Raw genomic sequence first — 81,061 nt, 5'->3', positions numbered from 1 at the left:
GATCACGGCGTTCGAGGGGTGTCCACACCCTCACCGCCGCTTACCCCAGTCGCCGCTTACCCCATAGCATCTGGATTCCCCGCTTTCGCGGGGAATGACGGCTGAGCGTGTGGCGGGCTGCGACGAACACGTCGCCCTTACTTCACCGCCCCGAACCGGCTGTCGAACGAGTTCGACGACATCACCGGGGCAGCGCCTGCGAGCTGCGCGTCTTTGCTGCCGGCATCAGCCGTGCTGCCCGACACCGACGGCTTCAGCGGCGGGCGTGAGGCGGCGACCTTGGTGTCGGCCGGCTTCGGCTCGGCGGGCCTGGCGGCTGCGACCGGCTTGGCTGCTTCCTTGGGCGCGTCCTTCGCGTCCTTGCTCGCGTCCTTGGCCGTGCCATGTCCCGGCACGAACCGGGTCACCGCGGCCTTCAGCCGGGATGCCGCCGAGGGCGGGGTTGCCGAAGTGGTGGCTGGCGGCGGAGATGTGGTCGCGGTGGTGTCGGCGGTGCCCATGCCCATCTTGCGGGCAAGGCCGGAGAAGAAGCCGCCGCCTTGCGAATTCTCTTGGGACTTCTCGGCCGGCGCGGCGGACGCGACGCGGGTGTTGCTGGCCTGCGACGGGACGGCCACGACCGGCTCGCTCTGCTGGCTTGCGCCGACAGCCTCGAGGTTCGGTTTCGGCGGATTGACGCTGCCGGGGATCGTGCCGGGCGCCTTCGACATCGCCAGCATCTGCAGCGTCGAGCCTTCGGCGCCCTCGGACAGGCCGGTCGAGCCTTCCGGAATCTTCGCGGCGAATACCTTGTTCATGCCGCCGTCGATGCCGGTGTTCATCCGCGCCATCGGCGTGCCCTTGGCGACGAGCCTGGCGTATTCCGCCTCGTCCTTCTCCTGCTTCTCGCGCACGGCGTTCGCGATGTCGTCGGGGATCACATAGGCCGGGCACTTTGCGGAGGCGTCGAACACCGGATCGCGCTTGGCGTCCGGCGTCTTGGCGGCGTCGAAGACGTACTTCTTCTCGCAGAAATCGACCCTCGGCTCCTGCCGCGTCACCTCGAAATGATCATTGCCTTCCTTGATCATCTTCCAGAAGGCCATGTTCGGATTGTTGCGGTGCTTGGCCATGTTCACCGGCGTCATTCTGAAAGGATACGCCTGGAACTGGAACGCCTTCTGGCCGCCGAAGAAGGACTCACGGCCGAGCGAATAGATCTCCGCGATCTGCTCGTCCGTCATCGCGTAGCAGCCGCGCGAGGAACAGTCGCCGTGCACCATCAGCTGCGAGCCGGAGCGGCCGAGCGCGCGGTCGAACGCATTCGGATAGCCGGTGTTGAAGGAGAGGTAATAGGCCGACTGCGGATTCATCTGGCTGGGGTTGATCGAATAGAACCCCTCGGGCGCCTGGCGGTCACCTTCGCGGACCTTCGGCCCGAGATCGCCCGACCAGCGGCAGATCGGATAGGTCTTCAGCAGCGCGAACTGGCCGGAGCGGGTCTGCTTCCAGATCTCGAGCTCGGCCTCCTGCTTGAACAGGCGGACCAGGATCGGCGATTGCAGATCCATGTCCTTCTCGGTCATCGCGGCGAGAAGCTTTGGCGAGACAGGCTGGTTGGCCTTGGCGTTGGTCGCGAGCGAAACCTGGTCGGTGTCGCAGCCAGCCAGCAGCACGCTGGTGACAAGCGCAACCGACGTCAAAAGCGCGCGTGCAAGCGAGCTAGAAATCAAGATGGACCCCACACTCACCGGGCAAGTCAGCGAAAACCCCACTTCTGGAGCATTGGCCTGACCGGCGATCCGGACCCGCAGGAAGCGGGCTTTTGCAGACCAAGCCCCAGCGCTTATGCCCTGAAGCCATTGATTAAAATCTTACCCTCTGGGCTAAGCCGTCGCAACCCAAGCGCGGATCACGAGACCGTTGCCTCATAGGGATGGTCAACAAAGACTAAATCAGGGCGTAGCGACCTAATTTAGGCCGGGATCGCAGATTCGGGCGAAAAATGGGTTAATGGCCCCTTACGCCGAGGCGGGATTGTAGGGTGAGTTAGCCGAAGGCGTAACCCACCTCTTTGCTATCCGTGCGTGAGATGAAGTGGTGGGTCACGCTGCGCTAACCCGCCCTACGGCGCCGGAACGCGCCGAGTCACCCCAGCTTACGGCCGATTTCGAGGAATTTCTGCCGCCGCTGCTTGCGGATGGCGTCGGCGTCCAGGTTGCGCAGCTCATTGAAGGCCTGCTCGATGGCCTCGCCGGTGGTGGCGATCATGGCGGCGGGGTCGCGATGCGCGCCGCCGACCGGCTCCTTCAGGATGGTATCGATGACGCCGAAGCGCAGCATGTCCTGGGCCGTGATCTTCATGCTGTTGGCGGCTTCCTGGGCCTTGGTGCCGTCGCGCCAGAGGATCGAGGAGGCGGCCTCCGGCGAGATCACGCTGTAGATCGCGTGCTCCAGCATCAGGACGCGGTTTGCCGTTGTGATGGCGATCGCGCCGCCCGACATGCCCTCGCCGGTAATGATCGCAACGTTCGGCACGCCCAGCGACAGGCAGGCGTCCGTCGAGCGCGCAATGGCTTCGGCCTGTCCGCGCTCTTCCGCACCGATGCCGGGATAGGCGCCGGCAGAATCGACGATCGACAGCACGGGCAGGCCAAACCGCTCGGCCATCTCCATCAGCCGCACCGCCTTGCGATAGCCTTCGGGCCGCGCCATGCCAAAATTGTGCTTGATGCGGCTCTCGGTGGAATCGCCTTTTTCCTGGCCCATCACGCAGATGGCTTCGCCGCGGAAGCGGCCGAAGCCTGCCACCAGCGCCTCGTCCTCGCCGAACTTGCGGTCGCCGGCGAGCGGGGTGAATTCGGTGACCAGGCCCTTGATGAAGTCGGAGAAATGCGGCCGCTGCGGATGACGCGCGACCAGCGTCTTCTGCCACGGCGTCAAATTCGCATAGAGGTCGGCGAGCGCCTGCGCCGCCTTGTCCTCGATCTTGCCGACCTCCTCGGCGATGTCGCCGGAGGCCGAGAGCGCGCGCAATTCGTCGAGCTTGGAATCGAGCTCGGCGACGGGCTTTTCGAAATCGAGATAGCTGCGCATTTGGTCTAGCATCGGTTCAATATAGGGAGGACGGGGCGAGGAGGTGAAACGGATTTGAGGCCGCGGATAGAAGTGTAGCTTCTTCAATGAGTTGGCTTGTGCGCACCGACGCAGCGCGCCAAATCACGGGCAGGAGACGGCTCTTTCTGCGGAGAAACGGCCGAAGTCAAGGCGGATGGTTCATCTCTCCCGCTTGCGGGAGAGGTCGGCGCGCCCCGGGCGATGCGAAGCATCGTCCCGCGCGCCGGGTGAGGGCTCTCTCCTCTTGGGGGCTCTCGTCCGTGGAGATACCCTCTCCCCAGCCCTCTCCCGCAAGCGGGAGAGGGAGCGCATCTTCCGTGAAACCCTACTTCTCCGCCAGCGGGTGTAGGTCGCGCACCAGGCTCTTCAGGCGCTCCTCCACCACATGGGTGTAGATCTGCGTCGTCGAGATATCGGTGTGGCCGAGCAGCGTCTGCACGATGCGCAGGTCGGCGCCGTTGTGCAGAAGGTGGCTGGCAAAGGCGTGGCGCAGCACGTGCGGGGAGACGAGGCGCGCCTGAAGGCCGGATGCGATGGCGAGCTCCTTCAGGTCGCGCGCAAAATGCTGCCGCGTCAGGTGGCCGCTCTCGCCGAAGGACGGAAACAGCCATTTCGATGTGGCGATGCTGCCTTTCTTGTTCGATTTGCCGTCGCCTTTGGCCGCGTCCGTGGCGGCGAGATAATCCGCCATCGCCTGCCGCGCGGCCTCGTTGAGCGGTACCAGGCGCTCCTTGTTGCCCTTGCCGCGCACCACGATCATGCGCGCGTCGCGCTTTGCGGCCGAGCGCGGCAGTGACACCAGCTCGGAGACGCGCAGGCCGGTGGCGTAGAGTACTTCCAGCAGGCAATAGAGCCGCAAGCTGCGCAGCCGCTGCGCTGGCGATGCGTTCGCCGTCTCGCTCAGCTCCTTTGCGCGCCTCAGCATGCGATCGACGTCCGCAATCGACAGCACCTTCGGCAGGCTGCGGCCGCGCTTCGGCCCCGACAGGATCGCGGCGGGGTCGTCGCTGCGGATCCGCTCGTTGAGCAGGAAGCGAAACAGGTGCCGCATCGCCGACAGGCGCCGCGCGACGCTCGAGGACTTGAAGCCGCGCGTATCGAGATCACCGAGATAGTCGCGCAGGACTTGCGTGTCCGCGCCGATGAAATCCTGGCTCTTGTGGCCGAGGAAGTCGGAGAAGTCGGTGAGGTCGCGCCGGTAGGCGTCGAGCGTATTTCGGCCGGCGCCCTGTTCCGCCGCGAGCATGTCGAGGAACAGGCCGGTCAGTTGGATATTTGAGGGCTTGGTGGGCATGCCCTTCAGGCTAGCGGCTATTTCTTGAGAAATTTCTCCGGCGGGATGGTCACCGTCATTTCCCGCGGTTTTGGATTGACGAAATTGGCCAGCGTGAAGACCACGCCATAGACGATGCCGGCGAGGACGGCGACGACCGTCAGGAAGCGGAACAGGCTGGGCATCGGGCGAGGTCTCGGTAGGGGTCCCGTCGGGGCGAATTAACCAATGAAATCATCCAACATGTTCGCCGTTTCGTGGCAAGAGTCTCTGGCGAGGGCCCCTGCGGGGTCGTATAGGTGGCCCGAGATGCCGCCTTTGGCGGCAGATTGAGCGAGATCCATGTCCGACGCCGCCATGCCAGCCCCAAGCTTGCCCGAGCCCGACATTCTGTCGGCGCTTGCGGGCCGGTCGATCGTGCTGATCGGCATGATGGGGGTCGGCAAATCCACCATCGGCCGACGCCTCGCGGCCCGGCTTAAGCTGCCCTTCCTCGATGCCGACGCCGAGATCGAGGCGGCCGCCGGCATGACCATACCTGAAATTTTCGAGCGCCATGGCGAGCCTTATTTTCGCGACGGCGAGACGCGGGTGATCGCGCGCCTTCTGGACAGCGGGCCGTTGGTGCTCGCCACCGGTGGCGGCGCCTTCATGCGCGAGGAGACGCGGGCGCGCATTGCGGCCAAGGCGGTCTCGATCTGGCTCAGGGCCGATCATGACGTCATCATGCGGCGGGTGCGCCGCCGGGCCGATCGCCCGCTGCTGCAAACCGCCGATCCCGAGGGGACGGTGACCCGGCTGCTGAGCGAGAGAGAGCCGGTCTACCAGAATGCCGACCTTACGATCTCCTCGCGCGACGTGCCGCATGACCGGATCGTGGAGGAGTGTCTCGAGACGCTGCGTACCTATCTTTGCGGCGGCCAGCCTTCCGATGTAGCGAGTGCCGCGAGATGACCGCGCCGTTGAAACATTCAGACCCCGTTATCGTCGACGTCGCGCTCGGCGAGCGCACCTACGACATCGTCATCGGCCGCGACGTGCTGGCCTCGCTCGGCGCGCGCATCGCGCACCTGCGCCCTGGCGTGCGCACCGCGATCGTGACGGATCGCACCGTCGCAAGGCATTGGCTGGAGCCGACTGAAGCCTCGCTCGCGGATGCGGGCATCCCGACCTCGCGCATCGTCGTCGAGGAAGGCGAGATTTCCAAAACCTATGCCGGGCTCGAAAAGGTCAGCGAGGCACTGATCGCGGCGAAGATCGAGCGCAACGATCTCGTCATCGCGCTTGGCGGCGGTGTGGTCGGCGATCTCGCCGGCTTTGCAGCGGCGATCCTGCGTCGCGGCGTGGATTTCGTGCAGGTGCCGACCTCCCTGCTGGCGCAGGTCGATTCATCCGTCGGCGGCAAGACCGGCATCAACTCACCGCAGGGCAAGAATTTGCTCGGCGCCTTCCACCAGCCGGTGCTTGTCATTGCCGACACCGCCGTGCTCGACACGCTGTCGCCGCGGCAATTCCGCGCCGGCTATGCCGAGGTCGCCAAATATGGCGTGCTCGGCGACGTGGCTTTCTTCACCTGGCTGGAGAAGAACCACGCCGACATCTTCAGGGGTGGCTCGGCGCGCGAGCACGCGATTGCGACCTCGTGCCGCGCCAAGGCGGGCGTCGTCTCGCGCGACGAGCGCGAGACCGGCGAGCGGGCGCTGCTCAATCTCGGCCACACCTTTGGTCACGCCTTGGAAGCCGCCACCGGCTTCTCCGACCGGCTGTTTCACGGCGAGGGCGTGTCCATCGGCATGGTCCTGGCGGCCGAGTTTTCCGCAAAGCTCGGCATGATCGGTGCGACGGACGCTGCGCGCGTCGAACGCCACCTTGCGGAAGCAGGGCTGCCGACGCGGCTCCAGGACATCGCCGGCTTCGCGCAGGAAGGGCTTGCCGACGCCGACGCGCTGCTGGCGCTGATGGGACAGGACAAGAAGGTCAAGCGCGGCAAGCTCACCTTCATCCTGCTGGAAGCCGTCGGGCGCGCGGTGATCGCAAAGGATGTCGAGCCGTCGCTGGTGCGCGATTTCCTCAACGACAAGCTCGCGCGCAACGCGTGATGAGCGATTGACATCGGCGGTTGGGTCATGGATTGGCTCGGTTTCTCCATCGTCGTCTTCTGCCTCCTGGTCTCGGCGTTTTTCGCCGCCAGCGAGACGGCGCTGACCGGCGCCTCGCGCGCCAGCATGCTGCGGCTTTCGAAGCAGGGTCATCACGAGGCCGATGTCGTCTCCCAGTTGCTCGACATGCGCGAGCGCCTGATCGGCGCGCTGCTGCTCGGCAACAACATCGCCAACATCGGGGCCTCGGCGATCGCAACCGGCATCTTCACCACCTGGTTCGGCGAGGTCGGCGTGCTCTATGCGACCGGCGTGATGACGGCACTGGTCGTGATCTTCGCGGAAGTCTTGCCAAAGACCATCGCCATCAACGCGCCTGATCGCGTCGCGCTTGCCGTGGCGCGTCCGATGCGGCTGACGATGTACGTGCTCGGGCCGTTGCTGACCGTGGTGGAAGTCATCGTGCGCCTCTTGATGCGGCTGTTTGGCCTCGCCGGCGAGCACCAGGCGATCCTGTCGCCGACCGAGCGCCTGCGCGGCGCGGTCGACCTCCTGCACCATGAAGGCAAGGTCGAGAAGCAGGACCGCGACATGCTCGGCGGCCTCCTTGACCTGCGCGAGCTTCAGGTCTCCGACGTCATGATCCATCGCACCGAGATGATGATGATCAACGCCGACCTGCCGTCGGAGGAACTGGTGCGCGAGGTGCTGGCAACCGAATACACCCGCATTCCGCTGTGGCGCGACAAGCCCGAAAACATCATCGGCGTGCTCCACGCCAAGGATCTGTTGCGCGCCATTCGCGCTTCCGAAGGCGACACCTCGCGCATCGACGCCTCGACCATCGCGCTGCCGCCGTGGTTCGTGCCGGAGATGCGCACCGTGTCCGAGCAGCTCAAGGCGTTCCGCCGTCGCAAGACCCATTTCGCGCTCGTGGTCGACGAGTACGGCGAAGTTGAAGGTCTTGTGACGCTGGAAGACATTCTGGAAGAGATCGTCGGCGACATCTCCGACGAGCACGACGTGGTCGTCGCGGGCGTGCGCGCCCAGCCCGACGGCTCGGTCGTGGTCGACGGCTCGGTGCCGATCCGCGATCTCAACCGCGCCATGGACTGGCGCCTGCCCGATGAAGAGGCAACGACGGTCGCCGGCCTCGTCATTCACGAGGCGCGCTCGATCCCCGACCGCGGCCAGAGCTTTACGTTCCACGGCTTCCGCTTCCGCGTGCTGCGCCGCGAGCGCAACCGCATCACCGCACTCCGTATTTCACCGGTGCCGCGCGAGGCGGAGGTGGAGGAAGCCAAGCCGAGGCGGGCAGGGACGTCGTTCTAGCGTTTGCCAATTTGCAGGGACGTCAGAAGCTCAGGCTGGCATAGCCTGACTGGTCCGATAGTCATAGGCGACCGCCGCTTTGAGTGCGCTGATCCTGTGGACCAAAAGTTGCTGATAGTCATTTGCCGACAGGCGACGATCGTCCACGCGGGTCAGACCCCGCGACACCGGGATCAGCAAATCGCCCGGTGTGTTTCCTCGAAGGGAATGAATGGCCGAGGGATCCGCGCCCTGGGCGCCCAGCCCTGGTGCCAGGATGATTGAGCGCGGGAGCAATTGACGCAGGCGCCGACCCTCATGCGGGACCGTAGCACCCACCACCGCGCCCACAGCGTTGAGCCCGGAAGGTCCGCTGCCGGCTCTCATCCCCGCGATGAGATCGGCAAGGCGATCGGAGACGAAGCGATTTCCCGTCATCCTATCTTGCAGCCAGCCTGCGCCGGGATTGGAGGTGCGGCACAGTACGAACAGGCCTTTGCCAAAGCGGTTCGCGCAGTCGACAAAGGGTTCAAGCGTATCGGGCCCCATCAAGGGATTGACGGTGAGGCAATCTGCTTCGAAGTCGCCGCTTCCGCCGGCATGGGCCGGCATCAGATAGGCTCGTGCATAGGCGGCTGCGGTCGCGCCGATATCGCCTCGCTTGGCGTCGAGGATGACGCCAATACCGGCCGCCCGCGCTTGGTTGATTCCGGACGACAGCGCCATCAGCCCGGGCAGGCCGCACGCTTCATAATAGGCTGACTGGAATTTGACGAAGCCGATATGCCCTTCGATGGTCTCGATGACAAAACTCACGAACCGGCCGATCCAGGCGCGATCGTTCCCGTCTCCGAAAAATTCCGGAATGTCTGAGTGGGCGGGATCAATGCCTGCCACAACGTCGCCAAATCTGGCGACATTCCGCTCGACCAACTCAACCCAGGAAGGACCGTCCATGTCATACCTCGCTGAAGCATATCATACCCGGAATCAAACCGGCGGTTGTGCGCTGACAGTCTTATCCCCCGTTGCCTTCCCCCGGCGCCTGCGCGTGGATGGCGAGGGCGTGCACGCCGCCGGAGAGTTCCGCGGCCAGCGTCGAATTAATCATGCGGTGACGCTCGACCCGGCTCTTCCCTTTGAAGGCATCAGACACGATATAAACGCGGAAATGCGTCTCGCCGCCTGCCCGGTGGCCCGCATGGCCTTCATGCAAATGTGATTCATCGACCACTTGCAGGCTGTCCGGCGAGAAAGCTTCGCGCAACTTGTTGCTGATAGTGTCTTGTGTAGCCATGTCGTTGCCAGTCCTGTGAGCCGTTAAGTCGCGCGATCGCGTTCCCTGAATTCCCGTGCTTCTACGCCATTTGCAATGTCAAGACTTGAAGGTTTTTGCATTGCGTAGTCAAAGTCAGTCATGCCGATCGATTCATCAAAATTCTTCGACTCCATCCGCGTCAAGCCGAGAGGTGCGAAGCCGGAAGCGAAGCCGCGCGAGACCGTGGTCGCCTGCGAATGGACCGGTTGCCAGAACAAGGGCAGCCATCGCGCGCCGAAGGGCCGCGAAAATTCGCGCGAGTACTGGCACTTCTGCCTCGATCACGTGCGCGAGTACAACCAGAACTACAATTTCTTTTCCGGCATGAATGCCGACGCCGTCGCGCGCTACCAGAAGGATGCGCTCACCGGCCACCGTCCGACCTGGAAGATGGGCGCCAATGGCGGCGTCAAGAAGGGGGCGGAAGCCGAGATCGATGGCGCCTTCGATCCGTTCAGCATGTTCAGCGAGATCAACGGCCGCGCCAACTGGCGCCGCGGCCCGGAGGCCCAGCCCAAGGCCGAAACACGCAAGGTGATGAACGCCGAGCGCAAGGCGCTTCAGGTGATGGGTCTCGGCCCCGACGCCACGCTCGCCGACGTCAAGACCAAGTACAAGGCGCTGGTGAAGCAGCACCACCCCGACGCCAATGGCGGCGACCGTTCCACCGAAGACCGCCTGATCGAGATCATCAAGGCGTATAATTATCTGAAGACGGTGGTGCGGGAGGCGTAGGGCGGCCTTTCCACCTCGTCGTCCCGGACAAGCGAAGCGCAGATCCGGGACCCGTAGCCACAGGAAGCAGTTTTGCGAAGACCTCTGGTTATCAGCTCGCGCCGCAACCACTCCCTGGGGTAATCGCGACGAGCGCAGGCGCTCGCGCGGAGGTCCCGGCTTTCGCCGGGACGACATTGTGTTGTGCGGTCGCGTTTAGCTCGGCATCGCCCCCACATACGATGAACTCGGCCGGATCAGCCGTCCGGTCCGGCGATGCTCGAGCGCATGCGCGGTCCAGCCCGCGGCGCGCGCCACGGCAAAAATCGGCGTGAAGGCTTGGCGCGGGATGGCGAGGGCATCGAGCAGCATCGCGGTGAAGAACTCGACATTGGTCTCCAGCGGTCGCTCAGGGTTCTTCCTGCGCAGCGCGGCGCGGATATAGGCCTCGACCTCGCCGGCGAACGGCAGGTCGGCGCCGTCGGCGGCAAGCCGCTCGATCGCGGCCTTCAGTACGTCGGCGCGCGGATCGCGCACGCGGTAGACACGATGGCCAAACCCCATCAGCCGTTCCCCGCGCTTAAGCGTGGCATCGACCCACGGCTTGATCCGCTCGCTTGAGCCGATCGCATCCAGCATTTCCAGCACCGGCTCCGGCGCGCCGCCATGCAGGGGTCCCGTCAGCGCGCAATAGCCGGCGGTGACGGCGGCGAACAGATCGGCCTGCGTCGAGGCCACCACGCGCGTGGCGAAGGTCGAGGCGTTCATGCCGTGATCGCAGACCGTGACGAGATAGGCATCCAGCGCCGCGACCTCGCGCGGCTCGGGCGCGGCGCCGCGCAGCATTTTGAGTGTGTCGGCGGCATGGCTCGCATCCGGATTCGGTGCGACCGGATCAAGTCGCTTCGCCTGTCGCACCAGCGCGCCCGCGATCACCGGAAACGCGCCGACGATGGTCGCCTCATGCGCCAGCCCGTTCTCGGCACGCAAGCCCGCGACCGCCGCGCGAAAGCCGTCGATGATGCCCACGCCGCGGGTTGCCGGCAAAAGGTCCGGCAGTCGCGCAAAGGCGCGTTCGCGTGCCAGCCCGAGGCTCGCGCGCACATTGGCTTCGCTGAGCGTGCTCCGGCTCGCGCCGTTCCAGAGCCGCGCGGTGACGCCCTCGAAACTCGACTGGCGGGCGAGGGTACCGACATGCTCGCCGGCGATGATCAGCTCGCCGCGCTCGCCATCGACATGGCTGAGCACGGTCTCGGCGGCGGGAACCCCGTCCAGCCCGATCTGGCTTTTGGTGAGATGGATGTTCATGGCCTGTCTCCTTTCACGATGTAAAGGTCAGGCCTCTCGACAGATTGATCAATCTTGATTACATAAATCAATATGGAAAATTCGGAGGACCTCTACCTCTCGGCCCGCGAGGCCGCCGCCGAGCTCGCGATCTCGCCGGCGACGCTCTACGCCTATGTCAGCCGCGGCCTGATCCGGTCCGAGCCGACGGCGGATTCGCGCAAGAACCGCTACCGCGCCGAGGACGTCCGCAGCCTGAAGGAGCGCCGCGCCCCATCGCCCGAGCCGCGGGGCCTGCGCAGCTTCGATGCCGACCTGCCGGTGATGGACACGGAGATCGCGACCATCACGGAAGAGGGCGCGATCTATCGTGGCGTGAACTGCGTCGATCTCGCCGAGCGGGACACGCTGGAGCATGCCGCGACGCTGCTCTGGGACGTCTCGGGCGTCGATCCCTTTGCATCAGACAATTGCCCCCACGTCTCCGGCGAGATGCGCGCGATCGCCGAGGCCGCGCGCCGCGCCGCGCCGATCGACCGCGCCATCGCGGTGCTGGCGCTTGCCGCGAGCGCCGATCCCCGCGCCTTCACCCGCGCGCCCGATGGCCGCGCGATGGTCGGGGCGCGCATCGTCCGGCTTTTGGTTGCGACCATGCTCAATGCCGAGCCGTCAGCCGCGCCACTGCACCAGCAGATCGCGCTCGCCTGGGCACCCGACAACAAGCATGCAGCCGATCTCATCCGCCGCGCGCTGGTGCTGCTCGCCGAGCACGAGCTGAACGCGTCGACCTTCACCGCGCGCTGCGCCGCCTCGACCGGCCTCAATCTCTACGATGCCGTCATTGCCGGTCTCGCTGCGCTCAAAGGTCCAAAACACGGTGGCGCTGGCGTGTTGGCCTCGCAGCTCGTGAAGACACTGATCGATCGCGACGTCGAGCCGATGGTGCGCGAGCGCGTCGCGCTCGGCGAGCATTTTGCCGGCTTCGGCCACGGCGTCTACAAGCGCGGCGATCCACGCGCACAGTCGCTGCTCAACGCGCTGGCACGCGCCGGGGCGCCGCGAAAATTCACCCGCGAGGTGCCGGAGCGGATTGCGGAGGCGACCGGCGAGCTCGTCAACATCGACTATGCGCTCGCCGTGCTCGTGCACGCCCTGCGCCTGCCAGCCGGCAGCGAGCTCGCACTGTTCGCAATGGCCCGCAGCGTCGGTTGGATCGCGCACGCGAGCGAGCAATTGCAGCACGGAAGGCTGATTAGGCCGCGGGCGCGTTATGTTGGGCCGGCACCGGGACGGCGGACGACGGCGACAGATACCAGAAGCTAGCCTGATCGCATTGCAAGACCCTCATGGTGAGGAGCGCGAACGCGCGTCTCGAACCATGAAGGCCCGGATCTTGCCCGCGGCCATCCTTCGAGACGCCTGCTTCGCAGGCTCCTCAGGATGAGGAAGGAATGCGTCTGAAGCTCTAACCCCCCGGCTTCGCCGCCGCGACCCCGCTGCCGTGCCTCCGGCGGACGAACCAGATCACGAGGCCCACAACGATTGCGACGCCGACGACAGTGAGCATCCAGATGTGCTTGGCGGGATGTCCGTGGTGCGGCAGGCCGGCATAGCTGTGCCACGCCGAAATCGCGAGGTCGCCGGGCAGTACGTGCGCCGGCGCCCAGACCAGGATCGCAGGGATATTGACCGCATAGAAGCGCGCCGGTGCCATGCCGAGCGCGCCGGCGGTGACCGGCACGAAAGCCCGGATCGGGGGGACAAAGCGGGCGAAGAACACCGCCCAAGTGCCGAACCGGCGGAAGAAGCTCTCGCTCTCCTCGATCACGCGGGGATAGTTGGTCAGAGGCCAGCTATTGAGGATCTCGCGCTGCTGCTTGTGCCCGATCCAATAGGCCGAGCCGTCACCCACAACGGCGCCGAGGGCGGCGGCCAGCAGCACCCATTGCAGTTTGAGTTCGCCGCCCGGGATCAGGGCGCTCAGCGCCAGGATGATGGTCGAGCCGGGAACGACCGAACCCACCACCGGAACAGCCTCCAGCAGCGCCGCGAGGAAGAGTGTCAGGTACGCCAGCCCCGCATGGGCCGAGACGAAGTCGATGAAGGGATCGAGGAAGGACGTCACGTCGTCTCTGTGTCGGGCAGGGGCATCGAGGTTCAGACCTTACATAAGTAGGGAGCGGCAACCAAAGTGCCAAAGTTCGCTGCAAGGCGCCTGCCAGGCGCGAAATTCGAGCGTGATTCGCAGGGCAGCCTTCCAAAATTCGCGTTCCTTGCCTATCTAAATGAAAAGACAACGGAACTTTGATTGGGGCGCGGGCTTCTGCCGGCACGTGGTCTCTGATAGGTTCGCAACTGCACCCAGCCGCAGTCAAAGTGCAAATTACTGGTCTCGGGACCGCCCGGGGCCTCGGAGGATGAATGACGACCGCCGCCTTGTCCAAAGTTGAGGAAGTCAACGGTTTGCCCGACATGAAGGTGTCGGTGCGCCAGGTCTTCGGGATCGACAGCGATCTCGAAGTGCCGGCCTATTCCGAAGTCGATCCTCACGTGCCCGAAGTCGATGCCGATTATCGTTTCGACCGCGCCACCACGCTCGCGATCCTCGCAGGTTTCGCCAAGAACCGCCGCGTCATGGTGACGGGCTATCACGGTACCGGCAAATCCACCCATATCGAGCAGGTCGCCGCGCGCCTCAACTGGCCGTGCGTGCGCGTCAATCTCGACAGCCACATCAGCCGTATCGACCTCGTCGGCAAGGATTCGATCGTGGTCAAGGACGGCAAGCAGGTCACCGAATTCCGCGACGGCATTTTGCCCTGGGCCCTCCAGCACAACGTCGCACTGGTGTTCGACGAATACGACGCCGGCCGCCCGGACGTGATGTTCGTGATCCAGCGCGTGCTGGAGGTCTCCGGCCGCCTGACGCTGCTCGACCAGAACAAGGTGATCAAGCCACATCCGGCGTTCCGCCTGTTTTCGACCGCCAACACCGTCGGCCTCGGCGACACCTCGGGCCTCTATCACGGTACCCAGCAGATCAACCAGGGGCAGATGGACCGCTGGTCGATCGTCACCACGCTCAACTATCTCGGCCATGACGAGGAAGTGGAGATCGTGCTGGCGAAGGCCAAGCACTATCGCACCCAGGAAGGCCGCGACATCGTCAACAAGATGGTTCGCCTTGCCGATCTCACCCGCAACGCCTTTGCCAATGGCGATCTGTCGACGGTGATGAGCCCGCGCACGGTGATCACCTGGGCGGAGAATGCCGACATTTTCGGCGATATCGGCTTCGCCTTCCGTGTCACCTTCCTCAACAAGTGCGACGAGCTCGAGCGTCCCCTGGTCGCCGAGTTCTACCAGCGCTGCTTCAATGCGGAGCTGCCGGAATCGGCGGTCAACGTGGCGCTTAGCTGATCCATGCCAACCATTACCGTCGAGCGCACCATTGGGACCACCAAGAAGGCTGTGCTCGCCGGGCTCGCTGGTTACAACCACGAGCACATGGGGACGCAGAGACTGAAGGGCCTTGCGGTTTCGCTAAAGGACCGCGGCAAGATCGTCGGTGGGGTCGTCGGCCAGATCTGGACAACGGTTCTGTTCATTCAGTTCTTCTGGATCGACCAGAAACATCGTGGCCAAGGTCATGGAACGAAGCTGATCGCGGCGATCGAAGACGAAGCAAGGCGGATCGGCGCGGTTCGATCCCATGTGGACACGATGAGTTTTCAGGCGCCGGGCTTTTATCGTTCCTGCGGGTACGAAGAATTCGGCGCCATTGACGGCTATCCCGGCGGCGTGACGCGCCATTCGTTTACGAAGTCGCTATGAGCACATCATCATCCAACTCGAAATTCCGCAACACCAAGGAAGCGCCGACCGAGCCGTTCAAGCGCTCGGTGGCGTCATGCCTGAAGGCGATCGCCAAGACGCCCGAGCTCGACGTCAGCTTTGCTGCCGAGCGCCCTGGCCTTGCGCCCGGCAAGGCGCGGCTGCCCGAGCCGGCGCGGAAAATGACGAAGCGCGATGCTGCGGTCGTGCGCGGCCACGCCGACTCGATCGCGCTGAAGCTCGCCTGTCACGATCCGAAACTGCACCGCAAGCTAATGCCGGGCAACCCGCAGGCGCGTGGCGTGTTCGAGGCGGTGGAGCAGGCTCGGGTCGAGGCGATCGGCGCGCGCCGCATGGCGGGCGTTGCGAAAAACCTCACCGCGATGCTCGATGATCATTTCCATCGCGGCAAGTTCGACGAGATCACCGACCGCGCCGATGCGCCACTGGCGGATGCGCTCGCGATGCTGGTGCGCGAACGCCTGACCGGGATGGCGCCGCCGGCGGCGGCCAAGAAGATGGTCGATCTCTGGCGGCCGACGCTGGAGGACAAGATCGGCAGGCGGCTCGACCGGCTCGATGGCCTGGTCGAGAACCAGACCAAATTCGGCGACGCCGTGCATGACCTGCTTTCCGCGCTCGACCTCGGCGATGAGCGCAACGCCGATTCCGACGAGGACGACAATCAGGACGACAACCGCGACGGCGACAACGACCAGGCCGGCGCGGAAGGCTCGCCCGATTCCGACGCCGCGCAGGAGATGAGCGCCGACCAGGCGCAGGCGACCACGGAGGAGATGAGCGAGAGCGCGATGGAAAGCGCGCAGGCCTCGACATCAGACACCTTCGACGACGGCGAGCTCGGCGACGACGAGACGCCGGGGGAAGCGACGCGGCCGAATTCGCGCGGGGCCAACGAGCCGCGCGGGCCGGAATATCACGCCTTCGCGCCGAAGTTCGACGAGGTGATCGCCGCCGAGGACCTCTGCGACCATGACGAATTGGAGCGGCTGCGCTCTTACCTCGACAAGCAGCTCGCGCATCTGCAAGGCATCGTCGCCCGTCTCGCCAACCGGCTCCAGCGCCGGCTGATGGCGCAGCAGAACCGGGCCTGGGAGTTCGATCTCGAAGAGGGCATTCTCGATCCGGCGCGGCTGTCGCGCGTGGTGACCGATCCCTATCACCCGCTGTCCTTCATGCGCGAGAAGGAGGCGACGTTCCGCGACACCGTGGTGACGCTGCTGCTCGACAATTCCGGCTCGATGCGCGGCCGCCCGATCACGGTGGCGGCGACCTGCGCCGACATTCTGGCGCGCACGCTGGAGCGTTGCGGCGTCAAGGTCGAGATTCTCGGCTTCACCACGCGCGCCTGGAAGGGCGGGCAATCGCGTGAGGCGTGGCTCGCCGCTGGCAAGCCGGCCAATCCCGGCCGCCTCAATGATCTCCGCCACATCATCTACAAGTCGGCGGACGCGCCGTGGCGCCGTGCGCGCAAGAATCTCGGCCTGATGATGCGCGAGGGCCTGCTCAAGGAGAACATCGACGGCGAGGCGCTCGACTGGGCGCACAAGCGCCTGCTCGGGCGCACCGAGCAGCGCAAGATCCTGATGATGATCTCGGACGGCGCGCCGGTCGACGATTCCACGCTGTCGGTCAATGCCGGCAACTATCTCGAGCGGCACCTGCGGCACATCATCGAGGAGATCGAGACGCGCTCGCCGGTGGAGCTGATCGCGATCGGCATCGGCCACGACGTCACGCGCTACTATCGCCGCGCGGTGACGATCGTGGACGCCGAAGAGCTTGGCGGCGCAATTACCGAGAAGCTCGCCGAGCTGTTCAGCGAGACCCACTCAGCGCCTGCGCAACCTGCGAGCCGGCCGCGCCGCAAACTGCATTCGTGACCGCACGCTTCTCCCGCCGCCGATTTCTCGGCCAAGCGGCGGGAGCCGCGATATCAGCGCTTCCCGGAGCTGCGTGCGCCGAACCCGCGACCCAACCGCGGGCAAGATCGGCGGACCAGCCCGAGCACACCGTCACCGAGCCGGTCGCCATCGAGGTCAACGCGCGGCAGATCCCTGTGTTCGAGCCGCGCGATCGCGCGCGAACCCGCTTCGGCGCGCTGGAGTATCGCAGCGGCCTGGTGCTGACCTCGCCCTATCGTGGCTTCGGCGGCCTCTCCGGCATCCGTTTTCTCGACGCAAAAGGCGAGCGCTTCATCGCGATCTCCGATCAGGGCGCGTGGTTCAGCGGGACCATCCGCTACGCGGGGCGCGACATGGTCGGGCTCGATAACGTCGAGGCCGCGCCGATCCTGAACGCCGAGGGGCGGCCGATCACCGAGAAGCGCTACTGGTACGACACCGAATCGATCGCGCTCGACGGCTCCCTCGTCTATGTCGGGCTCGAGCGCGTCAATGCGCTGATGCGCTTCGATTTCTCCAAGGGATTCACCCGTGCCCGCGGCGAGGTCTTGCCGCTGCCGGCGGCGGCGCGGACGCTGCCGCGCAACAAGGGGTTGGAAGCGCTGGTGTTCGTGCCCAAGGACCCGCAAAAGGGCCAGCCGCTGGCCGGCACGCTGATCGCCTTCTCCGAGCGCGGGCTCGACCGCGACGGCAACCTGATCGCGTTTTTGATCGGCGGTCCCTCGCCCGGCCAGTTCAGCGTGCGCCGCACCGAGAATTATGACATCAGCGACGCCGTCCTGCTGCCCTCCGGCGGACTTCTGATCCTGGAGCGAAAATTCTCCTGGTTCACCGGCGTCAACATCCGCATCCGCGCGATCCCCCTGAAGTCGATTGCGCCGGGCGCGCTGGTCGACGGCCCCGAGCTGTTCGCCGCCGATCTCGGCCACGAGATCGACAACATGGAAGGCATCGACGCCCATGTCGGCGCGGACGGCGAGACCGTGCTGACGCTGGTCTCGGACGATAATTTTTCCTTTCTGCAGCGCACGCTGCTGCTGCAGTTCACGCTGGTGGAGTAAAATCCCGGCGTCGCCCTGGCGAAAGCGCAATGCAGCCCGCCGCTAACCGCCATGCCCGCAGCGCGGCTAGCATTCCACCTCGCGCCCACTACACTTCCCTCATCGCCCTCTATCCGCCGGAACCTCCCGCATGAGCGCCCTGTTTTCCCCGATCGAGCTGCGCGGTCTGAAACTGAAGAACCGCGTCATGGTGTCGCCGATGTGCCAGTATTCGGCCGAGGACGGCGTCGCCACCGACTGGCACTTCACCCACGTCAACTCGCTGGCGCTGTCGGGCGCATCCGTGTTCTGCATCGAGGCGACGCATGTCGAGGCGATCGGGCGTATCACGCCGGGGTGCCTCGGGCTCTACAGCGATGCCTGCGAGGCGGCGCTGAAGCAGATCATCGCCTCGGTGCGCAAGCATTCCACCGCGGCGGTCGCGATGCAGCTTGCGCATGCCGGCCGCAAGGGCTCTTCCGCGCGTCCCTGGGACGGCGGGCAGTTGATCGCAGCGGAGCGGGGCGGCTGGCAGACGGTCGCCCCAAGTGCGCTGCCGAACAAGGAGGGCGAGGCCGCCCCAACCGCGCTCGACCGCGCTGGCATGGTCCGCATCCGCGACGCCTTCGTCGACTGCGCGCGCCGCGCGGAGCGCCTCGGCATCGACGCGATCGAGCTGCACGGCGCGCACGGCTATCTCATGCACCAGTTCCTCTCGCCGATCTCCAACCACCGCACCGACGAGTATGGCGGGTCCTTGCAAAACCGCATGCGCTTTCCGCTCGAGGTGTTCGACGCCGTGCGCGCGGTGTTCCCGCATGACAAGCCGATCGGCATGCGCGTGTCCTCGACCGACTGGGTCGAGGGCGGCTGGGATCTGCCGCAGACCATCGAATTCGTGCGCGAGCTGAAAAAGCACGGCATCGACTGGGTCGACGCCTCCTCCGGCGGCGTGTCGCCGCTGCAGAAGATTCCACTCGGCCCCGGCTACCAGGTGCCGTTCGCGGAGGCCATCAAGCGCGAGACCGACGTGACGACGATCGCGGTCGGCCTGATCACCGAAGCTAGGCATGCCGAGGAGATCGTCGCTTCCGGGAAGGCCGACATGGTCGCGCTGGCGCGGGCGATGCTCTACGATCCGCGCTGGGGCTGGCACGCCGCCGCCGAGCTCGGCGGTGTCGTCGACGCCCCGCCGCAATACTGGCGCTCGCAGCCCTCGACACAGAAGGCGCTGTTCGGCAAGACGACGTTCGGGGCGCGGTGAGGCTTACTGGTCGTTGCGCGCGATGTCGCGACCACAATAATGATGTCGTCCCGGCTTGCGCCAGGACGACGAGGGAATCAGCTGCGCTGCCGTCGCATCACCGCCACCCCGCATCACCCCTCCGTGACTCTACCAACCTTCCGCCACTCCCGAAATTAGCCTAACCTCGCGATCACAAAACCCCGCGAGGCCTGCCATGCGCTATGGTGTCCGGAAGTCTGCCCACCTGCTCGAGCGTTGCGGGCTGGCGCTGGCGGGGGCGGCGTGCGGCCTGTTCGTCGGCGCCTATGTCGGGTCGGCGATCCCGATGCTGACCACGCAGGGCTTTCTGGTGCTGATGATGTTGCTGGGTGCCGTCGGCTTCTATCTCGGCATCGACACGCCGCAGCTTCCCTTCGACCAGGCGCATGAGCAAATCGACGCCGCGGAATTCCTGAGCTCGGCCGGCACCCTCTGCGCCAGCGTGACCGCCTTCGCCTCCGTTGCCGTCATCGTGCTGCGCGAGGAGCCGCACATCGCGTGGACGTATCTCGTCTTCATCGGCTGGATCGCCGGCGTCGCCATGCAGATCGTCGCGGGCGCAAAGGCACGGTGGCGGAAGGACAAGTCTTGAGCGGGTACGTTTGTGTGGCTATCGCCGCTCGGTCGTATCGCCCCCTTAAAACACCACGCCAATCTTCGTCCCGCGCTTCCACGCGACGCGGCAGCGCTTCTTCGTGTTGACGTGGAGCAGCTCGAAGCGGTCGGGGACTTTGACCTGGCCGCCGAGATCGACGCAGGCGCCGCCCGGCGAATAGTCGATCAGCGTGCAGTTGATCACCGGCGCCTTCGGGTCCGTGATGATCTTGGCCTGTCGCGACACCAGCCCGCTCGGCTTGACGCGTGTAAATCGTCGCGGATGCTGCATGTCGCTTGTCCTCCTTACGCGAAATGCGTCCTTGCGGGAAGGAATGGCATGGGGTGTCGCACCATCACGCTAACTGTTGAGCAAGCATTTTAGCGATTCTTCGATGCGATTAAGGAAGCAGTAACCATCATTCCCGCCGTCATGCCCCGGCTCGACCGGGGCATCCAGTATGCCGCGGCCTTTCCGTATTCGTTACCGCCTCTGGAATACTGGATCGCCCGATTAAATCGGGCGATGACAGTGGAGTGTGTGGCGCGCTCCCGCCTCACCTCACATCGCCACTCACCCCACCCCTCACGCTGCCTCCACCGTCGTCGGCGCGTGCGGGCCGACCGGCATCGGCACGGTGACAAAATCCTTCGGCAGATTCACCGGCCTGTACTCCGGCACGTCAGCCATCCGCTGCACCACGCTCTCATGCACATGCGCGCCTTCGGGGATCAGGCGCGGCTCGCAGTCGGGGATGTAGAAGCCGAAATGGACCTGGCGCTCCGGCCATTCCTTGTACTTCGCGCTCTTCGGGATGTATTCGAGCACGCGCCAGGCCGCCGTCATCGAATTGTGCATCTCGCCCTTCACATCGGGCGCGACGTAGGTGAACGGGCTGTTCTTGCGCTGAATGCCCCAGGCGAGCTGGTTCACCGTGCGCGGGTTGAAATGCAGCCCCGCCTTGCTCGCCTCGTCGATCATCCACAGCAGCGGATATTTCGACAGCGCGCTGCCGGTTTCGGCATAGCCGCCGCCGACGTCGCAATGCACGCCGGCGAAGTACACCTGCAGAATGTCCTGCGGCTCCTTCTTTTCATCGGGGACGAAGCGGTTGCTCCAGAAGGCTTGCGGCTCCATCCACTGCTTCAGGCGGAACATGCAGCGCCGCTCGTCGATCGCGATCGCCTGGCGAAAGATCTTCACGCTCGGGTTCTGCAGCGTGAACGCCAGCTCCTCCAGGCTCGGCCAGTACAGCCGGTCCGGCCGCGGCACGATCACGCTGGCGACCGTGTCCCACACGCCGATGAAGCGGATCGTCGGCCAGCGCGAGGAGGTGATGCGCGCGAACTGCGCGGCGAGATCGAAGCGATCGGAGGGCAGCGGCCCGTCCTCGTCGGCGCCCGCATCCGTGAGAGCGGAGAGATCGTTGCCGCGCCCGGTGCCGGAATATTGCTTGTAGGCAATCAACCCCGAGCCTGCGAGATTCGCCTGCTCCGGCGAGATCAGCCCCACCTTGTGGATCAGCCCCGCCAGCACCCGCACGGTATAGGCGCCGCGCGAGAAGCCGAACAAATAGATCTGGTCGCCCGGCGCGTAGTGCTCGACCAGGAAGCAATAGGCCGCGAGCACGTTGTCATCGAGCCCATAGCCGGTGGCGAGCCCCAGCACCAGCTTGATGTCGGCCTTCCAGCGGTTCCAGGTCGAAGGCTCCGTGACCGTGCCGACGCCGGGATCATAGAACACCAGCTGCCGCGGCCGCGTTTTGTCGGTCTTGCGCAGGCAGCGATAGAGCTTGAGCACATTGGAGATGTTCTCGCTGATCTCGTTGCCGGTGCCGTCGCAGCAGATGACGATGTTCTTCGGTTCGTTCTTCGGTTCGTTCCTGGGTACGATCGTGTGTTCGTGCTTGGTTTCGTGCTTCGTTTCGGCTTCGTGCTCCATCGAAGCGTCCCCTCCGGTGATGCTACCGGGGCGAGTATAACCGATTGCCGTGTCAGGCTGTTGAAATTAACCGCTTGTTAACCATGCGGTCGCCTAATGTGGACGATTGGGGGATCACGATGTCGGCCCAAACATGTCAGCCCATGTGACGCGACCGAAGTTGATGCCTGTTTCGGCCGATCCGGTCATCCGGTCGGTGGCGAGGCTGGCGGTTCGCGCCAAGGCCGTCTTACAGACCAAAACGGCTGTGCTACGGAGTAACCCAATGTTCGGAAAGGACGACTTAGTGGACAATCTCAGCCGCGATCTCGATCGCGTGCGCGGAAGACGCGATGCGCTTGCATCCGAAGCCGAGACCCTGACGGCTCACATCGCCGAACTCGAAGCCCGCCTTTCGGACGAGAAAAAGAGGCGGGAGCGCGATCGCGTCCTGGCCGAACTCGAATCGATAAAAACGCGAATCAAACACGCTGCCGGCGCGTTTGCGCCTGTCGTCGATAGTCTGTGCAAGGCGATCGAGCCGGCTGCGGCAGTCGTGCCCGAGGCGCGCGAGCTCAACAGTCTCCTATTGTCGGTGGCGACCGAAATCGACAGCGTGCTCGATCCGCTGCTCCGCGGACTGGATCAGCGCGCGGATGCGGTGCGGGCCGGACACGCTGCACTGGACATCCCGAGCTCGGCCATCGAGGCGTCCATCGAGCTCCCAAAGGACAGTAACGATCGCCTGCTTCGTTTTCCGGCCTGGCTGTCTCGCGACAAGGAGCCGGAGAAGAAGGAAACGGCGGAAGACCCGCGCAGCACGGCAGCGTGAAGGATTTGCGCGCCGCGCGCCTCAAGAAGCTCGTCTGCAGATCTGACGGTCGGAGTTCGCCGACTCCATAGGAGCGTTTGCTCCTGCCACAACAAAGCTGTCGTCCTGGCGAAAGCCAGGACCCATAACCCCAGGGAGCGGTTATGGCGCGAAGTTGCCAACCACGAGTCTTCGCCAAACTACTCCCTGTGGGTATGGGTCCCGGCGTTCGCCGGGACGACGGCGGAGGTTGTTGCTGCAGCTAGGCTCTTACGAGCAGCTCGCCATCGCGCTCCGGAGTCGCGTAGCAGCGGCCCATCTCCAGCATTGGAGGCGAGCAACCCCGGCCCTTGCCACCCGCTCAGTTGGCGCTGCGGCGCAGGAAGGCCGGGATATCGAGCACGCCGTCGTCGCTCGCATTGCGCGGCGAAGGGCGGCCGTAGGGATCGACCGGCCGGGGCGCCGCCTGGCGCGCATGGTCCGGATTCGGCCTTGGCGGTTGCCCCAGGGGTGGGCGGGCCGCCGGCTGCAGCGGGGGGCTCTCCGATTGCGGCAGGGTCGCGCTGCGCTCGATGCGATCGGCGATGCGGCGGCTGTCGTTGCGTAAGCGGCCGGCGAGCTGGGTGAGTGAGCTTTCCGCCGGCTGGGACTCCTGCGCCGGGTCGAGATTATCGATCCCGGTCGCCACCACCGAGACGCGGACGATGCCTTCGAGGCTTTCGTCAAAGGACGCGCCGACGATGATGTTGGCGTCCGGATCGGCCTCGTCGCGAATGCGGGTGGCGGCTTCGTCGACCTCGAACAGCATGAGATCCCTGCCGCCGGTGATGGAGATGATGAGGCCGCTGGCGCGCTTGATCGACGGGTTCTCGATCAACGGATTGGAGATTGCGGCCACCGCGGCGGCGAGCACGCGCTTCGGACCGGAAGCCTCGCCCCGTCCCATCATGGCCTTGCCCTTCTCGCGCATGACGGAGAGAACGTCGGCGAAATCGAGATTGATCAGGCCTTCCTTGACGATGAGGTCGCTGATGCAGGCCACGCCCGAATAAAGCACCTGGTCGGCAAGGGCGAAGGCATCGGCGAATGTGGTCTTCTCGCTGGCCACGCGAAACAGGTTCTGGTTCGGGATGATCAAGAGGGTGTCGACGAACTTCAGCAGTTCCTCGATGCCAGCTTCGGCAAAGCGCATGCGGCGCTGGCCCTCGAAGTAGAATGGCTTGGTGACCACGCCGATCGTGAGAATGCCGAGCTCGCGCGCGATCTTGGCGACCACGGGTGCCGCCCCGGTGCCGGTCCCGCCGCCCATGCCGGCCGTGACGAACACCATGTGTGCGCCGGCCAGTTGCTCGCGGATCGCATCGATGGTCTCTTCGGCGGCGGCGCGTCCGAGTTCAGGCTGCGAGCCGGCGCCGAGGCCTTGGGTGACATGGGTGCCGAGCTGGACGAGTCGCTTGGCCTTCGACATGGCAAGCGCCTGCGCGTCGGTGTTGGCGACGACGAACTCGACCCCCTGCAGCCCGGCCGTGATCATGTTGTTGACGGCATTGCCGCCGGCGCCGCCGACCCCAAACACGACAATGCGCGCCCTCATCTCGTGAAGATCGTTGATGCCAGTCATTCTTTCCTCGCGGTTGCTCCGGCAGGCTGGGGATGGAGAGATTTTCGCGTGCTACCTGCAAGCCGCGCGGTCTGATTCCACGATGGAGGCGGCCAGACGACCCAATCGCAGCGCGGCCTGGCCGGCGATTGAGCCGCCGGTTCGGCGGCCGGTCCGCAAAGTCGCCACTTCGTCTTCCAATCGTGCCGCCCACTCGTTGGCTGCGCTCGTCTCCGCCGCCGCCTGCAGCAGCTCGACCGCCAGGCGATCGGCGCGCTCGCGCTCGCGTTCGAAATCCGCCTTGTAGACGGCCGCCTGTGCTTCGAGCCGCGCGATCTCCGCCTTGAATGCCTCGCTCCTGAATGCGTCGATCTTTGCCATGGAGGCGGCGATGGGGTCCGCCTGGCGGCCAATTCGCGGCCGGGGCCTGTAGCGCAGCTCGGAGAAATCGACGCCGACCCGGGTCTTGCCGTCATCCGAACGCGAGCGCGGCAAGGCGCGTCGCCTGGCAAGCGACCGAGCAGCCTCGCGCGAGATTTCGAGGCGGGCACTAAGCTCGGCATACGTCAACAACTCAACGGACATCGGCTCTTCTCCTGGAGCGAACCGGGAAGGCATTTCAGGCTGATGATGGCTGGACGATCACTGCAGGCTAGGCTGCGTTGGTTAATGGACGGTTAACGCGGGGGCGGGCACCGTCACCGGATTGATGTTGGCCTTCCGCCGGTGCCACGTCGTGGGCTCCGTGACGGGCTGACCCCGGCGGCATAGGACACTAGCGGCCGCGTCCTGTCGGTCTTGCGCAGGCAGCGATTGAGCGCCAGCACATTGGAGATATTCTCAGAAGTCTCGTTGCCCGTCCCGTCGCACTAGATGACGATGTTCTTGGATTCGTTCCTGGGCGCGGTCGCGTGCTTGTTCTTGGCTTCGTGCATAGTTTCGTTTTGGCTTCGCTCCATCGAAGCGTCTCCTGCCTGCCTCAGGGTATCCCTTTCAAATCATCGAAGGGCGCCGCATCGAGCTACTTGCGTTTGAGCATCTGCGCAAAATATGGCTTCATATGCAGAGCGACAGCCTCGTAGTCGTTCTTGCTTAGCAGCCGGTATTTGTCCTCTGTTCTTATCGTATGGCCTTGGTATTCTACTCCGTGTAGGCCGACTGTCCCGAGGATAATCTGCGTGCCCCCAGGGGCCTCTTTAAGGCATGCTTCGATCATGCGGGCGGCATTCTCGGGATCTTGATCTTGTTGTACTGGCGTGTCGATCACCAGCGGACATGGTGCCGATTCAGTGGTGGCTCGCATCGTATGAAGGAACGCCAAATAATAGGCGAGCAAAGCCCGGGGCAAATCGCTGCCAGTTTCGCTAATTGAGCAGTCAATTCTCTTGTAGTTCTTCTCAGGCAGGTTGGGCACCTTTAGTCGGGTGACGAAGCCCTTCATGTAAGAAAAATAGCGGTCCTTTATCGGCTGTTGGAATTTCCGACGCTCGTAAGATTTCATGGTTAGTGACGCCTCATCGGACCTCGCATCGAGCTGACCAATCTTAGTGTCTAAATCTCGATGCTCTTCAGCGAGCGCGGCGTCCACCAGACGCTCGCTCTCGTCTGCGATTAAGTCGCGAAGTTTCAGTTCGCCGCGCTGCTCGTCCAGAAGGGAATTTATGCGCTGTATCTCTCAGGCGAATGTTCCGAACTTGCCGCGCTGCACCGCGATTTGCTCGTCGATTGCATTAATTTCGTGCTGAACCTCCATCAAGAGGCTGCGGCACGACTCCGCGTCTGAAACGAGACCAAACTTATTCGAAAAGTCATTCGTATGAATCGTCCCGCAGGTCGGACAAACGATCTCGGGCTCGGATGAATCGCGAAGGAACTCGTAGTCTGCGTCTAACTCAACTAAGGCATTTGCTGCCAACTCTTTCTGCTCTAGGAGCACTACGCGCTTAGAGCTCAAATCGACCAAAATGCGCTGAACGGCATCTTGCTGGCGTTGTAGTTCCTCGCATTCTCGCAGTAGCGCAGTTATTTGTTCGCCAAACGATGCCGGATCAAGGTCAAACCGTACGCTTTTGCGTTCCCGGTTTCTCAATCGTTTCGTCGCACGGTCTAGCGCGCGTTTCTCTACCTTGAATTCGTCCTTTGATCTTTCCGCTTCTAACTTCGATCCTTTAGCAACGTAGTATTCATTCGGCAGTAAGCCTGCGTGGAAATAAGAGACATCATGCTTATAGCCTTCAAACATTTGCAGCCGTGCGAACGAACTCCACGTCTTTAGCCATCCGATGTCTTGATCGATATAAAAGGGAAGAAAGCAATATGCAGGCGGAGGGACTACTTGGTCGCCGTTTCGGTCCTGTAATGTCAACCTAAAATCGAGAAGTTCGGCAAGACGAGGGGCAACTCCGCCCGTAACTCCGGATGCCTCCCAGATCATTTGCCCCTTGCGATCAAAGAGTCCGAAGAAGCTCCCTGTTCTAAGTATGCGATAAGCGTCTTCGTTGACTGTAAAATCTAGCAGCAGGTCGACTTTGAGCGATTGCCAGCTCGGGCTAACTTTATAGGCGTCAGCTCCAAAAGCCGCATAGATCGACTTAATCAGGCATGACTTGCCCGTGTCATTCTCGCCGAGAACTACTGTCGTGTTCGGATCGAACGTCGCGATCCTCGCCGACTTTTCGAGTTCGGAGCACAGATACAGTTTTTGAAACCGCAAGCTTTTCATAGCTACGCGTTCGCAGGCTGCGGATTAGTCGTTTGAAGCGTTCCTGACGGGTCATGTGTGAACACCTCGTACATAATCATCACTTTAAGTCGAGCCGGCTTGAACAGTGCAAGGGTCGTCATCGCGAATGGCTCCACCGAGGGGTAGATAGTGGTCACGAGTTGCTGCAGGGGAAGGCCGAGGGTCGAACATGCATCGATCTCGACCCGGATTTTGTCGCGCAGCATGTTGACCGCGAGGTCACTCGAGTCGAGGACTACCGCTCGGTATCGCTTCCATTCGCGAGCCAGCTCTGCAACAGTCAATACGTCGCCAACATCAAGATGGATTACAATTTCGTTCCAGGAAGGCATGCTGTGCGCAAGTTCAATCGCCTTTAGCCAGCCGTCTACCTGACTCTTTGTAATGGACTTCCGACTAATCAACTCATCAAAGTCACGTATCGATACGGTGTATTTCGAGCGCAGGCGGCATTCCTCGACTATAGTTTTGTAAACACTATCAGGATTGAACTCTACTGGCCCAAGTTGATCGTGAACGAATTCGATAAGTTTGCCCTTGATATGCGCTGAACTGTCCTGAAGACTCAAATCGGCCCTGACGAAACGAAAGAGCTCATCCACGATAGTTGCCGAAGCTGTGGGATACTCTGCTTGCAGTTTCGCAGTTAAGTCGGAGAGCATTTTGGGTTCTGCATCCGACATGCAGCACTCTGTGGCCGCTGCATCAAAGAATTGACAAGGCACGTTGGAGACGAACGCGAGTTTGTTCGTTTCGCTCGGGAAGATGTCGTAGTTGGAATAGAGCTTTCCCGCGTGAGACGGCAACAGGCCGTTGTTTGGATCGTTCTTCCTTTTTTTCCGACTTGTGAGTTCTGTCAGGGTCCAATGGCCCTTTGACTTTGTTTTCACTTGATAGAAGGAGGCTTGTGAGGGGGCCGAAGAACTGTTGAGCAGGACGATGTCGTCGTGAAATTCGAACGAGATCGCGTAATCGGAACTCGTGCCGTGATGGGCGAAAACCAACGTAAGCCCCCACAGAGCCTGATAGTCGTAGCGCTGAGCGCCCGTCTCACCCGACTTTTCCCGTTGCGGCTCCGCAACGAGCCTGTCTGCAAATGACAAAAAAGATCCTCGTACTTAGAAAAGCGATTCAGGACACTCTAATGGGTACACCTCGGATGACAACTACGACGAGCATATCCGGCCTGCCGATCGCATCGTTAAAAAGTTGAAGTGAGCGCGAGGTTTTCGCCGAGGCCACGACGCAACGGAGGCATCTAGTTGCAGCGCAAAAACTGGGGCCGCAAAAACAAAAACGGCCGGATCTTTCGACCCGGCCGTCACTTCAAACTCAACGCTCTTAAAGCTACGCCACGCGACGCTTACGCGTGCCCCCGGCCCAGCTCTTAAGAATTCTTAGCTCGCCTTCTTCTCGGGCGCAGCGCCGCCGACCTTCTTCTGGATCTGGCGCTTCAATTCCAGCGCGCGCGGCGACAGGGCGTCGGCGTTAGCCTTGATGAGGTAGGCATCGAGGCCGCCATTGTGGTCGACGCTCTTGAGCGCATTGGTGGAGACGCGCAGGCGCACGTTGCGCTCGAGGGCTTCGCTGATGAACGTCACGTTGACGAGGTTCGGCAGGAAGCGGCGCTTGGTCTTGATGTTGGAGTGGCTGACCTTGTGGCCGGTGAGGGGGCCCTTGGCCGTCAGTTCGCAGCGGCGAGACATGTCAAAAATCCTTATCCGTTCCCCCAGCGATTTGCGGCGGCCATTCGGGGCGCCACGGGGGTGCAAATTCTCTGTCCTTGCAGGGAGCGGGCGGACGTATAGGGGGGAAGGGGCGGGTAGTCAAGGATTTGGCCGAGATTTCAGCCCAACCACCGCTGTCATCGCCCGGCTTGGCCGGGCGATCCAGTATTCCAGAGGCGGTAGTGATTCAACTGAGGGGCCGCGGCGTACTGGATGCCCCGGTCGAGCCGGGGCATGACAGCGGAGCAAGGGGCAGGGAGCGGCGGAACAAGGGGCGCGTGCGGTGATCGAGTACGCGCGTCCCCACTCACGAAAACGGCAATGATTGAAACGCCTTACCATCACATAAAGGGCGTAATCGGGGCGGAAAGAGAGGCTGGTTCCAAGCGGCCGGGCTCTGATTGCTCGCCCCTGACATTGTTTGCCGCCGGTTTTGGCTTAAGTACAAACACTAGCGGTATCATCGGATTGCAACTGAACGTGATCATGCCTCTGTCTTTCTCGCCCCGGCCGCGTGCCCACGGCTGGCTGGCCCTGATGGCCGTTTGCGGCCTCGGCTGGGATATGGCGCCGGCTTCCGCGCAAGGGCGGCTCGAGGCGCAGTATGAGGCGACGCTCTCGGGCATTCCGGTCGGCCGCGGCGCCTGGACCATCGACATCCAGGAGGACGTGTTCTCGGCCGCCGCGTCCGGCGGCACCGTCGGCATCCTGAAATCCTTCACCGGCGGGTCCGGCACCGGCGCCTCGCAGGGCCGCGTCGTCAACGGCGCGCTGGTTGCGACCGGCTACCAGGCCTCCACCACCACCTCGAAGAAGACCGAGGACATCCACATCGTCCTCGACAAGGGCAATGTGAAGGAGTTCGGCATCGCGCCGGAGCCGCCGGTCGACCCTGACCGCATCGTCGTCACCGAGGCGCATCGCCGCGGCGTCTGGGATCCGATGACGGCTTCGCTCTTGCGCGTGCCCGGCACCGGCGAGCCAGTGTCGCCGGAGGCCTGCCACACCGGCGCCCCCGTGTTCGACGGCCGCATGCGCTACGACCTCAAGCTCGATTTCAAGCGCATGGAGAGCGTGAAGGCGGAGAAGGGCTATCGCGGCCCGGTCGTGGTTTGCGCGCTCTATTTCGTGCCCGTCGCCGGCTACATCCCGGATCGCCCGGTCATCAAATACCTCGCGGCCCAGCGCAACATCGAGATCGCGTTTGCGCCGGTTGCGGGCACCCGCATCCTGGTGCCGTTCTGGGTGAAGATCCCGACCCCGCTCGGACCTGCCATGTTAGAGGCCACCAGCTTCATCACCGTCCCCCAGCCGCCGAAGGTTGCGAAGACGCAGTGAGGCGTCGTTTGGCGATGCCGACCCACTACAGATGGCGGGGAGCGCGGCTCTGCTTGTCTATCCCTACTGTGCATGGGCTTGTTTTCGCGAAAATGGGCGAGGCGCACCCGCGTCGACCCTCACCCTGACAGGATGAGGGTTGGGCAACGGAATCCATTTGACTCTCAGTCGATTCTGATTCGACTCCACCCCGTCCCCAACATTAAGGAACTCGCTCCGAAAACGCCGCTTGTGCCGACGACCAAAACTCCATCTAGTGCGCCGGAAAACGACCTGGCGCGAGATGTTGCGTGAACGAATCCGGAAGCAGAGGGGAGTCAGCGATTCGGCCGCGATTCGTTCCGGAGTCGTTCCGAAGTTTAAATGCAGGCGAGAAAGCGTTGCAAAATGAGACAGTTGCGGGGGAGGCCAGCATTGTCGCCACTCTCTCCGTCGTCATCGCCCGGCTTGACCGGGCGATCCAGTACTCCGAGGCGCCTGTAGTTGAACCGAGGAGCCGCGGCGTACTGGATGCCCCGGTCAAGCCGGGGCATGACAACGGAGAATGCCGCCCCCGTTCGGAGACATAACCGACACATGAAAGCCCAATCCTCCCTGCTTGCTCCCCTCACCCTGAGGAGGCCGCGCGGCGGCCGTCTCGAAGGGCGAGGGGCCCGGCCCGCTCCGCAAGGGTAAGCGCAGCACCGGCCGGGCCTTCATCCTTCGAGACGCGCGTGCCGCGCTCCTCAGGATGAGGATCGACACGAAACGCCACTGACAAACGGCCCAATCACGACTAGCTAATCTCCAGAATGGCCTTTTCTCCCTCCTCCTTCGCTTCCGAGCGCGCGCCTGGCGCGGGCGTCACTGCGGTGCTCGGGCCGACCAATACCGGCAAGACGCATCTCGCCATCGAGCGGATGCTCGCGCATTCCTCCGGCATGATCGGGCTGCCGCTGCGGCTGCTCGCGCGCGAGGTCTATAACAAGATCGCCGATCGCGCCGGCATCGAGAGCGTCGCGCTCGTCACCGGCGAAGAGAAGATCAAGCCAAAAAATCCGCGCTACTGGGTCTCGACCGTCGAGGCCATGCCGCGCGATCTCGATGTGTCGTTCCTTGCGGTGGACGAAGTGCAGATCGCCGCCGATCTCGAACGCGGCCATGTCTTCACCGATCGCATCCTCAATCGTCGCGGCCGCGACGAGACGCTGCTGCTGGGCGCTGCCACCATGCGCCCGATCATCGAGCGTCTCCTGCCGGGCGCCTCCATGATCACGCGTCCCAGGCTTTCCAGCCTTGAATTTGCCGGCGACCGCAAGATCACGCGGCAGCCGCGGCGCACCGCGATCGTCGCGTTCTCCGCCGATGAGGTCTACGCGATTGCGGAGCTGATCCGCCGCCAGCATGGCGGTGCCGCAGTGGTGCTCGGCTCGCTTTCGCCACGCACGCGCAATGCGCAGGTGGCGATGTTCCAGAACGGCGACGTCGATTATCTCGTCGCCACCGATGCGATCGGCATGGGCCTCAATCTCGACGTCGACCACGTCGCCTTTGCCTCCGACCGCAAGTTCGATGGCTATCAGTTCCGCCGCCTGACGCCGGCCGAGTTCGCGCAGATCGCGGGCCGCGCGGGACGAGCCACGCGCAACGGCACGTTCGGAACAACGGGCCGCTGCGCGCCGTTCGAGCCTGAGCTCGTCAACGCGCTCCAGAATCATACCTTCGATGCGGTGAAGGTCTTGCAGTGGCGCAACTCGAAGCTCGATTTCTCCTCGCTCGGCGCGCTGCAGGTCTCGCTGAACTTGGCCCCCGGCCACGAGGCGCTGACGCGCGCGCCGATTGCCGAGGACATGCGCGTGCTCGATCACGCCGCCCGCGACGGCGAGGTCCGCGACAAGGCGCACGGCAAGGCGGCGGTGGAACGGCTGTGGGAGGCCTGCCAGGTCCCCGACTACCGAAAACTGTCGCCGGCGGCCCATGCCGAGCTCGTCACCACGCTCTACGGCTTCCTGATCGACAAGGGCTGCATCCCCGATTCCTGGTTCGCCGCCCAGGTCGACCAGTCCGACCGCATCGACGGCGACATCGACACGCTGTCGGGCCGGATCGCGCAGATCCGCACCTGGACCTTCGTCGCCAACCGCCCGGACTGGCTGAAAGACCCCGAACGCTGGCAAGGGGTCACGCGGGAGGTCGAAAATAAATTGTCAGATGCGCTCCATGAACGGCTTACAGAGCGTTTCGTTGATCGTCGTACCAGTGTATTGATGCGCCGCCTGCGGGAGAACACGAGCTTGAATACTGAAATCGGCAAGACCGGCGAAGTCATCGTCGAAGGCCACGTCATCGGCCGCCTCGATGGGTTCACCTTTGCACCGGATGCTGCGGAAGCAGGATCCGATGCGAAAGCCTTGCAGGCTGCGGCGCAGGCGGTACTCGCCGGCGAGATCAATGCGCGCGCTGAGAAGCTGTCCGCCGCACCCGACGAACAGTTCGTGCTGACCTCCGAAGGCACCATCCGCTGGACCGGCGATGCCGTGGCGCGTCTCGTTGCCGCAGAGGAAGCGCTGCATCCGCGCTTGCGCATCATCTCCGACGAGCGCCTCACCGGGTCGCCGCGTGAAAAGGTGCAGGCGCGGCTCGAGCTCTGGCTCAAGACGCATATCGAAAAGCTGCTCGGGCCGTTGTTCGAGCTGTCGAAGGCCGAGGACGTCACCGGCATCGCCCGCGGCATCGCCTATCAGCTCGTCGAGGCGCTCGGCGTCCTGGAGCGGCCGAAGATCGCCAACGAGCTGAAGGATCTCGACCAGCCCTCGCGCGCGACCTTGCGCAAATACGGCGTGCGGTTCGGCGCCTATCACCTCTATTTCCCGCAGCTTTTGAAGCCCGCCGGGCGCGCGCTGGCCGCGCTGCTCTGGGCGCTCAAGCACGACAATGTCGATCTGTCGGCGCTGTCGGGCGCGCAGCACCTGGCGAGCTCGGGCCGCACCTCGTTCCCAACAGACAAGGCGTTGCCGCGCGATGCCTATCGCGTGCTCGGCTACAAGCAGTGCGGCGAGCGCGCCGTGCGCGTCGACATCCTCGAGCGCCTTGCCGATCTGATCCGCCCGGCGCTCGCCTGGCGCGAGACCTCGCCCGGCGAGAAGCCGGCCGGCGCGTTCGACGGCCGCAGCTTTGTGGTGACGCAGGCGATGACCTCGCTCACCGGCTCGGCCGGCGAAGATTTCGCCTCGGTGCTGCGCGCGCTCGGCTATCGCATGGAGAAGCGCCCGCCGCTGCCACCGAAGCCGGTGGTCGCCGAGACGGTCGCAGCCGAGACGCCGCCCGTTGAAGGTGTGGCGGAGACGTCGAATGAGACGGTGGCGGAAGCCGTTGCCGAACTGCCGGCGGATGACGCGGCGCCTGCCGTCGAGGCGCCTATTGAGGCTTCGGCCGAGCCGGTTACCGTCGAGGACGCCCCGGGCATGGAGCAGCATGAGGAAGAGCCTCATGCCGAGCCCGCGCTCGAGGCGACGCCCGATGCGCCGGTGACGCCCGAGGATGCGCCCGGCATCGCGCCGCCGGCGGATGAAGCTGCAACCATCGAGGCGGCCACCGAGGCCGCGCCGGCTGATGCTGCCGCCGCCGTGGAAGCTGCCGCATCGACCGATGCCGCCGCGCCTGCGGAAGCTGCGGCAGACGCCGCCCCCGCCGAGCCGCAGCTCGTCGAGGTCTGGCGTCCCGGCGGCCGCCACGAGGACCGCAAGCCGCGCCACGAGCGGCACCGCCCCCGCCATCACCACCAGCCGCGCCCGCAGGAAGGCGCGCAGGCCGCGAGTGCTGCGCCCGGCGAGGCTGCCGAAGGCGCAAAGCCCGGTCATCGTCACGGCGGCGGTCGCAAGGACTTCCGCAAGGGCCGCGAAGAGGGCCAGGGTGGCGGACAAGGCGGCGAGCGCCGCGAGCAGCGTGACGACAAGGGTCGCCGCTTCGAGGGCCAGGATCGTAACAAGGACCGCGACAAGGATCGTGATCGCAACAAGGGCAAGTTCGGTGATCGCGAGGGCGGCCGTGGCCGCGACCGCGACAAGGGCCGCGATCGGCGCGACCGCGAATCCGGTCCGTCGCATCGCCCCTATGCTTCGAGCGCTTCCCCGCGCGAACGCGACCGGCCCATCGATCCGAACTCGCCGTTCGCAAAGCTCGCCGCGCTGAAAGAGCAGCTCGCCGGCCGCAAGGAGTAGCGTAGCGTTTTCAAGCGAAGTGCGGAGCGGTTCGCGTGAAGAAAACGCGTCAAAAGGAATAACTCCCACGACCGAGCGCCAGCGTCTCGACAAATGGCTGTGGCACGCTCGCGTGGTGAAGGCGCGCACGTCTGCGGCCGAACTCGTCGAAAGCGGCCATGTCCGCGTCAACGGCGTGCGCGAGACCTCGCCTGGGCATGCGATCAAGATCGGCGACGTCCTGACCATCGCACTCGATCGCACCGTGCGGGTCATGAAGGTGGTCGCCTTCAACGAGCGGCGCGGCGACGCAAACTCGGCGCGCCTGCTGTATGAGGAGTTGAACGAGCGCAAAGCGTAATTAATTGCGCTTGGTGTTCACTTCTTGGCCGAAGACTTGCGAAAACCAGTCACGATCGGCCGTTCCCGACCTTGCGGCGTGGGTATTTACGCGCTACGCAAGCCGCGAATTTGAGAGAGCTTTTCGGAGCGTTGTGGATGACTTACGTCGTCACTGAAAACTGCATCAAGTGCAAGTACACCGACTGCGTCGAGGTCTGCCCGGTAGATTGCTTCTACGAGGGCGAGAACATGCTGGTCATCCACCCCGATGAATGCATCGATTGCGGCGTGTGCGAGCCGGAATGCCCGGCCGACGCCATCAAGCCGGACACGGAACCGGGGCTCGAAAAATGGCTGGAAGTGAACGCCGAATACGCCAAGAGCTGGCCGAACATCACCCAGAAGAAAGATTCGCCGGAAGACGCGAAGGAATTCGACGGCAAAGAAGGCAAGTTTGAGAAATATTTTTCTCAAAACCCCGGTTCTGGAGACTAACTCGGGTCAAACTTAACCCTAATACCTTAGTCAGCGCCGCAAACAGGCCAGAAGACCCCTAAATCATTGATTTTTGCGGGAAATGTGCTATATTGGGCACATTAAGCCGAACCCCGTCAGCCCCGTTGGCCCCTCTGGGTTCCCGTGAAACCTCATGTCGAACAGGGGCGTGGCAGTTTTCCGCGCGCAGGCTGTGTCACATAAAACGCGTAAAAAGAGTACTTCTGCCAAGGCGTCACATAAGGATGCCAAAAAAGTCGCCGCGGCCAGCCGTAGCGCATCCAAGGGTCGTGCCGCGACTAAGCACACGGCTGCAAAGTCCTCGAAGAAAAGAAGCGCAATGCCTAACAAGACTGCCAAACCGGCCGCGAAAGCGACCGCTGCCAAGCCTGCAGCTCCCAAGGCTGCGGTCAAGCTTGCCGTGAAAGCGCATGTTGCCGCCGCGCCGAAAGTCCCCGTCGCTGCCGCCAAGCCCGCCGTGAAGCCGGCCGCCGCCGCGCCGAAGGTCGAGGAAAAGAAGGTCGTGACCCAGCGCCAGGGCTTCAAGGCCAATGAATTCGTCGTTTATCCCGCTCACGGCGTTGGCCAGATCCTGGCCATCGAGGAGCAGGAGATCGCCGGGGCCAAGCTCGAGCTGTTCGTCATCAACTTCATCAAGGACAAGATGACGCTGCGCGTTCCGACCGCCAAGGTCGCCAATGTCGGCATGCGCAAGCTGTCCGAGCCCGCGCTGGTCAAGAAGGCGCTGGAGACCCTCAAGGGCCGCGCCCGCGTCAAGCGCACCATGTGGTCGCGCCGCGCCCAGGAATACGAAGCGAAGATCAATTCGGGCGACATCGTCGCGATCGCGGAAGTCGTGCGCGACCTCTACCGCTCCGAATCGCAGCCCGAGCAGTCCTACTCGGAACGCCAGCTCTATGAAGCAGCGCTCGATCGTCTCTCCCGCGAGATTGCGGTGGTGCAGCACTCGACCGAGACCGAAGCGGTCAAGGAGATCGAGGCGCAGCTCGCCAAGAGCCCGCGCCGCACCAACGCCAAGGCGGAAGCCGCCGAGGGCGAGGCCGATGCGGATACCGAGGGCGATATCGACGATACCGATGGCGACGATACGGCAGTCGCCGACGAGGCCGCGTAGGCAGCAGCTTCGGCTCGCGGCAAGCAGATCCAAAGCCCGGCCGAACGGCCGGGCTTGTTCGTTTTGGTGCAAGGGCAATCGCCCTCGAAGGCCTGAGTGAAGCAAGGGAGCGGGCGGCCCGATCGTCGTGGGTGCGCAACGGACATCTAGCGAACGGGTCCGTCAGCCCTTATGCTATTGAATTCGGTCGTGAACGGCTTCGCGTCATGACCGCACGGTAGGATGGTCCAGGCCCGTCTGATAGGCGGGCCGTTGGCTTTATAGGAGCCTGGTTATGAGCCGCTCGAACCGTACCGAACATATCCGCCTCACCTCCCATCCGGAGCCCGGCGGAAAGGCGGCTTTCCCGATCCAGTGGGGCGCCGCGGACGCGCGCGCGCGGGGGCCGATCATTGGCACGGTGTCGCGAGCCCCGGACCGCAACGTCATCGGCAGCCATGGCGGTTCCTATGCCGTCTATCGTGCGCTCGCGGTCTCCGCCGGCGCGCTCGATCCAATCCGGCGTCCCGATCTCACCAACACGTTTCCGGCCGCGACCATCGGGCCATTCCCGCAATGGAGCGATCCCTCGAAGATCGTCGCGCTCGATCCCTGGGGGCATCTCGTCGCCGAAAATTTCCGCAAGGAAATCGCGGAAGGTGCCGACATCCGGCCGAGCATCGCGGTGACGCGCGCGCGGCTGGATCTGCCCGAAATCCGCGGTGCGCTGGTCGCCAAACGGCTGAAGCCGGACGGCGAGGTCGTGCACGCCAATGGCAGCGTGTCGGTGGTGAAGATCGCGATCGATCCGGTCTGGTATCTGCCGGGCCTTGCGGTGCGTTTCGGCACCACGGAGACCGAGCTGCGGCGTACCCTGTTCGAGCAGACCGCGGGCATGTTCCCTGAGCTCGTGACGCGGCCCGACATGAAGGTGTTCCTGCCGCCGATCGGCGGCACCACGGTCTACCTGTTCGGCGACGTGACGAAACTGCCCGATCATCGCACCAGGATCACCTGCCGCGTGCATGACGAATGCAACGGCTCCGACGTGTTCGGCTCCGACATCTGCACCTGCCGCCCCTACCTCATTCACGGCATCGAGGAATGCGCGCGCGGCGCGCAGGAGGGCGGGCTTGGGCTCGTCGTCTACAACCGCAAGGAAGGGCGCGCGCTCGGCGAGGTCACGAAATTCCTGGTCTACAATGCGCGCAAGCGCCAGGAGGACGGCGACGCAGCCGCCGCCTATTTCGAGCGGACCGAATGCGTGGCCGGCGTGCAGGATGCACGCTTCCAGCAACTGATGCCGGACACGATCCACTGGCTCGGCTTGAAACGCATCGATCGCTTCCTGTCGATGAGCGACATGAAATATGACGCGCTCACGGGCCAGGGCATCGATATCGTCGAGCGCGTGCCGATCCCGCTGGAGCTCATTCCGGCCGACGCGCATGTCGAGATCGCTGCCAAGAAGGCGGCCGGCTACTACGCCGAAGAGATTCCGACGGCGAAGGATCTGACCGACACGGTCGGACGCTCGCTGGAGAAATATTGAGTCACGTGATGGCGGCGGCCACAGAACGAGAGGCCCGATCGCTGCTCTCCGCGGAAGCAGTCCGCGCGCGCGCCGCGCGGATGCTCGACATCGGCCTCGACGACGGACTGACGCATTTCACGGTTCATCTCGATCGCATGGACGCTGTCGTGGATGCCGTGCTCGCGGTCACGCGACGGTCCTATCCTGCGCTGGATATTCCCTTTCACGCGCGGTGGCGGCACTTCGTCCTCGGTGGCGCCGACCGTTGGTCACGCCTCGCGGACAGCTTGTCCTGGCCGGATCGTGCCGCGCGGGCGCGCGCCGAATTCGATCTCGCCATCGTCAGCGTGTTGCTGGATGCTGGCGCCGGAGCTGACTGGTGTTACCGCGATGCCATGACGGGGCAGCACATCGGGCGCTCCGAGGGGCTTGCGCTGGCAAGCCTCGACATGTTCGAAAGGGGCGCGTTTTCCGCTGACCCGCGCTCTCCCTTCCGCGTCGATGCGGATGTGATCGCGCAACTCCCGCTCGCGCGGCTCGAGTCTGGCTTTCAGGTCACGGACAGCAATCCGCTGCTGGGGCTTGAGGGACGCACGGATTTGTTGCGGCGCTTGGGGCGGCTGGTGGCGTCTCGTCCGCAGATATTCGGTATGCATGATCGGCCACGTCCAGGCGGGTTGTTCGATCATCTCGCTGCCAAGGCGATCGACGGTGCGATCCCCGCGGCGCTCATTCTGTCCGAAGTGCTGAGCCAGCTCGGACCGATCTGGCCGTCGCGACTCGAGCTCGCCGGCATTCCGCTCGGCGATTGCTGGCGCCACCCCGCGATCAAGACCGATGACGCGACCACAGGTCTCGTGCCCCTGCACAAGCTGTCGCAATGGCTGAGCTATTCGCTGATCGAGCCCTTGCAGCGCGCCGGCTTTGACGTGACCGATATCGACGGCCTCACCGGGCTCGCCGAATACCGCAACGGCGGCTTGTTCGTGGATCACGAGGTGCTTCGTCTGCGCGACGTCGCTGATGCCGAGCGTGCGCACGCGGTGGATTCGCTGCTCGTCGTGGAGTGGCGCGCGCTGACGGTCGCGCTGCTCGACCGGCTCGCAGGTGACGTCCGCGCAAAACTCGGTCGCACGCCGGCGTCATTGCCTCTCGCCAGCATTCTGGAAGGCGGCACCTGGGCCGCGGGCCGCGCCATTGCCTTCGCGCGTCGTCCCGACGGCGCGCCGCCGCTCAAGGTGATCAGCGACGGTACGGTTTTCTAGCGCATGGTTCGAAGCTGCCGCATTGCACATCGATAATTTCAGGAGCATCGCGTCATGGAAGGCGTCACGATCGTCGATCATCCCCTGGTCCAGCACAAGCTGACGCTGGTGCGGGACAAGTCCATCTCGACGAAATCCTTCCGTGAGCTCGTCAAGGAGATCGGGATGCTGCTGTGCTACGAGGTCACGCGCGATCTTCCGCTTGCCGAGGTCGTCGTCGACACGCCGCTTGCGCGCATGCAGTCGGCCAAGATCGCCGGTAAGAAGTTGGTGTTCGTTCCGGTGCTGCGCGCAGGCACGACGTTCGTCGACGGCATGATGGACCTGGTCCCGACCGCGCGTGTCGCGCATATCGGGCTCTATCGCGAACCGCACAGCTTCGCGGCCGTCGAATATTTCTTCAAGTCGCCCTCCGACCTCGGCGAACGGCTCGCGATTGTGGTGACGCCGGTGGTCGCAACCGCCAACACGGCGGTGGCCGCAGTCGACCGGCTGAAGGAGCGCGGCGCAAAAGATATCCGGCTGGCTTGCCTGATCGCCGCGCCGGAAGGCCTCGAGCGGATTCGCGGCCTGCATCCGGACGTCCCGATCTGGACTGCGGCCATCGATGAAGGGCTCGACGAGCATGGCTACATCCTGCCCGGCCTCGGCGACGCGGGCGACCGCGCGTATGGTACGAGGTAGGGAAACGGCCAAGGCAGACAATTTCATTTGAATTCCGGCTCCGATCCGCCAATTGCAAGATGCTGGTGAGATACGGGACTTCGAAGCCGCCTTGGGTCAGATAATCGCTTCGCCAGCGAGGTGATCAAATGAAGCAGCCGCAGCTCCTGACGCGCCTTGCCTTGCCGAAGTCCGGCCGGTCGCGAGATGCGCGTGTGCAGCACGTCAATTGGATGAGCGCACTCGTGGCCCTCGGCTGGATGGCCTACATGCTGCATTCGCCTTGCCATGGACAGGAGCCGGGGCGACAAAGTGTCGATACCGGCTCAGGACAACGCGCGTTCAACAATGCATGTCGGACCTGCCATACGACCAAGGACGGCGACAATCGCTTGGGCCCGCATCTGTACAGGATCGTCGGGAGGAAGGCCGGCTCGCTGCAGGGTTATAACTACTCTAGCGCGATGAAGGGGGCGGATCTCGTGTGGGACGAAGAAAAGCTCGAGCGCTTCATCGCCAATCCGGATGAGTTGATACCGGGCAACAGCATGAAGCCATTTGGTGGACTTGCATCTGCCGACGACAGGGCAAAAATAGTTTCCTTCCTGCGATCGGACGCGTCGAGCCAATAGCTTCCCGTTTCACTCGCACGTTCGCCTTCTCACCACCGGCTTCGCCTCTCCCATATTTCCTCACCAATACCACAGGATACCCTCGGTTCGCTTTCGGCCACCGAGACGATCCGGGGCGCCGGTGTCAGGCCGGCGACCTCCATTGCCAACTTGGTTCGGATTGCCTCCTTGAACTTCTCTCGCTCTCTGATCACCAGCATGAACGAGCCTGGGCCTCCAATCACGCAATCCTCGTAATATAAATCGAGGTTATCGATATCCATCATCGAAACCGTCGTTCGTTTCATCATGATCGGCAGGCCGTTAATCGTGATGCCCTTCTCGATCGCCGCATTGCGCGCCTTGGTCACCGGGGGGCCCTCGTTGTTCGCGCCATCACCCGAAATATCGATCACGCGTCGCAGCCCGTGGTACCGATTCTGGTCGAACAGCGGTATTGCAAAATGGATCGCGCCGGAAATCGAGGTGCGCGAACCTCGGCGAACCGGCGTTTGCATGATCTCCGCAGCCAGTGCATCTGCGGATTCCGGGCCGTCGACGAGCCTCCAGGGCACGATGATCTTCTGATCATCCGATGCAGACCATTCGAAATAGGTCACCGCCAATCTCTTGCTCGGCCCGACCTTGAGCGCCTGGAGAAATTCCTCGGAGGTGACGGCCTGCGCATAACCTTCGCGCTGGACGACAAGCTCCTCCTCATCCATCGAGTAGGAGACGTCAACGGCAATGACGAGTTCGGCATCGACGGGTGGCAGAGCGTCCCTGTCGACCAATTGATGCCCGAGATTCCCGACGGCCGTGCTGGCGAAGTTGCCTCCAGCGATAACGCCTGCGATCAGCACCCTCAGGAGCCAGACATACGTGCGCATGGCGATCCTCGTTGGGGTTGTACTTGCACGCGCTTCCTGCACCGCGCGCGCGAGTCCAGTTGATTGCGGATACGTGGACAACCAGTCACTGTGTGGCGAAATGGCGCACCGGACTGCGTTGCCGCCGCTTCGGATAAAGAATGTCCGAGGCGGCTCCTGAAATCATGCTTGCGTCAAAATGGCATCGGCAAAGCTGAAAGTGGTAGCGGGATGATGGGGTCTCACAGGCCCCGCCTAGTCCCGCGCAGAGAACCCTATTGTGGTCAGTTTCGGCGCCTTCCGCTGCGCGATCATGCTCCGACGCGGAGTCAGGACGGCGATCTGATGGGGTGAAGCAGGCATACCAGCAGACTCCAGCGTCGGAGCGGGAGACTGCTCCTCAACCCCGGATGCCCCCATCACCGCAACCTGATGCGACGTGATCGGAAAGCCCATGAGTTCAAAGCTTGGAAGTTCTGCTGCCCCCGCTGAGAAGCCGACTACCATCGCCGGCGCAATTGCAACCATCAAGAACAACTTCTTCATGGCAATCTCCTTCCATCGGCTATGCGCGAAGAGTGAACCAGCTCACATCCCGCCACGATAAATTGAAATATGGTATTTTCCTGCACTCCGTAACTTGCCACTCTAGCGAACGAACGGCAGATCTTCTTGGTCAATTGCGAACGGCAGCTCCGAACCTGGGTACGTGAATTGTCAACACGCTCGGATTGTGGTTCGGCTGAATAAGTTGCCGACTGTGTGCTGATCGGAAGGAGTGACCCGCGTGGCTCTGCGAATCGAGTCAATCAGCAGATGCCTCGACGCTCTTCCGGAGAGGAGTACCATCCGGTGCGTGCGACGACAGGGTATTTGCTCAGCATCTCACGCTCCGCTTTTGCTTCGCGAGGTTCTGAGACGCGTCTGAGGTCGAAGCCCATGAGTGAAACAGGAAAGCACCAGACGTCGGAATGCTTGCCTGAACTCGCAACATTTCGACTTTCGACTGACAAGTTTCCCCAGCGAAAGCGCCTCTCCATGTGGCGCGAGGAATTCGGCGACAAGATTCTTCGGGTCGATATCGAGCCGTTGTCGGATATTCCATTCCACGCCCGGTCGACGTTGCGTATCCTGCCGGGGCTGAATGCGTTCTCTTCCACGTCTTCGCCGCTTCGATTTCGTCGCACAAGCGATGCGGCGGACGCCGATGGATCCATCGCCATCATCATAAACATGACGAAGCGCTCTGTCGTAACTCAGCGGGGTCGGGAGGCGACGCTCCGGGCTGGAGATGCCATCGCAGTGCACCACAGAAGCACCGGGAGCGTGAGCTTCGCAGGAGGAAGCTATTTCGCGCTGGTGATCCCGCGTGCCGAGCTTGCATCGCGCCTTAGCCATATCGATGAGCCGACGATGCAGCCCATCCCGCGCGAGCACACCACCCTCAGGCTCATCAGAAGCTATATGCGTCCACTATGGGACGAGCTTCGCCTGGCGACGTCCGATCTACGTTCTCTGGTCGCGACGCATGTTCACGATCTCGCGGCAATGATGCTGAGTCGGGACTGTCTGTCGGGTGAGAGCAACGCCAGCGCAGTGGTGGCGATCCGATTGGCCGCCGCCTTGGATTACATCGCTGCCCATTTTGACGACCCGGAACTCAATCTGGAAGCGGTGGCGCATAGCCAAGGCGTTTCTCCTCGCTATCTGCAGCGGCTGCTCGAAACCGCGGGGTCATCCTTTACCGCCCAGGTGAACGAGTTGCGCCTGCAACGAGCGTTCGCGCTTTTGACGGAGCCGGCCGCGAGCCCAAGACTGATTTCCGACATTGCATTGGAGGTCGGCTTTTCCGATATCTCCTATTTCAATCGATCGTTTCACTCGCGCTTTGGCGAGTCGCCGAGTGGCATACGGGCTCAGTCAAGAAGGTCCGATTGAGGCCGCTGGACCGGAACTCCGTGGCCGGAGTTCGCCGGCCGAATGATAGCGGTGGCGGTGGTCCGCGCGCTGAACCGTATCCGCCAACCCCGTCGCGATCGCTGCGATCTACGGCTCTCCCGCGCGGGCCTGCGTCCAGATCGCGACCGGCTGCTCGAGGCCGCGGACCGTCTGCGGGGCCTGGGCCATCAGCGGACGAAACGCCTCCTCGGCATCGCCGAGCTCGACCCTGGCGCGCCTGACGAGATCGTCGCTGGCCACCAGCGCGCAGCCGAGCGTGCGCGTCAAGGATTCGAGCCGGCTTGCCGCGTTCACGGTCGAGCCGATCACCGCAAATTCGAGACAGGTGACCCCGATGTCGCCGAGCACCACGGGTCCATAATGCAGGCCAAAGCTGACGCGGATCGGAGACTCGCCGGCCGCCTTGCGCTGCCCGTTCCAGCGATCCGCGGCCGCCATCATCGCCTGCGCGCAGCGTAGTGCGTTGCTGGCATCAAGCTTGCCGACGAAGGGTGTGCCGAAGGTCGCCATCAGCCCGTCGCCGAGATATTTGTCCAGCGTGCCGCTGTGGCGGAACACCTCCTGCTCCATCAGCGCGTGGAATTCGCGCAAGGTGCGCACGACGTCCTCCGGCGTGCGCGCGTCGGCAAAGGCCGTGAAGCCGACGATGTCGACGAACAGCACCGCGACGTTTTGGGTGCGCACCTGCTTCAGCGGCTCGTCGTGCCGCGACAGCTCGTCGACCACGTTTGGCGAGAAATAGCGCGCGAGATTGCCGCGTTCGCGCTCCACCGCGGCATGACGGATCAGGAGATCATTGCTGCGACGCACCGCCAGAGCGAGCGTCGCCGCGACGATCATGAACACGACGATCTCCTGGATGCGCGTGCCGAGCGCGATCGAACTTGGCGAGATCAACTGAAACAGCCTGTGATCGCTGCCGATCGCCGCGGCGATGCGGGCGGTTAGTTCAGGGTCGCGATCGGGTTGCGACCACACCCAGGCAACGCCGATGATCCAAAGAGCCGCGGTCCACGTTCCGACGGCTATGACGGTGCGCCAGGAGTAGGCCAGCGTCGCACCCGACAGCAGCACGAAGAAATAGATGAAGTTGCCCAAATGGAATTGCATCGCCACGGGCAAGCGCGCGGATCCGAACGGATTCGGCACGATGAGGATCAAGGTCAGCAGTGCGAGGTCGCAGAACAACAGCGCCAGCTCCGGCCTCGACACGCCAACCCGGCCAACCCTGACCTGGGCCCAGCCAATCAGGGCGAACAGGCCAAGCAGCGCCACATAATAGAGCTGGTCCCAAACCGGATTGATGTAGATGAGCAGGCAAGCGATCACCGCGAGCGCGACATAGCGCGCCCGCACCGCCAGCCGCAGGCCCTCCTGCTTGGCCGCTGCGAGCGCGGCCTGGGCAAACTCGACGGTTTCGGTCTCGCGCCGATCGCGCGCACGCGGCAATACGGCAGACAGGTCAAGGCGCTCGACAAGCGTGGTCACGGGGTGGTCTCCTCGCGTGGCCTCTGCGGCCGTTGGGCAGCCGCGTAGGATGGTTAGCGTAGCGTAACGCACCTCGTCCGCTTCCGCGAAGACAAACGGTGGTGGGTTGCGCGGACCCGTTGGCTAACCGACCCTACAATCACGGCGAGGGATTCCCGCTCACTTCACCGGCCGCTTCTCGAGCTTTCTTGCCAGCGTGCGGCGGTGCATGCCGAGCCGCCGCGCGGCTTCCGAGATGTTGAAATCGGTCTCGATCAGGGTCTGGTGGATGCGCTCCCACTCCAGCGTCTTGATCGAGGTTGGCCGGCTGTCCAGTGCCACCTCGGCATTGCCTTCGGCCTTCTGGAACGCGGCTTCGATGTCGTCGGTGTTGGAGGGCTTTGCGAGATAGTGGCAGGCTCCGAGCTTGATCGCCTCCACTGCGGTGGCGATGCTGGCAAAGCCCGTGAGCACCACGATCAGCGTGTCGGGATCATGGCTGTGCAGCAGCTCGACGCAGGCAAGCCCCGAGGCGCCGCCGAGCTTGAGGTCGACGACGGCGCGGCCGAACGACTTGTCCTCGAGCTCCTTCCGGACCTCTTCGATCGAGGCCGCAATCACCACGGAATAGCCGCGACGCTCGAACGAGCGCTTCAGCGTGCGCGCGAAGCCAGCATCGTCCTCGACAATGATCAGCGACTGCTCAGGCACCAAAACCGTCTCCGATGGCGAGCGTGGAGAGCGGCAGCACGAGTCGCACGGTGGCGCCGCGCTTTCTGTGGTTCTCCGCGGTCACCATGCCCCCAAGCTTGCGCACGACATTGACCACCAGGAACAGGCCGAGCCCGCCGCCGGCGCGGCCCTTGCTCGACTGGTAGGGCTTTCCGAGCTGCGCCAGCATCTCCGGCGCGAAGCCCTGGCCGCGGTCGCTGATCGACAGCACGAGCTTGTCGTCCTCGCGCTCGGCCAAGAGCTCGACCCACTCGCGCGAGACCTCGTAGGCGTTGTCGAGCACGTTGAAGATCACCTGCTTCAGCGCGATGTCGGAGACGATCGCGACGTCGTCGCCAAACGTGTTGGTGAAGTAGAGCGTGCGCGCCGAGCGCGCGTTGCGCCATTCCTCGACCAGCGCCGTCAGGAAGGCTGCCACGGTCGTCGGCGCCGATCCCTCGCCGCGGGCTTCGCCGGCGGAGACCAGGATGCCCGTCACGATCGATTTGCAGCGTTGCAGCGAGGTCTCCATCTCGGCGAGATCCTCGGCGAGCTCGTGGTCGCCCGCCAGATCCGGCATGCGGCGCCAATCGTTGAGGATCACCGAGAGCGAGGCGAGCGGGGTGCCGAGCTCATGCGCGGCGCCCGAGGCGAGCAGGCCCATGCGGACGATGTGGTCCTGCTCGGCGGCATGCTGGCGCAGCGCCGCCAGATGGGCATCGCGATCGCGCAGGTTCCTGTTGATGCGGGTCACGAACACCACCAGCAGCACCGCGTTGAGCACGAATCCAAAGAGCATCCCGACGACTGTCAGGCTGTAGGTGTCGCTGAGGGGGTTGTGCGGCAGGTCCAGCGGCCGGTAGGCGAGCGTCAGCCAGACGAAGGCGGCGCAGGTCAGTGCCACCAGCGACCAGGTCGAGCGCGCATCGAGCAGCACCGCGCCCAGCGTCACCTGCAACAGGAACAGCGAGGTGAAGGGATTGGTGGCGCCGCCGCTGAGGTAAAGCTGCGCCGTCAGCGCGGCGACGTCCAGCATCAGCGCGACCAGCAGCTCGTTGTTGGTGATCGCGGCGCGATGGCGCACCCAGACCAGGCTCGAAATGTTGAGCAGCACCAGCGCCGAGATCACAGCGCCCATCCGCGTGAGCGGCAGCTCGATGCCAAGCCCGAAATGCGCCGTCCCGATCGTGACGATCTGGCCGACGACCGCGGTCCAGCGCAGCTGGATCAGCAGCGCCATGTTCTTGCGGTTGGTCTCGTCGTCGGTCGGCGCGGGCAGCGACGTCGCGGTCAATTCGGTGCGGCCCTCCACCTGTACGGGAAGCGCGGCCGCGTCATATCCGAGAGAGAGCTTTTCCTTCTCAGGTCGGCTCGACGATCGTTCCAGCATCTGATCCCGTCCCGCGGGCGGCGGCCTCGCCGGCCCTTTCGTGGACAAAGCGCCCGCGGCGGAACAGCCCGCCGCCGAATGTGACGAAGAGTTTACCGGCCAGCATAATGGCCAGAGCAAACCATGTCAGCGCGTAAATCAGGTGGTTATTGGGAAAGCGGATCACGGTCAATCCGCCGATCGGAAAGACGCCGGCATTAGGGGCCGCGTCGGCATCGATGAAGAAGGGCGCGACCTCGCCAAGGCCACGCGTGGCGGCGATCGCCGCGACGTCGCGCGAATACCAGCGGTCATGCGCGGGATCGTTGTCGCGCAGGAAGCCGCCCTTCGGCTCGCTCATGCGCAGGAGGCCGGTGAGCTCGATCGTGCCGGATACGTTACCATCCGGCCGCGTCGCAGGATCACGCTTCTCCACCGGCACGAAGCCGCGATTGATCAAGACGAGTGTGCCGTCGTCGCGCTGAAACGGCGTCAGCACCCAGAAGCCGGCGCCTTCCTCCGTCACGGCTTTGACCAGCGTCTCCCGGTCGTTCAGCAGGCGGCCGGTGACGCTGACGTGGCGGTATTCGTCGGTCGCGGCGGTGACCGCGGGCCAGGTCGCAGGCGGCGGCAACATGGTCGGCGCGGCCTGAACGCGCGTCTCTACGCGGTCGATCAGCGCCAGCTTCCAGGCGCGCCGTTCGATCTGCCAGACGCCGAGGCCGATCAGGATGGCGATGGCGAGGAGGGAGAGCGTCGTGAGCCACAAAGGCGGGCGCGCAGCCCTGGTACGACTGCGCGCTTTCCGTCCGTCGTGTCTCATGGCTGCGATCACTTCATCCCGCTCATCTGGTGGATCGGCATCATGTTGCTGTTGAGGTGGTTCATCACCCACAGCGAGCCGGACAGCGCGATCACGACCATGACGATGGTGAAGATCATCGCCATCATGCTCCAGCCGCCCTCGGCCCTGGCGTTCATGTGCAGGAAGTAGATCATGTGCACGACGATCTGCACGATTGCGAACGCCATGATCACGAGCGCGGTGATCTGCTTGCTCGGCAGCGTACCGCTCATCACCAGCCAGAACGGGATCGCGGTCAGCACGACCGAGAGCACGAAGCCGAGCATATAGGTCGAGAATGAGCCATGGGCATGGCTGTCGCCGTGGTGATGGTCGTCCGCATGGGCGGCGTGGGTATCGGTGCTCATCGCAGAACTCCCAGGAGATAGACGAAGGTAAAGACGCCGATCCAGACCACATCGAGGAAGTGCCAGAACATCGACAGGCACATCAGCCGGCGGCGGTTGGCCTCGATCAGGCCGAAGCGCCAGACCTGCACCATCAGCGTTACCAGCCAGATCAGGCCGCAGCTGACGTGCAGGCCGTGGGTGCCGACCAGGGTGAAGAAGGCGGACAGGAAGGCGCTGCGCTGCGGGGTGGCGCCTTCGTGGATCATGTGGGCGAACTCGGTGAGCTCGATGCCGATGAAGGCGAGACCGAACAGGCCGGTAATCGCCAGCCACATCTGCGTCTGAGCGATCTTGTTCTGCTGCATCGTCAGCATCGCAAAACCGTAAGTGATCGACGACAGCAGCAGCATCGATGTGTTCACGGCGACCAGCGATAGGTCGAACAGGTCCTTGGGCGCGGGACCGGCGGCGTAGTTGCCGCCGAGCACGCCGAAGGTGGCGAACAGGATCGCAAAGATGAGGCAGTCGCTCATCAGATAGATCCAGAAGCCGAGCGAGGTGCTGTAGCCTTCCGGATGCGGATGCTCGTCGGCGAGGTAGAAGATCGGCTCGCCGGATTGGGTCGGTTTGATAGCGACAGTCATCTACTTGGCTCCGGCGAGCAGTTTGGTACGCGCATCCTCGCTCCGGACGACGTCGTCGGCCGGAATGTCGAAGTCGCGGTGATAGTTGAAGGTGTGGCCGATGCCGACGGCGAGCATCGCGATGAAGCTCACGGCGGCCAGCCACCAGATGTACCAGATCAGGCCGAATCCCATCGCGGTGGCGAAGCCGGCGAGGATGATGCCGGTGCCGGTGCTGCTGGGCATGTGGATTGGCTTGAACCCGGTGAGCGGACGCTGGTAGCCGCGCTTCTTCATGTCCCACCACGCGTCATTGTCGTGAACGACGGGCGTGAAAGCGAAGTTGTAGTCCGGCGGGGGCGAGGAGGTGGCCCATTCCAGCGTGCGCGCGTCCCAGGGATCGCCGGTGACGTCCTTGAGCTGCTCGCGCTTGAGGAAGCTGACCGCGAACTGCATCAGCATGCTGAGGATGCCGAGGAAGACGAGGACGGCGCCGATCGCAGCAATGACGAACCAGATCTGAAGCGAAGGATCGTCGAACACGCGCAGGCGGCGGGTCACGCCCATCAGGCCGAGGACGTAGAGCGGCATGAAGGCGAGGTAGAAGCCGGTGACCCAGAACCAGAACGACAGCTTGCCCCAGAACGGATCGAGCTTGAAGCCGAACGCCTTCGGGAACCAGTAGTTGATGCCGGCGAACGCGCCGAACACCACGCCACCGATGATCACGTTGTGGAAGTGCGCGATCAGGAACAGGCTGTTGTGCAGGACGAAGTCGGCCGGCGGCACTGCGAGCAGCACGCCGGTCATGCCGCCGAGCACAAAGGTCAGCATGAAGGCGATCGTCCAAAGCATCGGCAGCTCGTAGCGAATTCGGCCGCGATACATCGTGAACAGCCAGTTGAACATCTTCGCGCCCGTCGGGATCGAGATGATCATCGTGGTGATGCCGAAGAAGGAGTTGACGCTGGCGCCCGATCCCATCGTGAAGAAGTGGTGCAGCCAGACCAGGTACGACAGGATGGTGATGACGACTGTGGCGTAGACCATCGAGGTGTAGCCGAACAGCCGCTTGCCGGAGAAGGTCGAGGTCACCTCGGAGAAGATGCCGAACGCTGGCAAAACCAGGATGTAGACCTCGGGATGGCCCCAGATCCAGATCAGGTTCACATACATCATCGGGCTGCCGCCGAAATCGTTCGTGAAGAAGTTGGTGCCGACGTAGCGGTCGAGCGAGAGCAGCGCGAGCACGACGGTCAGGACCGGGAAGGAGGCGACGATCAGGATGTTGGTGCAGAGCGAGGTCCAGGTGAACACCGGCATCTTCATCATGGTCATGCCGGGGCAGCGCAGCTTGACGATGGTGCAGATCAGGTTGATGCCGGATAAGGTCGTTCCGACGCCTGCGACCTGCAGCGCCCAGATGTAATAGTCTACGCCGACGTCGGGACTGTAGCCGATGTTCGACAGCGGCGGATAAGCCAGCCAGCCGGTGCGGGCGAATTCGCCGATGAACAGCGACGCCATCACCAGCACCGCACCGCCGACCGTCATCCAGAAGCTGAAATTGTTCAGGAACGGGAACGACACGTCGCGGGCGCCGATCTGGAGCGGCACGACGTAGTTCATCAGGCCCGTGACCAGCGGCATCGCCACGAAGAAGATCATGATCACGCCGTGGGCGGTGAAGACCTGGTCGTAGTGATGGGCGTTGAGGTAGCCTTCGGAGCCGCCAAACGCGAGCGCCTGCTGCCCACGCATCATGAGGGCGTCGGCGAAACCACGCAACAGCATCACGATGCCGAGGATCATGTACATGATGCCGATGCGCTTGTGGTCCACGGTGGTGAACCATTCGCGCCAGAGGTAGCCCCAGAGACGGAAATAGGTGAGGCCGCCGAGCAGCGTGATGCCGCCGAGCGCGACCACCGCGAAGGTGCCAACGACGATCGGCTCGTGCAGTGGCAGCGACTCGATGCCGAGCCGGCCAAAGATGAGCTTGATGAGATCAGGAGACATGCGTGCTCTCTTTAGGAGTCTGACTTCGGACGTTGTCCGAGGAAGAAGGATGAGGACTTGAGCGGCGTGAAGCTCGGCCGCTTCAAGCCGGCGCCAAGCAGCGGCGTGGCGTCGCGGGGCTCCTTGATCGCCGCGGTCGTCTGGCCCTGCGGAGCGTCAGGCGTGCAGGTGCCGGCAACGAAGGTCGGCTCCGGCCCAAGCGGCGTGCCGCGGCGGGCATACTTGTCGTAGGCGAGCGGCAGGATGTTGTTCAGGCCCTCATGACCGAGGCCGCCCTTGGCGTCGATCGCCATCATCTCGCTCTGGCACATCTTGCCGGTCTCGACGCACATGTTGAGGATCAGGCGGTAGAGATCGGCATCGATGGTGCCGTAGCGCCGCACCGGCTCGTTCTGGCTCGGCTTCTCGAGCTGGAGATATTCGGCGCGGCCGAGCGTGCCGCCGGCGGCTTTCGCGCGTCCGATCCACTCGCCAAAGCCCTTGTCGTCCAGGCCGTGGAAGGCGAAGTGCATGCCGGAGAAGCCGGCGCCGCTGTAGTTCGCCGAAAAGCCCTTGTAAGTGCCGGCGTGGTTCACGACGGCGTGGAGCTTGGTCTCCATGCCCGGCATCGCATAGATCTGGCCGGCGAGCGCGGGGATATAGAACGAGTTCATCACCGTCGAGGCGGTGATGTGGAAGTCGATCGGGCGATCGACGGGAGCAGCCAACTCGTTGACGGTGGCGATGCCGTAGTCGCGATAGATGAAGAGCCATTTCCAGTCGAGCGCGACGACATCGATCTCGAGTGGCACCGTCGCCTCATCGACCCGACGATCGGCGGCGATGCGGTCCAGTGAACGGTAGGGATCGAGCAGATGCGTGCCCATCCAGGTCAGCGCACCCAGGCAAACGATGATCAGCAGCGGCGCCGACCAGATCACCAGCTCGAGCTTGGTCGAATGGTCCCATTCGGGCTCGTAGCGCGCGGCCTTGTTGGACTCGCGATAGCGCCAGGCGAACAGCACCGTCAGCGCCATCACGGGCACGACGATGAGGAGCATCAGGACGGTGGAGATGATGACGAGGTCGCGCTGTTGCGCTGCGATATCACCGGCCGGCGCAAGCACGATGAAGTTGCAGCCACTTAGGACGACTGCCAAAGGTAGTAGCGCCAGGATCCGTAGACGGGACACAGGTAGGCCTTTTGGTTGAAAATTTCGTAGTGCAGCCAAGGCGTAGCTGCGGCGCACCAATTGGGACATTGGACAATTTGTCCAATGTTGCAGTGCGGAATGGTGGGCCAGAGAGGGGGGAGAATGCCCGGCGACCGCCGGGTGGTCGGCTTTGGTTCTCAGGACGTTAAGAGCACACGATGGCGATGGCACAGACCCCCGCAATGGCAGGCGTAAACCCGGGCGAGCATGGTCACGACCAGGCCAATCCCGGCGAGATCGCCATCGGCGTCATCATCGGGCGCACCTCGGAGTTCTTCGACTTCTTCGTCTATGCGATCGCCTCGGTGATCGTGTTTCCGCGCCTGGTCTTTCCGTTCGCCACCGAACTGACCGGCACACTTTATTCATTCGCGATCTTCGCGCTCGCCTTCATGGCGCGGCCGCTCGGCACCGTCATCTTCATGACGGTCGACCGCGAATACGGCAGGACAGCAAAACTGGTCGCCGCGCTGTTCCTCCTGGGCACCGCGACGGTGGCGATCGCGTTCCTGCCCGGCTACAGCGACATCGGCGCGGCCGCGATCTGGCTCCTGGCGCTGGCGCGAGCAGCCCAAGGTCTCGCCTGGGGCGGCGCGTGGGACGGGCTTGCCTCTCTGCTCGCGCTCAACGCGCCGCCGAACAAGCGCGGCTGGTACGCGATGGTGCCGCAGCTCGGCGCGCCGCTCGGGCTGATCGTGGCGAGCGCGCTGTTTGCGTATTTCGCCGGCAATCTCTCGGCCGACGATTTCTTCGACTGGGGCTGGCGCTATCCGTTCTTCGTCGCCTTCGCCATCAACGTCGTGGCGCTGTTTGCGCGCCTGCGCATGGTCGCGACGGAGGAATATGCCTCGCTGTTCGAGACCCGTGACTTGCAGCCCTCGCGCATCTCCGACACCGTCGCGCGCGAAGGCCACAACATCATGCTCGGGGCCTTCGCGCCGCTGGCGAGCTTCGCGCTGTTCCACATGGTCACGGTGTTTCCGCTGTCCTGGGTATTTCTGTTCACCCATGAGAGCCCGGTAAGGTTCCTGATGATCGAGATCGTCGGCGCCGCCTTCGGCGTCGCGGCGATCGTGGCCTCCGGCATTATCGCCGACCGCGTCGGCCGCAAGTCGCTGCTGATGGGCTCGGCGATCGCAATCGCGGTCTATAGCGGCTTTGCCCCGCAGCTGCTCGATGCCGGCGCGTTCGGTGAGACCATCTACATGGTGCTCGGTTTCATTCTGCTCGGTCTGTCCTTCGGCCAGTCTTCCGGTGCGATCGCCTCCAACTTCAAGCAGATGTACCGTTACACGGCCTCGGCGCTCACCTCCGACATGGCCTGGCTGTTCGGCGCCGGCTTTGCCCCGCTCGCCGCGCTCCTGCTTGCCACCAATCTCGGCGTCATTGCCTCGGGTGCCTATCTGCTCTCCGGCGCATTGTGGACGCTGATGGCGCTCTGGCTGAGCGGCCAGCGCGAACGCGGCGATATGGATGCGGGTAGTTAGTTAGGTCCGTCGGCGGCCGCACCAACTCGGGTGCGGTAGGGTGGGCAAAGGCGCTCTTGCGCCGTGCCCACCATCCATCCGCGATTGCACCAGAAGTGGTGGGCACGCTTGCGCTTTGCCCACCCTAGAGACCTTAATCCACCACGATCTTCACGCGGTCGCGCACTTTCACCTGCGCGTGGGCGTCGAGGCCGTTGAGCACGCGGAAGCGCTCGGTCGGATGATCGACGCCGGCCATACGATGGGCGAGCGATTCCACGGTGTCGCCGGGCTGCACGGTGATCACCTTGATGCGCAGGGGACGGGCGGCCTGGATCTCCTCGAGCGTCAGGCGGCGGAATGAGTTCACTGTCTCGCGCGCATTGCGCTCGCTCTCGGTGGTCTTCTGCCGGCTCGCGAAGATGAAGCGGTAGACGTCGCTGCCGAAGCGCAGCGCGTAGACCTTGAATTGCCACTGGTCGCCCTTGGCGGTCACCGCGGCTGCCGGAAAGCCGTTGATGGTGATGTCCTCAGTCGAGGATTTGTCGACGCCTTCCATCCAGCCGGAATTGAGATAGTCGCCGAGCGTCTGCTCGGCCGGCACCCGTACGACGTCGAAGCGCATCGCCTGCGAGCCGCCCTCGCGCACGCCGATCACCGCCTGCGCGGTGTTGTCGAGCGTGAAATTGTCGGGCGCCTGGAAGGTGAAGCCGAGCTTGGGGTGCAGGAAGCGGCGGCCGCGGACAAAGCCTTCGCTCGGGTCCTCGCCATAGACGATGTTGTCGATCGCGCCGAGATAGGTCTCGCGGTCGCGCTCGGCGTCCTCCGGCGCTGCATATTGCCGCGCGATCGTCTGTGCGTTCTGCACGCGCTCGGGGGTAGCCGGATGCGAGGAGGTGAAATCCTGCGCGCGCGGATCGAGCGCGTTCTTGCCAGCCTTCAGCTCGGCATTACGCTCCATCGCCGAAAGGAAGCGCGCCGCGCCATAGGGATCGAAATGCGCCCGCGCGGAGATGCCGACGCCGATGCCGTCGGCCTCGAACTCCTGGTTGCGCGAAAAGCTCGCCATGGTGAGCTTGGTCTTGGCAAGCGCGAGCGCGGTGAGCTCGGGATCGTTGCTCATGTCGGTGACGACGCGGGTGACGATCGCGGCCTGGCGCGCCTGGTCCTCGCGCATCGCGGCGTGCTTGGACAGCACATGCGCCATCTCGTGGCTGAGCACGGACGACAATTCGGAGGTGTCGCTGGCGAGCGCGAGCAGGCCGCGCGTGACATAGAGTTGACCGTTCGGCAGCGCGAAGGCATTCACTGCGCCGGAATTCAGGATCGTGACCTTGTAGCCCTGGTCGGGTCGATCGGAGGCCGCGACCAGCCGCTCGACCGTCTTGGTGACGAGCTGCTCGAGCCGGGGATCGTCATAGGCGCCCCCATAGCTGGCAAGGATGCGCTCGTGCTCCTTCTCCGTGGCCGGCGTCTGCGCGACCGCAGGTTTTGGCTTGGGCACGGTGACGACAGGCGGGGCCGCGGTCTGGAAGCGGCCCATGTCGCCGCACCCCGAGAGCAGCGCACCCAGGCCAACAGATAGGCCAACCCAAAGCCCAGCCGGCGCAACCCGAAGGCGGCGGCTCACCTCTGTTCCGCGTCCCAAAACCCCATCCACGTCGCTTAACCCGTGCCTGGCCTTAAGGCCTTACCCCGGCTAGTTCGTGCCCAATAATTCGATCTGCCCCACCCGGAGCGCGTCAATCCGCGGCCCCACACTCCCCTCGACCCAGCCCCGGACTCGAATCTTCCGATTTTCCAGGGACTTGAGAACGATCCCGGCGTTCTCGAAGGCCGGAACCATGCGCCTTGAAATAGTCACAGCAAAGCCGCGTGTCCAGTTCCGGCCGAAGTTGAGGTAAGTCGTTGCCCCAGCTTGCCGGACGGAGAGCACTTTACCCTCGACCACTACGAAGCGCCCGATCCCGGCCAAAATATCGTCCGGACTTTCCGCGTTTTTTATGGCCGACGGGTCAGCCCAGCTGCCCTTTTTTCCGCGTCGCGCCTCTGCTTCCGCCGCCATCAGGGCGGCCGCGCAATCCTTGTCTGCGATCTCAGCCGAGACCATTGCATCACCTTGGGACAACAATAGGGCCTGCACGGAGGTATCGTTCTCGCCGAGGAAAACCAGCGCAGGCTGGCGGCCGTAGCGGTCCGGCGTGTCATCGGTGCCGCGCAGGCGAACGTCGCGGCCGACGAGCATCGCCGCTAGCGCCTGCTTCGTTGTTGCAGTGGGCTCGATGCCGAGGAGGCGCGCTTCGCGCCCGTCGTCGAGACGCAAGCTACGCGCATCGACGATGTCGGCGACGCGGCCTTCACCCTGGGACTCGAACTGGCAGGCAGCTGCAAAGGCTGTGCCGTGCGACATGATGAGAAGTGATGCGGCAGCAAAAAAGAAGAGGAGTGATTGGTTCACGCGACCCGGCAAGGTTGTTCTGCGCTCCACTCTTAACTCAAACGTGGTTGCCATCGAAGAGGCTTGGGGCCGGATTAGCGACGGGGCTGCCACATCCTCAGTCATTGCGAGCGCAGCGAAGCAATCCAGAGTCTTGCCGCGGCGGGATTCTGGATTGCTTCGCTGCGCTCGCAACGACCATGTGGAGGCATCTGCGGCCCAAGCGCCATTCCGCTTTGCGGAAAACAAACGTTTTTCCTCGCGACGCGGCCGCGCTTGCTGCACCCTTACGCATGCTGCATGATCGCGCGAATACTAACAACCAAGCCACCATCAGAGTACGGCGCGACAAGGGAGGTTTTCGATGAAGAGGACTTTGTCGGGCATTTTTGTCGCGGCGTTGGTCGCCAGCACAGTTCAAGCCCAGGACAAAGCCCAAGACAAGCCGCCTCTCAAGCTCGGCGGCATTCTCGACATGTCGAGCCTCTACGCCGACATCACCGGCTCCGGCAGCGAAATGGCGGCCAGGATGGCGGCGGAGGATTTCGGCGGCGAGGTGTTGGGCCGCAAGATCGAGATCCTCGCGGCCGATCATCTCAACAAGGCGGACCTTGCCGCCAACATCGCCCGCGACATGATCGACAACCAGGGCGTCGAGATGATCTACGACGTCGCGGCCTCAGCCACCGCGCTTGCCGCCGGCGAGATCGCGAAGGCGCGCAACAAGATCGTCATCTTCAACGGGCCCGGCTCGATCCGGCTGACCAACGAGGCCTGCGGTCCCTATACCGTGCATTACGTCTTCGACACCTTTGCGCAGGCCAACACGACCGGCCTTGCGGCCGTGAAGTCCGGTCTCGACACCTGGTTCTTCCTCACCGCCGATTACGCGTTCGGCCAGGACCTGGAGAAGGACACCAGCAATGTCGTGGTGAAGGCCGGCGGCAAGGTGCTGGGCAATGTCCGTCACCCCCTCAACACGTCCGACTTCTCGTCCTTCCTGCTTCAGGCGCAGGCCTCCAAGGCCAAGGTGATCGGACTTGCCAACGCCGGCGGCGATACCGTCAACGCCATCAAGCAGTCGTCGGAGTTCGGCATCATGAAGGGCGGCCAGAAGATCTCACCGCTGCTCGCCTTCGTTACCGACATCGATTCGATCGGGCTGGAAACCGCGCAGGGCCTGCTGCTGGCGGAAGCCTTCTACTGGGACATGAACGACGAGACGCGCGCTTTCTCAAAGCGCTTCATGGAGCGCGTGAAGCGGCCGCCGACCTCGGCGCAAGCCGGCGTGTATTCCTCGGTCACGCATTATCTGAAAGCCGTGAAGGCGGCCGGCACCACCGATGCTGCCGCGGTCATGAAGGTGATGAAGGGGACGCCGATCAACGACTTCTTCGCGCATGATGGCAAGATCCGTGACGACGGCCGCATGGTGCACGACATGTACCTGTTCGAGGTCAAGAAGCCGTCGGAGTCCAAAGGACGCTGGGACGACTACAAGCTGCTCGCCACCGTGCCCGGCAACGAGGCGTTCCAGTCGCTCGAGCAGTCACGCTGTCCGCTGGTGAAGAAATAGCACTCATTGCGAGGAGCGAGTCCAACAACAGATCGTCATCCCGGGCTCGCGCCAAGTGGCGCGCCCCGGAACGACGATGTGAGAGAGTGGTGCCATAGAAGAAAGGCAAACATCCATGAGCAACGACATGGTCCTGCAAAAGCTCGAAGGCGGGCTGCTCACCATCACCATGAACCGTCCCGAGCGCAAGAATGCGCTCAACCCCGACATGGTGAGCGGGCTGGTGGAGGCGGCGCGGCGCGCGGCCGATGATCCGGATGTGCGCGCGGTGCTGTTCAAGGGCGCAGGCGGCAGCTTCTGCGTCGGCGGCGACGTCAAGTCGATGGCCGAGGGGCGCGCGCCGCTGCCTTTCGAGACCAAGCTCGCGAACCTGCGCCGCGGCATGGAGGTCTCGCGCATCCTGCACCAGATGCCCAAGCCCGTGGTGGCGCAGCTCGATGGCGCCGCGGCCGGTGCGGGTCTCTCAATGGCGCTGTCCTGCGATCTGCGCATCGCCAGCGAGTCCTGCAAGATCACCACCGCCTTCGCAAAGGTCGGCTTTTCCGGCGATTATGGCGGCACCTATTTCCTTACCCAACTCATCGGCAGCGCACGGGCGCGCGAGCTCTATCTGATGTCGCCGGTCCTGAGTGCGAAGGAGGCGCAGGCGATCGGGATGGTGACGAAAGTGGTGCCTGACGCCGAGATCGACGCCACCGCGCACGAGCTCGCGCTGTCGCTGGCGCAGGGCCCCTCGATCGCGCTCGGCTATATCAAGCGCAACATCAACAATGCCGAGCACCTGCCGCTCGAGGATTGCTTCGACGGCGAAGCCATTCATCACACCCGCTGTGGCGATACAGAGGACCACAAGGAAGCCGCAAAGGCGTTTGTCGAGAAGCGGAAACCCACCTTCAAGGGCGCCTGACCATGGCGCCCTATATGCGCTTGCGGCAGATCTGCCTGGTCGCGCCGCAGCTCGAGCCCGTGATCTCAGATATCGCGGGCATCATGGGCCTTTCCGTCTGCTATCGCGACGCCAATGTCGCGAAGTATGGCCTGGAGAACGCGCTGCTGCCGGTCGACACGATCCTGCTGGAGGTGGTGGCGCCGTCCAGGGACGGCACCGCAGCCGGTCGCTTCATCGCCAAGACCGGCGGTCGCGGCGGCTATATGGCAATCTTCTGCTGTGACGACCCGGACGCGCGCGGCCGCAACGCGAATGCAATGGGCGTACGCACCGCGAACGTCATCGATCATCCGCCCTATCACGGCGTGCAACTGCATCCCCGCGATTGCCGCGCCGCCTTCATCGAGTTCAACCACACCAAGGGCAGCGATGATGTCTTGGGGCCCTATCCGCCCGCCGGGCCGGACTGGCAAAAGTTCATCCGCAAGGACGTGACGCAGGCGCTATCGGCGGTCGAGATGCAGAGCCCGGATCCGCAAGGCCTGGCCGAGCATTGGGGCAAGCTGATCGGCGTCGCGCCGAGCAAGGCAGAGGGCGGCGAGACCGAGCTGAAGCTGCCTAACGCGAGCTTCCGCTTCGTCAAGGGTGGAGCTGAGATCATGAGCGCGCTGGAGTTCAGGGTGGCCGATGTCGCAAGCGTGCTTCATGCGGCAAGGGCGAAGGGGCTCGCAGTGGCGGGGAATGAGTTTCTGTTGGGTGGGGTGACGTTCCGACTCAGCGCTTGAGCAGTTGGCACATTTGCCCGTTGGGTCGTCATGCCCGGGCTCGTCCCGGGCATCCACGTTCCTGACCCGAGAAGCTGGCGCGTGAGGCGAGGCGTGGATGGCCGGGACAAGCCCGGCCATGACGGGGATAGGTTGAACACGAGCAGAGAGATACATACCCCCATGCCGCATCCGCTCGACAGCTTCTTCGCGCCCGCAAGCATCGCGCTGATCGGCGCCTCCCGCGATCACGACAAGATTCCGGGGCGGCTGCTGTCGATGCTGCGCAAGAACGAGTATCCCGGGCAAATCTATCCGGTGAACCCGAACTACGCAGAGATCGACGGGCTCGCCTGCTACAAGGCGATCGCGGACATCGGCGCGCCGATCGATCTCGCCGTCGTCATCATTCCGGCGCGCGCAGTGCTGACCGCGCTCGAGCAATGCGCTGCCGCCGGCGTGAAGAACGCCGTCATCATCTCCTCCGGTTTTGCGGAGGAGGGCGGCGGCAGCGCCGCGATGCAGGAGGCAATCGCTGATCTGGCAAGGCGCACTGGCATGCGCATCTCCGGCCCGAACGCCGAAGGCTTTTTCAGCCAGGTTCAGCACGTGGCGGCGACGTTCAGTCCGGCCGTCGACGTCAAGCCCGGCATGGCGCCGTTGGTTGCGACCACGCGACGGATCGGCATCGTCGCGCAAAGCGGCGGCATCGGCTTTGCCTATTACAATCGCGCCAAGGCGCTCGGCGTTGCAGTAAGCTACGTCGTCTCTACCGGCAACGAATCCGATCTCGGAGCCGGCGAGTTTCTGGACTACCTGGTGCAGGACGCGTCGACCGACGTGATCCTGCTGTTCATCGAGGGCATCCGCGACGTCGAGAAATTCTTGGCAGCAGCGCGGCGTGCCGCCGAGCTGAAGAAGCCCGTCGTCGTGACCAAGGTCGGCCGCAGCGGTGCGGGCGAGCGTGCGGCGGCGTCGCACACCGCGAGCATGGCCGGCTGGTCCGCGGCCTATGATGCGGTGTTCGCGAAGTACGGCTTCATCGTCTCCGGGGACCTCGACGAGGCGCTCACGATCGCCGCGGTGCTGGCGAGCAATCCGCTGCCCAGGGGCGATCGGGTTGCCGTGGTCACCGTGTCCGGCGGCGCCGGCATCTGGGGCACGGATGCGGTGGCGCTCAAGGGTTTGCAGGTCCCGGAGCTCTCCGAGCCGATCCAGGCGGAGATCAGGACCCTGATGCCGTCATACGGCACGGCGCGCAACCCGATCGATGTCACCGCCCAGGGCGTGACCTCGGGCGGCCTGCAACGAAGCGTCGATCTGCTCAGCGTGTCCGACGAGGTCGACGCGATCCTGGTGATGCTGTCGCTGTCGAGCGAGGTGCGGATGCCTTTCAAGGAGGCGGAGCTGAAGCCGGTGCTGGCGGCGCAGAAAAAACCGGTCGTGTTCTTTTCCTACACGCTGCCGTCGGATTTCGCGCGGCGAGAGCTTGCCAAGTCCGGCGTCGTCGTGCTGTCGGGCCTTACCCATGTCGGCGTCGCGCTGCGGCAGCTCGTGGACTTCGCAGCGTTCGATCTGCCCAGGCCTGCGGAAGAGATGCGGCTTCCGCCACGCGATCTCTCGGCATTCTTGAAATCGCCCGCCCTGTCCGAAGCCGACAGCAAGGCTCTGCTTCGTGCGGCTGGCATCGCGCTGCCAAACGAGGTGCTCGTCGTCGAGAAGAGCGGCCTCGACGAGGCGATCGCGCAGGTCGGCTTTCCGCTGGTGATGAAGATCCAGTCGCCGGACATCCCGCACAAGAGTGAGGTCGGCGGCGTGCGGGTGAACATCACGACCAAGGGCGAGGTGTTTCTGGCGTTCGAGCAGCTCCTGAACAATGCGCGCAAGCATCGGCCGGATGCTGCGGTTCAGGGCGTGCTGCTCGCACCCTTGGCGAAGAAGGGCGTCGAGATCATCGTCGGTACGATGACGGATCAGACTTTCGGTCCGATGGTGATGGTGGGCCTCGGTGGTATCACGACCGAGTTGTTTCGCGACGTGATCTACCGCACGGCGCCGGTGAGCGCGGATGAGGCCGACGCGATGCTGGCCGCGCTCAAGGCGGTGCCGCTGCTGAACGGGTTTCGTGGCGCTGCCAAGGCGGATGTCGCGGGGCTTGCGCAGTTGATAGCCGACATCTCCATCCTCGCCGCGCGGCATATTAGGGAGATTGCGGAGATCGAGCTCAATCCGGTGCTGGTGCATCCGGAAGGGCAAGGCCTGACGATTGTGGATGCACTGGTCGTGGGGCGGAAATAGCTGGCTGCAAACAACGCTGTCGTCCCGGCCTTCGCCGCGATGACAGGAGAAGTTGTGGGGACGCCGTCGATACGACGAAACGTCGCCGCAGTCACCGTCCCCTGAAATTCGCCACGCGCCGTTCTTCGGTCGCCTTCACGCCTTCCTTGAAGTCCTCCGTCGCCCGCAACCTCGTCTGCTCGGCGAGCTCGTGGTTCGTGGCGGCCATGACACGGTCGGCCAGTCCTGCGCGCATCGTGGCGCGCGTGGAGACGAGGCCGAGCGGGGAGCACTCGGCGATCTCGCCGGCGAGTCTCAAAGCGGCTGCCTTCACCTGGTCCTGCGGCACCAGCTCGTTGGCGAGGCCCCATTTATAAGCCTCTTCGCCGGTGACACGGCGGCTGGTGTAGAACATCAGCTCGGCATTGTTCTTGCCGATCAGCTCGGCCAGCGTGACTGTCAGGCCGAAGCCCGGGTGGAAGCCGAGCTTTGTGAAGTTCGCGGAGAAGCGCGCCTCCGGGCAGGTGACGCGAAAATCTGCCGACACTGCGAGCCCGAGCCCGCCACCGATGGCTGCGCCATGCACGGCGGCGACGATCGGCTTCCTGGCGCGGAAGATGCGCACGGCCTGGATGTAGAGATGGTTGATCGGCCCGAGGCTATCGGCCGGATCGCCTTTCGCCGCGCGCGCCTCCTGCTCCTGCCGCGCCGGGTCGTTGAAATTGGCGCCGGCGCAGAATGCCTTGCCCTGCGCCGAGAGCACGGAGGCGCGGATCTCGATGTCAGAATCGAACTCGTCGAGCGCGTCCGCGATCTGGTTGATCAGGGAGATGTCGAAGAAGTTGAGCGGCGGGCGGCGGATCTCGATGGTGCCGACATGCCCGACCTTCTCGACGCCGATATCCTTGTAGCTGCTCATTTTACCTCCAGTATATCAGTAGCGAAGAACCACCTCTCCCATAGGGAGAGGTGACCGGAGCGTGTGGCCGAGGCTTCGAGTTCATCACTGTTAGCGCAGACCAAGTCCACGGGCGATGATGCCTCGGAGCACCTCGGTGGTGCCGCCCTGGATGGTGAGTTTCGGCGCGGTCTTGATGGCGAAATCGAGCTGCCGCTCCAGCGTCTCGCGATTGCTCGCAGTCTCCTCGACGAAGGCGGCGAGATCGCGCACGCGATGCGGCAGCTGCTGCTCCCACACGGTGCCGATGTCCTTGACGATGGAGGCTTCGACCACCGGCTCCTTGCCGGCCTGCAACATGCCGGCAACGGAAACCGACATGCGCCGCATGGTGTGAAGCTGCGCAACGAGGCGGCCGATGCCTTCGGCGCTGCGGTTATCCGGATCGTTGCCGACCGCGCGCACCAGCTCGGTCAGCACGTAATAGGTTTCGAGGAAGCGTTCCGGACCCGAGCGCTCGTAGGCCAGCTCGGATGTCGCCTGCTTCCAGGCGCCGTCGACTTCGCCCAGCACGTGATCATCCGGAATGAAATAGTCGGTGAAGACGACCTCGTTGAACTCGTACTGGCCGGTGATCTGGCCGATCGGGTTCACCTTGATGCCCGGCTGCTTCATCTTGACCAGGAACTGCGTCAGGCCGTGACGGCGGTTTTCCTTGGTCGGCTGCGAGGTGCGGAAGATCGCGATCATGTAGTCCGCGATATGCGCTGACGAAGTCCAGATCTTGGTGCCGTTGATGAGATAGCCGCCGTCCGTCCTGGTCGCCCGCGTCTTTGCTGCGAACAGGTCGGAGCCGGAGTTCGGTTCGCTCATGCCGATGGCGAAGCACAATTCGCCGCGGCAGATGCGCGGCAGGATCTCCATCTTGATGTGCTCTGGCGCGTATTTGAGCAGGATCGGTCCGCTCTGGCGGTCGGCGACGAAGAAGCGACGCGTCGGCGCATTCGCAACGCGCATCTCTTCCGTGACCACGTAACGCTCGAGGAAGGAGCGCTCATGGCCGCCGTATTTCTTCGGCCAGGTGATGCCGATCCAGCCGCGTTCGCCGACGCGGCGGGAAAATTCCGGCACGTCGGTGTCCTCGCGATTCGGCTTGAACGGGTTGAATGTGCCGCGGGCCATTTCTTCGGCAAGGAAAGCGCGCACTTCCTTGCGCAGTTCCTCGCATTTGGGCGGCAGGCGGATCGGATCGAAACGGAGGGCAGCGGTCATATGTCTCGTTCCCTCAACTCAGCGTGACGCCACCAGCGGCCACAATTCATCGGCGCCACGGTTTGCAACGAGCTTGCCGAGCTCGACGGCCCAATAGCTCTCCGAGCCGAAATCGTCGCGCCAGGCCAGCGCCCGCAGCGAGTAGCGATGCAGGATGTGCTCGATGGTGAAGCCGATCGCGCCGTGCACCTGATGCGCGATGGCGCCGCCCTTCTCGGCAGCTTCCGCGCAGCGGATTTTTGCGGAAGCGGCTTCGAGATAGATCTCATCGTTGAAGGCTGTCGCGCTCGCGATGGCATCGGCGGCGGAGGTCGCAGCGGCGAGCGCTGCTGCGGATTCGCCGGCAAGTCTTGCCAGGTTGTGTTGCACCGCCTGGAATTTGGAGATCTTCTTTTCGAAAGCGACGCGCTCATTGGAGTAGCGCACGGAAATGTCGAGCATGGATTCCAGCGCGCCGGCGATCTGGAGGCTGCGCGCCACCCCGCCCATCAGCATCACCGTAGCCTGGTCAAGGTGCTTTGGCGCGAGCTTGACGGTGATCGGCGCCACCTTGTCGAGCGTCACGATATCGCTGTCGTCGTAGCCGACATTGAGCCCGGCTTCGACCTTAGCCTTGCCGGCATCGACCAGCGCGATCGACACGCCGCTTGCGCCGTGTGCCAGCACCGCAAGATGTCTTGCCGTCTTTGCAAACGGCACGCCGCGGACGCGTCCTGAGAGCAAGCCGTCGGGATTGAGGGTGATGCGGTCCTTCGGGCTTGCCGGCAGCACCGTCATCTCGCCCTCGGGGGAAGCGATCTTCGCCTGCGCGAGCAGCCAGCCGGCGAGCATGGTTTCGGCCAGGGGAACCGCGATTGCAAAGCGTCCCGCCGCGTTGAGCAGCGCAAAGCCGTCGGCAAGACTCGCGCCCGAGCCGCCAAGATCCTCCGGCACCCAGGCCAAAGGCAGTCCGGCCTCGCTCAGGGCCTGCCACAGCGGCGCTTTCCACGCGTCCTTCTTGTCGTTGTTGATGGTTTGCGGATCGCCGAGATCGGCGAAGATTTTCTCCGCGGTCTCGACGACGATGTTGTCACTCTCCGCCACAGCGTTCCCCGTGTCTTGCCATTGGCGCGTCCGTCTTTTCGAGCGGTGCGCAGGCCTCTTCTTGCGCCCGATGATCGGAAAAAGCCACGGCCCTGACAAGCGTTGATCGCAGGTCCGCCTGCGGCGCGGGCATGGGCAAAAGGACTAATTCCGCTTTGCGGAGTTTGGTCGATTTGCAGCCATCCGCAAACTCGCTAAACAGGAACGCTGGCATTCAGAACAAGAGAGGATAACCGGATGGCAAAGGACGGCTTGTGCGCAATCGTGACGGGGTCCGCATCCGGTCTTGGAGCTGCAACCGCGGAAATTTTCGCGCGCGGCGGCGCGCGACTCGTCATCAACTATTCGTCGAGTCAGAAGGAAGCCGAGGCGACGGCGGAAGCCTGCCGCAAGGCAGGCGCGGCCGAGGTCGTGATCGCACAGGGGGACGTCTCACGCGACGAGGACTGCCGCGGGATCGTCGCGGCGGCGGAGGCCTGGGGCCGGCTCGATGTGCTCGTCAACAATGCTGGCACGACCAAGCACGTCGCTCATTCCAATCTCGATGGTTTGTCGGCGGAAGATTTTCAACGGCTCTACGGCGTCAATACCATCGGTCCGTTCCAGATGGTGCGCGCGGCGCGTAAGCTGCTCGAGGCTGGCGCGAACGCCTCGGGGCGGGCGTCAACGGTGGTGAACGTCTCCTCGGTTGCCGGCATCAGCGGCGTCGGCTCCTCGATCGCCTATGCCGCGAGCAAGGGCGCGCTCAATACCATCACGCTCTCGCTGGCGCGCGCGCTTGCGCCGCTCATCCGCGTCAACACGGTTTGCCCCGGCTATATCGACACGCCCTGGTTCACCAAGGGCCGTGGCGAGGATGCAGCCAAGCAGGTGCGCGACAACGTGGTCGCGAAGGTCCCGCTCAAGGTCGCCTCAAGCGCGGACGACATCGCGCAGCTCGTCTGCTTCCTCGCGACGCCGGCCTCCAGCAATATGACCGGCGAGATCGTGCGCATGGATGCCGGGGCGCATTTGATTTCGTGAGGGATGTCATTGCGCGTTTATGGCCGGCGCAAATTCCTCGCTGTCATCACCCGCGGGTGATCCAGTGTTCCAGAGACGTCAATCGCATGCGGAGAAGCCGCGCCGTACTCGATGCCCCGGTCAAGCCGGGGCATGACGACCGGAGTAGCGAGGGCCCGTTGTTTCCGCTCGCGACGGCTTACGCCGTTACCCCTTGATCACGCCGCTCGCCACCAGGCGGTGCCAGATGAACAGCACCACCACCGCGCCGATCGTGGCGGTGATGAAGCCGGCACCCTGGTCCAGGCTGTAATGGCCGATGGCCTGGCCGACAAACGTTGCGAGAAACGCGCCGACGATGCCGAGAACGGTGGTGAGGATAAAGCCCTGCGGATTTTTCGGTCCCGGCATCAGCCAGCGCGCGATGAGGCCGGCGATGAAACCGACGATGATGACCCAGATAATCCCGCCCATGTTCGCAACTCCCAGCTTTGATACGACTGAAATCGGAGCTCGATCAGATCCTGTCCGACAGCTCGTTCTCGGTCGGCAGCCGTCCGTCGGGCGTCAGGTGATCGACTACCTTCGGCAGATACTGGCTGAGACCGGACAGGAGCTCGTCGCGCGACAGGCCGCTCTGGGCCGACAGACTCTGGATCTGGTCGGCGCCGAGCGCATTGGCGAGATCGCCCGGTGCGATCGGCTTGTTCTCACCCTTGCCGACCCATGAATTCGCCGTTTCGCCATGGCCGCCTTGCTGGAGCTGGTTGAGGAGGTCGCCGAGCCCGCCGCTGAGCACGCTCCCGGCGGCACCGCCCGCGAGCAGGCCGCCGAGGCCGCCCTTGAGCACATCGCTGAGCCCCCCGCCGCCGGGTGCGCCGCCCGGAAGCGCTCCGCCGCCCGCATTCGCCTGCGTGGGCGGGGGCAACGGTGACGATCGCGGCGCGGCCTCGGGTTGGCCAGCGGTGAAATGCTTGAACGCTTTCCACGCCAACAGACCAAGGATTGCCATGCTCATCGGCGACATGCCGCCGGAGGACGATTCTTGCGAGCTCGGCGTGCTGGGGCCACGCGGGCCGTTCTGCATGCCGTTGAGGACGTCGAGTAGACCCATGGTGCTCTCCCGCTGAACATGCCCCGGGGCGAAAACATATGAGGCTCTCATGACGGTTACAAGGCGGTCGCACCGCAACCGCAGGGGACGATGGGCAAGCGGTGCGGCCTTTGCTATCGAAGGTCCGGTCAAGCGCAAGTACGGTCAACGCCGCTGTCGAAAGCGGCAAGCTGTTTGGGGAGCAGAGAGTAAGTGGTGACGGATCGACCGATCGCCGTTGCAGGCGCGGGGGCCATCGGCTGCTTCGTCGGCGGCATGCTCGCTGCCGCCGGCCGCCGCGTCGCGCTCCTGGTGCGGCCGCGGGTGAAGACCGAAATCGAACGGTTCGGCCTGCGCCTGACCGATTTCGACGGCGCTGAGCGGCGGCTCTCGGCAGGACAGCTCGCGCTGTCGGAAGATGCATCGATTTTTCACAGTGTTGGCGTGGTTCTGGTGACGGTGAAGAGTGCCGACACGGCCGAAGTCGCCGAGCTGATCGCCCGGCACGCATCGGAGGATGCCGTCATCGTTTCCTTGCAGAACGGCGTCGGCAATGTGGGAATCTTGCGCCATAGACTGCCGGGGCGGCGCGTGCTCGCGGGCATGGTGCCGTTCAACGTGATCGCAATGGGCGAGGGACGCTTCCACCGTTCGACCTCTGGCGACATTCATGTCGAGAAGGATGAGGCCGATACGGCTGCGAGGTTGTCGGTGCCGGGCCTTGCGATGCGCGCGAGCCCCGATATCGCCGGCGTGCAGTGGGGCAAGCTGATCATCAATCTGAACAACGCGCTGAGCGCGTTGTCCGACATGCCGCTTGCCGCGCAGCTTGCGAGCCGGGATTGGCGAAGATTGTTTGCGGACCAGATGGCCGAGGGGCTCGCGGCGATGACGGCGGCGGGGATCAACCCGGTGTCGGCGACGCCGATTCCGCCGCGCTGGACGCCGACGCTGCTGCGACTGCCCGACATGATCTTCAACGTGATCCTCGGGCGAACCATGAAGATCGACCCAGAGGCACGCTCCTCGATGTGGCAGGACCTGAAGCAGGGCCGCAAGACCGAGATCGACTATCTGCAAGGGGCGATCATCGCGCTGGCGGACCAGCATCGGGTGGACGTGCCGCTGTGCCGCCGCATTGCTGCGCTGATCAGGGAGGCAGAAAGCGCAGGGCAAGGCCCGCCGCGCCTGACGCCGCAGCAGATCCGGGGCGGTGCGTGAGCATTGGGCCGACCGGAGAGTGCCGATGAAGCCTGTTCCGACGATGGCGATTGCAGCTGCGATGCTCTGCGGTGTATCCACGCTTGCACAAGCCCGTCCACCCACCGTCACACCGTCGCCCGGCTATGACAGGCGGTTGCAGGAAAGCCGGTCGGCGATTGGCGGTACGGCGACGACGGTTGCGCCGGCCGGTCGGCAGACGACCGCGCACAAGCATTCAAGGAAGAAGCATACGAACTGATGGCGTCGTAGGGTGGGCAAAGCAGCCATCCTTGCTCGAAGGGCGAGGATGGAAGCGTGCCCACCGCTTCTGGCGCAATCCTGGAAAGAATGGTGGGCACGGCGCGCGAAGTGCGCGCCTTTCCCCCTACGGCATCGGCGCGGAGACGCGGCAGTCAGCCCTTCTTCGGCTTGCTTGGCGTCGGGCTGAACAGTTTCTTCAGTTCGTTCAAGCTTTCCGACAGCCGCGGCCATTCGCAGGAGAACAAGCCCTTGGTGCATGCTTTCGGCCGCAGCTGCTTCGGCCGCTCGACCGGAACCGGCACGCGCGCGGGTTCGGTGCGCAATGCGACCTGCTGGACTTGCTCCTGCTGTTGCTGTTGCTGCTGCTGTTGCTGTTTGGCGGCGGCTTCGGCAGCCAGATTGGCGCGGCGCTGATTGGCGAGATAGGTGGCGTAGGATTCGTCGATCTTCTTCTGTTCCTCCGGCGTCGGATTGGGACCGGCGATATCAAAGCTGCGATCCTGGAGGAAGTCGTAGTAGGTGTATCCGCCTCCTGCCTTGCGGCGGCCGGCGAATTTGGCGTTGCATTCGGCAAGCGCAGCCGTCTTCTCCTGCTTGGTTGCGTATTTCTCGGCCCGATCGGCGCATTCCTCGAAATCGCCCGGCGCACGCTTCCACCATTGCGCGTGGGCATGCGCGGGCATCAGCAGGGCGAGCCCCGCAATCAAGCCAAGCAACAATCTCGCGCTACGCGAAGCGATCACGAACGACACTCAACGGATGCAATCTTTGTGGAGGTCAATTGAATCAATCGAATTTTCGCCTGTTTCCAGCGACTTGTCACCCGTGGAACCCGACATTTTCATGGCTGCATTGCTGACATTTTTTGCTTGACGTGGCCGGTCGGGCACAGCGGCATGGCACGTGATGCGCTTAGAATTGCAGGAGGCTTCAAGTCAAGCCTTCGCGTGGAGAGGATTTTTGGCGATGGGATGGCGGACATTCATTGCAACCGTCGCGTTGGCGCTGTTGTCGTATCACGCGAATGCCGCCGATGAGGACGCGCCCAACCGCGCGCCGGTGAAGACGGTCGCCGATGCCCGCCTTGCGGTTGGCGATCAGGGCGTCCTGCCACTTTATCTCTCCAGCGATTGGATGCTGCCCCTGCCGTCGATCACCCGCGCCGTCATCGTGCTGCACGGGCGCTTGCGCAATGCCGATGTCTATTACAAGTCGGCGCGGACGGCGCAGGCGGCGGCCGGCGACGAGGGCCGGGCCACCATCATGATCGTTCCACAGTTTCTGGCGCAGATCGATGTCGATGCGTACAAGCTGCCCGACGAGACGCTGCGCTGGTCGCTGGAAGGATGGGAGGGCGGCGAGGCCGCGCTCGCGCCGAACCCGGCCTCCTCGTTCGAGGCGCTCGATGCGATCCTCGCTAGGCTCGGCGATCGGCGCATCTTCCCGAATCTCAGGCAGGTCGTGGTGGCCGGTCATTCCGGCGGCGGCCAGGTCGCGCAGCGTTATGCGATCGCGGGCAGGGCCGAGGCGACGCTGTCGCGCCAGCACATCGAGGTGCGCTACGTCGTCGCCAATCCGTCATCCTATGCATATTTCAGCAGCGAGCGGCCCGATCCGTCGATCGCCGCCTCCTGCGCCGGCTACGACAATTGGAAATACGGCATGGAAGGACGACCGCCTTATCTCGGCGACGCCACGCCCGCCGCGCTCGAGCAGCGCTATGTTGAGCGCGAGGTGATTTATCTGCTCGGCACGCTCGATACCAACCCCGAGCATCCGGCGCTGGACAAGAGCTGCATGGCGCGCGCGCAAGGACCCTATCGCTATGCCCGCGGCCACGCCTATGCGGACGCGATGGCCAGGCGCGACCACGGCACGCCCAATCACAAGCTGTTCGACGTTGCGGGCGTCGGCCATGACGGCGACAAGATGCTGACCTCGAAGTGCGGCCTCGCGGCATTGTTCGATCTGCCGGGCTGCACGGCAGATCGTTGACTGTACGAGGTTCGGGTGTCCGCGCCGGTGATCGCTGCGCCATCGTCATTGGAGGGGACGGCTGAAGTGGTAGCGCTGCGGAGCGTTCCGTAGGAAGCGGTTTTCGTCGAGACCGCCAAGTTCGAATTGTCTGTTCAGCCATTTGTGGAAGGTGAAATCGAACCCATTGCCGTCAAACGCGAATTCGTAGAAGCCTTGCTCCGACGCATATTCGGATGCGCTCGGGCAGCAGAAGAAGATGACCTGATGATTGGCGTCCGGTGCCAACTCGGACGCTCCGAAGTCGTGGGCCCGGAACTCCTTGTGCTCGTGGCCGAACAGCACGATATGGATGCCGGCCTTGATACAGTACTCTTTGAATTCGGCAGCGTTCTCCATCAGCGTGGTACGATGGCGGTCGAAAGGGTGATGATGCAGAAGCGCGACCCTCACGCAATTGGAATAGCGGACGTGCAACTCCTCGCCGCCGAGGCTGCGAACAACGCCGCTGGCCTCGATCGCGCGTGCTTGGTTCATGAACGCATCCAGCGTGCCGTGCTCGACCCGGCCGCGCGCTAGCCGGTTCCACCACCAGAATCGGGCAAAGGCTCCGGGCGTCGAGTCAAAGACGAAGAAAAGAACAGCCGGCTCGTCCGGCTCGTTCGCAGTGCCTGGCCTGCGAAGGCCGACCACATAGGGGTAGTTGGACGGAAGCCCAAAGGCTCTTTCAAAGGCGGCACCCTGTTCTTGAAAACCTGCCCAGCTGCGAGTCCAGCGATCGTGGTTGCCGGGCAGGAGAAGACGCCGCTGCACATCGGCATTCAGTCCGAGCGTGTAGACCTGCCTCGGTGCCCCCGCACCAACCTCGGCGTCCTCGATATAGGACAGGCAAGTGGCAAATGATCCGGCTGATCCGTCGGTCGAGAGGTCTCCGGTGCACAGGAAGATGTCAAGCCGGCCGTCCAGGCGCTGCAGTCGATCCAGCTGCCGCGCCAACGTGACCAGGCGGCTAAAGGAATGGCATTTCGCGCGACCTTTCTCGTAAAATGCTCTTTTTTCCTGCGTCAGACGGCTGACAAAATGGAAATCAGAAAGCTGAACGATTCTGCCGATGGTCATTCCTACGGCCCCAAATCTCTGATCAAATGCTAAGCGGGACGAAGTCTGGCGCTGCTCTCCGGTGGTGGTTCCAACACGACGTCCACTCGAGAAATGACCTTCTTCTTATACGCAAGTCCGTCCGACAGCACGATGCTGTAGGACAACGGAGCACGGAAGCTTGCGACGATCTGCAACGTTTCGAGCTGTCGTTGGGTACGTTCTCGCGCAGCACTCCATCCCGGCAAAGCAAGCCTGAAATGATCGAGCTGCGACGCAGTCACGCTGGACAATTCAGACAGGAGCCGCTGGACAATATCGACCTCTGGAGTCGGAGGCCGCGGTTCAGCGATGTGCACCATACCGATTTCCACGATCGAGTCCCCGTCAGACCCAAGGCGCTTGTCCAGGCTGGTTTCGATCAAGAAAAGAGCGAGTTCGGATAACTCGCGACCGAGCCCACTCGACCTTTCGATCGCTTCAACGATCTCCATTCTCGAGGTCCAATCATCGCTGAAATGGTCTGCCGTGCTTATTTGAGTGATCTCGCCGGAGGCGTTCAGCTCCGATCCAGACCGTACCCGGCGCATGACGGACTCGCCAACGCAATTCACAAGCGCCGTGAGGACGGCGTCGCGCTCGATCGGCAGAAGGGGGCGACGCGTCAGGCGCAGAACGAAGCCGTCAAAGAGCGTCGGAAGCAAGTCGGTCAAGAACATGACAACTCACCATTCGCGCGTTCCGCGTCCTGTATACTCCCGCAGGTTTATTGCGCCAATCATATATTCTGGGGCCGTTGAAAGCTGGTTGGCCTCATCCGTGATATCGGACGATCTCGGCTGGCTACCGGGCGCGGTAGGCTAAAACTCTATCGTCGCTGTGGATTGCAAAAACCGAGCCGGTCGTTATTGGTTTCGAAAGCGATTTCATAATCCCCTGTTTCGGTCAAAGCTTTCTGATGTTCATTCATGCTGAGGTTACTTCAAGTGATTATGAGGAATTGCGCATTCATCCTGCCTGGCGTCTTCCTTCTGCTTGTCTCTGGAAACGACGAGGTTGGGTCGTTGGAGATCCGGCGTCTTGGTCCCGACCGCGCGTCAACTTCCATTTACAATGGCCATGAGGCCATCAACAATCATCTCATGCAGACGCTAGTCACCGTTGCCTCGGCCGATGGAGGCCGGCGAATGACGGAAGAGGCGTACGCAGAAGCCAACGGTTTCTCCTTAGACGAGGTCGGAGACCGTTTTGCGGCAAGTGGAGTCTTACGATGCCCAGGTGGAGCTAGCAGCGCCCAAGTGACCGGAGCGCGCGACGTGATCACGACGGCGGCTCACGCGTTTCGGGACGATTGCAAGCTTCGAACGCCGCCCGACAAGTGTATATTCGAGTACTATTTGGGAGCGGAAAGGCGGACTGTTCCGTTGTCGGAAGCCCTATGGATGGGCACATGCCTCGATAGTGCACCAAGAGCGGTCAGCGGCGATTGGGCGGTCGCAAAACTCGAATTTCCCGCGGAAGTGAGGCCTTACGAAATCTATGAGCAGCCTGAAATTCTCATGGAGCTGGAGCGTGTCCTGGCGGTTGTCGGTTATGACATCGAAGCCACAGGAAAGACGGACAAGTACGGGCCGTTCAACAAGACGATACAGGAGTGCCAAATACGCGACGTAAGGGATTGGTGGACGTTTGAAACGAACTGCGAGTTCACAGTTGGGGCATCAGGCAGCGCCCTGTTTCGTCTGTTGGGTCATCGAATGACCCTGTTTGGCGTCGTTAGCGGAGACTATCGAGATAAGGAATATTGCCCACGAGGCGGCTGCGAGTTCAAGAGTCGAAAATGGTCCAGCGTGCACGTTACCTTGAAGGGTGAGTTCAAAGACCGCCTCTTGGCCGCCGTGCGTCTGTCTGCAGTAAAATAGAACGTTGAACTGCACCGCGGATCGGTAAGCCGCGGGCACATGCCGCCTGCGGACAATGAGGTCGCCTCTCCGGGCTCGTCGTCCCCGGTCAGGTGTCGCCCACGACGGACCTGATGTCAGGCGATCTTGCCGACGATCTTGGTCATTTCCGCGCCCGAAAACGCGCGTAGAGTCTCCGTGCGGACATTGCCGAGTGCGCCAACACTGACGCTGAGCGACATCGCCGCCGCCTCATCTGGAGCCTCGAGAAGGGTCACAAAGTCATATCGCCCTTGCGTCCAGACCAGCTCCTTCACGGTCACGCCGAATGTCTTCGCCATTTCCTTGAATGCGTCGGCCCGCTTCGGCGAATCCTTGACGTTCCGGATTCCCTGATCAGTAAAGTTTCCCAGCACGACATAGGCCACCATGGTCGTCCTCCCTGGTTAGAACCCAATACAAGTCTCGCATGAGGAAACCGCGGCCGAGCTTGCCACAGCGGCTGACATGCCGCCACCTGCCCATTGGGGAACGTCAGCGGGCGTGACTTATCGGGTCAGGACGAGGGCCGCGCAAAGCTGAGTTCGTGGCCATCGGGGTCGGTGAGATGGAAGTAGCGCTCGCCCCATTCGGCGTCTCGTGGCGCGGTTGACGGCTGCCATCCGGCGGCGAGCGCGCGCTGGTGGATGGCATCGACGTCGGCGACGTAGAAGATGACGCGGCCCCACCAGGACCAGCGCTTGTCCTCGGGCTGGGCGATCAGGTTGAGATAGCCGGGGCCGGCGCGGAAGCTCGTGAACGCCTGGGCTTCGCCGCCGTGCAGGACGTCGAAGCCCAACGAACGGTAAAAGCCGACGGCACGTGCCATGTCATGGGTGGCGAGGGTAATGGCACTGATGCTCTCGATCATGGTGGCGCTCCCGATGGACTAAATCTGTTAGAGCGGGGATGAAACGATTGACGATGGTCAATGTTTCGCCTTGCGGGAGAAACGGAACATCCAACAGGCGGGAGGTCTTGATGCGAATGCCTACAATGCCGGATGGCGCGTTACCGAAACCCGGAACGGCCGACGCGATCGCGCTCGGCTGCACCTGCGCCGTGATCGCCCATGACTCCAAGACGGATGAGCTGGAGCCGTCCGGGATGCTGGTCGCCCCTGACGCGAATTGCCCGGTTCACGGGACGGCGGCCCAGCTCGAGGAGCATGATTGAGACCGCCGCCTTGCCGCCCTTTCGGCGCATCGCAACGCTGGCGATTTGCGACCTCGTGTCCGATGAATTGCAAGAATTAAACTGGGCACTGCAACATCAACGGCGCTGACGGAAATTACGAATTGGACGCGCCGAGCAAATCACGAACTATTTGTAATTAAGAACGCAACAATTTAACCAACGAGGTATCGAAATCTGGAAGACGGCCAGACTAACAGGCTTTAAAGTCAGCGACTTCCGGATGCACTCTGGCTTTTCACTGCCGAGAGAAGCAACGCGACTTCGCGGAATGCTCTTTTACGGTCCGCGTACAAAATACATTGGAACGTGGTCAGATGACCCGCCCCAATGATTCTTTCAGGGCTCTCCTGTGTGCTCATCGTTGAAGATGAGTACTTTCTCGGAGATGATCTCACGCCGGCCGTACGGATTCAAGCATTGCGGATTTCGGATGGCACATCATTAGGGCTCACTTCATGGCAATTGCCGTACGTGCAGTCCGATCGAAGGAAGCATTCTAGCCACGACCCATCAGCCTGCTTTAGCCATTTGATCGGCGGTTTATTGCAACCCGCAACTCGGTCAATTACAGCATTCATTCCTGGCCCCGACAGAGAGGTCCTCGCACTTGCCTTTTTTGCCTTCTTTGCACCGCGCTTTTTCACCTTCTTGGCCATCATTGTCCTCCGTTCAAAATTTTCCTTCTGGAAGAGGGGATTGATCCTATTGTCCTAGTGCGCTTTTGAAGCCAGTCGTAATGCCGCTGGTTAGCTGCGAAGCAATATGCGTGCTTTCACCGATCGGGATTAAGAAATTTCCGCTCTGTGTTGTGTCGAGCGGCGCGAAGGTGACGACGAGGTCATGCTTGCGATTCCGCAAAGCCGACAGCAAATTGCCGCTTTGATTGAACGTCGCTCTCACAAGTTTCCATGCGGGAGTAATGCTCCCGCTAGTGTCGATTTCGAAAGTTACTTGATGCGAAAGAACGTTCTGCTTGCCGACGCTTGTGATTTGCCCGGTCGCAACACCGTTGACCATCGCATCGAGCCATTCTGCCAATTTCAGGTCGCTCTGGATCAGCAATGAATCGGTTGGTGCCGTGGTGTCACGCTCGCATTTTCCGTTTGGGCCCAAATAGAGTTCGCTCACTTTGTAATAGAAATTCACTTTATCGACGCGAGTTGCATCTGCTGATCCGTTAAATGCGCCGCTCAAAGTGAATATTGAAGAAGGTGGCGACGGGGGCAACCAGAGAGCGGTTGGATTGGCCGTCGACTTCTCTTCGAGTTGGATAGTGAGAGCGACTTGGGCGCCCCACTTGCGCAAGAAGAGAGCATCAAACGAACTTGCTCTCGCATTGAGAACCTTGGTGACTGCATCCTCAAGTTCGCAATGAACGCTCCGAACGATTGCCTGCACCAAGGCATTGTTGGAGGCATACGACCCGCCGTTCGGAAAGTCTCGGATCTCCGGGACCCGCAACCCACAACCCGCGAGCACGCAACTGGCGGCTAGTGCAATCAAATTGATTCCGGGCCTCAACATGCTGCTTCCCCCGGGATAAAAATCTACGTGTGTAGGCCTCCGCGAGGCGCTAAAGGCCCCTTGCTTCCAACCAACTTCAAAATCAACCCAAAATGGGCGGTTGTTATCGAGCGCCTTTCGACCTAAGCGCGCAACACGTAAAAGTTGGCTTGGATAGTTTTTTGAATGTCCTGTTGTAAGCCCGCAACAGCATGCGCGATCGTAGCTAAATTCTTGGCGCCTGAGGAATTTGCTACAAATATCATCAGATGTGCATATTTTCCGGTGCCTTGGATCCCAGATCGAGCTCCACGCCGAGATCACGCATCTTCGCATTTATCGCTTGAATGGCGGCGCGGCGGCTTTTCTGCGCGGCGGTCACATCAAGACCCGGTGCCGGATTTTGGGGAAGGTCATCCATAATGCGATCGTGATTTATGAGCGGTTTGAAACGCAAGTTGTCGAGCTCAGGACCCGTTATTCCCAACACTTCACTGGAGATAGAGATCAGCTCCTGAAGGCGCATTCTTATCTTTTGAAGGGCCTCTAGGTCACGCGCGAGCCCTGCGTTTGTGAACTTATTCAGGAGGTCTTCCCAAACGTGATACGTTACTAGGAAAGTATAGAGGCCGTGCGCCCAGCTGGACTCCGTGCTGCCATAAAAGGCCCGACGAACAAGCAGCTTCCGTGCGAAGTTTATCGCCTCAGCCCTCTTCATCTCCGCCTTGGCAGACATTTCGACCGCGACTTGGAACGCCGGGTCACGGTAAATATCGCGCCCGACTGGCAACCTGATCGTGCCGTTTGGCAGACCGATGTCTACTACGTTAAACGTGCCGGCATTTTTGGCGCGATTAAACCTGAGGATCTCCAGATTATACCGAACTCGGCGATTGCTGAATGTTGAATCGAAGTGAACTATGTTGAAGCCGGCGTCATCGCCACCGTGCCCGGTCGAGGAAGGACACGAGAGGACGTAAAGGTCTTGCCAGAAGTCTTCGTCTTCTTCGGCTCTCGCATAGAGATGACGCGGGATTGAATAGCGGGTGAGACCTTGAACGTGCCGATGCCCGTGAAGAATGAGGGTGGATTGAACTGAAATTGCTGCCGATAAAAAAGTGGCGGGACTCATGAGGTACATGAGTGGCTCGTCGGGTATTCCGAGGACCGTCTTCCCTTCTCCAGCCGCCTGCGGCAAGGGATGGTGGTGAAGAGCTAAGACGCGCATCACCGCAAGCTCTTGGCTCACCCTTTGTGGGGTAGCCACTTTCAGGCCAAGTGCAAGATTGAGCGAATTTGCGACTATTGCGTTATATGTAGCTTGCTCAATCCCACCCATCGCAGCCAAGCTCGCCGCATTCGAGTCAAGAAGGACTAGATCAAGCCCCGAGTTTGGATAGTAGTGATTCTCCGAATGACGAGGTAGAGACAGCTCTTGATATATTTCGTCGTTCTTGAACACGATGCCGTTCATCTTCACATCATGGTTGCCAGCGATTGCTCGAATGTCGGTGAATGCCCCGGTTGCTTTGAATTTTTCGATCGCGCTCTTCGCCTCTTTGAAGGCATTCGACGAAGGGCTATCCACCAAGTCGCCTGTGATTAGCAGGATGCGGTCAGGCGCATCTGCAAATGCCCGCATCTTGTCTTGTATGCTGGAGGCTAGAACGTCGATGGCGCCTGAGTATTTGCCCTTCCCATCGAGGTGAAGGTCGGAAATTTGCACGATAACAAACGATCGACCCGTCATAACCAGCCTCCCAATAAGGTCTCCGCAGCAAACAACCTTCCGCACTCAATCTAAATCTCGCTGCAACGAGCAGCCTGTGTCTGGCGGTCAAGAAGCCGATAGCTACATGCCCCGACCTTCAACTATCGGTTTCGCCATCGCGCGCAGTAAACCGCCGAAATGCGTGGCAGGATAGCTCACGTTCGCTTGAACTGTAGCTCCCCTTTCGGCTATTAGTGGCTTGCGCAGCGGAGCAAATTCGGAGCAAAATCAAATCGCTCCCAAAATTCCGTGAGCAATATCAATGCGGTCCCGTAGCTCAGCCGGATAGAGCGGCGGTTTCCTAAACCGTAGGTCGGATGTTCGAGTCATCCCGGGATCGCCACTCTCACTTTGTCCAGCCCGCAGTCGTTCAGAGGTAAGGCGCGTCTTTTCGGCTTCATCGCTCGATCGACACGTTTGATCGCCTGGAATTCGCACTGCGATGCGGTTTGCGTCACCGGCGCAAAAATTGCTACAGCGAGCGGAGCAGCCCTTGCGCCCTGGCCCGCGCCCGCGGGTCGCCATGCCTCATTGACCCACCCGGAGATGACGATGCCTTTTGACTTGATCCTGCGCGGCGGACGGGTCGTTGACCCCTCGCAGAAGCTCGACGCGGTGACGGATGTCGCGTTTTCGGGCGGCAAGGTCGCGGCGATCGGCAGCGGGCTCAAGGCGGATCCGGGCACCGATGTGCGCGACGTTTCTCGCTACATCGTAACTCCCGGCCTGATCGATTTGCACACCCATGTCTATTGGGGCGGCACCTCACTCGGCATCGATGCCGAGGAGTTTTGCCGTCTCTCCGGCGTCACCACCGCGATCGACACCGGCAGCGCCGGCCCCGGCAATTTTGCCGGCTTTCGCAAGCATGTGATCGAGCCGAGCCAGGTCCGCATCCTCGCCTATTTGCACGTCTCGCATGCCGGCATCTTCGGCTTCTCGCACAAGGTGATGGTCGGCGAGAGCGAGGAGCTGCGGCTGATGAACCCGATCGATGCCGCCAAGGTGGCGGATGCCAATCGCGACCTCATCGTCGGGATCAAGGTGCGCGTCGGCCTGCACGCCTCGGGTACTTCGGGGATCGTGCCGCTCGACATCGCGCTCGAAGTGGCCGAAGAGGTCGGCATGCCCCTGATGGCGCATATCGACCATCCGCCGCCGAGCTATGAAGAGGTGCTCGCGCGGCTGCGCCCGGGCGACGTGCTCACCCATGCCTTCCGGCCGTTCCCGAATACGCCGGCGACCGCGCAAGGCACGGTCAAGAAGGTGGTGCTGGAGGCGCGCGAGCGCGGTGTGATCTTTGACATCGGCCACGGCAAGGGTTCGTTCGCCTTCAAGACCGCCCGCGCGATGCTGGCGAACGGTTTCTATCCGGACACCATCTCCTCCGACATTCATTTGCTCTGCATCGACGGTCCGGCCTTCGATCAGGTGACGACCATGTCGAAATTCTTGTGCATGGGGATGTCGCTGTCCGACGTGGTCGCTGCCTCGACCGTCAACGCCGCGATGGCGCTGCGCCGCCCCGAGCTCGGCAGCCTCAAGGTAGGCAGCGTCGGCGACGCCACGCTGATCACGGTTCGCGAAGGGCAGTTCGATTATGTCGACGTTGTCGACGAGCACCTGACGGGTAGCCAGAAAATCGTGTCCGAGGGCGTCGTCATCGGCGGCCGTTGGTGGCATCCGAAGTAGGGTGAGATTTTCGCCTCTCCCCGCAAGAGCGTGGCGAGGAGCGAAGCTCATTCATTCTTGTCCACATTCCAGAACATCGGCGTAGCCGGGCCGTCGATCACGCCGGTGAGCGATTTGCGCCATGCGCTCGGCGCCTGGAATTGGCCGAGCGGGACGTAGATCACCTGATCGTAGGCCTCCTTCTGCACCTCGAGCGCGATCTTCTTCTGCTCTTCCGGCGAGGTGGCGCGGGCAAAGGCGTCGCGCAGTTGCTCGAGCTTGGGATCCTCGGACCAGCCGAACCAGCCACCCTCCTTGCCCTTGCCGACCATCGCGCCATTGACGAGCGGGTTCATCGAGTCGGCGGCGCCCTGGTAGGTGAAGAACATGTTCCAGCCGCCTTCCTTCGGCGGCTTCTGGTTGGCCCTGCGGGTGACCACGGTCTGCCAGTCCATCGCCTGAAGATCGACCTTGAAGCCGGCCTCGCGCAGGAGCTGTGCGACCACGATCGGCTGGGCTTTCAGCAGGATCTGATCGCCCGGCGCCAGGATCACGACGGGCGTGCCGTCGTAGCCGGACTCGGCCAAGGCCTTCTTGGCTTCCGCCATGCCGTTGCCCTTGATCAGGCTCTCGCCGCCCTCGTCGCTGGCGAACGGGGTGTCACAAATGAAGAATGCGCCGCAGAGCTTGTAGTATTTGGGGTTGCCGATCTGCGCATCGAGCACGTCCTTCTGGTTGATGGCGAGCATCGCGGCGCGGCGGATCTTCACATTGTCGAACGGCGGATGCAGGAAGTTCATCCGGCCGAATGATTGGAAGCCGAATTTGTTCAGGATTGCGATGTTGATGTCCGGGTTGGACTCGAGCACAGGCAGCAGGTCGAACGGCGGCGTTTCAACGAAATCGACATCGCCGGATTGCAGCGCGTTGAGCGCGGTCTGGGCGTCCGGCATCGTCAGCCACTCGACACGGTCGACCTTCACCACCTTGCCGCCCGATGTCCATTCGGCCGGCTCCTTGCGCGGCACGTAGTCGGTGTTCTTTTCGTAAACGGCTTTCACGCCGGGCTGGAATTCGGCAGCCACGAACCTGAACGGGCCGGAGCCGATCTGCTCCGGAATCTGTTTGCTGATCGGGGTCTCCGCAAGTCGCTTGGGCATCATGAAGGCGCAGATCGACGATGGCTTGGCGATCGTCTCCAGCACGAGGCCATAGGGCTCCTTCAGCTTGAGGACGATCGTTTTGGCGTCGGGAGCCTCGATGCCTGCCGTGAAGTCCATCAGCTTGCGCGCCATGCCGTCGACGCTCACGCCCCAGCGTTTCAGCGAGGCGACGCAGTCCTCTGCCGTCACCGGCGCTCCGTCGTGCCATTTCAGGCCGTCGCGCAACGTGAATGTGTAGGTCAGCTTGTCCGCGGAGATCGTCCAGTCGGCCATCTGCGGCCGCACCTTGAAGCTGGAGTCGATGCCGAGTAGCGTATCGTAGACCATGTAGCCATGGTCGCGGGTGATGATGGCCGTCGTAAAGCCGGGATCGGTGACGCGAAGGTCCGATTGCATTACCGCAGTCAGGACCTTCTTTCCGCCCGCGGCAGATGCAAGCGACGTCCATGCAACGGGAAGTGCCGATGGCGCAACAGCCGCAAGCTGAAGCAGTTTCCGGCGCGAGACGTGAACCATTCGCTGTTCTCCTGACCTGACGCAAACGAAACCAGATGGCGGCTGCCGATAGGGCAGCGTATGGCGGGGAGCCACACGTGACAAGCAGGGTTGCTTCCACCGATCTGAATTCGTTTGCGACCAAGCAAGGGCCGTGCCGCCGGAGCCGGCGGCGCGAGCAGTTGCCGAAGGTCGTCTCGCTTTTGACGGACGCGCGTCAGTCCCGTCCTGCTTCCATGATCGCTCGCGCCAGCCGGGCCGGATCGGAGAAGCACAATTCATGGCTGCCCGGCACCTGAAGCAGGCGGAACAGCCCGAGCTTCTCCGACAACCGCGGATGCCAGGGATAGCCGTGCGGCAGCGCAGTATCCTCGGTGCAGTTGATGTAGGACTTCGCCAGTTGCATCTCGGCCGGGTTGGTCTTCAGCGCGACCTTGTCGCTGAACGTCTTGAGCGGATGCGGATTGAGGATATCGTAGGCCTTCCGGGCCAGTTCGAGATCGGCA

At 63.1% G+C, this 81,061-nt stretch carries 74 protein-coding genes, 1 tRNA gene and 3 pseudogenes; 35 read left to right on the top strand and 43 right to left on the bottom strand.

Translation table 11 applies throughout. From position 1 onward, the window contains the following. Positions 1–137: 137 nt before the first annotated feature. From SO139_RS19285 to SO139_RS19270, 4 genes are all read right to left on the bottom strand, one after another. On the bottom strand, positions 138–1,712 hold the full coding sequence (locus SO139_RS19285) for a L,D-transpeptidase family protein (RefSeq protein ID WP_449383491.1): 1,575 nt from the start codon (positions 1,710–1,712) through the stop codon (positions 138–140). A 415-nt stretch (positions 1,713–2,127) separates the two neighbouring features. Continuing rightward, positions 2,128–3,087, bottom strand: a complete 960-nt coding sequence (locus tag SO139_RS19280; RefSeq protein WP_449383492.1) for an acetyl-CoA carboxylase carboxyltransferase subunit alpha — start codon at positions 3,085–3,087, stop codon at positions 2,128–2,130. Between the two features lie 334 nt (positions 3,088–3,421). Continuing rightward, positions 3,422–4,390 carry a site-specific tyrosine recombinase XerD gene (xerD, locus tag SO139_RS19275; RefSeq protein ID WP_449383493.1) on the bottom strand — a complete coding sequence of 323 codons (969 nt, stop codon included), beginning with the start codon at positions 4,388–4,390 and terminating at the stop codon, positions 3,422–3,424. Between the two features lie 17 nt (positions 4,391–4,407). Next, the gene (locus SO139_RS19270) at positions 4,408–4,554 is read right to left on the bottom strand and encodes a histidine kinase (RefSeq protein WP_449383494.1); all 147 of its coding nucleotides are present in this window, start codon (positions 4,552–4,554) and stop codon (positions 4,408–4,410) included. A 157-nt stretch (positions 4,555–4,711) separates the two neighbouring features. Between SO139_RS19270 and SO139_RS19265 the strand changes: the two genes are divergently transcribed. Genes SO139_RS19265 through SO139_RS19255 form a run of 3 tightly spaced genes read left to right on the top strand, consistent with a single transcriptional unit; the run spans position 4,712 to position 7,800 of the window. Beyond that, the gene (locus SO139_RS19265) at positions 4,712–5,323 is read left to right on the top strand and encodes a shikimate kinase (protein WP_449383495.1); all 612 of its coding nucleotides are present in this window, start codon (positions 4,712–4,714) and stop codon (positions 5,321–5,323) included. Continuing rightward, positions 5,320–6,468, top strand: coding sequence for a 3-dehydroquinate synthase (aroB, locus tag SO139_RS19260; protein ID WP_449383496.1), 1,149 nt, complete (start codon positions 5,320–5,322; stop codon positions 6,466–6,468). The genes SO139_RS19265 and aroB overlap by 4 nt, the downstream gene beginning before the upstream one ends. A 27-nt stretch (positions 6,469–6,495) precedes the next feature. Then, positions 6,496–7,800 (top strand): HlyC/CorC family transporter, encoded by a 1,305-nt coding sequence (locus SO139_RS19255; protein ID WP_449383497.1) that lies wholly within the window; start codon positions 6,496–6,498, stop codon positions 7,798–7,800. Between the two features lie 30 nt (positions 7,801–7,830). Here the strand turns inward: SO139_RS19255 and pyrF are convergent, their stop codons facing one another. Both pyrF and SO139_RS19245 read right to left on the bottom strand, forming a co-directional pair. Then, positions 7,831–8,736 carry an orotidine-5'-phosphate decarboxylase gene (gene pyrF / locus SO139_RS19250; RefSeq protein WP_449383498.1) on the bottom strand — a complete coding sequence of 302 codons (906 nt, stop codon included), beginning with the start codon at positions 8,734–8,736 and terminating at the stop codon, positions 7,831–7,833. A 61-nt stretch (positions 8,737–8,797) separates the two neighbouring features. Then, positions 8,798–9,076, bottom strand: a complete 279-nt coding sequence (locus tag SO139_RS19245) for a BolA family protein (RefSeq protein ID WP_449383499.1) — start codon at positions 9,074–9,076, stop codon at positions 8,798–8,800. A gap of 120 nt (positions 9,077–9,196) precedes the next feature. Between SO139_RS19245 and SO139_RS19240 the strand changes: the two genes are divergently transcribed. Further along, positions 9,197–9,832, top strand: coding sequence for a J domain-containing protein (locus SO139_RS19240; protein WP_254100971.1), 636 nt, complete (start codon positions 9,197–9,199; stop codon positions 9,830–9,832). Positions 9,833–10,027: 195 nt separating this feature from the next. On the opposite strand, the gene SO139_RS19235 is transcribed toward SO139_RS19240, so the two are convergent. Further along, complete coding sequence (locus SO139_RS19235; protein ID WP_449383500.1) at positions 10,028–11,119, bottom strand: citrate synthase/methylcitrate synthase; 1,092 nt, start codon at positions 11,117–11,119, stop codon at positions 10,028–10,030. Positions 11,120–11,191: 72 nt separating this feature from the next. On the opposite strand from SO139_RS19235, the gene SO139_RS19230 reads away from it, so the two are divergent. Continuing rightward, positions 11,192–12,421 (top strand): citrate/2-methylcitrate synthase, encoded by a 1,230-nt coding sequence (locus SO139_RS19230; RefSeq protein ID WP_449383501.1) that lies wholly within the window; start codon positions 11,192–11,194, stop codon positions 12,419–12,421. Between the two features lie 142 nt (positions 12,422–12,563). On the opposite strand, the gene SO139_RS19225 is transcribed toward SO139_RS19230, so the two are convergent. Then, positions 12,564–13,223, bottom strand: a complete 660-nt coding sequence (locus SO139_RS19225; protein WP_449383502.1) for a DedA family protein — start codon at positions 13,221–13,223, stop codon at positions 12,564–12,566. Positions 13,224–13,519: 296 nt separating this feature from the next. Here SO139_RS19225 and cobS point away from each other — a divergent pair, with 296 nt between their 5' ends. From cobS to SO139_RS19195, 6 genes are all read left to right on the top strand, one after another. After that, positions 13,520–14,518 (top strand): cobaltochelatase subunit CobS, encoded by a 999-nt coding sequence (cobS, locus tag SO139_RS19220; protein WP_027524083.1) that lies wholly within the window; start codon positions 13,520–13,522, stop codon positions 14,516–14,518. A gap of 3 nt (positions 14,519–14,521) precedes the next feature. Beyond that, complete coding sequence (locus SO139_RS19215; protein ID WP_449383503.1) at positions 14,522–14,932, top strand: GNAT family N-acetyltransferase; 411 nt, start codon at positions 14,522–14,524, stop codon at positions 14,930–14,932. Continuing rightward, positions 14,929–16,836, top strand: a complete 1,908-nt coding sequence (cobT, locus tag SO139_RS19210; protein WP_449383504.1) for a cobaltochelatase subunit CobT — start codon at positions 14,929–14,931, stop codon at positions 16,834–16,836. The genes SO139_RS19215 and cobT overlap by 4 nt, the downstream gene beginning before the upstream one ends. Continuing rightward, on the top strand, positions 16,833–17,918 hold the full coding sequence (locus tag SO139_RS19205; RefSeq protein WP_449383505.1) for an esterase-like activity of phytase family protein: 1,086 nt from the start codon (positions 16,833–16,835) through the stop codon (positions 17,916–17,918). The genes cobT and SO139_RS19205 overlap by 4 nt, the downstream gene beginning before the upstream one ends. A gap of 130 nt (positions 17,919–18,048) precedes the next feature. Continuing rightward, a complete protein-coding gene (locus SO139_RS19200; protein ID WP_449383506.1) occupies positions 18,049–19,161 on the top strand; it encodes an NADH:flavin oxidoreductase/NADH oxidase in 1,113 nt (370 codons plus the stop codon). A 196-nt stretch (positions 19,162–19,357) separates the two neighbouring features. Further along, positions 19,358–19,774 carry a hypothetical protein gene (locus SO139_RS19195; RefSeq protein ID WP_449383507.1) on the top strand — a complete coding sequence of 139 codons (417 nt, stop codon included), beginning with the start codon at positions 19,358–19,360 and terminating at the stop codon, positions 19,772–19,774. Between the two features lie 45 nt (positions 19,775–19,819). Here the strand turns inward: SO139_RS19195 and SO139_RS19190 are convergent, their stop codons facing one another. Both SO139_RS19190 and SO139_RS19185 read right to left on the bottom strand, forming a co-directional pair. Beyond that, a complete protein-coding gene (locus SO139_RS19190) occupies positions 19,820–20,068 on the bottom strand; it encodes a PilZ domain-containing protein (protein WP_449383508.1) in 249 nt (82 codons plus the stop codon). A gap of 294 nt (positions 20,069–20,362) precedes the next feature. Beyond that, a complete protein-coding gene (locus SO139_RS19185; protein WP_449383509.1) occupies positions 20,363–21,718 on the bottom strand; it encodes a T6SS phospholipase effector Tle1-like catalytic domain-containing protein in 1,356 nt (451 codons plus the stop codon). Between the two features lie 265 nt (positions 21,719–21,983). On the opposite strand from SO139_RS19185, the gene SO139_RS19180 reads away from it, so the two are divergent. Further along, on the top strand, positions 21,984–22,529 hold the full coding sequence (locus tag SO139_RS19180; RefSeq protein WP_474803652.1) for a nucleotide exchange factor GrpE: 546 nt from the start codon (positions 21,984–21,986) through the stop codon (positions 22,527–22,529). A gap of 649 nt (positions 22,530–23,178) precedes the next feature. Here SO139_RS19180 and ftsZ read toward each other — a convergent pair. The 7 genes and pseudogenes from ftsZ to rpmB form a co-directional block, all read right to left on the bottom strand. Then, positions 23,179–24,129 (bottom strand): annotated as a pseudogene (ftsZ, locus tag SO139_RS19175) (cell division protein FtsZ); the annotation flags it as partial. A 51-nt stretch (positions 24,130–24,180) separates the two neighbouring features. Continuing rightward, complete coding sequence (locus tag SO139_RS19170; RefSeq protein ID WP_449383511.1) at positions 24,181–24,603, bottom strand: hypothetical protein; 423 nt, start codon at positions 24,601–24,603, stop codon at positions 24,181–24,183. A gap of 204 nt (positions 24,604–24,807) precedes the next feature. Further along, positions 24,808–25,043 (bottom strand): annotated as a pseudogene (locus tag SO139_RS19165) (phospholipase effector Tle1 domain-containing protein); the annotation flags it as partial. A gap of 86 nt (positions 25,044–25,129) precedes the next feature. After that, on the bottom strand, positions 25,130–25,696 hold the full coding sequence (locus SO139_RS19160) for a hypothetical protein (RefSeq protein ID WP_449383512.1): 567 nt from the start codon (positions 25,694–25,696) through the stop codon (positions 25,130–25,132). Positions 25,697–25,783: 87 nt separating this feature from the next. Then, on the bottom strand, positions 25,784–26,830 hold the full coding sequence (locus SO139_RS19155; RefSeq protein ID WP_498540361.1) for a hypothetical protein: 1,047 nt from the start codon (positions 26,828–26,830) through the stop codon (positions 25,784–25,786). Positions 26,831–26,832: 2 nt separating this feature from the next. Next, a complete protein-coding gene (locus tag SO139_RS19150) occupies positions 26,833–27,954 on the bottom strand; it encodes a DUF4297 domain-containing protein (protein WP_498540360.1) in 1,122 nt (373 codons plus the stop codon). 294 nt (positions 27,955–28,248) lie between these two features. After that, a complete protein-coding gene (rpmB, locus tag SO139_RS19145; protein ID WP_449383517.1) occupies positions 28,249–28,557 on the bottom strand; it encodes a 50S ribosomal protein L28 in 309 nt (102 codons plus the stop codon). A gap of 558 nt (positions 28,558–29,115) precedes the next feature. On the opposite strand from rpmB, the gene SO139_RS19140 reads away from it, so the two are divergent. From SO139_RS19140 to SO139_RS19100, 9 genes are all read left to right on the top strand, one after another. Continuing rightward, a complete protein-coding gene (locus SO139_RS19140) occupies positions 29,116–29,916 on the top strand; it encodes a DUF3108 domain-containing protein (RefSeq protein ID WP_474799626.1) in 801 nt (266 codons plus the stop codon). A gap of 791 nt (positions 29,917–30,707) precedes the next feature. Then, the gene (locus SO139_RS19135; RefSeq protein WP_449381112.1) at positions 30,708–34,115 is read left to right on the top strand and encodes a helicase-related protein; all 3,408 of its coding nucleotides are present in this window, start codon (positions 30,708–30,710) and stop codon (positions 34,113–34,115) included. A 58-nt stretch (positions 34,116–34,173) separates the two neighbouring features. Next, positions 34,174–34,455 (top strand): RNA-binding S4 domain-containing protein, encoded by a 282-nt coding sequence (locus SO139_RS19130; protein ID WP_449381180.1) that lies wholly within the window; start codon positions 34,174–34,176, stop codon positions 34,453–34,455. Between the two features lie 137 nt (positions 34,456–34,592). Beyond that, entirely contained in the window at positions 34,593–34,931 is a 339-nt protein-coding gene (gene fdxA / locus SO139_RS19125; RefSeq protein ID WP_027526516.1) for a ferredoxin FdxA, read from the top strand. 340 nt (positions 34,932–35,271) lie between these two features. Continuing rightward, positions 35,272–36,066 (top strand): CarD family transcriptional regulator, encoded by a 795-nt coding sequence (locus tag SO139_RS19120; RefSeq protein WP_449381113.1) that lies wholly within the window; start codon positions 35,272–35,274, stop codon positions 36,064–36,066. Between the two features lie 274 nt (positions 36,067–36,340). Beyond that, entirely contained in the window at positions 36,341–37,597 is a 1,257-nt protein-coding gene (locus tag SO139_RS19115; protein ID WP_449381114.1) for a GTP cyclohydrolase II, read from the top strand. 8 nt (positions 37,598–37,605) lie between these two features. Further along, positions 37,606–38,844, top strand: a complete 1,239-nt coding sequence (locus SO139_RS19110) for a URC4/urg3 family protein (RefSeq protein WP_449381115.1) — start codon at positions 37,606–37,608, stop codon at positions 38,842–38,844. Between the two features lie 54 nt (positions 38,845–38,898). Further along, a complete protein-coding gene (gene upp / locus SO139_RS19105) occupies positions 38,899–39,528 on the top strand; it encodes a uracil phosphoribosyltransferase (RefSeq protein ID WP_449381116.1) in 630 nt (209 codons plus the stop codon). Between the two features lie 128 nt (positions 39,529–39,656). Beyond that, positions 39,657–40,139, top strand: coding sequence for a c-type cytochrome (locus SO139_RS19100; RefSeq protein ID WP_449381117.1), 483 nt, complete (start codon positions 39,657–39,659; stop codon positions 40,137–40,139). A gap of 29 nt (positions 40,140–40,168) precedes the next feature. Here SO139_RS19100 and SO139_RS19095 read toward each other — a convergent pair whose 3' ends face one another. Then, positions 40,169–41,008, bottom strand: coding sequence for a DUF1194 domain-containing protein (locus tag SO139_RS19095; protein WP_449381181.1), 840 nt, complete (start codon positions 41,006–41,008; stop codon positions 40,169–40,171). Between the two features lie 234 nt (positions 41,009–41,242). Then, positions 41,243–41,533, bottom strand: a complete 291-nt coding sequence (locus SO139_RS19090; RefSeq protein ID WP_449381118.1) for a hypothetical protein — start codon at positions 41,531–41,533, stop codon at positions 41,243–41,245. Between the two features lie 492 nt (positions 41,534–42,025). Here SO139_RS19090 and SO139_RS19085 point away from each other — a divergent pair, with 492 nt between their 5' ends. After that, entirely contained in the window at positions 42,026–42,925 is a 900-nt protein-coding gene (locus SO139_RS19085) for a helix-turn-helix transcriptional regulator (protein ID WP_449381119.1), read from the top strand. A 108-nt stretch (positions 42,926–43,033) separates the two neighbouring features. Here the strand turns inward: SO139_RS19085 and SO139_RS19080 are convergent, their stop codons facing one another. The 8 genes from SO139_RS19080 to cyoA form a co-directional block, all read right to left on the bottom strand. Further along, positions 43,034–44,434 (bottom strand): adenylate/guanylate cyclase domain-containing protein, encoded by a 1,401-nt coding sequence (locus SO139_RS19080; protein WP_449381120.1) that lies wholly within the window; start codon positions 44,432–44,434, stop codon positions 43,034–43,036. Positions 44,435–44,593: 159 nt separating this feature from the next. Beyond that, a complete protein-coding gene (locus tag SO139_RS19075; RefSeq protein WP_449381121.1) occupies positions 44,594–45,127 on the bottom strand; it encodes a response regulator transcription factor in 534 nt (177 codons plus the stop codon). After that, positions 45,117–46,514 (bottom strand): ATP-binding protein, encoded by a 1,398-nt coding sequence (locus tag SO139_RS19070; RefSeq protein WP_449381122.1) that lies wholly within the window; start codon positions 46,512–46,514, stop codon positions 45,117–45,119. Before SO139_RS19070 ends, SO139_RS19075 begins: the two co-directional genes overlap by 11 nt. Beyond that, positions 46,486–47,316 (bottom strand): SURF1 family protein, encoded by an 831-nt coding sequence (locus SO139_RS19065; RefSeq protein WP_449381123.1) that lies wholly within the window; start codon positions 47,314–47,316, stop codon positions 46,486–46,488. The genes SO139_RS19070 and SO139_RS19065 overlap by 29 nt, the downstream gene beginning before the upstream one ends. Positions 47,317–47,324: 8 nt before the next feature. After that, positions 47,325–47,705 carry a cytochrome o ubiquinol oxidase subunit IV gene (gene cyoD, locus SO139_RS19060; RefSeq protein WP_449381124.1) on the bottom strand — a complete coding sequence of 127 codons (381 nt, stop codon included), beginning with the start codon at positions 47,703–47,705 and terminating at the stop codon, positions 47,325–47,327. Next, the gene (cyoC, locus tag SO139_RS19055; RefSeq protein ID WP_449381125.1) at positions 47,702–48,331 is read right to left on the bottom strand and encodes a cytochrome o ubiquinol oxidase subunit III; all 630 of its coding nucleotides are present in this window, start codon (positions 48,329–48,331) and stop codon (positions 47,702–47,704) included. Before cyoC ends, cyoD begins: the two co-directional genes overlap by 4 nt. Next, positions 48,332–50,329, bottom strand: coding sequence for a cytochrome o ubiquinol oxidase subunit I (gene cyoB, locus SO139_RS19050; protein ID WP_449381126.1), 1,998 nt, complete (start codon positions 50,327–50,329; stop codon positions 48,332–48,334). It abuts the gene before it with no gap. Positions 50,330–50,340: 11 nt separating this feature from the next. Then, positions 50,341–51,501 (bottom strand): ubiquinol oxidase subunit II, encoded by a 1,161-nt coding sequence (gene cyoA, locus SO139_RS19045; protein ID WP_449381127.1) that lies wholly within the window; start codon positions 51,499–51,501, stop codon positions 50,341–50,343. A gap of 179 nt (positions 51,502–51,680) precedes the next feature. Here cyoA and SO139_RS19040 point away from each other — a divergent pair, with 179 nt between their 5' ends. Continuing rightward, the gene (locus SO139_RS19040; RefSeq protein ID WP_449381128.1) at positions 51,681–53,009 is read left to right on the top strand and encodes an MFS transporter; all 1,329 of its coding nucleotides are present in this window, start codon (positions 51,681–51,683) and stop codon (positions 53,007–53,009) included. A 133-nt stretch (positions 53,010–53,142) separates the two neighbouring features. Here the strand turns inward: SO139_RS19040 and SO139_RS19035 are convergent, their stop codons facing one another. Together SO139_RS19035 and SO139_RS19030 are read right to left on the bottom strand one after the other, a co-directional pair. After that, on the bottom strand, positions 53,143–54,618 hold the full coding sequence (locus SO139_RS19035; RefSeq protein WP_449381129.1) for a M48 family metalloprotease: 1,476 nt from the start codon (positions 54,616–54,618) through the stop codon (positions 53,143–53,145). Between the two features lie 69 nt (positions 54,619–54,687). Then, positions 54,688–55,500 carry a thermonuclease family protein gene (locus tag SO139_RS19030; protein ID WP_449381130.1) on the bottom strand — a complete coding sequence of 271 codons (813 nt, stop codon included), beginning with the start codon at positions 55,498–55,500 and terminating at the stop codon, positions 54,688–54,690. Between the two features lie 289 nt (positions 55,501–55,789). Between SO139_RS19030 and SO139_RS19025 the strand changes: the two genes are divergently transcribed. From SO139_RS19025 to SO139_RS19010, 4 genes are all read left to right on the top strand, one after another. Continuing rightward, a complete protein-coding gene (locus SO139_RS19025; RefSeq protein WP_498540359.1) occupies positions 55,790–57,001 on the top strand; it encodes an ABC transporter substrate-binding protein in 1,212 nt (403 codons plus the stop codon). Positions 57,002–57,116: 115 nt separating this feature from the next. Then, positions 57,117–57,908: an enoyl-CoA hydratase gene (locus SO139_RS19020; RefSeq protein WP_449381132.1), complete on the top strand. Its 792-nt coding sequence runs from the start codon at positions 57,117–57,119 to the stop codon at positions 57,906–57,908. A 2-nt stretch (positions 57,909–57,910) separates the two neighbouring features. Next, positions 57,911–58,675: a VOC family protein gene (locus SO139_RS19015; RefSeq protein ID WP_449381133.1), complete on the top strand. Its 765-nt coding sequence runs from the start codon at positions 57,911–57,913 to the stop codon at positions 58,673–58,675. Positions 58,676–58,837: 162 nt separating this feature from the next. After that, positions 58,838–60,952, top strand: a complete 2,115-nt coding sequence (locus SO139_RS19010; protein WP_449381134.1) for an acetate--CoA ligase family protein — start codon at positions 58,838–58,840, stop codon at positions 60,950–60,952. A 91-nt stretch (positions 60,953–61,043) separates the two neighbouring features. Here SO139_RS19010 and SO139_RS19005 read toward each other — a convergent pair whose 3' ends face one another. From SO139_RS19005 to SO139_RS18995, 3 genes are all read right to left on the bottom strand, one after another. Further along, a complete protein-coding gene (locus tag SO139_RS19005; protein ID WP_449381135.1) occupies positions 61,044–61,850 on the bottom strand; it encodes an enoyl-CoA hydratase/isomerase family protein in 807 nt (268 codons plus the stop codon). 90 nt (positions 61,851–61,940) lie between these two features. Beyond that, complete coding sequence (locus SO139_RS19000) at positions 61,941–63,101, bottom strand: acyl-CoA dehydrogenase family protein (protein ID WP_449381136.1); 1,161 nt, start codon at positions 63,099–63,101, stop codon at positions 61,941–61,943. A gap of 18 nt (positions 63,102–63,119) precedes the next feature. Further along, entirely contained in the window at positions 63,120–64,184 is a 1,065-nt protein-coding gene (locus tag SO139_RS18995; protein ID WP_449381137.1) for an acyl-CoA dehydrogenase family protein, read from the bottom strand. A 237-nt stretch (positions 64,185–64,421) separates the two neighbouring features. Between SO139_RS18995 and SO139_RS18990 the strand changes: the two genes are divergently transcribed. Further along, positions 64,422–65,207, top strand: a complete 786-nt coding sequence (locus tag SO139_RS18990; RefSeq protein ID WP_449381138.1) for an SDR family NAD(P)-dependent oxidoreductase — start codon at positions 64,422–64,424, stop codon at positions 65,205–65,207. Between the two features lie 186 nt (positions 65,208–65,393). Here the strand turns inward: SO139_RS18990 and SO139_RS18985 are convergent, their stop codons facing one another. After that, positions 65,394–65,660 carry a GlsB/YeaQ/YmgE family stress response membrane protein gene (locus SO139_RS18985; protein WP_449381139.1) on the bottom strand — a complete coding sequence of 89 codons (267 nt, stop codon included), beginning with the start codon at positions 65,658–65,660 and terminating at the stop codon, positions 65,394–65,396. A gap of 43 nt (positions 65,661–65,703) precedes the next feature. Beyond that, positions 65,704–66,300 (bottom strand): YidB family protein, encoded by a 597-nt coding sequence (locus SO139_RS18980; protein ID WP_449381140.1) that lies wholly within the window; start codon positions 66,298–66,300, stop codon positions 65,704–65,706. A 192-nt stretch (positions 66,301–66,492) separates the two neighbouring features. Between SO139_RS18980 and SO139_RS18975 the strand changes: the two genes are divergently transcribed. Both SO139_RS18975 and SO139_RS18970 read left to right on the top strand, forming a co-directional pair. Then, positions 66,493–67,500: a 2-dehydropantoate 2-reductase gene (locus SO139_RS18975; protein WP_449381141.1), complete on the top strand. Its 1,008-nt coding sequence runs from the start codon at positions 66,493–66,495 to the stop codon at positions 67,498–67,500. A gap of 25 nt (positions 67,501–67,525) precedes the next feature. Next, the gene (locus SO139_RS18970; protein WP_449381142.1) at positions 67,526–67,741 is read left to right on the top strand and encodes a hypothetical protein; all 216 of its coding nucleotides are present in this window, start codon (positions 67,526–67,528) and stop codon (positions 67,739–67,741) included. A 154-nt stretch (positions 67,742–67,895) separates the two neighbouring features. Here SO139_RS18970 and SO139_RS18965 read toward each other — a convergent pair whose 3' ends face one another. Beyond that, positions 67,896–68,495: a hypothetical protein gene (locus SO139_RS18965; RefSeq protein ID WP_449381143.1), complete on the bottom strand. Its 600-nt coding sequence runs from the start codon at positions 68,493–68,495 to the stop codon at positions 67,896–67,898. Positions 68,496–68,709: 214 nt separating this feature from the next. Here SO139_RS18965 and SO139_RS18960 point away from each other — a divergent pair, with 214 nt between their 5' ends. Next, positions 68,710–69,738 carry an alpha/beta hydrolase gene (locus tag SO139_RS18960; protein WP_449381144.1) on the top strand — a complete coding sequence of 343 codons (1,029 nt, stop codon included), beginning with the start codon at positions 68,710–68,712 and terminating at the stop codon, positions 69,736–69,738. A 45-nt stretch (positions 69,739–69,783) separates the two neighbouring features. Here SO139_RS18960 and SO139_RS18955 read toward each other — a convergent pair whose 3' ends face one another. Continuing rightward, positions 69,784–70,836 carry a metallophosphoesterase family protein gene (locus SO139_RS18955; protein WP_474799607.1) on the bottom strand — a complete coding sequence of 351 codons (1,053 nt, stop codon included), beginning with the start codon at positions 70,834–70,836 and terminating at the stop codon, positions 69,784–69,786. Positions 70,837–70,865: 29 nt separating this feature from the next. Beyond that, positions 70,866–71,534, bottom strand: a complete 669-nt coding sequence (locus SO139_RS18950; RefSeq protein ID WP_449381146.1) for a hypothetical protein — start codon at positions 71,532–71,534, stop codon at positions 70,866–70,868. Between the two features lie 468 nt (positions 71,535–72,002). Between SO139_RS18950 and SO139_RS18945 the strand changes: the two genes are divergently transcribed. Further along, on the top strand, positions 72,003–72,737 hold the full coding sequence (locus SO139_RS18945) for a hypothetical protein (RefSeq protein WP_449381147.1): 735 nt from the start codon (positions 72,003–72,005) through the stop codon (positions 72,735–72,737). A gap of 116 nt (positions 72,738–72,853) precedes the next feature. On the opposite strand, the gene SO139_RS18940 is transcribed toward SO139_RS18945, so the two are convergent. Together SO139_RS18940 and SO139_RS18935 are read right to left on the bottom strand one after the other, a co-directional pair. Next, a complete protein-coding gene (locus SO139_RS18940; protein WP_449381148.1) occupies positions 72,854–73,147 on the bottom strand; it encodes a GYD domain-containing protein in 294 nt (97 codons plus the stop codon). A 125-nt stretch (positions 73,148–73,272) separates the two neighbouring features. Continuing rightward, positions 73,273–73,626, bottom strand: coding sequence for a VOC family protein (locus SO139_RS18935; protein ID WP_449381149.1), 354 nt, complete (start codon positions 73,624–73,626; stop codon positions 73,273–73,275). A 110-nt stretch (positions 73,627–73,736) separates the two neighbouring features. Here SO139_RS18935 and SO139_RS18930 point away from each other — a divergent pair, with 110 nt between their 5' ends. Then, on the top strand, positions 73,737–73,931 hold the full coding sequence (locus SO139_RS18930) for a hypothetical protein (RefSeq protein ID WP_449381150.1): 195 nt from the start codon (positions 73,737–73,739) through the stop codon (positions 73,929–73,931). Positions 73,932–74,654: 723 nt separating this feature from the next. Here the strand turns inward: SO139_RS18930 and SO139_RS18925 are convergent. After that, complete coding sequence (locus SO139_RS18925) at positions 74,655–75,476, bottom strand: hypothetical protein (RefSeq protein ID WP_449381151.1); 822 nt, start codon at positions 75,474–75,476, stop codon at positions 74,655–74,657. A gap of 244 nt (positions 75,477–75,720) precedes the next feature. Continuing rightward, positions 75,721–77,205, bottom strand: a complete 1,485-nt coding sequence (locus SO139_RS18920) for a metallophosphoesterase family protein (protein WP_449381152.1) — start codon at positions 77,203–77,205, stop codon at positions 75,721–75,723. A 287-nt stretch (positions 77,206–77,492) separates the two neighbouring features. On the opposite strand from SO139_RS18920, the gene SO139_RS18915 reads away from it, so the two are divergent. Both SO139_RS18915 and SO139_RS18910 read left to right on the top strand, forming a co-directional pair. Continuing rightward, positions 77,493–77,569: transfer RNA gene (locus SO139_RS18915), tRNA-Arg, on the top strand. Between the two features lie 209 nt (positions 77,570–77,778). Then, positions 77,779–78,918: an amidohydrolase/deacetylase family metallohydrolase gene (locus tag SO139_RS18910; RefSeq protein ID WP_449381153.1), complete on the top strand. Its 1,140-nt coding sequence runs from the start codon at positions 77,779–77,781 to the stop codon at positions 78,916–78,918. Positions 78,919–78,965: 47 nt separating this feature from the next. On the opposite strand, the gene SO139_RS18905 is transcribed toward SO139_RS18910, so the two are convergent. Together SO139_RS18905 and SO139_RS18900 are read right to left on the bottom strand one after the other, a co-directional pair. Continuing rightward, positions 78,966–80,576, bottom strand: a complete 1,611-nt coding sequence (locus SO139_RS18905) for an ABC transporter substrate-binding protein (RefSeq protein ID WP_449381154.1) — start codon at positions 80,574–80,576, stop codon at positions 78,966–78,968. A gap of 196 nt (positions 80,577–80,772) precedes the next feature. Continuing rightward, positions 80,773–81,061 (bottom strand): annotated as a pseudogene (locus tag SO139_RS18900) (alpha/beta hydrolase); the annotation flags it as partial.

Source organism: Bradyrhizobium sp. UFLA05-89, assembly GCF_059803475.1.
This window is presented reverse-complemented; position numbering and strand designations above follow the sequence as displayed.

Bases quoted from the DNA above. Each gene is read 5' to 3' on its own strand.
- SO139_RS19280 (WP_449383492.1), bottom strand. From the start codon at position 3,087: ATGCTAGACCAAATGCGCAGCTATCTCGATTTCGAAAAGCCCGTCGCC.
- xerD (WP_449383493.1), bottom strand. From the start codon at position 4,390: ATGCCCACCAAGCCCTCAAATATCCAACTGACCGGCCTGTTCCTCGAC.
- SO139_RS19270 (WP_449383494.1), bottom strand. From the start codon at position 4,554: ATGCCCAGCCTGTTCCGCTTCCTGACGGTCGTCGCCGTCCTCGCCGGC.
- SO139_RS19265 (WP_449383495.1), top strand. From the start codon at position 4,712: ATGTCCGACGCCGCCATGCCAGCCCCAAGCTTGCCCGAGCCCGACATT.
- aroB (WP_449383496.1), top strand. From the start codon at position 5,320: ATGACCGCGCCGTTGAAACATTCAGACCCCGTTATCGTCGACGTCGCG.
- SO139_RS19255 (WP_449383497.1), top strand. From the start codon at position 6,496: ATGGATTGGCTCGGTTTCTCCATCGTCGTCTTCTGCCTCCTGGTCTCG.
- pyrF (WP_449383498.1), bottom strand. From the start codon at position 8,736: ATGGACGGTCCTTCCTGGGTTGAGTTGGTCGAGCGGAATGTCGCCAGA.
- SO139_RS19245 (WP_449383499.1), bottom strand. From the start codon at position 9,076: ATGGCTACACAAGACACTATCAGCAACAAGTTGCGCGAAGCTTTCTCG.
- SO139_RS19240 (WP_254100971.1), top strand. From the start codon at position 9,197: ATGCCGATCGATTCATCAAAATTCTTCGACTCCATCCGCGTCAAGCCG.
- SO139_RS19235 (WP_449383500.1), bottom strand. From the start codon at position 11,119: ATGAACATCCATCTCACCAAAAGCCAGATCGGGCTGGACGGGGTTCCC.
- SO139_RS19230 (WP_449383501.1), top strand. From the start codon at position 11,192: ATGGAAAATTCGGAGGACCTCTACCTCTCGGCCCGCGAGGCCGCCGCC.
- cobS (WP_027524083.1), top strand. From the start codon at position 13,520: ATGACGACCGCCGCCTTGTCCAAAGTTGAGGAAGTCAACGGTTTGCCC.
- SO139_RS19215 (WP_449383503.1), top strand. From the start codon at position 14,522: ATGCCAACCATTACCGTCGAGCGCACCATTGGGACCACCAAGAAGGCT.
- cobT (WP_449383504.1), top strand. From the start codon at position 14,929: ATGAGCACATCATCATCCAACTCGAAATTCCGCAACACCAAGGAAGCG.
- SO139_RS19200 (WP_449383506.1), top strand. From the start codon at position 18,049: ATGAGCGCCCTGTTTTCCCCGATCGAGCTGCGCGGTCTGAAACTGAAG.
- SO139_RS19195 (WP_449383507.1), top strand. From the start codon at position 19,358: ATGCGCTATGGTGTCCGGAAGTCTGCCCACCTGCTCGAGCGTTGCGGG.
- SO139_RS19190 (WP_449383508.1), bottom strand. From the start codon at position 20,068: ATGCAGCATCCGCGACGATTTACACGCGTCAAGCCGAGCGGGCTGGTG.
- SO139_RS19185 (WP_449383509.1), bottom strand. From the start codon at position 21,718: ATGGAGCACGAAGCCGAAACGAAGCACGAAACCAAGCACGAACACACG.
- SO139_RS19180 (WP_474803652.1), top strand. From the start codon at position 21,984: ATGTTCGGAAAGGACGACTTAGTGGACAATCTCAGCCGCGATCTCGAT.
- SO139_RS19155 (WP_498540361.1), bottom strand. From the start codon at position 26,830: ATGAAAAGCTTGCGGTTTCAAAAACTGTATCTGTGCTCCGAACTCGAA.
- rpmB (WP_449383517.1), bottom strand. From the start codon at position 28,557: ATGTCTCGCCGCTGCGAACTGACGGCCAAGGGCCCCCTCACCGGCCAC.
- SO139_RS19140 (WP_474799626.1), top strand. From the start codon at position 29,116: ATGGCCGTTTGCGGCCTCGGCTGGGATATGGCGCCGGCTTCCGCGCAA.
- SO139_RS19135 (WP_449381112.1), top strand. From the start codon at position 30,708: ATGGCCTTTTCTCCCTCCTCCTTCGCTTCCGAGCGCGCGCCTGGCGCG.
- fdxA (WP_027526516.1), top strand. From the start codon at position 34,593: ATGACTTACGTCGTCACTGAAAACTGCATCAAGTGCAAGTACACCGAC.
- SO139_RS19120 (WP_449381113.1), top strand. From the start codon at position 35,272: ATGCCTAACAAGACTGCCAAACCGGCCGCGAAAGCGACCGCTGCCAAG.
- SO139_RS19115 (WP_449381114.1), top strand. From the start codon at position 36,341: ATGAGCCGCTCGAACCGTACCGAACATATCCGCCTCACCTCCCATCCG.
- SO139_RS19110 (WP_449381115.1), top strand. From the start codon at position 37,606: ATGGCGGCGGCCACAGAACGAGAGGCCCGATCGCTGCTCTCCGCGGAA.
- upp (WP_449381116.1), top strand. From the start codon at position 38,899: ATGGAAGGCGTCACGATCGTCGATCATCCCCTGGTCCAGCACAAGCTG.
- SO139_RS19100 (WP_449381117.1), top strand. From the start codon at position 39,657: ATGAAGCAGCCGCAGCTCCTGACGCGCCTTGCCTTGCCGAAGTCCGGC.
- SO139_RS19095 (WP_449381181.1), bottom strand. From the start codon at position 41,008: ATGCGCACGTATGTCTGGCTCCTGAGGGTGCTGATCGCAGGCGTTATC.
- SO139_RS19090 (WP_449381118.1), bottom strand. From the start codon at position 41,533: ATGAAGAAGTTGTTCTTGATGGTTGCAATTGCGCCGGCGATGGTAGTC.
- SO139_RS19085 (WP_449381119.1), top strand. From the start codon at position 42,026: ATGTGGCGCGAGGAATTCGGCGACAAGATTCTTCGGGTCGATATCGAG.
- SO139_RS19070 (WP_449381122.1), bottom strand. From the start codon at position 46,514: ATGCTGGAACGATCGTCGAGCCGACCTGAGAAGGAAAAGCTCTCTCTC.
- SO139_RS19065 (WP_449381123.1), bottom strand. From the start codon at position 47,316: ATGAGACACGACGGACGGAAAGCGCGCAGTCGTACCAGGGCTGCGCGC.
- cyoD (WP_449381124.1), bottom strand. From the start codon at position 47,705: ATGAGCACCGATACCCACGCCGCCCATGCGGACGACCATCACCACGGC.
- cyoC (WP_449381125.1), bottom strand. From the start codon at position 48,331: ATGACTGTCGCTATCAAACCGACCCAATCCGGCGAGCCGATCTTCTAC.
- cyoB (WP_449381126.1), bottom strand. From the start codon at position 50,329: ATGTCTCCTGATCTCATCAAGCTCATCTTTGGCCGGCTCGGCATCGAG.
- SO139_RS19040 (WP_449381128.1), top strand. From the start codon at position 51,681: ATGGCGATGGCACAGACCCCCGCAATGGCAGGCGTAAACCCGGGCGAG.
- SO139_RS19030 (WP_449381130.1), bottom strand. From the start codon at position 55,500: ATGGCAACCACGTTTGAGTTAAGAGTGGAGCGCAGAACAACCTTGCCG.
- SO139_RS19025 (WP_498540359.1), top strand. From the start codon at position 55,790: ATGAAGAGGACTTTGTCGGGCATTTTTGTCGCGGCGTTGGTCGCCAGC.
- SO139_RS19020 (WP_449381132.1), top strand. From the start codon at position 57,117: ATGAGCAACGACATGGTCCTGCAAAAGCTCGAAGGCGGGCTGCTCACC.
- SO139_RS19015 (WP_449381133.1), top strand. From the start codon at position 57,911: ATGGCGCCCTATATGCGCTTGCGGCAGATCTGCCTGGTCGCGCCGCAG.
- SO139_RS19010 (WP_449381134.1), top strand. From the start codon at position 58,838: ATGCCGCATCCGCTCGACAGCTTCTTCGCGCCCGCAAGCATCGCGCTG.
- SO139_RS19005 (WP_449381135.1), bottom strand. From the start codon at position 61,850: ATGAGCAGCTACAAGGATATCGGCGTCGAGAAGGTCGGGCATGTCGGC.
- SO139_RS19000 (WP_449381136.1), bottom strand. From the start codon at position 63,101: ATGACCGCTGCCCTCCGTTTCGATCCGATCCGCCTGCCGCCCAAATGC.
- SO139_RS18990 (WP_449381138.1), top strand. From the start codon at position 64,422: ATGGCAAAGGACGGCTTGTGCGCAATCGTGACGGGGTCCGCATCCGGT.
- SO139_RS18985 (WP_449381139.1), bottom strand. From the start codon at position 65,660: ATGGGCGGGATTATCTGGGTCATCATCGTCGGTTTCATCGCCGGCCTC.
- SO139_RS18980 (WP_449381140.1), bottom strand. From the start codon at position 66,300: ATGGGTCTACTCGACGTCCTCAACGGCATGCAGAACGGCCCGCGTGGC.
- SO139_RS18970 (WP_449381142.1), top strand. From the start codon at position 67,526: ATGAAGCCTGTTCCGACGATGGCGATTGCAGCTGCGATGCTCTGCGGT.
- SO139_RS18960 (WP_449381144.1), top strand. From the start codon at position 68,710: ATGGGATGGCGGACATTCATTGCAACCGTCGCGTTGGCGCTGTTGTCG.
- SO139_RS18955 (WP_474799607.1), bottom strand. From the start codon at position 70,836: ATGACCATCGGCAGAATCGTTCAGCTTTCTGATTTCCATTTTGTCAGC.
- SO139_RS18950 (WP_449381146.1), bottom strand. From the start codon at position 71,534: ATGTTCTTGACCGACTTGCTTCCGACGCTCTTTGACGGCTTCGTTCTG.
- SO139_RS18945 (WP_449381147.1), top strand. From the start codon at position 72,003: ATGACGGAAGAGGCGTACGCAGAAGCCAACGGTTTCTCCTTAGACGAG.
- SO139_RS18940 (WP_449381148.1), bottom strand. From the start codon at position 73,147: ATGGTGGCCTATGTCGTGCTGGGAAACTTTACTGATCAGGGAATCCGG.
- SO139_RS18935 (WP_449381149.1), bottom strand. From the start codon at position 73,626: ATGATCGAGAGCATCAGTGCCATTACCCTCGCCACCCATGACATGGCA.
- SO139_RS18930 (WP_449381150.1), top strand. From the start codon at position 73,737: ATGCGAATGCCTACAATGCCGGATGGCGCGTTACCGAAACCCGGAACG.
- SO139_RS18925 (WP_449381151.1), bottom strand. From the start codon at position 75,476: ATGTTGAGGCCCGGAATCAATTTGATTGCACTAGCCGCCAGTTGCGTG.
- SO139_RS18920 (WP_449381152.1), bottom strand. From the start codon at position 77,205: ATGACGGGTCGATCGTTTGTTATCGTGCAAATTTCCGACCTTCACCTC.
- SO139_RS18910 (WP_449381153.1), top strand. From the start codon at position 77,779: ATGCCTTTTGACTTGATCCTGCGCGGCGGACGGGTCGTTGACCCCTCG.
- SO139_RS18905 (WP_449381154.1), bottom strand. From the start codon at position 80,576: ATGGTTCACGTCTCGCGCCGGAAACTGCTTCAGCTTGCGGCTGTTGCG.